The sequence below is a fragment of the Litoribacillus peritrichatus genome (assembly GCF_039537985.1).
GTDB classification, from domain to species: Bacteria; Pseudomonadota; Gammaproteobacteria; order Pseudomonadales; family Litoribrevibacteraceae; genus Litoribacillus; species Litoribacillus peritrichatus.
Genome location: NZ_BAABBN010000012.1, coordinates 459066 through 574408, shown reverse-complemented (window position 1 = coordinate 574408; position 115343 = coordinate 459066). Strand labels below are relative to the sequence as shown.

Below are 115343 nucleotides of genomic sequence, written 5' to 3'. Positions count from 1 at the left end.
TTCGATGCCCGGCACGTATCGCCCACCCAGGCAATTGGCCATGGACGCCATATCGAGAATTTCCCCTGGGCCAAGTGCCGTACCTTCGCCTTTTTCAAACTGGTTTTTGCTCCATTGCTCCAGCATGAAATATTGGGTTTTGGTGACGGTTAAAAACGAGGTGCCTGCCGCGCCTAAAGAAAGCGGCATTAAAGGTGCGCCAATGTTGGTTTCATCTTTGTTGGGGTTACGAATGAAGTTCAATGCCGCCATGATGGTTTCGTTGGGGTCATTGTCTTCAGTAATGGCTTCTACTGCTGTGTGGGCGTGCAAGGCCAAAGGCGGCAGGTTGGCCGTCCAGCGTTGCAGGTTACAGGCAATGAAGATGGGCTGAATGTCTTGGGTAAAGTTGGGCTTGTAAGTCGGTTTGTATTGGCACTTGTCTTCGTGGTGGGTGAAACCGTAGAGATCTGGCTGAAGCCCTAAGTCCCGGACGAACATGTTGTAGACGTCATCCCATACGGAAACCACATTTCGGATTTGTGGTGCATAAGCGGGATCACCACACACCACCCAGGCGCCAAAGGCTTCTTCGGTGCTGCCATCGTCAAACACCAGGGTGACATTTACCGGGCCATCGGAGGCAGAATCAAACCAGCCTACGTTGTTGAGGTCGCCAGTCATTTGAATGGGGACACCGTATTCATCGTATTGCCCAACGGCATTGCCGGAACTGGCTAAAACCAATAAACGACCTTCATCGTCGGTGCGTATTTCACCTAAGGTGTCCAGCGGCCCACTGGGTTCATACAGTTCATCATTAGTGTCTTCCGGAAAGCGGATCGGGTATTTGGGCAAGGGCACTATCTCGCCACCCGTTTGTACGCATTTGGCTTCGGAACAGCGATTAAATTTTGCAATATCGCCAGAACTGGCACTGATGGCTCGGGGGCCGGCGTCAATCATTAACCGATTAAGGCGATAATCCGAATCAATGGTGCCATGCACTTCCGGGTTACGCATTTGCGGTACCTGGTTATTGGCGTAGGCTTCAATGCCTTTGTTGTTGACCACGTTGTAGGCGGCGGCTTTTTTGTTGGCTAAGTGGCTGGACCAGATCAGGTCTTTGACGGTTCGGCCATCGGCCAGTGTGGTACCGACGACGACTTGAGTACCCGCGCCGCCTGGGTAGCTGTCTTCGCCATCAAAATCGTAGGCGTAGATACGAAAGCGAGCGGCTTGTTTTTTTAAATTGCCGTCTTCATCTCGTAGGTCGTTGCTGGTGACCGGAGTGTTTTGAGTGCCTTTCTTAATCGGTAAACCGCCGGTGATGTCGGTGCCTTTTTGAGGCAAACCTGCACTGGTTTCGGGTGAAAGTATGTAATCTTCGCTGGTACCAAAACGTGCAAAGTTAACGCTGGGGTGTACCCTGAATACAGTTTTGTTGGTCATGATCGGTGCATCCCTTAGTGCTGATTAGTTTCGCTGAATTTTGGTGTGACGCCGTGCTCCCAGCAGTTTCGGAGTGCACCGCCAACGCTGGCCATAACCGGGAAGAAGTTGTCGGGGTTTTCTCCACGGAACAGGCTTTCAAGCAGTTGCGTCAGTTGACCGAATTGCTTCACCAGAATGTTTTGAAGTTGGATGTCTTCAGGCGTGTATTCGCTGACGGGTTTGGTACTGAAGGTTTCCGGTAACTTGCAGCCGTCTGGCCCGCCTGCGTCTTTGATCTGATTGAACTTTACGAAGTGATCTTCGCTCGGTTCGGTGTCGTCGGCGGTGTTTTGGAACACGGAAGGCACGGTTGGGTCTTTCTTGCATTGGCCTTCGCCCTGATCCGTGATGAGGTCAATCAGCAGTGAGATTTGATCAAAACCAGCACCGCCGGATTCTGTGACCGTCATGTTTGGCATGTTGCGATAGAAGGCGGAGAAGTAGTCCACCTGACGGACGCCGCCTTTGATGTGGCCTTTTAATAAAGAGGCTCCAAAGCGCAGTGCATCGTAGAAAGCGCCAATGGTGCTGTATTCGTTGATGAGGCTTTCCAGAAGAATTTCGAGTGGCGGTGGGTCAAATTCTGGTAATTCCACCAAGCACATACCGTTAATGTGCTTTAGGTCGAGCGGTCCGATTTCTGCCGTGTAAGGCATGTATGGCTCAGTTTTCTCGCTGGGGTCGAGCTTAAAATTGAGGTGAGGGATTTTGGTGCCCTGGTACACCGGCGGTGTGATTTTCGGAGAGAAACCATAGGCATTAGCGATGTTTGCAGCGCACTGGAGATGCAGCATTTCCTGGTTAATGATGGTTCGGATGAGTTGGTAAGCGTCGGATTCACGGTCTTTGATTGAGTACATGGCGGACATGTAAAAAGGGATTGTCCATAACTCTAAGTCCACGGCGGCTTGCAAGTGGTCTTCGAGGTGCTCCAAGGCCCAATCTGTATGTTTAATATTCATGAGATTCCATCTTTATTATGTTTTGGGTGGATGAAAGCATTTCACTGCTTTTCCAGAGCAAAGCGGCACTCTTGCTGTTCGTTGACAGTGACTTCCGTGAGCAAGGTGTACTGGCTATCTCCTCATAGCCGAACTTTGGTCTTGGATAAAAGCGTTGTGAGCCCGGCTGTCAGACAGAGCCCTGTTTATAGATATAGTTAAGGAAGGTCGAAAAAAGTATTACAGGGGATTACACAGGGGGATGAAATGAAGCTGTGTTAAAAAGCCTGCCACTCTAAGTACGAATTTAGGATCGTCACAGTAGGCTTCTACAACTCACCCATCTGACGTAAACGAAGAGAATCTATAATTGATGGCTTTAGGACTTAAGGTAAGTTCGTTAAGTTAACGTTGATACAGAGAAACGAAATGGATTTGATCCTGTATGTTCAGGTTTGAACTCTTTAAAACCCCATCGGGATTGAAGGGGCTAAGAGGTACAGTTGATCAGGTCTTCTGCCGCAAAGCGCGATATTAGGGCTTTATGCTCAATGTTCTTCATAAATGGAGGAGATATGAAGAAAAAATAGAAGACAGCAAATACACAATCTTGGGACCAAATGATCTTTGGCAATTCTATACCGGGGTTGCCGGAATATATCGTGGTGGCGGCAATTCCTCAGATTCAAAGATTTTGCGTGCCAGTGGTCCAAGAGTGAAGGACGTTACTATAATTTACGACCCTGATCATGAAATTGAGATGGTTGTACCAAATCCAAGCAAGGGCCTGTCATTTGCAAGTAATGTAGAAAAACTTTCCAAAAATCCAATAATATCTGGTCACGTTTGGGTATTGCCAAAAGGAGAAAGTTTACCTGAGGGGCTAGTATTTAATATTAAGGACTTCACTCATCCGCTTCTAAATGTATCACGTAAGATGTCATTGCCCGAATTTACCGAAAAGTTGAGAGTATTAGCTGGGAAACTCAAGCCAGCTAAAGTTAAGATAGAAAAAGGTACTGGTCGGATTATCGAAGAGTATCCCGGTGTGCTTAAAAAAGCAGAGGCAAGCTAAGAATGTCTAAACGAAATATTTTTCTGCCAAACGAACTCATCAAAGAAATAAGTGTGATAGTTCATAATCAGGGCTATGCAGCCTTGTCTCATGTTTTTAAAAATATTGATTTAGAGAATGCAGAATACTTAACAATTGATGAGTCTGAAGCAAGGTTATTAATCCGTTTAGCGGATATAGAAATGTCAAAAGCAATTCTGATGTATCCGTTTAATGATGACGAAGAGGACAATTATAATCCTGAGCATGAGGAAAAATATGATGACGTAATGATGGGTGTTTATGAAAAAACCTATTATTACTTGCAGTCTGAATTTGAAGAGCTAAAGAACTAAAAGATCCTAACAAAGCTCAGCACTGCGGCGTCCAAAGCTTCGTAACTTTGGACGTCATTAAGGGGCTTTTTCTGATACACAAAGTATTTTCAGGTTATTGATTGTCGGTCTTTTCATTGTGCTCTTGATCGTATTGGTTGCGTGATGTTTTGATTTCATCGAGGTGTTCGTTGGCCCATGAGACCAACCCCCAAACGGATTTTGTTAAGCCCTGGCCCAACTCCGTTAACTTGTACTCCACTTTCACCGGAACCTGAGGATAAACCGTTCGCTCAACAAAGCCGTCCCGTTCCAGTTCACGTAATGTTTGCGTTAACATTCGTTGCGAAATGCCCTCAATTCTTGATTTTAAGGAGTTGAACCGGTCGGCCCCATCCGCCAGGCTGAATAAAATTAATATCGACCATTTATCGCCGATTTGAGCCACTACATTTCGTATGGGGCAGTTTTCGTCCCGGATAAAGATTCTTTTGCCTGTTTCGTTGTAATTCACGATGAGTCCTCGTTTCCATGGGTTCCCAAAAAGTAACTTAGGCAGATAATAGTGCCTAATTGTAGGGTAATATTCAATTGTGTATCTTAGTATATATTAGTAACCATAAGCATGATTGATTTATATTAAAGGTATCGTTATGACTCATTCTTTACTTAAAAAAGCGCTTTCGGAATATGCGTCTAATGTTGCGGAATCCAAGGTGGATCTCTTCTCTCCAAATTACGTGAAAGTTGGCAAATTCGACATAAGGTATGTTCTATATGAAAAGAAGAATGCACCTACATTAGTTTTGCTTAATGGCTTGCCTCAAAGCATCAGAATGTGGGAAAGCGCCTGGGAGTCGCTGTGTCAGAACTTCAATATACTGGCGTTTGATGTTCCTGGGTTTGGTCTGAGCAAGGCCGAAGAAGCCGATATGTCGCCCAGGCAGCTTAGTCAGTTAGTCATTCAGGTGTTTGATCACTTTGGCATTGCAAAGGCGCATTTAGTTGGCCCGGACGTGGGCGCCCCGATCACACTTGCAACGGCAATTAACCACCCAAACCGGCTTGAGAGCATTAATATTTTTGATGGCCCGGGAAGTTACCCGCCCAAGCTTTCTCCTATTTTGAATGCCGTTATTAAGTCTGGTTTGGTGCGATGGATTGCCAAAGGCATCAATAAAAAACCGGTGATGAAAACCAATTTCATAACGGCAGTGAAAGACGGCTATCACAGTTACCGGCCAACCAAGAGAGCCATTCAAGAATATTATGATATTGCCTTTAACGAGCAATCGCACAGGTGCGCTATTTCGTTTTTTGGCAGTTATCAAAAAGATCTGACCTGGATTCAGGAGCGGCTGAGTAGCATTAAAGTTCCGGCCTTGATTACCTGGGGTAAACTTGACCCGTTTGTTTATGTGAGTAACGCTGAATTTCTATCTGAACAACTTCCGAACAATAAACTTAAAGTCTTCGAGCATGCCTCTCACTTTTCTTCGGAAGATGCCGGAGAAGAGTATACCCAAGCCTTAACAAACTGGTGTTTGAACGAATACAAACAAACATTCAGGGGGTGAGGTTCTAAGCGTCAGCGGATGGATTATCAATTTGGGGAAGGGGAGGCAATCATCTCTTCCTCCCTGACTATCTTATAAAGCACCCAGGCTGTACACAATAAATACACGATCGTGATGAGGTGTTTGATGACCACGCTTGAAGGCGCGTCCGCCTGAAATGCCAACCAGGCATCCGTGACTGGCATCACGACACCGAACAGCGCTGCGGCAGACAGAATTTTGTAATTTCTTAAGTACAGTAAAAATCCCACAATCAATGCTACAAACAAGGTTCGGGATGCGTAGATCTGTACCCAATCGGTATCTTCGAGAGAGACTAACGAAGTGCCTCTTACGTTTGAAAAAGATACAGGATCAAGAAATGCAAACAGCGCATAGAAAGCTTGCAGGAGTGCCATCAGTAAAACCAGAACGAACCCGACTTTTTTAAGCATTTGGAATCCAGTCATTGAGAAAAGTTGAAGATTTCTGCTTGTCTTGAGTGTTAGACGATTGAAAGTCGGGAAAGATTGCTTGATATTTAATGGAGCGAATCTGCTTGAATTGAATCACGAGAAATTAGATGGCTTTTGTACAAACAACGCATTTTTTCAGGTTGCGAGAGCAAGTATCGCAAATTGCCCAAGCATTGTTTCTATAATGCCGGTCAGCGCCGCTGTTACTGCAGTCCCATGTGTTATCACACTCAGGGCAGGTTCCGAAGGATCTTACCAAGTAGTGGTTTTTGCAGTTTTCACTGCAATAAAGAGGCACTGGTGTAGATTTTTTCTGTTGCTTTTCATTCGCTGAATTTCTTTTCTTTGATTTAAACGGTTTGAAAATATTCACTGAGGTTTCCTATGGCTGTGCCTTTGAATGGGGAAGATCGGTAAACATGCTTTTTAATATTTATTTGCAATCATTCAATTGTAAATCTCTCCCGGCCGAATCACGGAGCGACACCTTATTATCCTTATCACTCTTTTTTTATCGTTACACCAGTTCACATTAACCCCGCTAAATTGCACCGCTCCGGTAAATCCAGTAGAGTTCGCGCCACTTGTAGAGGTTCACAGTGAGTGATTGAGTATTATGAAAAGTGTAAAGGATTTTTCGCTGGTTGCAGGCGCAATGACCAAAGCGTTGGCAAAGAAAATTTCATTTTATCCTGCGTCGGATAACATGCGAGATATTTTGGCAAAGCATCCTCAGTTGGTGGTGGCTTTAAATCACGGCCCTATGCTTGGTCCTTTGGCCAGTACAATTGCTCTGAATAAGTTGTACATGGAGCATGGTGGCGAGGAGCGTAAACCTATCGCGATTATGTGGCGCTTGTTCTATCAGATTCCCTTGTATAAATACGCCATTCAATACATTACTCAGGTGGATCGAGGGCTGAATTTTGAAGAATTTCTGGCGAAGATGGAAAACGGCGGTTTCACTGATTTATTCGTAAAGCCAGAAGGTGAGAACTGCAATTATGGCAACGGTTTGGACATTGAGCCCTTCCTGAGTCCTCGCTTTGTCGAGTTTTCATTACGCTTGAACACACCAATTCTAGTGTTGGTGCATAAAGGCTCTGAGAACTGGGCGACGACGATTCCGGTGACAAATAAACTGGATCGCGTGTTAAGTAAGTTACCAAAGAAGAGCTTTGATCGAATTAAAGAAACCCGGTTGTTGAGTATTCCGACCATCTTGAAACGATTAAAAGAGTTAAAGGTTATGTATCAGTTGTATTATCCGGAAATTACCGCAGCGGACTTGCCGACTGATATTGATCAGCGAAACGCGTTATTGGCCGAAGAGGCCAATAAAGTGCGCGCGGTGATGCAGTCCATGATTGATGAGCTGAAACGTCTTTAACTTTTTTGGTTAAAACAGCTCGTCGAACAGGTATTTGGCTCCCCGGTCAATCATCTCATCCTGAATGGTATCAGTGATCGAGTCCGTCACTGTTTCCTCGGCGGTTCCTTCGGGTTCGGTATAGCTGGCATCGTACCTTTGTGCGTTATAGTTAGGAGCGCCGTACCCATGTGCATCGCCCCCGGAGGTATCGTAATTGGGTTGGGGTGATACATAGTTACTGTGGTGGGTGGTGACCGGCGGTTCGGCTTTCTTGGCCTGAGAAAGCAGTTCTTGTTGTCGTTGAAATTCGAGTCGTTGTTTGTGCAGTGCATCGATTCGGTCGCCCTTGTAATATTGGCAGGCTTCGGGAGCGCCTTCAAAAAAACATACGCCGTCCCCATGGGCCAAACCTTCTTCAAACTCACCTTCAAAGACTGGTTGGTCGAGTTTTAACAAGCGACCTTTGATTGGATAGCCCGCTTGAATGAGACCTTCAAAGCGCTCCTGATCATAAGGGTTTATTGCGGCACCATTGCCGTGAGCGAAATCGTTCAAACAACTGTTCCCGGTGTAATACCAATCGTAACTTTGCATGGCACAAACCTGATTATCGCCCAGTTGTTTTGCTTCTTGTTGGATGGTTTCAAAATCTCGTTCATCCACTGCTGTTGCGTTGCTGTTCTTGGCAGGTTGGCTGGCCACAGTTTTATTCATGGCCGTGTCAGTGGTTAATCCTTTTCCGTTTAACGCCTCGCTAGACGCAGTAAAGCTAGCGGCACTATGCATTTGGTAGTTTTCGATAACGGCTATGGTTTGTTGGTATTGTTGGCGAGGGGTATTGTAAATGGCTTCTTTTCCAAAATGAGACAGGGCACTTTTAAGGCTTTCAGCTGGTGTTTGGCCTAAGGCATTGGTTGCTTCGGGGTTGGCTCCGTTTTCAAGTAATACTTGGGCTACGCCGGGTTTGTTTGCGTTGTGCAAGGGCGTCCCTTGGCTGATGTCTTTGTGGTTCACCTTCGCCCCGTTTTCAATCAGCGATAATGCTGTGTCTGCTGTGGCAGCGAACTGAAGAGGCACCATTTTAGCGTTATTGAGGGTTAAGTTTGGGTCGGCGCCGTATTGCACCAGCAGCTCGATCATTTCACGGTTTTTACCCATTTGACTGGCCGCCGCCCAATGCAGTGGTGTGAAATTTGAGTTGTCCGGTTCATTGGGGCCTGCGCCTGACATGAGCAATTTTTCCATCCCGTTCACATCGCTGATCAGTGCTGCTTCATGCAAGGCTGGTCGTTCGGACGTGGATGCACTTTGTGGATCTGGGCCGGAAGCGCAACCATAACTTAAAAGAACGAATACGAAGACAAGCAGTTTACCGGAATACTTAGTCGATAGTTTCATGGGTGATACTCAATACTATTTGCTTAGAATTGATTGAAAAATAGCCTTTATTTGATAGTAGTTGAGAGCAGCGGACTTTGCTTGGCTGGCGGAGCAACTGAGTGGGGTATTGGGTTGATCGTTGTTCTAATAATTTTAAGACGCGTTTTTAACGGGTTGGTGTTGGGTTTCTGTGACGCAGTTAATATCGTCTTTTTTATGAAAAAGGTTTCATGTGTACGCTGAATTACTTATTAAAAATAACAACTTATATAGGGATATAACGTGTATTCATTGTTAAAAACGAAACTCATTTTGATACTGATTATTTTATCGCCGATGTCTTTTGGGTATGAGTTCTTTTTAGGAAAAAATGCGTTCTCTACTGAGAACATTTCTAAACAACTGTCTGAAGATTATGGCGTTGAACTCAACGTATCCACAGTAATCGTAGCTGGAGACAAAGGCAGTAACTCGAATTATCAAAAACAGTGGGAAGTTTTGAATGGCTTAAATGCCGAAGCCATGCAATTAATCACTGTTTCTTCGTTATCCGATGAGGAGTCTGGTCAGGGGTATTATACGGACAAAGCGACGGCTCAAAGCATCTTGAAGGGTACGAGTTTTAAAGTCATGGTGTTTTCCTCGGACGGTCGGGAAGTGTTGAGTCAGAATAAACCGGTGTCAGCTCAAACATTGAAAGCCGCGATCAATCAGTAGAATTACGATCAGTAGGCTTAGTCAATCGAACTGATCAGCAGAAATAAGCAGTAATCGAACGAATCAAAAAAATCCCGCGCTGAAATTCAGGGCGGGATTCTAGAGCTGGCTTACGTTAAAGCACTGGAATTACTGGACTTGCTCGTCTTCAGCCATTTTCATCATGATGCCTTGAATCACGGATTCCAGCGGAATTTCTTGCTCATTGACCGTTAATTTACCGTCAACCAGTTTGATTTCTGTAGACACTTCTTTGTCGGTTTGTTTTACGAAACCTTGCTCAATAAACTGGGCAATCATAGGCGCGGCAGGCGTGCTAAGGATGGCTTCGTTATCCGCTCTGGCGATGAAGTTTGCTTTGAACGCTTTTGGTGCCAAATCCGGCGATGCCAATTGCATTAACTCAACACCTTCAACGCCTGTGAAAGCTACGTCTAAATCGGCAAACAACTGGCCGCCAAAGGCAGAAATTTCCATTTCCTGATTCAGTTCAAGCCCAGGTTGGAGCGTTGCTTCTAACAAGTCTTTGAAGAAAGGATCGTTTGAGAAAGACGCCGGCATGAACTCTTCGGACTTTTCGTTCAGCTCTTCAAACATCTCAAGTGATTTTTGAGTCAGGCCGTTCAGCTCGATATCGTAGCGGGCAGCACTGATCGGGAAAGGTGCCTGGATTTTTGCAACGCTGTAGCTCATCTTAGTGTTGAGCTTGTCGTTTACGACTTCGGACACGGTATCCAAACCGATGTTGGTCAGGTTGATTGGACCCGCTGGTGAGAACACGTTCATTTCGCTGATGTTCAGTACAGAGGTGCCTGTGTTCATTCCGGACTCATGTTGAGCAAACGTGGAGTCAATGACGAAGGCTTTCATTTCCAGAGAGCCTTCCTGATCTTGGATGATCAGCGATGGTAAGTTTAACTGGGCGGTGCCATTAATGCTCGCCATATCCCCATCAATGTTGATGGTTAGAGGTTTTACCTGAACAGTGGACTGTGTATCCGGGTCTTCGAAGTTGACTTCGTGCGTCTTTAATTCGGTGCCGCCGTTGCCAAGCAGGTTGATGTGGCTGTTGCCGGTCAGCAGTGAGCCGCCAAGGTGCTCATCTATGAAGGCTTGCATGTCTTCAGGGATGCCTTCCAGGTAAATCCGGTCTTTAGATGTGATTTCAAAAAAGTACGTGCCTTGATCCGTTACCGAAATGGGTAAGTGTTGAAGCTCGGACTCGATCACAAATGAAAATGGTGGAATTTCCGTATCAGGCATCGTGTATGTGATTTTTATAAGCGCTTTCGAGTCTGCGTAGCCTCGTTCAAATGACGTGCCTGTGACTTTAAAAAATTCATTTTCTTCCTGTTGAATCAGCTCAACAGATTGAATGTACTGGTCTTCGGCAATGGTTCCCATAACCCAAGGGCTGGCAGCGCCAACAGCGGCGATAGCAATGGCCGAAACTAAGAGAGACTTACGCATATTTAAATCCTTTTAAGGGCATCAATTTTGGGGGCATTTTATAATGCACTGGGATTAAGTACATTACTTTTCTGTTGAGAAATGTTTTTTAGTGACGCATGGCCACAACCTAAATGAAATTATAGGCGGTGAATGGCGGTATATACTTCAGAAATAAGATTGGTTTTTGGGAGGCTCTGAGTCGACTATGCGCTTTGGTTTTTTATCGCTCCTTGTCTGTTTTTTCAGTGTATTGCCGTGTCTGGCCAGTGCAGAAATTTATTCTGCAAAAGCTATGGCGCATGGGCAAGAACAGGCGAAAGAACAGGTTTTGGTGGAGCTGGCAAGTGCGCTGTTTGTTCATATCGAAAGCGAATCCGTCAGTGTTTCGGACAGCCGGAAAGGTGTATCTGCCACCTCCACTACAAAAATGTCGACGAATTTACCGATCTTAGGTGCTCAGGTGAATTGCTTTCCCAAGCAGACAGAGGTTATGTGTCATGGGGTTTTGGATAGCAGTCACTCGGCTCCGTTGTATGTCCAACTTTTAACTCAGTTGAAAAGGGAGATTGAAAACACGCAGAGCTTGCTTGGAACGTTAGATCAAGCGACGCGAGTTGAAACACTCAACGAATTGTTGAATAAGGTGCATTATTGGTCTCAGCTTCATAAGGTACTTGGACTGTTGGATGCCCAAGCGGCTCAGTCCTTGTTTCTTGCCGTTGAAAAAGCGCACTTGCAAAGCCTGCTATTAAAGCACCAACAAAAAGCAACCAGCCTGAGTTTTGCGGCAAAACAGTTATTAAAAGGGGTCATAGACAAAGCTAAAAATAAGGGCGTTAAGCATAATGTGTATTTAGCGCCGGCCACGCCCGTTAATTCACGAGAAATAACTCAGTTTTCCAACCAGCTCAAGTTGCATATGCAGGCCGCAATGGCGGGGCTGTCCACCAGTTACGCAAATGCAGACCACTTTTTACGAGGCGAATATCTCGTACACTCATCGGGGATGACGGTGTCGTATGTGTTAACCAATCGAATGGGTGACATCATCAGTACAGAGGTGGCGGAGTTGATACCCGCCGTGTACGAGGGCATGAGTTACCAGCCTCAGACGGTGAATTTTGATCAGTTATTACATTCCGGGTATGTGGTGAGTTCTGACTTTCAGGTGAGCATACAAACCAATAAAGGGCTGAGAGATCTTTCGTTTGTGGAAGGGGAGGTCGTGGAGCTATTCGTGAAATTAAACCAGCCTGGGTATTTTTATATCGTTGGCCATACCAAAAATGCGTTAGGTGAAAAAAGTTACCTTTTGGAGCTACAGGACGCCCCGGATAACAACAAATTTATTCAATACGTGAATCTGGATGATGCTAATCGTTGGGTTTCAATGGGTGAGTTTCAGGTTGAACCGCCTTATGGCCTGGAGGGGTTGCAAGTGCTTGCATATAAGAACAAGCCTTTACAGCTAATTCCCGGTCATTACTGGGATGGACGCTATTGGGTGGTAGCCAATGACCTTGCGACGGGGGTGGCAACTACGCGGGGGTTGGTGAAAAAAAGAAAAAAAGAAGACGGTTTAAGTTCTGTGGAATCGGTCATTACGTTTCATACTTTTGCAAAACGCGCCTCTGATTAGGTCTGGACTAATAGATATGAGTGGGCGGGTTTACGATCCTCTGATGGCCGATTCCTGAGTGCCGGTCTGTTGGTGCAGGCGCCGGGGAATTCTCAGAGCTTTAACCGTTATTCGTATGTGATGAATAACCCTTTTAGTTTGACTGATCCGAGTTGGTATGCCCTGGTATAACCCCTTCACATGGGATTGGTCTGGTGAGTCTGTTGCATTAGAAAATATCTAGACCGTTGGTACTAACTTTCTTTCTTGTGGTCATATTTACTAACTCCAGTTTGGATTATTATCCTTAACTGGACTGTACAAACCTATTAGACCACCTCACTTTTGAGGCAATACGATTATCAATACGACTAAAGAATTTTAATTAGTTGGGTCTGAGACCTTCAGTAAATTATTTATAATTCTCTTAGAGCATCCATTTAAGCTGCTTCAAGCGAGAAACTGTTTGAGGCAACTGCTGTCTCAGTAGTAAATCTAAATATTCTTCAGCAGTGAACGGTGGATTTTTAAGGCTTGCTCTTTGACGTTGAGCAGCTTGAAGTACTGAAGCAATATTTAAGTCGCATAGATCCATGATGAAGTCATCTGGATGTATAGCCTTCAAGTTATACGGGGCTAAGGCCTCATCAGGAAAGTCTTTCAAGTTGAAGGTTATAATAGCTTCCGCACGTGTTTGAATAGCAGCGGCTACAACGTGTCTATCGTCCTGATCTGGCAGTTCAATCGAAGGGATTAGATCTCGATAGCCTTCGACCAAACAACCAGGTACATTTCGATTCATCAACTCACGGACTCGTTCCAACTTAGCAGGGTCAATATCTGCTCTCTGCTTCAAAAGGTTACGAATCCATTCATCATGGATGTCATTTGTCCATCGAGCTCTGAACTGATCAGACAGAGCTAGGTACATCAATAAACTGCGAAGAGGTGCAGGATAAAGAACGCAGGCATCGTAAACGACAGTAAAGTTAGAACTCATTAGTAACCCAAGCCTAGATCCTGATCCAATTCAGACAGCTCTTCTAATGTAGTGAGCCGTTGTTGTTCTAGATTGTCTTTGTAGGCTTTCACATCAGCAAACTTAACCTTTCTTCGGTTGCCTGTTCGTGTATATGGAATCGTGTCTTCATCTAATAACTTGATGAATGTTGGTCGGGATACATTCAGCATATCGGCTGCTTCTTGCGTGGTTAATTCTGCATGTACAGGTATTAGCTTAACAGTGTTTCCTTCACCTAGTTCCGTTAATACATCCACTAAGAGTCTTAATGCCGAGCTAGGCACTTGAACCTGATGTTGTTCAGACGATGGATCGGTAATAAGCAATGTTTGTGTATCAACGCCACTTTCAAGGATCGCAGAAAGCTCTCGACTGCATATTTTTGCTAACGCAGATTCCTCCGCAGAGGGAAGATGATCCTGTAATTGTTGCATGGTCTTTATCTCTATTCTTAGTCTCTGATTTTAATTATTCGAAATATTCGAAAATAAGTCAATTTAAATAGCTACTAAGAGTTCTTATTAAGATCAAAGGCATATGAGCGGGCGGGTTTACGATCCTCTGATTGGCCGACTCCTGAGTGCTGATCCGTTGGTGCAGGCGCCGAGGAATTTGTTTCGTAACCTATCGGTGTGCAAATATTGCGTACTGATTCGTGAATATGGACTTATGAAATGTTATGTTTTGAACAGCTTTATTTCCTGTGAAAGAATGCGTTCCCGCACAAACCTATATTGTGCGACTGTATCAAGTTACAGAGATAGCCTTAGCAAAGGGCTTTACGATTACGGTGCAGGATGGACTGATTTGAAGAACGCGACGGCTATTAAACAAAAGAGGGCGTTAGAAATTAAAGTTCGACCTCATAGCGAGAACTAGAAGTTGTTTTAAAGGGAGGATTTTCAAGAGTGAGAATTCCTGAGCATTTAAAGTGATTCTATGAAAGAAATACGGTTCATTAATAAACAAGCGTTAAAAGAATTTAAAGGACTTCCAGAACATATTCAGAAGCGCTTTGCTTTGGACTTGAATACTGTATGTAAAGGCAAAGAGCCTTTCTCCAAATTTAAGTATATCGCTGAGAGTGTAGGGGTGGGAGCCATAGAATTAATTGAAAACGGTCGTCCGGCTTTCCGTACCGTCTATGTCGCTAAGTTCGGTGATGCTGTCTATGTCCTACATGCGTTCACCAAGACAACCAATGGCGTTGATCGTAAGGCTATGGATACAGCGAAGAAGCGCCATAAGCAGATGATGAAAGAAATTGGAGAATAAAAATATATCATTAGTGATATATTTTGAGGTTGGTGATAATATATTAATACTGATATATAAAAAATTGAGGTTTAGGTAATGTCTTCAATAAAGTTCGATAACATTTTTGATGCTGTTACGGATGACAAAGAAGAAGCGAATGAGCTACAGACCCGTGCTGATTTAATGATCGTAATACGCGATATCTTCAACGATAGTGGCCTGGGTAAGGGCGAGTTTGCGGATAAAATTGGACTGACACAGCCGCGAACCAGTAACTTGTTGAATGGTCATATTGAAAAATTCTCAATTGACTTGTTAATGACTTGTCTGTTCCGCCTTGGCTTCCGGTTCAAGCCTGTTTACGAAAACCATCAGCTCACAATGAAAGTGGAAGCGGCATAGAGAGATTGGTTTATACCTAGTAAGGAAACCGACTTTGATTAAGCCATTTAAAAGTCGGTCTTATGGTTTGAACGCTCATTCTCTCTGACTACACGGAAGCCTACCTGATCAGACTTGGTGCTTATTTTGACTGGTTGTCGGGAAGTGACTTGAATTTCATTGTGAGCCGAGTTCCAGTGGCCGCCTCTAACCACTCTTTGTGAGCAGTTGTTGCGTTCATACGCTGAATGATCGGAGGGCGCGCCATAGTAATTCGGGCGCCAGCAATCTTGTGTGTATTCCGCGACGTTGCCCAAGGCATTGAATAACCCGAATGCATTGGGTTGATAGCTGTTAACGGGAAACGTCTTACCCGTTTTAACCCAGGAAAAACAATGTCGGCAATTCGCCAGGATACGCTGCTTTTGTTTCAACGTTTGAGCGCATGGGTGAATCTCGTTTTTTTGAAAGCCTCGTGATTGATCGATTCGGCTCAAGGGCAAGGCGGAGCATTGAGCGAGCTCATTGCCCCAGTAATATCGTGATGTGGTGGTGGCTCTGGCGAAATACTCCCACTCCGATTCGCTCGGTAAGCGGTAGTTGCGGCCGGTTTGTTCGCTCAGCCAAAGGGTGTAAGCGTGGGCATCCTGCCAGGACACGTTGATCACCGGTTGTGGCCCGCGTCCCCATTGAGCTTTGGGTAAGCGTTGTTGGGTTTGTAGGGAAAAGAGGTCGTATTGCTGAAAGCTGATTTCGTGAATGGATACCCAAAAAGGCCGATGAATATTCACTGAGTGCTCGGGCTTTTCGTGTTTTGAGGTTTCATCCGACCCCATGATAAATTCACCTGCCGGGATCAACACCAGCTTGGGCCCTAAGGATGAGTCGGTCAAAATATCTTGTTGGATTTTCCAGTGGTATTGATCTTGCGGTAATTCATAAGGCTTTTCTATGGTTTCTATGGCGGCCAATGATGGTTTAGGTTTTGCTATCGTAGACGGCTTGGTGGGCTGCTTCGGCGATTTGAGCAACGTTGAATCATTGGCTGTTTTTGCAATGGTTGTGGTGATTATTGGTTGTTGCTCGTGCGTTTGGGAAAAGAAAAAATTTCGAGTCAGCGAGGAAGATATCCAGGGCACTTGAGCGCCTTTTGTTTCTGATTGCACAGCGTTTGCTATGGCTTGGAAGGTCAGTAATACGTGTTGATTTTTTGTTTGAATGGCGTGAATCAGGCTTTTTGCATAGGGGCTGTTTCGGCCATCGCCGTCCAGTGCGACTTCCCCTGGTGAGGTGGAGTAGGCAATCAGCAAACCTTTAGGGGTGTTGTTTAGCCTTGCCAAGCCGCGCGTTGATGAGCGGAAACTGCGGGTGAGTGGGTTATTTCGACAGGCGTCCAGAATGATGATGTTTAAATCGTTGCTTGCAAATTCCATTGCAGAAATGATTCTGCCAACGTCAACAGCGTCATACCTTAGATCTCTTTCTCGCTCAATCGCGTTGTTGATAGGCAATAGGTAATTGGTGCCTTGAGATTGAATGCCGTGCCCCGCGTAATAAAACAAACCAATACCGCTGCGTTTTTTGAGCTGGTCTTCAAACTGATCAATGGCTTGCTCCATTTGCCGTTGATCGGCGTCTATATGAAGCATGACGTTAAAGCCGAGCGTTGTTAGGGTATTGGCCAAGTCGTTGGCGTCGTTTTGAGGGTTTTTCAGCGGGGCATGGAGATAGTGACTGTTGCCGATGATGAGTGCGGTTCTGGCTGGCTCGGCACGTAGGTCATTGAAAGAAATCAGCAGCCCGAGAAGGGCTGCCAGAAATTGATGTTTTGGGAACGAGCGCATAAGGGGTGTGCGATCAGTTTTTCAATTCTTGTCGCTGGATGATTTCTCCGGCCGGCGTCAAAACCAGGTGGTAGTTGTTGACGCCGGATTTAAATAAATCCATGCCGTCCTGGTATCCCGGTCGGCTGAACTTGAGTTTGTCGGCGTGTTTTAATGCATCGGATGTGTCCATGTAATAGGTGAACGGGGTTACGCCAAGATGCTTCCAGTGGATCAGTTTTTTGGTTTCAATTTGTTGTGTTTCTTCGTTGTATACATCGCGCTCTTTTTCGCGGTAGACATAAACATGTGAGCCTTGAGGGTCTGACTGGAAAGAGATTTCTTTCGGCTGGCTGCGCATGCTGATTTTTACGGTAATTTCTTCGCCCAGCCTTACCGACACGTTTTGGTATTCGGTTTCGTAACCTGGTTTGGTGGATTTGAGCGTTAGATCAATTTGGCGTTTGTTCCAGAAATCTTTGCGTTCATATATCTCATCGTAAGTGAACTTTCGAATGAACGGCGATTTACCTAAGTAGCCAAAGCTGGTGCCTTTTACGTTACTGACGTCTTCTACTTCCACACCGTCGATGTCACTGATGATTTTAATGCTGGTGGCGAAAGGTTTGAGCTTATATGAAAAGGTATTTGATTCGTCCGGGCGAATGGAAATATTTCGGATTTCCGGGTTGTAGCCTTCTTTTTCAATGTATATTTTGTTAATACGCGAGAAGTTGGCTTTGGCCGTTTCTTCTGTGTATTTTTGATCAAACGGGGTGACGATGGTTGGTGTGCTGACGGCTTTGAGGGTTTGGTCAATATCTCTGAGATGATCTTCCACCAGGTTTGCAATACGTGAGTTGCGAATGGATACGTACTCTTTCGACAAAAAGTCGACATAGCGGCCTCTGTTATCGATGAATCTTACAGTAGCGCCCGGAGGGCTGGTCTCGATGGAGACATCGGTGCTGAGTCGTTCTAAATTGATGATGGGTGTGTTTTCGTTTTTTTCACCTTTTTTAATCCCCGGAAGCACTTTTAGCTGGGGTTTATAGCCTTCTTTGGTGGCGAGCAATAGTACGCTGGTTTGAGCGGTATCTTTGGGGAAAAAATCCTCTGAGTTTGTTACTTCAAAATTACTGTCGGAGATCACTTGCCCTTTTTGCTTGCCTTCCTGGTTGATCAGCATGACCTTGGCCCCAGAGGGTTTGGTCTTTACTGTAAAAGCGGTGCTCTTACAGCTTGAAATAAAAAAAGCGGTAATGATGGCTAGAGTGATAAGGTATGCTCTGGACATGTTGAGACTCCTCATAAAGTGATGTCCTTTTCTGGTGTTCCGGTTCATGCGTTAAACTTGGTCGCTAGAGCGCTTCCAGTTCAACCAAAGTTGCTGGGTTCCTTTTGTATAAAAAGAATTCCTGTATGAAGCTTTTTTCTTTGAAATTGTTTTTCTTGACTGTCAGTTGCAGGTTAACCGATGAGGTTTCAAGGGCGTCGTAATGCTGTGAAAGCCGAACCAGTTTGTCCCATTTGAAGTCCAGCTTCAGTGGTGTTCTGCCGAGAAAACCTAACGTTCTTTCATAAATTTCTGCACCATTTGGCATAGAGTTAATTTGAAGCGTGGCGACGACTTCGTCGAGCTGAAAGGCAAAACGGTTTTCTTTATGAGGCACGATTTTGATTTCTTTGCTCAAGGGTTTGTAGCCTTTATGTTCAAGCTCTACCCATAAAGTTTCTGCGGAGTCGGGGATTTCATAGCGGCGATTGGCAAAAAATGATTTTCGGGTGATTTTAGACGTGTTGCTGAAGTTCAGTTGTTCGCCGTTTTTGTTGTGCAGCTTGATCTCGGCACCGGTTGGAATGGTTTCGATGTACAGGTAGGTTGGCGCGGAATGCAGCGTGACTAAAATGGTTTGACTGTTTTTAATGTTCAGAATGTCTCGCTTTTCTTCCAGAAAACCGGGTTTGGAGAAAGTCAGGTTTAATGACTCTCGATTCTTCCCGCCGGTCGATAAAGAGTCTTTGGCGGTGTATTCAAAATCCGTTGTACCCAGATAGCCTTGTCTTACGTCAGTGACTTTTGCGCCGGGAGGGTCTGACTTAATGGTGAGTTTATAGGTGTTTGAACAAGCAGAGAGAAACGCTGAAAAAAATATGAGAAAGAGAATGGTTCGAATCCATTGATGATCAATTGCTTGTTTTTCTGCCATACGTCGTCCGTTTCATAAAAATAAGCGAATGTGTTTTTCAGGGGCATCCATGAGACTGGTTTAAGTTATTTTTTAAGTCTCTCTATTTGGAATAGCTTTTGATTGTTTTGTGTGCAAGTTGAATGCGGCTGAAATTAGATGGCGTTCGTTTAAGGTATTTAAAAACAGTGGTTTAGGTTATATATGAATGTTTTATATGTAGGTTGTTTTTTATACTTTCTTGTTTGTAGTGTAGAAGATCGGCGTAGAAGAGAGTCGGGAGAGCGTGGGAGGTGCCGGGCATGACTTATACGAATATGACTTGTGCCGGGCAAAGTGCCCGGCATTTGTAAGTGACGTTATTTGAGCAAGAAGTCGTGGTATTGCTTTCTCACTTCGGTTTTCAATAGTTTGCCGGTGGCGGTATGAGGCAGTTGATCGACAAAAACAACTGCGTCAGGCATCCACCATTTTGCGATTTTGTCCGTCAGAAAGGTTTTGATTTCGTCTTCCGTGACTGCGCTGCCTTCTTGTTTGATGGCAAGCAGGATCGGGCGTTCATCCCACTTTTCGTGCGCGACGCCTATGACACAGCATTCCACCAGTTCCGGGTGGCCGACGGCGGCATTTTCCAGATCAATAGAGCTGATCCATTCTCCACCTGATTTTATGACGTCTTTGGATCGATCGACGATTTGCAGGTAGTTTTGCGGGTCAATCGTCGCGACATCGCCGGTGTCGAACCAACCGTTAATGAAACTGGATTGGTCATCACTTTTGTAATAACCATTAATGATCCATGGGCCACGAACTAACAGGCGGCCATAGGCAACGCCGTCTCTTGGCATTTCCTGGTTGTTGTCATCGACGATTTTCATTTCCACACCAAAAACCGGTCGGCCTTGTTTCAGTTGTAACTGGTAACGCTCTTCCAACGGCATGGAGTCCATCAGTTTGGTTTTGGCGTTGGCGGTGCCAAGCGGAGACATTTCTGTCATGCCCCAGGCGTGAACCAGAAAGGCGTCGTGATCTTCCTGGAATTTCTGAATCATGGAAAGAGGTGCAGCCGAACCACCAACCACCACGTTATCGACGGACTCCAGTTTTTGGCCAATGCTGTCCATGTGATTCAGCAGCATGAGCCATACGGTGGGAACCCCAAGCAGCAAGTCCGGTTTTTCGGCGTCGATCAACTCCCATAAAGAGGCGCCGTCCATCCCCGGGCCGGGGAGCACTAATTTAGCGCCGGTCATGGCTGCGGCGTAAGGTGTTCCCCATGCGTTAACATGGAACATGGGTACTACAGGCAACATACAGGAGTAGCTGCCGATATCCAGTGCTTCTTTGGCGATTTCGGCTTGGGCATGAATAACGGTTGAACGGTGGCTGTATAATACCCCTTTCGGGTTGCCTGTGGTGCCAGAGGTATAGCAGAGGCTTGCAGCGTGATTCTCATCCAGTTCAGGCCAGTCAAACGTGTCTGGTTCTGGCTGAATCAGTGTTTCGTAACACATAAAGTTCTGAAGACTGGTTTCTGGCATGTGTTCTTCATCCGTTAAGATAATGAACCCTTCAATGTGTTTGATCTGGTCTTGAATGGCCTCAAGTAACGGAACAAAGGTTAAGTCAACGAATAACCAACGGTCTTCGGCGTGGTTGATAATGTAAATTAACTGCTCGGGAAACAGGCGAGGGTTGATTGTGTGCAGGATTGCCCCCATGCCTGAAACGCCGAAATATAATTCGAAGTGGCGATAGTTATTCCAGGCCAGTGTTGCAATTCGATCGCCGGATGTTGCGCCTAACCGGGTCAGTGCGTTGGCCAGCTGTTTTGATCGTTTGGAGGCGTCGAGTAACGTATATTTATGAATATCGCCTTCACACCGTCGGCTGACTATTTCGGTATTGGGGTGTGTTAGGGCGGCGTGCTCGATTAAGCTCGAAATCAGCAACGGCCGAGCCATGATGTTTCCTTGCATGTGGATTCCTTTTTATCAATTGCGTGAGTCGTTATATTTTCTACATTATCGTGTCTTAATCAGTGGCTCTATCACTCTTTGGGGTTAATTTAGAGCCGAAGGTTTACACGAAGTTACGCTTTGAATGCGTTTTCGTTCAGTTCTGAGTTGGTACGGCATACCATTGGTAATGATTGGGATTTAAATCTGCGCGAATCACTCTTTGGTAGCGTGAAAAGGTATTGCAATCCCCTTGGCTGATGATACCAAGCAATAGCAACCTATCCTCTTCAATAGAAAACAGCGGGCCGCCAGAGTCGCCTTGGCAAGCACCTTTTGAGTTGTGGCGAATTTCTGCTCGCTTACTAGACAATATTTCTCCGTTCAACGGGCCTGTAATCCTGAGTGTGCCTTCGCCTTCCCCCATGCCAAATATATTGGCGGTTTGGCCATAACCCATGACAAACAGCTGTTCGGACCAGGTCAGGGTTGGCGAAATTGTGAATGATGGCCTGGATAAATCGAGAGTGTGGGTTTTAGGGTTGCGAGGTAGGGATTCTATTTTTACTAAGGCGTAATCATTTTCAAGTTTTATGTCGTACACAAACTGCCAGTATTCGTCTTTTAATTCCGTTCGAAGGTATTGGTTGTGTATTCCTACTGAAACTGGAGTCAGTTTGAAATGCGCCGAGATGATCGTTATTTCAAAGTTTTGGTCATCGAAACAATGCACTGACGTTAAAATATTTTCAGGATTGATCAGGACGCCTGAGCAGGCGTGTTTAGAGTCGGGTTGTTGGTGTAAGGCATGTTGTTTATGAATTGCGACTACGGTGTAGGCCGCTTGATGAGAAGGTGAGTTCCTGTTTGATGTTATGTCTTCACCGCCACGGATGGCTATGCTTTTGTCAGGGTGAGCAAAAAGCAGTGCAATGAACATCATGGTAAAGATAGAAGTCCGGAACATTGGTATGTACCTGTAGGGGGGCATCAGTTTTCAGAGTATAGACAATCGTTCATGTTCAGAATGAATGCTTAGCGAGCTTTAATCTCATCACTGGTTTCCAGGATGATTTGAATTCCGTTCAGTTGCTTTGGGAGCTGCTTTAAGAGTGCGGAGGTTGATTGCGTGGCAAACACTTTGATGCAGGGTGTGTTGTTGCATTCGCCTTGGCCGACTGCGACCACTCCGGGAAGCTGCATGAGCTTACCGGAATGAACGTCTAACGTTTTCATAACTAGATCGGGTGAAATATCGTCGCTGTTAGCTTCTGACATTGAGAGCCCTATTGTTATGATTAAAAGGCCGATCAGTTTAATCACCGTCTACGGTGACGCCAAAGCGGGTTAATATGGGGTCTATAGGGCTTGCAATGGTGATAGTCGAACTCCCCGCAAAGAGTAATCCCACCGGTTTACGATCATCACCTTTATTTCTGCCTTTACCGCCATCCACCACAATGAGAGAGCCGGAGTCGCCAGGAGCACTGAAATTACCTGGGGTTATTATGATCTGTCCTACAAATAGAGCGACCCCTGTGTCGTAACCCACACTGACGGTTGCGTTGGTTAAATAAACCTGACCTTTGGTGAAGCCGGTTGTGCGGCCGTACTTTTTAACTTTCATGTTCAACGTGGCGGCTGCTGTAGTGGATTTTGGGGTTCCGTAGCCATCGCTTGGCGTTGAGTTTCCCAAATCAACGGTTGAGCTTAAGGCAATGGCGGCATCCATTGTGTTGTTTCCAAGAAAATCTATGGGCTCAAAATCGGATAAAGTACCGATGTCATCTGCGGGCGAAGCACCACCATCAAAAGTACCAGGCTGGATGACCGGATCATCAATGGAAGCTAGGTTTTCATTTGCATAAACGTGATTGTTGCTGAGCGCATATACGTTACTTCCATCGGTTACCCGAGCGCCATAGGTTCCGGCAGTAATTGAAGGGTGGCCTGTTGAAACACCAATAGGAACCGGACGATCAAAGCGTGTGGTTGGGTCAATCGGATCTTCAGTGTCACCTCCGCCTGGGCCTTCGTGGTTGGTTCTATGATGTCTGCTATAAATTTTTCCTGTGACTCTTACTTGAACCGGGACACCATCCAATGAATCGGGCAATCCACCCACGAGCGGTCCTTCTGTCAAAATAAATACAGAGGCTTTACCGTCGCCTCGTAATCCAATGGCGGTGCCTACAACCCCAGGTTGGGTCATGATGGTTTGTGTATGTCGTTCTTGGGCTTCAATCGCTTTCTGTAAACCGGGCGGATTACTGTCCAATACTGCCGACATAGCGGGGAAAATACTGAAAGCTCCACTGAAAATAAAGAGGAGTCCGAGGAGAAAGCGCCTTGAAATTTTCATAAGAAATACCCAATCATTCTTCAGCAATAAATACTGTTATATTTATAAGCTATGTAAATTTATGTGTTTATTGTAATTGTAGGTAACAAACTGAAAGGTATTTAGGAGGTGCGATGAATGGTTTAGTTTATTTTTGCATGATTCTTAGTATGGTTAGATCAAATTTGAATGGACGCAATTAGAGGAGAATTACTGGGTAAACATGAAGCCCCCTGAAACCAGAGGGCTGAAGTGATGAGCTGTTAAAGGTTTTAAGATTTGTCTGATTAATGGTTAATATTCAATTTACTTTTAATAAACGTATCGATCGCTGCTTTACCTGGGCCAAAGAAGAACAAAACTAAAGTCATTAAGCCCCAGATAATATGGTCTTTTTCACCTGCGAAACTGATGTCCGGGTATGAAATGGCGGCGACGAAGTTAAGAGCGAATAAAGCAACCACATTTAGGCGAGTCAGGAGACCGAGAACTAAGAACACCGGAATGATCAGTTCGCCTGCCGTTGCCAGGTAGGCCGCGATATCGAATGGTAGAATCGGTACCGAATATTCGTACTCAAACAGCATTAACGTTGTGTCCCAGGACTGAATCTTGGTTAATCCGGACATAAAAAAGACTTTGGCCAACCAGAGTCGGAGCCCTAAAAGAAAAATAACTTGCAGTGCATCAATTCCTTTCAGTGCCAGTTCAGAGTATTTGGTTATTGTTGTTGTTGTCATGGTCATTATTATAATTTCCTGGTGGTTTTAAGATTTTCCCAATCGAAAGCCGGAGATAAGCCCCATTTGAATGTATGGAGGTAAGAGTTCTGATATAGGTAAAGAAAAGCTCATTTCTGCTATCTCGGCAAACAGTTTGCCTTGATTAATTGCGGTCAGGAACTTGAGCTCGTCTTCGTTAATAACGTCTATTCGCATGCCGAAATCCTGGCTTCGCCAAACGATTAAATTGGTTTCTCCGTCATCAAGGTTCACGGTTTGATCACCCTCGTAATCGTTTTGGTTGACCGCCCAAATCTTATGCACTGGATAGTCCGACTTCATCAGGCTGGCTGATGGATTCAGACAAAACTGAATTCGTGCCTGGTCTTCGACAGCAATATTGGCCAGTTCACTGACGGGTAAAAAACCTTGATTGGATGCAGGTGTTTCAGCCGCGTTAAACGCCTGATGCCAAAGCCATTCGACTTTGGCTACGTCAGGCAAATAAAAGAGTTCTTTGGCGGGCTGAAAGTCTGAAATGTATTGAGGAAGGTGTTCGCCATAATTGCCTAAATCAGGGGAGCCGGAAGGGTACTGTTTTAAATAGCCACTGACCATCTGAGTGAAGTATTGTTCGCCAACCAGTTTTTCACAAACCGGGTAGATGCCAGATAAGCCAGAGGTTAAGCCTCCTAAAATGCTACCACGGTAGATGCCGAGGCGCTCTTCAGCGGATAAGTTATCCGTGCTGTCCACACCTTCGCACGCTTTTTGGATGTTGTCCTGCGTCGGATCAAAAATTCCGCGATAGAAGGCTTCTTGCCAATCTTTTAAGTTCATCGCGAAAACTCCTTCAGTTGTTTTTCGGCTTTTAGAGCTTCCTGTCGTAATGTGTCGAAACTTGGTACATCGGTATCCCACTCAATCAGGGTCGGAACGGCGCCAAACTGTTTCAAAGCGGCTCGGTACAAGTCCCAGACGGGCGGGTGAACCTGATAACCGTGAGTATCGAAAAGGTACTTGTCCATTTTTTCATAACCGGCAAGGTGGATTTCTTTAACTCGCTCGGAAGGAATGCCTCTAAGGTACTCATAAGGGTCGAAATCATGATTAATCGCGCTGACATAGATGTTGTTGATGTCCAGCAGCAGATCACAGTCGGTTTTTTCTGTGATGCCTTTGATGAAATCCCACTCGGTCATGTCCGTTGAATGAAAGGTCATATAAGAAGAGGGGTTTTCTACCAGAATTTTACGTCCCAAAACGTTTTGGGCCTGATCAATTCGCTCGCAGAGATGGTTCAGTGTTTCATTTGTGTAGGGCAGCGGTAATAAGTCATGCGTATACTTTCCGCCTACGGAAACCCAGGCAATGTGATCGGACACATAAACGGGTTCAATACGGTCAGCAAGCGCTTTCAGTTTGCTCAGGTAATCGAGATTAAGCGGATCGGCAGAACCAAGTGACATGCCAACACCGTGCAAGGTTACCGGGTAATCTTCTCTGATTTTTTCTGCTTTCAGAATAGGCAGGCCACCGTCGGCCATGTAGTTGTCACTAAGCAGCTCGAACCAAGGGACATCGGGTTTGGTTTCGAATATTTGTTGGTAGTGACTTGAACGTAAACCCAGGCCTGCGCCCTGAATGGAGTGGGCTTCGAACTTACTGGAACTCATGGATTGAACCTACGGGGTAATAATGGGAGTTAACATTCTAGACTTACTTGGTGGTAGGAGGATACTAAAGAGAGCCGAATAACTCTCTTTAGTGAAGCAATATAATTACTTAGCGCCTTTTACTTTGCCGCCAACAATTTTATTACAAGTACCTTCTGGCACATATACCCACTCTTCTGCATCAGCATCAACTGCTGCTTGGCCTGCGCAGCTGTGCTTGCTTGTACCGCAATCGTTCATGCCCGCTTTAGCAATGCCTTGGCACTTTTCGAAGCCTGGCTTACCTGCCATTGCGGAAGGGGATGTCGCAGCTAAACCTAATGCCAGTGCGCCTGCGATTGCTGTTCCCATGATTGTTTTTGTGTCTTTCATATGTGCTCCGTTAATATTGTTATCTAGGATTGTTTTGATCCTAATCCTCTAAACGAGGTAGTTGTTTGTTTGATTGCAGATAATTTAAAAAATTATTCAGGCGCTGAAACGAGAGTCTGGTCAGTGTTGCCGAAACGCAGTTTCCTTCTTTTTGCCTTGTGCATTCATCAACTTTGGCATAGTGATTAATTAAAAGTTCAACATTTAATTTCAATATTTTTTGATGTGGCAGAATCGCTGATTATTTCTGTTTTACCACTCAGTTCATTGGCCTGAACGCAAGCGTTTGTTCTTTGCGCTGAAAAATTGGCCGATTAATGGAATTGACCTTGAATAATGCGTCGACTTACTTGTGTTTACCTGTATATATTCGATAGCATTAGCACCTCAAATTTTACTTCCCGAGACCTTTCATGAGTTATCACGTTCTGGCTAGACGCTGGCGCCCGCAAACCTTTTCAGAAATGGTTGGACAAGAGCACGTACTAAAGGCTCTGACCAATGCGCTAAGTCATGACAGACTGCACCATGCCTATTTATTTACGGGGACTCGGGGTGTGGGTAAAACCACCGTTGCCCGTATTTTTGCAAAAAGCCTGAACTGTGAAGAAGGCGTGGGGCCAACACCTTGTGGGGTGTGCTCTTCTTGTGTAGAAATCGCCGAAGGGCGTTTTGTTGATCTTATTGAAGTGGATGCGGCTTCACGGACCAAAGTAGAAGATACTCGGGATTTACTCGAAAACGTACAATACGCGCCGAGTCGTGGTCGATTCAAAGTCTACATTATTGACGAAGTCCACATGTTGAGTACCAGCAGTTTCAATGCATTATTGAAAACACTGGAAGAACCGCCAGAGCATGTGAAGTTTTTGTTGGCAACGACCGATCCTCAAAAACTGCCCGTAACCGTATTATCTCGTTGCTTGCAGTTTAATCTGAAGAACATGTCGCCAGAGCGAATTGTGAATCACTTACAGTACGTTTTAGGTGAAGAGAAGGTGCCTTTTGAAGAGCCTGCTTTGTGGCTGCTGGCCAAAGCAGCCGATGGCAGTATGCGGGATGCCTTGAGTCTGACTGATCAATCCATTGCGTTTGGTAATGAATCTGTGATGGAAGGCGATGTCCGAAATATGTTGGGTACGGTGGATCGTGCCTATGTGCTTCATGTGTTAGAGGCTTTGGCCAATCAAAATGCGGCGTCCATTCTGGATGAAGTGGCACGTGCGGCCGACCATGCTCCGGACTTTGCTGGGATTCTGGATGAGTTAATTGCTGTTTTACACCGAATTGCCGTGGCTCAAATGGTGCCTGGTTCCGTCGATAACAGCCAGGGCGACCAGGAATTTGTGTTGGGCATGTCTCAGCAAATTCAGCCTCACGATGTGCATTTGTTTTATCAAATTGGTTTGGCTTCCCGAAAAGATATGGCCGCTGCGGCAGATCAGCGTGCTGCGCTTGAAATGACCTTATTAAGAATGTTGGCATTTCAAATCAAAAAGCCAGGCCAGCCGGTTTCTGTTCCCAGTACGCCACTTCCGAATGCTCAGCCAGTAAATCAAGTCGAATCGATCTCCGCCAGTGCTGCTCAAACAGATGTTTCTGCACAAACAGACCGTTCTGTAACAAGTGAAGATGCGGGGTTACCTGAGCAACGTACCGGGAGTGAGGTCGAAGAGCCCGCAAAAAAGCAACAAGTTCACTCTGAGCCTCCTGTTGCGGAGGCCTCAGGCTCGTTGGATAGTGCTAATGAATCAGTGGAAGAGCACGTGGTGCAACCTGCTGCCGAGTCTCTTCAGACCGAACCTTTTCAGGCCGAGACCATTCAGACCGAACCAAGCCAAGGTCAGGTGGTGAATCCGCAGGATATACCTCCGTGGGAAGATATTCCTGAAAACGTACAAGCTGGCTCTCCAGCACTTGAAGATGCGCGTTATGTTTCCGAAGTCGAGACAGAGTTTAGCGAGCAAGCATCAGGCGAAACCGTTTTAACCGAAGCTGAATCAACGTCAATTGATCCGGCGGCAGAGGCAACAACGGCCAGTTCTGCATTGGCTTCTATCCAGACTCAACTGGATAATCCGGCGGCTGTTGATCATTCGGTAGCTGGAAATACTCTATTGGGTCTTGAGCCTTCAGAGACTTCTGAAACACCATCGCAAGATGTTGTGGCTTCGCCATCTGCAGTGCATTCGGAAGCGCCGCGAGAAATATTAAGTGATGACAGCGAGTGGTTGGCCATTGAGTCTCAGCTCAACGTGGATCGCTTTACCGCTAATTTGGCAGCCAACATGGTTCCGGTCGCCAGAGAGAGTGATCACTGGCACTTCATGCTCAAAACAGATATGGAAACTTTCCTGAAACCTGAGCGCACCAGTACTTTGGCTGCGGCGTTATCTCAGGCCTTGGGTCATGAGGTCGCCATCTCAATTGAACCGGGAGAGCTACCGGCGGAGTCTCCGGCAGAATATCGCATACGAAAGAAAGCAGAGCGTCTTCAACTGGCGATTTCGACCTTCCACGAAGATCCGAATGTGATGAACTGGAAGAACAAGTTTGGTGCACAGGTGCTGGACGATACGATTGTGCCTATTGATAATCCGTAAAAGGCACGCATAAACAGATTAACGGTGTTATTCACCAAGTATGTGTCTTCGTCACCTATAGTTAACCTAGCAGGTTGTTGATTTCCTATCTGCGTTGCCCTAACGGCGTTAAAATCAGGCTCAAAATGCTCATTTATGAATATAAACTCCGCGTTTTCGCCTGAGATTTTGCCTTGTTAGTCCTGCCTCGGTAACGAAACTCAACAGCCTGCCAGAAAGGTGATAAGATGTGCAACACGATTTTTACATATAGAAAAGGTTAGAGATTATGAAAGGTGGTATGGGTAATTTGATGAAGCAAGCTCAGAAAATGCAAGAGCAGCTTCAAAAAGCACAAGAAGAAGTTGCCAATGCTGAAGTGACAGGCGAAGCAGGTGCCGGCATGGTTAAGATGGTGATGAATGGCCGTCACGATGTTAAATCTGTGAAAATCGATGAAAGCCTGATCGCGGATGACGATGATCGTGAGATGATTGAAGACCTTGTAGCTGCCGCCGTAAACGACGCAGTACGTCGTATTGAGCAAAACAGCCAGGATAAAATGTCTGGTCTGACTTCAGGCATGGGCATGCCTCCTGGCTTCAAGATGCCATTTTAAGAGTTGATGTAAGTGAGTAGTGATTTACTTAACGCATTGATTGATGGCCTTCGAGTGCTTCCTTCAGTGGGGCCTCGTTCGGCCAGAAGAATGGCATTGCATTTATTGCAATCGAATCGCAAGGGTGGTTTGAATCTGGCTGAAGTTCTGAGCCAATCCATGACTCAAATTAAAAACTGCCAGAGTTGTCGTAACTTCACTGAGCAAGCGCTTTGCTCGATTTGCAACGATTCGTCACGGGATGAAACGCAACTGTGTGTGGTAGAAAACCCCGCAGATGTGGACTCACTGGAACTGACTTCCGGCTATACAGGACGTTATTTTGTGCTGATGGGGCGTTTGTCTCCTCTAGATGGTCTGGGGCCTTACGAATTGGGTATGGATAAGCTATTTGAGTTGATTCGTAGCCAGTCAGTCAAAGAGTTGATCATTGCTACCGGTACGTCGGTAGAAGGTGATGCAACCGCACAGTACATATCAGATCAGCTGGTGAACGATGACATTGCAATTACCCGATTGGCAAGTGGCATCCCTTCCGGCGGTGACCTTGAGGCACTATCCGGCAATACTTTAAAAACAGCGTTTGCCAATAGGCAGCCATTTTAGGCTGTTTTCCGGATCGTTTGTTTAAAGTCGTCTCTGTAATTATTTCACTGTTTTATATGAATGGGTTGATTGGAATTAACTATGCAGTCTCAGAATACCAATAATGTTCCGGTGCAATTTGTAACTACGGATCAAATGTTAACGGATCTTTCTGAAGAGTGGTCTGAACTTCCATGGATTGCGTTAGATACTGAGTTCGTGCGTAGGGATACCTATCGGGCGATACCCGCGTTAATTCAGATTTTTGATGGTGAAAGTGTTTGGTTGATTGATCCTAAATCCGGGGTGGACTTATCGCCATTGGCGTTGGTTATGACGTCTGACTGCGTGAAAATTTTGCACAGCGCGGCCGAAGATTTAGGTGTGCTATTTCAATGCACCGGTGTTTGGATTGAAAATCTGCATGATACTCAGCTTGCCATGTCGTTACTCAATCTTGGTCAGTCTGTGGGGTATCAGAAAATGATATCGACCATGCTGGAAGTGGAACTGGAAAAAGATGAAACTCAGTCGGATTGGCTGAGGCGTCCGCTTTCTGATCAGCAAGTGCGTTATGCTGCGGATGATGTGATTTATTTGGCTCAGGCGTGGCTGAAATTGTATGAGCAGCTGGCGGAATTCGATCGTTTGGCGTGGCTCAACGAGGATTGCCAGACATTGGTGGATCGGTCTCGCGAGTTGTATGAGATGAACGGCGACTTGCCTTTTCAGCGAGTAAAAGGCATTGGTCGTTTAAACCGAAGAGCGTTGGCGGTGGTCAGGGCTTTGGCGATTTGGCGAGAAAAAGTGGCTGCGGAAAAAGACATTCCGAAAGGCCGGATACTTGCGGATCGTCAGATCGTTGAAATAGGCCTTCGAAAATCCACCAGCCTGGTTGAATTTGATCAATTGGCTGTGCCAAAAGGGATCATTCGTAACTATGGCGTCCTGATGGGCGAATTGGTAAAAGGGGCGATGGCGCTGGATGAAGACCTGTTGCCGCCACGTTTTACGCTATTGCCAAAAGATGCCAAGAGCTGGTTAGATGCTGTTTACAAGCCTGTCAAAGAGGCTGCCCTCAGCCAGAATCTTGATGCTGCTGTAATTTGCCGTAAGAAGCAGTTTCAGGAAATGATTAATCACGCATGGCGAAATAATGAAATGGGTGATTGGCCGGAAGATATTATCGGCTGGCGTAAAGATTTGATTGAGGAAGGCGTTGTTGAGGCAATGAAATCCTTATTGGATTAGTCCTTTGATGGGCATCAGAAATTATTGGTTATATAAGTTGAAAGGTTAGTTTATCTTTTAAAATGAAAGCACGGATGGCGAAGAAATTTCGTTTAATGTTTTGAGTGTGAATTAATTTATGAAAGTTTGTTCTATATATAAAAGCCCGCGTCGTGATGAAATGTACTTATACATTGAAAAACTGAAGGGCTTAAAAGAGTTGCCTGAAGCCTTACTTGAGGTGTTCGGAAAGCCAATTCATGTGATGGATATGCTGGTGAAACCGGACAGTAAACTTTCTCGTGTTGAGGCTGAAAAAGTGCTTGAAGACATCGCCTCTAAAGGTTTCTTCTTGCAAATGCCGCCGCCGAAAGAAGATTATTTGCTGGATTTGTACGACCCGAATCAAGCGGATTAATGGGTGGTATGACCATGACGGATTTACCTTTCTGGAAAACCACTGCAATGAAAGACATGACCCCCGAACAATGGGAAAGTCTTTGTGATAATTGCGGTCGGTGTTGTTTACATAAGCTGGAAGATGAAGACAGCGGTGAGCTCGCGTATACCAACGTGGTGTGCCGAATGTATGACATGAAAGCCTGCCAGTGCAGCGACTATAAAAACAGAAGAAAGGTGGTTGAAGGGTGTTTGAAGCTTTCTGCCGATTTTATCCCTGTCGATTGGTTGCCTGAAACCTGCGCGTACAAGTTGCTTGACGAAGGAAAGGAATTAATGGAATGGCACCCTTTGGTGAGCGGCAAGAAATCGAGCCTTGCTGCAGCAGGGATGTCCCTGAAAGGGAAGGTTTTACCTGAAGACTTTGTCGAAGATGATGAACTGGAAGATCACATTATTGCTTGGGTTAAATAGTGCCTGGGTTAGATACTGCTTGGGTTAAAAAGTGCCTGGATTAAATAGCATTTAGTTCAAAAAATACTTGGATTTAATAGCGCGAAGGTTATTAGACTAATGAATACAACAGGAATGGAAAACAGAAAATGAGTTCGTTATTTTCACAAATTGGCGCAGCAGATTCTTTTACCTCAGGTGCATGGATGTTGTATGGGTTTAGCGCTCTGGGTGTTGTTGTGGCTGGCTGGTTACTGGTTCGCAATGTCAAAAATCTCGTGTTGAAGTGTCTGTTTATGTCGGTCGTCGTGTTTTTAAGCGGCTCCATGGCGCAAGTTGTTTTTGATTCTGGTGCTGAAGTCTGGGTGCCTGCCATTCCGTATCTTGGGGTTGATATTGCATTTAAGGGCATGAAGCACTTTGACCAATTATTGCCATATTTAGTGATATCCGCTGCGATTTCATTGGTGGTTTGTTCTGTTGTTGGGGTTGTTGGCAGAAGCGTTCTTGGAAAAGTTCAGGCGCGTAAAGCGTCAAACAAACAAGCGTCAGCCAAATCATAGTGCTCTGAGACTGCAATGAAAGAGGGGCTTAGTCGTGATTCGATCGCTAAACGCTTCTTCTATCCTTTGTGAATGGTGATTTCTGTTAAAAGTGCTATAACTTAAAGTTATTATAAAAAGCTGGAAAGTTAAAATGCTTTTAAACGGTTGTGTTAGGTTCAATGAGTTATCGGGATCATAATGCAGCGTAATAAAATGGAATCACTTTAAGCAGGGATGTTATGGCAAACAGAGTTGTCTTTTTTCATAACCAAGTTGATTTATTTGATTTTCTCTCTCATCTTTCCGAAGTAAGGCGGGGGCGTTCAGCTTCTCGCGCAGACTGTAATTGTTGAAAAAACCTTTCCGAAATACTACGGAAAGGTTTTTTTTTGCCGATAAAGCTAAATATGACATTGTGTTATGCGTGTTTGGTATATAGATAGTTATTAATATAGAGAAATTGATCATTAGATGACAGGTTTTAAGGGAGATTTCATGCGCTTGATGATGCAGCTGATTGCTTTGGCAATGTTGGCTTTTGGTGGAGGATTCGTTTTTGCTGAGGAAGAGGTCTCTGGTGTTGAGGTAGCTGCTCAGCCTGCCGGCACGTCAGAAGCAACTCAACCAAGCTCGGGTAAGAAAAAGATACCGGACATTCGAACCATTATTGACATGTCCGGCAGTATGAAAAAGACCGACCCTAACAACTTACGAGCACCAGCCATGCGATTGCTGGTGGATTTGTTACCGGAAGACAGCAAATCCGGCGTTTGGACGTTTGGCCAGTACGTGAATATGCTGGTAAAGCATCGGGTGATTGATGATAAGTGGAAGGAAGAAGCTAAGTCTAAATCCAACGATATTTCGTCTGTGGGATTATTTACAAACATAGGTACAGCACTGGACACGGCCGGATACGACTTAGACCGACTGAAACCTGAATACGAACCGTTTTTTATCTTGTTAACCGATGGCATGGTTGATGTGGATAAAGACCCGGAAGTGAATAAGAAAGAACAAGAACGAATCATTAAAGAATTGGTTCCAAAATTTGCAGAAGCTGGAGTAAAGCTTCATACCATCGCGCTTTCCGATAAAGCGGATCAGGATTTTCTTCAGCAGCTTTCGCTAAGTACCGGAGGTAAGAGTACGGTTGCCGAAAGTTCGGATGAGTTACTAAAAGCTTTTGTTCGCTTGTTTGATCAGTCTGTACCGGCCGAGCAGGTGCCTCTGACCGATAATAAGTTCCTGATCGACTCCAGTATTGAAGAGTTTACAGCCCTTATTTTCCGGAAAGAAGGCAGTCAGGCTACGCAATTGGTTTCTCCTGATGAGTCCATCATTAATGCCGACTCAGACGATCCGGATGTGACTTGGCATGCCGACGCAAATTATGACCTGATCACCATTAAACGCCCTTACGAAGGCGAATGGATGCTGCAAGCTGAAGCAGACCCGGATAACCGGGTGACTGTGGTTAGTGACTTGTCCCTGCAGTTGGCTGAATTGCCCCCTACGATCTTTTCCGGTGAAGAGATTAATGTTCATGCCTGGTTTGATTCGGCGGATGGTCAAGTCAAAGAAATGGATTTTTTGTCGCTACTGGATGGTCAGTTACGTCTGACGAATGAAGCCGGTAAGAGCATCCAAAAAGAAATTGAACTGCAAACGGAAGGTGAGTACCCGCATTCCTATTATGAAAAGATTCGGAACTTACGTCGTCCGGGTAACTTTGAAATCAGTGTGGTGGTGGATGGAAAAACCTTCCAGCGTGAACGAACGCACCGCATTGAGGTGCTTGAACCCTTCGCATATGACGTGTCTTATGACGGTGTGGGCGATGAATCGGTTGGGATAGTGTCTGCTACGCCGCTTTTGTCGGGGTTGGATCTGGAAAAAACCTCGGTGATTGCGAAGGTGAGAGCGCCCGATGATTCTAACTTGATTGCGTCAGCGGAATTAGTGTTGAGTCAGGATGGTCAAAAATGGGTTGTTCAGGTTGTCCCGACCAAAGGGCAGGGAACATACCTGGTTAGTCTGGATATGAAGTTGGTGTTGGATACGGGGAAAGAGTTTCGCTTGAAACCAAAGCCGTTTGAGGTGGTTTTACCTCATTTCCCTGAAGGTTATATCGCGCCTGAACCTGAAGTAAAAGAAGACGAATTCATTAAGCCAACGATTAAAGAGCAGGAAATGTCGGCGCCGACCGACGATGCAACGCAGCCGGATCAAGTGCCTGAGCAAGAACCTGAAGCTGAGCCTGAAGAAGATAACCTGTTCACCTGGATTATGTTGGGGGTGTTGGGGTTAGTGGCTGCAATCTTAGGCTTCTTGTTTTACAAGTTGCGTAGCCATAAGAAGATGCAGGAGGAGTTTAATAAGGAACAAGATTCTGCTGATGACGGCGATGACATGGGAGAACTCAGCGAGCTTGGCAGTGATGAGCTTAATATGGACGTTGATGAAAGCCCTGAGCTGAGCGAGCAGGTGGATGCTGTCAAAGATGAGCTTGAGCGGATGGGTGAGGTGCCCGAAGATGCTCTTAATGAAGGTGTGTCTGAAGACTCAGTGCCAGAGTTGGAGCAGGATGAATTGGTGTCAGCTTTGGATGAGCTTTCTGGCAACGAAATGGATCTCGATGCTGACGACATGATGGATGACATGGATGAAGATTCTGCTTCCGAAGCAGGCGCGTTCGATGATCCGGAGCTGACAGCCTCTGAAGAGGAAGATTTAAACAATGAGTTGGATGCTTTACTTGAAGACGCTGAGGACGCCGAAATTCCACCGGAAGTTGATATTCCTACGTTAGATGAGTCTGTGGCTGAAGATCAACTTGTTGATGATGAAGAGGATGCAGGCTTAAGTCAGGAGCCGGAAATTGAAGTTGAGTTTGATGAAATACTTCCTGACTCTTCCGATGAGGATCTGACTGATGACATGGACGCGTTAACCGAAGATGAAAACTCGTCGCTGGACGAGCTGCTGGAGGAAGACAGTGAGACACCTGTTGAGCCGCCGGTGTTGGAGGAAACGAGTACCACAGAGACTACTTTGGAAAGCGATGATCTTGAACTCGATGACTTTGAAGATGTTGAGTCTGAAAATGACACTGAAGACCTGATGGATGAGGATGATGACTTTGGTAGCAGCATTGATCAGGCTTTGGATGATCTGTTGGCCGAAGCAGACGATGGCCCTCAGACCACAGAAGAGTTTGATATTGATGATCTGGATGCTGAGTTGGATGCCTTAACAAAAGATCTGGAAGATGACGCGTTTGGTGGAAGTGATGATCTGGACGACATCGTTTCCGGTTCCGGTGATGATCTTGAAAGCTTGTTGGATTCAGCAACTTCTGATGATGATCTGGACGGTGACTCATCGGATGACCTGAACCTAGATGAACTGGAAAAGGCTTTTGAGGAAACCCTTGGGGATGATGAGCCCGCATTAGAAGACAGTTTGACTGCGTTGGAGGACATTTCAGCTGATGAATTGACGTCAGACGGTGATGACTCAGTTGATGTGGATAAAATAATGGCGGAAATTGATGCCGAAGCTATGAGGATGAATAAAGAAGACAAAGATTAACTTCTGCCCAAGCAGCGGATGGCATCAGATAAGGTCTCTTCGGAGGCCTTTTTAGTGCGTGTCTTTTCGATAAATTGATCATATAGGAAGATGCACTGAAGCTGGTTTTAATTTACTTCTTTAAATTGAAATAAGTGGTATGTTTAGATTCTTATTCTTTATTTTTTCAGCATTTATCGAGGTTGAGAATGTGTGAGTTATTAGGCATGAGTGCCAATGTTCCGACTGATATCTGTTTTAGTTTTTCGGGATTGTTGGAGCGAGGCGGGCGTACTGGCCCTCATAAAGATGGTTGGGGCATAGGGTTTTACGAGGGCAAAGGCTTTCGTTCGTTTATAGACCCGGAGCCGTGTTGTGATTCCGTATTGGCTCGTTTGATAAAAGACTACCCAATGAAAAGTAACACTGTAATCAGCCATATCAGGCAGGCAAACTCGGGCGGTATTAAACTTGAAAATACCCACCCTTTTTCTCGTGAGTTATGGGGTAAGCACTGGTGTTATGCGCACAATGGTCAATTAAAACAGTTTGAAAGTTTGCCCTGTGAGATGTACTCACCGGTGGGAGAAACGGATAGCGAACATGCTTTTTGTTGGTTACTGAGTCAGATTTCACAAATTAACCCGGATGAAACCGAAAAGTGTGACTTTGCTTTTCAGATGAAGCCAAAGCTGGATCATTTGCGGTCACTGGGCGTGTTTAATATGCTGATGTCTGACTCAGTGTACTTATACGCATACTGCACCACCAAACTGTCTTGGATTACTCGCAGAGCGCCGTTTGGTGAGGCGAAACTGAAAGATGTGGAATTGCAGGTGGATTTTGGTACAGAGACGACGCCTAATGATGTGGTGACGGTCGTTGCGACAGAACCATTGACCCATGATGAAGAATGGCATCAGATGAAAGCAGGGGAGTTGGTGGTTTTTCGGCAAGGTGAGCTGGTTTGCCGTGTTGAGGGCGAGGCCTGATTTAATGATGCAGCTTACGCTTGTTGGAATGATAGGGCAAATGGAAAGAGCCTGAAGATAGCTCAGGCTCTTTCCATGGTGTTTCGAAGTTGCTTACTGAACCGTTTCGTTTTCAGTAAACATGCCGTCGAAAAGTACGGAAGAAAGATAGCGTTCACCTGAGTCAGGCAAAATAACGACAATCGTCTTGTCTTTGTTTTCCGCTTTCAAAGAAAGTCTTTCAGCGGCAACCATTGCTGCTCCACTGGAAATGCCAGCCAAAATGCCTTCTTCTTTCATCAGCCGTTGAGCCATCGCAATGGATTCTTCGTTGTCTACCTGTTCAACGGCATCCACCAAATCAAGGTTCAGATTAGCAGGTACAAAACCAGCGCCAATGCCCTGAATTTTATGAGGCGCAGGTTTGAGTTCTTCTTTTGCTAATGTCTGGCTGATGATAGGAGAGGCAACCGGTTCTACCGCGACGGAAAGAAGGGCTTTCCCTTGAGTGTTCTTGATGTAATTGCTTACACCGGAAATGGTTCCGCCAGTCCCCACGCCAGCAACAAAAATATCCACGTTACCATCGGTGTCTTCCCAAATTTCAGGGCCGGTGGTTTGTTCATGAATGCTCGGGTTAGCCGGGTTTTCAAATTGCTGCAGCATTAAGCGGCTTTCTGGTGCTTCTGCGATCAGTTCTTCCGCTTTCGCAATAGCTCCTTTCATGCCTTTTGCTCCTTCGGTTAATACAATGTTAGCGCCCAGTGCTTTCATGACTTTACGGCGCTCAATGCTCATGGTGTTGGGCATGGTCAGGGTAAGCTTATAACCACGTGATGCGGCGACAAACGCCAGTGCAATGCCTGTGTTGCCGCTGGTTGGCTCTACTAATTCCATGCCTGATTTTAGCTTTCCGCTTTTTTCTGCAGCCCAGATCATCGCAGCCCCAATACGACATTTTACACTGCCTGCCGGGTTTCTGCTCTCAACTTTAGCAAGGATGTTGCCATTTCCGATTCGATTGATTTTAACGAGGGGGGTGTGTCCGATGGAGAGAGAATTGTCTTCAAAAACCTTAGCCATGATCGTTCCTTCCTAAATCTGTTTGTGAGTTTCGAGTCTGTGTCTTTCGAATACGACAGCTTTTATGTGGTTTCAGCTGTTCAGTACAGACTGTACAGGTTGACGCTTACTGAGAAAAGGAAAGTGGGTTGAAGTTCCTCTTTTTTTGGTTTTTTTCATCGTTGGTAGGTGAAGTGGTGGATAAATTCGGCCGTTTATCAAGGTAAGATTGTGGTTGATGAATGAACTAGTTAATATATCAACTATATTTGATCCGCTTTAGAGGTTGTACGATGAAATTTGAAGGCACCAATGATTACGTAGCTACGGATGAACTGAGAACCGCAGTGAATGCAGCGATTACGCTACAGCGTCCTTTGTTGATTAAAGGTGAGCCTGGCACAGGTAAAACCATGCTGGCTGAAGAGTTGGCAGCGTCTTTGAATACCAGATTGATTCAATGGCACATTAAGTCTACGACCAAGGCACACCAAGGTTTGTATGAGTACGATGCGGTTTCGCGTTTGCGCGATTCGCAGTTGGGTGTAGATCGTGTGCACGATATCAAAAACTACATTAAGAAAGGTAAACTTTGGGAAGCCTTTGAGTCTGAAGAGCAAGTAGTTTTGCTGATTGATGAAATCGATAAGGCAGACATTGAGTTCCCGAACGATTTGTTATTAGAGATCGATAAAATGGAATTCCATGTGTATGAAACACAGGAAACCATTAAAGCGAAAACGCGCCCGATTATCATTATTACTTCAAATAATGAAAAAGAACTGCCGGATGCGTTCTTGCGTCGTTGTTTCTTCCACTACATTCAGTTCCCGAATAAAGACACCATGGAAGAAATCGTTAAAGTGCATTATCCCGAAATTCAGCAGAATTTGGTTCGCGATGCGTTGGACTTGTTCTTTGATGTTCGTAAAGTGCCTGGTTTGAAAAAGAAGCCTTCCACGTCTGAACTGATTGATTGGTTGAAGTTATTAATGGCGGATAATTTATCTTCTGAAGCGTTGCTGGAAAAAGACAGTGCCAAAGCCATCCCTCCTTTGTATGGTGCACTGCTAAAGAACGAACAGGATGTCCATTTGTTAGACCGGTTGGCTTTTATGAGCCGAAGAGCTACGAATAACCGAAACTAAAGCAGAGGCCTGATTATGTTGGTCGACTTCTTTTATGAGGTTCGCAGAGCGAAAGTGCCTGTCACTATCCGTGAGTTTCTGGATTTGCTGGAAGCTCTGGAGCACAAGCTAGCTTTTGCGGATCTGGATGAGTTTTATTTGCTCAGCCGTACTGTCATGGTAAAAGACGAAAAATATTTTGATCGCTTCGATAAGGCGTTTGGCTCTTATTTTGAAGGCATTGAAATGCTGGATGATCTGTTTGATGCGAGTATTCCGGATGACTGGCTGCGCAAAGAACTCGAAAAAATGCTGACTGAGGAAGAAAAGGCTCAAATTGAATCCCTGGGTGGGTTTGAAGAGCTGATGGAAACTCTGAAGAAGCGTTTGGAAGAGCAGAAAGAGCGTCACCAAGGCGGTAACCGTTGGATCGGAACTGGCGGAACGTCACCTTTTGGTGCAAACGGTTATAACCCGGAAGGCATTCGGATTGGCCAAGAGAAATCTCGTCATAAGAAAGCCGCCAAAGTTTGGGAGCAGAGAACGTTTCGTGATCTGGATGATTCCATTGCTTTGGGTATTCGTAACATTCAGGTGGCGCTTCGTCGTTTGAGAAAGTTTGCCCGGGATGGTGCAGAAGAAATTCTGGATTTGGATGATACCATTGAGTCCACCGCGAAAAATGCCGGTTATCTCGATTTAAAACTGGTGCCAGAACGAAAGAACAAAGTGAAAGTGTTGTTGTTCTTTGATGTGGGTGGTTCGATGGACCCGCACGTTCGGGTTTGTGAGGAGTTATTCTCTGCAGCCAAGACAGAGTTTAAGCACATGGAATATTTTTATTTCCATAACTGTTTATACGAATCTGTGTGGAAGAATAACTTACGTCGCGGTGCTGAGCGAATGGATACTTATGACATCATTCATAAGTATGCTTCGGACTACAAAGTCATCTTTATTGGCGATGCATCTATGGCGCCTTATGAAATTACTCATTCCGGCGGCAGTGTGGAACACTGGAATGATGAACCCGGTGCAGCCTGGATGCAGCGAATTGTGGATCACTACGATAAAGTGGCCTGGCTTAACCCTCTGCCGGAAAGTCAATGGGGATGGGGCGGCTCAATTCAGATCATGAGTGAACTTATTTCTGATCGTATGTACCCAATGACGATTGAAGGCATGGAGCGGGCAATGAAGGATTTGAATAAATAATTTGGTTCACTTTCGAAATATGTGACCTGAATTGAGATTCATTGGCTCGATTAATGCTACTATTAGAAAGCCACCTGCGATTGTGAAGGCAGTAACAGGTGGCTTTTTAATGTCTGTTAAACCAGTTCAGTGATGGACCCTTGGTCCAAAGATATGGAAATCTAAATTGAATTCGTTACCCCTTTCTTCCGGTGAGTCTCGTCTCGCTTTTCTTGTTACTTTTCTTGTTAAATGTGTCATCAATTCTATTGTTGTTACTTTGATCGGTAGCGTGTTTTTCTTTGCTGCGATTGAGGCTGTGGCGTTTACTCATACAGCTGAGGACGGCTCCGAATATAAAACCTTCCAAAGCAAGTCCATGGGGACCTTATTTAGGATGGAGCTGGCTGTTCCGTCAGGGCAAAATGGTCGCGAAATTTTTGATGCTTGCCTCGCCAAGCTGAATGTCCTTGAAGCTCGCTGGAGTCCCTGGATTGAGCGAAGTGATGTTTGGAATATTAATCAAAGTGGTACTTCTTTTGTGTCGGTTGATGGCTCGACCTTTGATTTATTGGCTCGGGCGCGACAAATTTCTGAACTGACTGGTGGTGCGTTTGATATTACCTTCGCATCGGTGGGCTATTTATACGATTTCCGGAAACATCAACGGCCAAATACAGACCAGTTGCAGGCCCACTTAGATGCCATTAACTATACTAATGTTCAGTTGGATGTCGAAAAAATGCAGGTTCAGTTGGCGGATTCAAGAGTCAAAATTGACCTTGGAGGGATCGCTAAAGGTGAGGCAATAGATGCGCTCTTGAGACTATTAAAAGCGCGTGGCGTTCGCTCTGCCTATTTTTCATTAGGCGGTGACTCCTATGTTTTAGGGCAGAAAAAGGGGTACTCCTGGATGCTGGGGATCAGGCATCCAAGATCTGAGGATACTCCTATTGCTCGGATTCCACTGGAGGATGTAGCTGTGTCTACGTCCGGGGACTATGAGCGGTTTTATATTGATGGTGGTGAGCGGGTCCATCACATTTTGTCGCCGGATACCGGCGTGTCTGCGGATGGGCTGATGAGTGCGACGGTTATCGGCCCTCAAGGTTGGAAAACGGATGCTCTCTCAACGTCTTTGTTTGTCATGGGGGCTAAAAGAGGCATGGCTTTGATTGAGTCCTTGCCCGGCTATGATGCAATTGTGGTTGATCCGAACGGTAAGATTTTTGCGACCAGTGGTTTAATTTCATCTGGTAACTGATTGATTCAAAAAATAACAAGAGATATGTGAAGGCGGTCACTCGCCAAGGCTCAATATGGCTAATAATAAAGGCATATCTCAATCTAGGGTAAATATCATGAGGCTCTTTTCTCGTTGTCTAGCAGTTGTTTCAGTATCACTCCCAATGGTGCTGATTTCAGGCTGTTCTTCTGAACCCGGCTCAGGCACTTCTTCGGAAGATGGGTTGCTTGTTGAGGGACAATTTCCGGTCGTATATGTGAAGCGGTCTACGGATTCACTGGGCAATCCAACTGATGGGATTCGGACTAATGCGGGAGGGGATTTGTATTTTCGGGAAATTGCTTCCGCCAGTGCTTCTGAACTGAATGTGACGCGAGTGTATACCCAAGGTGCCGGAGATGTGTCGGACCCTGAAGTGGCTTACGACGGCTCAACGGTTATTTTCTCAATGCGAGGCCCGAATGACAGTACCTGGAATATTTGGGAGTACGACATCGCATCACGTACTTTATCCCGGATCATTCAGGACGATGCGGTAGCCAATGCAGGCGATGATGTTGACCCGGCTTACCTACCGGACGGACGTATTGTGTTTTCATCGAATCGTCAGCAAACCAGCTTGGCGTTGATGGAAGCCGAAAACAAAGAAGGCTTCCAGTATCTGGATGAATATGAACGTGAAAGAGTGATTGTGCTTCATCGCATGAATGCCGATGGAACCGACATCGAGCAAATCTCCTTCAATCAAAGTCATGATCGTAACCCGACCGTGCTTTCAACCGGAGAGATCATGTATTCCCGTTGGGACCATGTTGGAGGCCGAAACCATTTTCCCGTCTTTACCATGAATCCGGATGGCACCAATACCTTTGTATTTTATGGCGCCTTCAGTCCAGGAAACAGTTTTTTGCATCCCCGCGAGACAGAAGATGGTTTTGTGGTCAGTGATCTGATGCCGCTCTCTGGTACGAATGAAGGGGGTGGTTTGTATGAAATTGATGTGCGAAATTTCTCTGAGAATAATGAAGTTGCCCCAAATTATGCGGGAACGCGTGCCCAAGGGCAGTTAGAAATTTCGCCTAATTCAATCCCGCTGGGCAGGGGTATTTCGCAATACGGTCGCTTTACTACGCCTTACCCTCTGTGGGATGGCACCAAAAGAATTCTAGTGAGCTGGACCCCCTTTATTGAAGGGCAGGAAACCAATGTACTGACTGGTGAAGTCGCAATGACAGAAGGTACACCAGCTTATGGCATGTACATGTACGACCCGAATAAGACCACGATGCGACCATTAGCCCTGCCGACACCAGGGGTGGCTATTACGGATGCTATCCCGGTTTTGCCGCGCCCTGTGCCGAATGTGATTTCCGATAAAACGGCAGACCCAGTTTTGGTGGCCGAAAATAAGGCGATTCTGAACGTGAAAAGCGTTTACGATACGGATGGTCAAAACCTGATGGGCAGTGCTATGTTGGTCGGGAGCGAGAATATTCCCCAGCTGGACGGCAGCCCAGACCTCAATGTAATGAAAGATCCTGCATTGACGGCCGCTTCGGAGCGTCCCGGACGTTTTGTTCGGATCACCAGAGCGGTTCCTTCGCCGCCTGGCCTGGATCGCGAGTCCATTGGTGAGTCCATGTTTGAAATGCAGGAAATCGTTGGCTATGCACCCTTAGAGCCGGATGGGTCGTTTAAACTTGAAGTGCCTGCCGATACACCGCTGGGCATTACTGTGTTGGATGAAAAAGGGCGAAGCATACAGGTACACACCAATTGGATACACGTTCGCCCAGGTGAAACGCGGACATGTAATGGCTGTCACTCGCCTCGCCGTGGCAGTGCCCTGAATGGTGCTGGCATTGCCGGAAACCATATAAATACTTTATTAGCGACGGAAGCTGAGTCCGGTGAGTCGATGGCTGAGACCGCAACTCGTGTGGATTCCACCCGTCTTGATATTAAGCCCGATTTAAGTTTTGTTGATTTTTGGACTGACCCGGCCGTCAGAGCTGCGGATGCTGATTTATCGATTGATTACTCTGGTGTCGCTAACCCTCCGGTGAATGGCGTGATTAATTATCCAGAGCACATTCAGCCGATCTGGGATGCGAATTGTGTGGTGTGTCATAACGACCCGGACAGTAATAATGCCACGTCGGCCGGTTTGGATTTAAGAAATACAACGACCGGTCGTGGCCGATTGCAGTCCTACGATGAATTGGTGATCGGTGATCCGTTAATGGATGAGAACGGGCTGCCGATTATAAGACAGATGGACGAAGACAGTTTGGAGTTGGAAGTCGTTCGTGAAGCGCCTATGGTCAGTGCCAGTAATTCACGAGGCGGCAGTCGGGCAAGCTTCTTAACGGAGGTGTTGTTTGGTGAGGAACTGAGAGCCAGTGGGGATCTATCGGAAATCACAACAGATCATACGGGCTTTTTGAACCCGTCTGAGCTACGTTTGGTGACGGAGTGGATCGATCTGGGGATTCAATACCTGAATACCCCTTATGAGACAGGCGCTGGCGACGATGGCTTTTATGCCGTCAGTGAAATTCGAAGCTCAATCAGTGGGTTGAGTTCTGAGCTTTATGAGTCCGATGTGCATCCGGTCATAATGACTTGGTGCTCACGATGTCACCAACCGTTTGGGGGAAGTGGCGTCTCAGGCCCGCTAAATGGTGGCTTTGAATTCACTAAGTTTGTTTTAACTGGCAGCATTGAGGGTGACTTTAATATCACTGCGTCTATGATTCATGATATATCAGACCCGGATAATACAGCATTGCTGGCACGAGCGTCGTCGGATGCCATTGCCCCTAACCCGTTGCATCCACAGCGCGAAGTGGCAAACCCTTTGTACCCTGATGATGCTTCGTCGGACCCGGATGACCCTAACTTTGTTTCAACCGATCCGACGCACCCGAGCTACATTGCACCAACAATATGGGTGCCTATTTGGGATACTTCGTCTGCAGAGTATCAGGCTGTGCGAGATTGGATCAGTGCCGGGCTTTAAATAAGAAAAATTAATTGAACATGGAAATTAAATGACGTTTTTTAAAGGACTGCGAAGGACACTGTCGCTGCCACTCTTTGGTTTGTCTTTGACGATCATCGGTTGTGGCGGAGAGTCAGTGTCAAATACTGAAACCGCAGTGAATCAGCAATTGATTTTCAGTGATTATCAAGCGACTGTTAATCCTATTTTTGACCTCGATATTGATGGCAGAACCTGTTCCTCTTCCGGGTGCCATAACATCGGCAATGGCTCCGGTGGTGGTTTGAAACTGTATTCGAATGCGACGCCTGACTCGTTTGAAATGGACTTTAACTATCGCGTCGCACAATCATTATCTAATTTGACCACACCTTCGCAAAGTAAGTTGTTGCTGGAGCCGTTGGCAGGCACTTTCTCTATCACAGGAAGTCATGCCGGAGGGGATATCTTCGACTCAGTGAATGATGTGAATTATCTGGCCATATTAGCCTGGATATCTAATCCGGAAGAAATAACTGACAGTGAAGGAACCCCTTAATGCGAGTAGTTCGTTATGCATTGTTGATCCGGGTTATCTGTTTTCTGTCGTTCGGTTTGATAACAACCTCCGTTAATGCTGAAGACAGCTTTCTAAATAAGCTGCCATTTTTTGGGGGGAGTGAAGAGCGTGTTTCTTTGTTGGTGAAAGACACCTTCGTTGATTTGTATACCGGGCCTGGTTACGGATTTCCTCGTCAATACAGCGTCAAAAGCGGAGAAGTGTTAGAAATTGTCCGTCGTCGTACCAGTTGGTACAGGGTTGTGACTGATTCTGGTATAGAAGGCTGGGTGGAAGAAGAGCAACTCGCCGGGCTGGAGTTACTGAATGGTAATGGCAAAGACTTTGAAGAAGCGGTGCTGGATGATTTTTACGAGGCGCGCTTTGAGTTGACTGCGATGGCGGGTGTTCTTGAAGAAGATACTCAGGTCAATGTGCGGCTGGGTTTTAAGTTAACGGAATTTTTGGAATTGGAAGGCACTTATGGCCAGTCATTTAACGACTTTTCTGATACCCGTTTTTACAGCCTGGGCATTCAGGCGAAGCCTTTAAGAGGCCGTCGTTGGGAACCGTATTTCGGGTTGGCCACAGGCGAGTTAGAAAATGACCCGAATGACTCTGTCATTGGTGCGAAAACTACCACCGACGATATTACTATGGCGCAGTTAGGGGTTCGGTTTTATTTTACCCGTAACTTCGTATTAAGAGGGGAGTTCGGTCGTTTGCTGCTGCATGTGGATGACGATCGTAGGGATGATTTGGATTTAATCAGTGTTGGGATAGGAGCTTTCTTTTGAACGTGTTTGAATTAGTAAGAGCAGTTGGTTTGACTTTATGCGTAGGTGTCTTTTTTTCAACCACTGTGCAAGCCGAAGAAAGTGAAACGGCCAGCGAGGAAGGCGATTGGATTTATCGACCTGACTTGAGTGAAGAGGATGTGGATATTCCGGCCATTGACACTGAAAACTTTGAAATATCTGCTTTTACCGGAGTTATTTCCATGGAGGATTTTGGCTCAAATACATTCAGTGGTGCTCGCCTGGCTTATCATCCGCTAGACTTTTTATTCATTGAAGGCAGTTGGGCAACAACAGAAATTGATGATGATAACTATCGCCGATTTGGTGTCCCTTTGTTTGACGAAGAGACTGAAACGGTGGATTACTACGACGCATCCATCGGGTTGCAATTGATGCCCGGTGAGGTGTTTATTGGTAAATGGGCATTTTCCTCTTCGTTGTATTTGGTTGCAGGTATTGGCAGTACCGGCTTACTGGATGAGGATCTGGAAACGTATAATTTTGGTCTGGGTCTTCGTGTTTTGGCCACCGATTGGTGGGCTTTGCGTGTTGAAGCGAGAGATTACATGTTTGAATCCGATTTATTAGGTGAAAAAGAAATGAAGCACAATTTGGCGTTAGCGCTGGGTACCAGTGTTTTCTTTTAACGATATTTACAGCCTGAATCCGGAGGTATTATGAAAAAAGCGTATTGGTTTTTTATCTTGCTGTTGAGCGGTTGCTTTGTCCAAGCTCATGCAGAACAGCAGGCGCCTGATTTTGTGCTGAAGTCGGTGGCAGATGGCAATGTTCGGTTGAGTGAGCATTATGGTGAAGTGATTCTGTTGAATTTCTGGGCAACCTGGTGCGGCCCTTGCCGTAAAGAGTTGCCAGTGCTGAATAATTTACAAAAAAAATACGAACGAGCCGGCTTTTCTGTTCTTGCTGTCAGTGTTGATGAAGCCGATGCCAAGGTTGCAAACTATGTTGAGCCGTTTAAGTTATCTTTTCCGGTGTTGCTGGATGAAGAGCACAAAGTGGTAAAAGAATATGATATTCAGGCCATGCCGGGGTCTGTGTTTCTTAGCCGGGATGGTGAAATCAAGTATGTGCATTTGGGTTATAAAGAAGGCGATGAGGCAAAGTATTCGAAAATCATTGAATCTTTGCTAAAGGAGTAACGGCGTGCGTTATTTGGATTCGGCTCTGAAGGTTAGTAAATGCATGATTTTGCTCTCGATGGCTCTGGTGATGTTTGGTTGTGTAAAAATTCCTGAAATCAAACCCTGGGTGGCACCTTACGAGCGAAGCTTGTTAAGCCGAGAAGAAATGATACGGGTACGCCACTCTCATCCGGGACAGTTCAGAGAGCATGTTTATGCGGTTCGTGGAGCTGCACAAGGCGCCACAGGTACGCAGGGCGGTGGTTGTGGCTGTAATTAAATTTTCTTTATTGAGATTACACATGGAATCGGTAATCCGTTTTCTGAATGTTGTTGTAAGTATCGTGTTTTTGGCGTTTTCCTGGTCGTGTTTTGCGATCACGCTTCCCAAGGATAAAGCGGAGGCGACGTATCACTACTATGACGGAGGAGGCGTTGAAGTTTCCGGGCCTGCGTTATTCGTTCGAAAATCGGTGGCGGATACGGTGTCTGTAACGGCGTCTTATTACGTGGATGCCGTTACTTCCGCCTCGATTGATGTTGAGACGTACGCGAGCCCTTACGAAGAAGACCGGACAGAATACTCTGTGTCTGCGGACTATGTAGAAAACGACGCAAAAATTACCGTTGCGTATGTTAACAGTGAAGAAAGTGACTATGAGTCGGATACGATCCATTTTGATTATCAGGAAGAGTTTTTTGGTGGTTTGACTACGGCGTCTTTGGGTTACTCATCAGGCAGTGATGATGTATTAAGTAATACCAGTGATTTTAAGGATTTTGCCGATCATGAGTTTTATCGTTTAGGGTTGTCTCAGGTGTTGACGCCCGTGTTTTTAATTCGTGCTAATTACGAACACGTTTCGGATAAAGGGTTTTTGGGCAGTCCTTATCGTAAGTCTGTAGTTAATGGCGTTTTATTTGATGAAAACCTGCCGAGAACGCGAAGAAGCGATGCATTTTCGTTTGGTGCAGATTACTTTATTGAGACTTGGTCGGCAGCGATTAAAGCTCAATATCGGTATTTTTCTGATACTTGGGACGTAAAAGCGGATGATTTTCGACTTTCAGTAACAAAATCTTTACGATCCCACTGGATCATAGAGGGGTGGGTTCGCTATTATGGCCAAACCTCAGCGAGTTTTTATCAGGATCAGTTCTCCTCGATCTTTCAATATCGAAGTCGGGATAAAGAACTCAGTGATTTTGATTCATATAGCTTAGGAATAGGATTCGAGTATCTTATAGAAGATACAGATTGGTTAAAGGAACCCTCCTTTGCTATAGGTTCTGAGTGGATTCGTTATCAATATAACGACTTTTACCAGTACCAAAATGGCGACTTTAATCAAAATAATAACAAACGACTCTATGAGTTTGACGCGACGATAATTTATGTTTCTTTCAGTACAGGTTTTTAAGAACTTCACCCGAACTTCTTTGTTCGCATTGCTTTCTGCATTTTCCATCGCGGCTTGGTCTGCAAATGCTTGGTCTGCAAATGACAATGGCTCCGAAACGATTGTTCCTTTACATGAGCAGGTGCAATCCTTGAAGAAAGTTGTACTGGAACTCAATCGAGACCTTTACTTGTTGGAAGAGGCGTTACTGTTTCCTTCAAGCACTCAGGTGTCGGTGTTTGTGTCCGTGAATACCACCAACTTATTTGAACTGGACTCAGTGTCTTTAGATATTGATGGCAAAGAGGTTGCTAATTACCTTTATACCGAAAAGCAGTCCGAAGGCTTGAAAAAAGGTGGTGTTCATCGGCTGCATGTTGGTCATCTGAAGTCAGGTAGCCATCAATTGGTTGTTACGTACCGTGGTGTTGGGCCTAAAGGACGGGAATACCGTCGGGTAAAAGAGCATGTTTTTAGCAAGGATACTGAAGCCAAATTCCTTGAAATAAGCATTGTGGGTCAATCTGAAGATTTGCAGCCTGAATTTCAGGTTCGTGAGTGGCAATAATCGAGGCGCGTTTTGTGTTGTCACTTTTTCAATTAAAACTTCTTCGTTTGGACCCTAAACCAATGTTGAAGAGTCGTTTGCTGGTCAGTGGATTGTTGGCGATTTTCAGCTTCTCGTTTTGCTTCTCTAATGCCTTGGCTGCAGATTCTGTTCCCAATTCTGTCACATCAGACGAGTCGGTTGCTCGGTTGTCCTTAAAGCACGTATTGTATTCTCAGTATCAAGAAGATTATTTGACTGCGATTACAGATGTGCTCGTGGCAGAATCAAAAAACATCTGGAACCACCTCCCTAAAGATGGTTTACGCGAAGGTTCCGAACAGCAAGAACCCTTAAAACAAAACCTACAGTTGATTGAAGCCAGCTTATACCATTATTTTGGTTTGGAAGCGGAAGCTGAAAAGCGGTATCTGTCGGTAGCCAACAGTGATTCGCAACACTTACCAACGGCCTATTTACTGCTTGCTAAATATTATCATGAGCAGACGCAGTACAAGAACGCACTTAAGTGGCTGGCCAAGATAGACACAGAGTTACTGAACGAGAACACCCAGGGCCTGACTTATTACTATCAGATTGATTCTTACCTTAGATTAGGTGATGTCAAAAGAGCGTCTGCTGTGTTTGATAAAGCCTCAGAAGGCGAGTGGCTTTCGATATTGGCTTACAATTCTGATCGCATTGTCAGTAACAAAGACAAGGGTACTCAGTCGTCTCGTTTTCTTCAGAATAACCCCTTGCTTACGTTGGATAAAGAAGACTTGGTTCCAATGAAACGAGAGTTGTTGGCTTTTCAGATGATACAAGCCGGGATGGATGCCGTAACCGCGAAGGATTGGCCTAAAGCGGTGACTGCTTTCTCTAAGGTGCCAAAGGACTCGATGAGGATAGTAGAAGCCAGACGCTGGCTGGCATGGAGCCTGGAAAATAATGATCAGCTTGAGCCCGCTTCGAGAGTGTGGCGAACTTTAACAACTGCTCCGGGTTATCAGGCGATAGATGCCCATATCATGGCTGCCACGTCTACTGAAGCTATTGGTGATAAGGCCAAAGCCTTGGCTTGGTTCGAACGCAGCATAGGATTTTACAGCGATCAATTAACTGAAATTGGTTCACAAACCCAAACGTTGAAGCAAGGTGAGTGGTTTGAGCGCTTAACTTCTTCTTCGGATTCTTTTTGGTCTCCGGTAGTGTTAACCATTGATCCGCAGAATGAACTCTACTTATGGACTGAATCGGTTTGGCAAACTGAAGGCTTTCAGCAGTTGTTAGCGGATTACAGGGATCTGGTGCAACTTACCGAACTTCTTAAAGCCAAACAAAGTTATATGCCTACATTTGAGTTTATGGTTGAGAACAGAAAGGCGGCTTATGATAACTCAGTGGATCGGGTAACAGTGATGGAGCCGGAAGCAAGGTTGATCAGTTATCGCAAAGAAGCCGAGCACCATAAGCGAAAACTGAAAGAGGTGTCTGACTATAAAGATGTTTTTGCGATCGGCACTAAGCAACAACTTATCGACCAAGGGTTGCTGAACCGGGTAAAAGAGAACCTGGCGAAGCTTAAGGCGATGAAAGGTTACGCTCAAAAAGTGAATGTAGCGCCTTATGAATCCCGGTTTGATCATCTTCAGGGCATCTATTTATGGGAAATGAGAGAAGCCTTCCCAGCCAATTACCGGACTTATCAGCGCGAAATTCTATCGCTGGAGTCCGGGCTTGAAGATTCAGCAAAGGCTTTGAATAAAATGAACAAAGCCAAGGCCTTGGCGCCCAAACGGTTTGAGGGCTTTTCTAAACGTATTGTGGCGTTAACGGATCAGGTTTCGGATGTGGTTGACCGTTCGGTGGCGCTAAGAAATCAGTTGAAAAGCGAATCCATTGCATTATTAGAACAAGAGCTTCAAAAGCGTGAGCGGGTTGCCCAGCATTATCTGGAACAATCTATTTTGGCATCAGCGAGAATTCGCGATGAAATTTCCAATGAGCTGGGTGCCAGTGCTTTTGAACAGACTAATAAGGTCGCTCAACAGGGAGGTGCCCAATGATTGCTTTTATCCGTTGTGGGCTCATCGTTGTTTCGTTATTTTTGATAGCGGCTTGTGCATCCGAACAGGTACTGGTTCAGAGCGAACAACCAAATGTTGTTGAGCGCCAGAAACCCAAAATTGAGTCCGTTGACGAGATTGACCGTGCGGTTATCCCTGACATCGCACCTGTAAATGTGCAGGCTGTGACTCACACTTCAGTGGTGCAAAGCTATCAAAAAGCGTTAGCCTTAATTTCTGATCCTGCCATCCGGGCTAAAATTGAGCGAAGGTTAGCTGGCTTGGCGATGGTTGAAAGTGAGGAAATGCAGGTTCAGGGTGAAACCGTAGAACAGCAGCGGGCCGCGTTGAATAAGTTTGATTCGACCATTCTGTCGTATAAGAAATTCTTAAAAGATTACCCTGATCACCCGGATAACGACATTGTTTATTACCAGTTGGCCAAGGCTTATGGGCTGAAAGGTGATCTGGAGACCAGTGATAAACTGTTGGCGAAGCTACTTGCTTTGTTCCCGGATTCAAAGTTGGCGGCGGAAGCGAATTATCGCAGGGCCGAATACTTTTATAGTTCAAAAAAATACCATATTGCTGAACGAGCCTACAAACAAGTGCTGAAACAGGGCTCCGAATCTAAGTTTGATAAAAATGCTCGATACATGTTGGCTTGGTCGCTCTTTAAGCAATCTGAGTATGAGCTGGCTCTGGATCAGTTCACTGTGTTATTGGACGAACTTGCACCGACTAAAGCGGTATACGACACCTTAACCAAGAACCAAAAAGCGTTGATTGAAGACTCCTTCAGAGCCATGAGTTACGGTTTCTCTTACCAGGAAGGTGGAGACTCGGTGGTTGCTCACTTCAATAAACACGGTAAAAAACACTATGAGTCGCTGGTGTTTTCGAGTTTAGGGTTGCTCTATCAAAGCAAGGAGCGTTATCAGGATGCCGCTGATACTTATCTTGCTTACATTAAACGCCACCCTTTAGCGGAAGATGGCCCGGATGTGTATGCTCGAGTGATCAAGGTGTATGAGTTAGGCCGTTTCCCATCTGTAATTATTCCTGCCAAAGAAGAGTATGCAACCCGCTATGGTATTCACAGCCAATGGCATCAGGCGCAGTCTTCTGTTCCCGAAACACATACTCTGAGATTAAAGTCATATATTAGTCAGCTCGCGAGCTACTTCCATACTCGCGGTCAGAAAGCTAAGAAAGCGCCTGAAAAGCAAAAAGAGTATTTTGGCAAAGCCATTGTCTGGTATAAAACCTACATTGAAGACTTTCCTAAAGAGGCGGATGTCGCTCAGAAATTCCATAGATCCGGCGATGTTTACGTACTGTTGGGTGAAACGCACAAAGCTGCGGCCGTTTATTTGAGTGCGGCTTATGAGTACCCGGATTATGACATTCTGGCTCGCTCATCAGCAGGGTACTCGGCCGTCGTTGCATATCAAACCATCGCCGAAGCCTCTCAGTCAGAGGCCGACCAGAGAGCAAAAATTACTCAGTCTATGAGGTACGCATCTGAATTTGCTAATGACGCGCGGTCTATTGGGGTTCTGGTTGATGCGTCTGAAAGCCTGTTGAAATTAAATGATTACGAAGAAGCCAGAAAAACAGCTCAGAGTGTTATTGTCCGGTTGTTGGAGTCGGGTAAATCGGAATATTCAATTGATCAAGACCGGAGTTCTTTGTCTTGGCAGCCGTATTCGACCCGTAAACACCGTCGGGCATCCTGGGTGGTGGTTGGTCATGCTTCATTTGAGTTAGCGGACTACCCGAAAGCAGAGCATGCTTATACTCAAGCCTTGCGCCTAATGGGCAAAAAACACAAGCTTTATCCGTCATTGCGTCAGCGTGTCGCGATCAGTATTTATCGACAAGGCGAGCTATTTGCCAAAAACAATGAGAACCAAAAGGCTCTGGATGAGTACTCTCGCGTCTTAGTGGTGATTCCCGAAGCCGATATTAAGGTTCAGACTCAGTACGACATCACAGCTCAACTCTTGATTCTAAAGCAATGGCCTGAAGCCATTAAGAAACTGAGCGCATTTCGGAAGACTTACCCTAAACATGAACTTTCAGGCGGCATCCGAGGCAAGCTGATTTATGCCTATGAGGAAAGTGGTCGTTGGGCTGATGCCGCAAATGAATTGACTGTCTTGTCGAATGACGAGAAGGAAAACCAGGACACCCGTCGCAAGGCTTTGTATCAATCGGCTGAGTATTATGAAAAAGATGGCCGTGTTGATAAAGCGATTGATCGATACAGAACCTATGCGCACGGATACCCCGACCCATTTGTGGTCAATTTGGAAACACAGAATAAACTGGCCGAGTTGTATAAAGCCAAAGGCGAAACGAATAAGCGTAAGTTTTGGCTGAAGAAAATTATTAAGAACGATCGTAACGCCGGTTCTGATCGTTCAGCCCGTTCTCAATACCTGGCGGCTTCCGCCTCTTTTGAATTGGCGGAAGATGATTGGAAGCGCTTTACCCGGGCTAAATTAACTTTGCCATTAGGTAAATCGATCAAAGTTAAGCAAAAAGCGATGCAAAAAGTCATCAAGAAATACACCTCAGTAGCGGACTATGGGGTCGCGGAATACAGTACGGCTTCAACCCATCGCATTGCTGAGGCGTATTATCGGATGAGCCAGGATTTGATGGACTCTCAGCGTCCGAAAGGGCTGAATGCACTTGAGCTGGAGCAATACGATATCTTGCTGGAAGAACAAGCCTATCCGTTTGAGGAAACGTCCATTGAAGTCTATGAAACGAATGTGGCTCGAACTAAAGACGGCGTTTATGATCAGTGGGTTAAAGACAGCTTTAGTAAATTGGCAATAATACTGCCGGCCCGTTACGCAAAAGAAGAGCAGGTTGAAGGGTATGCTGAAGTTATTCAATAAATGTATTCTGGTTGGCGTATTGTCTGTCTTGGCCGGTTGTGCGACACAAAAGTTCTCTACTGGGGACCCATCGCCAGCTACGGTTATTCAGCCTGCTGCGATCGTTAAAGATTACAGTGATTATGCGGCTTTAGGTTTGGTTAATGTGGATGCGGACTTCCAAAATAAGTTTGCACTTGCCCTTCATGCAATTAAGAAGAAACAGACTTCAAAAGCTGAAACTCAGCTGGATCAGTTAATCTCACAACGCCCTGATTTGGTGACGCCGTTGTACAATCGGGCGGTTTTAGCTCAGTCTGAATCACAGATGGAGCTGGCTTTTGAGTTGTTCGCAAAGGCGCATTTTATTGATCCTGCAAATACCCGTGTATGCAATGCTTACGGGCGAGCACTTCGCCTGGAGGGTGAGTTCCAAAAAGCGAAAGAGGTGTACGAAACCTGTTTAAGTTTTGAGGACCAGTCCCCAGTTGTACATAAAAACTACGGAATCTTACTGGATCTTTACCTACAAACCCCGCAAATTGCGCTAAAACAATATCAGGCTTACCTGTCAAAAACGCCCGTTGAAGATCGTAGAGTCAAGGGGTGGGTGGTTGATTTAGAAAGGCGCTTGCAAGCCAAAGAGGCTCAAAGATGAGATTAAGGGTATTCCTGCTGTTGATCCTGTCCTTCATTGCGAATGTGTCGCTGGCATCAGAGGTAATTGAGCTGGAAGGAATTTTTGTTCGGGGAAATCAAGAACAACCTAAGGTGCTTTTCATTATACCTTGGCAGACGGATGCGGAATTGAATGGATTAAAACAGGAAATTAAACCTGATTTAACGCCGACCGACGATTATTTGGATTATTTTAAATTCAAACGACAGGTGGACAGTCACCAACAAGCTATTCAATCTTCTTCTGATTCCTGATATTGACTGAATTAATCGACAACTGAGTAAATCGATAACTCAGTTAATCGACGGAAGCTGAAGTGGAATTTTGGGTATTTAATTTTTAATTGATAAGTAAGTTATACGAGAGAGGAATTCATGGATTCGTTCGAAGTTATTGTTCGTTTTTTTCAGGAAGGTGGTTCATTTATGTACCCAATTGCATTAGTTGCTGCGATTGGTTTGGCAATAGCGATAGAACGGTTTATTTATTTAAGTGCAGCAAGAAGAAGTAACCGCAAAATTTTTGAAACTATGATGCCTTTGATCTCCAAACGTGATTTTAAAACGGCAATGAAAGTAGGTAATGACTCAAGCGCGGCTATGGGTGGCCTTATTGCTGCCGGCATTTCTCGTTTGGCCGGCGGTGCCCGACGTGATGATGTTGAATATGCCATGGAGGAAGGCTTGATGGAGTCTCTGCCTCGGTTGGAAAAACGAACCCCTTACTTAGCGACAATGGCAAACGTTGCCACGCTATTGGGCTTGTTAGGTACCATTATCGGTTTGATCGCAGCCTTTACTGCCGTTGCCAATGCTGATCCGGCAGAAAAAGCAACTCTGTTGTCTCAAAGTATTTCGGTTGCGATGAACACGACCGCTTTTGGTTTGATGACAGCCATTCCTTTGTTGATTTGCCATGCCTTACTGCAAACCAAAACCAATGAAATTATTGATAGTTTTGAGATGGCCGGGGTGAAAGTACTGAATACCATTTTTGACCGTAAGCCTAATCAGCCAACAAATAATGCAGCTCCAACGCAAGGCGAATAACTAATGTTGAAAAAGCGTATTCGGCATAATGCCGATGAAGCGGAACTCAATATTACGGCGTTTATGAACCTGATGATTATTTTGGTGCCTGTACTGCTGTTAAGTATGGTGTTTGCCAATATCACGGTTCTTGAATTGAAGCTGCCTAATCAAATGAGTGAAGATCAGGTTGATCTTGAAAAGCTCCAGTTAGAGGTAGTCATTCGATCTGATCGCCTTGTTTTGGCCGACACAATTAAAGGTCCGATTCAAGAGTTCCCAAAAATAGATGAGAAGTACGATTTTGAGGGTTTATCAAAGCTCTTAATTTCTATTAAGAAAAAGGTGCCTGAAAAACGGGATATTTCATTGTTGGCGGAAGAGACTACCGAATATCAGACGTTGGTCTCGGTGATGGACTCTGTTCGCTCATACAAAACCGTCTTAGTGGCTTCGGTAGTTGATGCAGAACTGTTTCCGGATATTTCCATCGGGGATGCACCGGAAGAATCTGACGACACAGCAAAGACGGGAGGTGACGCATGAAAATGTCTCGACGTGCGAAACGAATGTCTCGCCATTTTGCCCGAAATAAAAAACAGCCAGCTTTGAATCTGGTTTCGTTGATGGATATTTTCACTATTCTGGTATTTTTCCTAATGGTGAATCAGTCTGACGTTAAAGTATTGGAAAGTAATGATTCGATTAAACTACCCGAATCTCAAGCAGAGAGCCTGCCTGAAGAAGCGTTGGTGATCTTTGTTAACAAAGAAAACATTCTGGTGCAGGGTCGATCTGTGGCGAAAGTAAGTGAGCTGAATGGCTCCGAAGCGCTGATTTCATCACTTCGTGATGAGCTGCTTTATCAAGCCTCAAAGCAAAAGCTGGTTGCTGAGGGTGTTGAACAGGAAGGGCGTCCCATCACCATCGCTGGTGATAAGGAAATTCCCTATAACTTGTTGAAGCGTATTATGGCTACCTGTGCGGATGCCAATTACACCGATATTTCGCTTGCGGTGAACCGTAAAGCGTCCAAGGAGGTGTAAATGGCAATGTTAACGTATGACTACCGCCTGCCTTGGTCGGTTGACCCTGAAGAGCACAACCGATTTAGAAAAATCTTATTGGTTCTGCTGGGGCTTTGTTTTGTGGTTGGGTTGGTGATTCCTTTTATCACTTTATCTGAGCCGGACAGGGAGGAGTTGGAAAAGTTGCCTCCTCAGCTGTCGAAGGTGATTTTAAAGAAGAAAAAACAGCCGCCTCCACCGCCACCAAAACAAGAGAAGAAAGAAGAGCCTAAACCGGAGGTAAAGGAAGAAAAGCCAAAACCGAAACCGGAGAAGAAGGTTGAGAAACCAAAGCCGAAACCAGACCCTAAAAAGCTGGATCAGGCGAGGAAGAAAGCGAAACAGAGTGGTTTGTTGAAACATACTGATGCTCTGAAAGAACTTCGTCAGTCTTTGGATTTGGGGACATTGGCCAAAGGTGCTCAGGTCGACCAGGGTGGCAAACAAGCGACTAAGGTTGAACGTGCGATTATTTCTTCGAACGCGGTGTCTGGCAGTGGTGGTGTTTCTGCTTCAGGTGTATCACGTGGCACAGCTGGCTCGGGTCTTCAGGGTCAAGCAGTGGCCGACTTGAACGACGAAACAGCGTTGGCAGACATGCGTGCTGAGGCCGATCAGAAAGCGCGAGCTGGAAAGAAAGGCAAACGTAGCGATGAAGAGGTTTATCGAGTCTTTGATGCTAACAAAGGCCCTATGTTTACGATTTACAATCGTGCATTGCGCAAGAACCCTTTGTTGGAAGGCCGGGTTAAGTTCGAATTTACCATTGAGCCGGACGGATCTGTTTCCTCATGTAAGGTCGTTTCGAGTGACTTAAATGATAAGAAGCTTGAGGCGCGTTTAGCGGCAAGAATTCAATTAATGAATTTTGGTGCTGAAGACGTAGCGAGAGCAACATACGCTCGTTGGATGGACTTTGCACCTTATTAAACTTAGTGGAAAAGGCTGCCGTCAGGCGGCCTTTTTTATTTTAAGAGGGTCTTTGATGCTATGAAGAAAATCGTAATGTCAGTGTTATTGTGTGCTGTTTCAGCCATTTCTGTTGCTGAATGCCATTATATTCCTCAGGGCTTGATTGAAAACTGGTCTGAGAACAGGAACCTCTGGGAAAAAGAGGTAGGCTATATGCCGTTTTTATCGGGAGAAGGGGTTGTTCAGGGATTAGAGGTTACACACTTAAATGCTTTGAATTTTTTGTATGAAGCCGGATTGAGAAAAGGCGACATACTTTTGGAATTAAACAGTGTTTCGGTTTCTGATTCTGAGGCTTTTGCTGCTGAAGTTTCAAAAATTAAAGAGAGTGAGGTACTGGAGCTGAAATTCAAAAACAGAACGCCTCTGATTCTGCAGGCGTCCGCCGATCAGTGTTTTAATTGATTTTTGATTCGATCCAGCTGATTAAATGAAGGCCCACTTCTGTTTTGTTTACCTCATTCAGCATTTCGTGTCTGCCTTCCGGGTAAATTTGTAAGTCCACATCTTTGACTCCGGCCGATGAATACTGGTTGGCGAGGCTGATTAATCCGCTGCCAAAGTGGCCTACCGGGTCTTCCTGGCCCCCGAAAATAAGCACAGGCGTTTCCGTAGGTAGTTTGGTAAATGCCTGATTCGTTGAAATACTGGCCAAGCCTTTTAATAGATCACACCAGAGTTGGGTGGTGCATACAAACCCGCAGTGTGGGTCTTCTATGTACTTTCGGACTTCTGTCAGGTCACTGGACAGCCAGTCGAAATTGGTTTGATTTGGTTTGAATCGATGATTAAAAGAGCCAAAGGTGAGCTTTTCAAAGAACTTGCTGCGGTAGCGAGGGCCTTTTCTTAAACGCTCCAGCTTGGCGATCAGTCTGGCTGCGCGATATTTAATCGGCGGACCGTAGTTGCTGCCGGACAGAATCAAACCAGCCAAGTTTGGTTGATATTGAAAAACATAACCCTGGGTAATGAAAGAACCCATGCTGTGTCCCATCAGAAAGACTGGGAGGCCTGGGTGGTTTGACCGAATCAGCGATTGTAATTCGTTCATGTCCGACAGTACCATTTGCCAGCCGTTCACGTCCCCGTAATGGCCGAGCATGTCTTTTGCTCCCGTATGGCCGTGTCCACGGTGATCATGGGCGTATACAGCAATGTTTTTCCTGACGCACTGCTCTGCAAAAATCTCATATCGTTTGCTGTGCTCCGCCATGCCATGCGCAATGTGGAGAACAGCGGTTGCCTGGTTGACATCATCAGGTAACCAGCAGCGATAAAAAATATGGGAGTTGTCGGCACCGTGAGCCGTACCTGTGCAGCTTTCCATGCAGTAATGGTATCCGTTAGCGTGTTTTTCAAAAGGTAATTTTTTGTATCGAGAGGGGATTTTAACCCGTTTGGGCTCAAAATAGGAAGTTTGTTGCACAACTTCCGAGAACCATGCGGCGCTTTTCGACAAAAGGGGAGCGAAAATATGAGCGAAACTATTCACAAAAGTTTACATAATTGCTAATGTCGCTATTCATAAAAAAATCAAGCAAATAAAAATAATCAATATACGAACAGGGAGTCCAACCATGGATGCCAGTTACTGGAATGGTAAACGTCCACCAGGCGTTGTAGACACAATCAATCCTGATGAATTTAAAAACGTTGTCGATGTATTCGAAACGTCCGTTAAGAAGTACGCAGATCGTCCAGCATTTACGAGTGTTTTTAAAACATTCACATGGGGTGACATTGATCGTTTGAGTGCTGACTTTGCAGCGTATTTGCAGAATCACACCAACCTTCAACCGGGTGATCGAGTGGCGATTCAAATGCCTAACATCACTCAGTTCCCAATTGCTGCTTATGGCGCTATTCGTGCTGGTATGGTGTTGGTGAATACTAACCCGCTTTATACCGTTCGGGAAATGAAGCACCAGTTTAATGATTCCGGTGCAAAAGCTTTGATCTTCATGGACACGTTCGGTGATAAAGTTCAGGAAGTGCTTCCTGAAACTGGCATTGAAACACTGATCGTTACCAGCTTGGCTGACATGCGTTCAGCACCAAAGCGTTGGTTGATTAATGGTGCTGTTAAGCACGTGAAGAAGATGGTTCCTGACTTTAATCTTCCTCAGGCCATTTCTTTCCGTACTGCTTTGAAGCAAGGTGCTAAGCATCAGTTTAAGTTAGCAAGCCCGAATGCCGATGATGTAGCAGTACTTCAGTACACAGGTGGTACTACGGGTGTAGCAAAAGGTGCCATGCTGACTCATCGTAACCTTGTGGCGAATATGCTTCAGGTTCGTGCTTCATTGCAACAAGAAAATCCTGAAACCAATCGTCCGTTCATGGACATCGGTAATGAAACCATTGTTGCACCTCTTCCGCTTTATCACATTTATGCGTTCACTTGTCACTGTATGTGCATGATGTCGCTGGGTAATCATAACATTTTGATTGCAAACCCTCGTGATCCAGGCATGTTCATTAAGATCATCAAACCGTTCCAGTTTACGGCTTTTGCGGGCCTGAACACCTTGTTTGTCGGCTTGATGCAGCACCCAGAATTCAAATCATTGGATTTCAGCAAATTGAAACTTACGCTTTCCGGCGGTACTGCATTGGTTCGTGCAACTGCAGACAAGTGGAAGGAAATGACCGGCTGTGACATTGGCGAAGGCTATGGCATGACGGAAACTTCTCCGGCGGTGTCTTTGAGCCCGGTAGGCGATTATGTTAAGCACGGTACGGTAGGTATGCCTGTTGCTTCTACTGACATCCGTTTGGTGGACGATGACGGTGTCGACGTTCCTGAAGGCGAACGTGGTGAGCTTTGTGTTCGTGGTCCTCAGGTAATGAAAGGTTATTGGAAGCGCCCCGAAGCGACTGCTGAAACATTCCTTGATGGTGAGTGGTTGAAGACCGGCGATGTGGCTCAGGTCGACGAAGACGGTTATATCTCAATTGTTGACCGTAAGAAAGATATGATCCTTGTTTCTGGCTTTAATGTTTATCCGAATGAGATTGAAGACGTAGTGGCTAAGTTGCCAGGCGTCGAGCACGCAGCGGTGATCGGGCTGCCAGACGAGAAGACTGGTGAAGCCGTTAAGCTGTTTGTTGTTCTGGAAGATAAAAACCTGACAATTGATCAGATTAAAGCTTACTGTCGTGAAAATTTGGCCGGTTATAAAGTGCCGAAACAATACGAAGTTCGTGATGAATTACCTATGACGAACGTAGGTAAAATTCTTCGTCGTGAATTGCGTGATGCAGAGGTGGCCGCAAAATAAGACATTAAGTTTCAATATGGACAGAAATTTGATGTTTAATTACCTTTGAACAGAGGCAGAAAGCTGATAGGCTTCTGCCTCGCTCGTTTAAGGGTTTGGATAGTTTTTTAGGATGATGCTCTGTTTTGGAGGCAGTATGATTGAGAATTTCTGGAAGGATAAATACCCAGAAGGTATTCCAAGTGAAGTAAACGTAGAGAAATACAATTCCGTTGTTGAAGTAATGGAAGACTCCTTCGGCAAATTCGCTGATAAGCCTGCTTTTACGCACATGGGTCGCACCATGAGCTATGGCGAATTAAATAAGCTTTCAGCACAGTTTGCTTCTTATTTGCAAAATCATACAAGTCTTGAAAAAGGCGACCGCATCGCCGTTCAGTTACCAAATATCGTTCAGTACCCGGTGGTTGTATTCGGTGCAATGCGTGCAGGTATGATCGTCGTTAACACCAACCCACTTTACACTGAACGTGAAATGGAACATCAGTTTAACGACTCAGGTGCAAAAGCGCTGGTTTGTTATGCTGGTATGGCTTCACTTGCTCAAAGTGTTGTACCTAAAACAGGTGTTAAGCACGTTATCGTTACGGAAATCGCTGATCTGCATCCGTTCCCGAAAAAGCAAATCATCAATACGGTTGTTAAGCGTGTTAAGAAGATGGTTCCTGCTTATGACAACCTGGTACACACTACCTTGAACAAAGCGCTTAAGCTGGGTTCTGCTGGTAATTATACCAAGGCTGCTTTCACCCGTGATGACATTGCCGTTTTACAATATACCGGTGGTACAACAGGGGTTGCCAAGGGCGCAATGCTGACGCATGGAAACTTGATTTCTAACATGTGTCAGGCACACGTATTCTTTGAGGCGGTACTGAATGAAGGTCAGGAAACGGTCATTGCTCCGTTACCGCTTTATCATATCTACTCATTTACTGTTAACTGTATGATCATGATGTATACAGGTAATCACAGTATTTTGATTCCAAACCCACGTGATATTCCTGGTTTCATTAAAGAGCTGGGTAACTGGGATTTCTCTGGAATGTTGGGCATTAACACTTTGTTTGTTGCATTGTGCAACAACGAAGACTTCCGCAAGTTAGATTTCAGCTCATTGAAGCTGACGATCTCTGGCGGTATGGCGCTGACTAAAGACGCTGCTGATCAGTGGGAACAGGTGACTGGCTGTGTTGTTTCTGAAGGTTATGGTATGACTGAAACGTCACCTATCGTATCTTTCAATCCACCGGGATACGGTCAAATCGGTTCAATTGGTATTCCTGCACCAAACACCATTTGTAAAACCATTGATGACGACGGTAATGATCTGCCGTTGGGTGATCGTGGTGAGCTTTGTGTGAAAGGCCCTCAGGTGATGAAAGGTTATTGGCAGCGTCCGGACGAGACTGCCAAAACAATCACTGAAGATGGTTGGTTGATGACGGGTGACGTTGCTGTTATTCAGGACGACGGTTTCATGAAGATCGTTGATCGTAAGAAAGATATGATCATCGTTTCTGGTTTTAACGTTTATCCGAACGAGCTTGAAGACTTTATTGTAAGCCATCCGGACATCGTTGAATGTGCGGCCATTGGTGTACCAGACGACAAGAGCGGTGAAGCAGTTAAGATTTTTGCTGTGACAACCAACAAGAACTTAACAGAAAAAGAAGTTCGTAATTTCTGTCGTGATGGCCTGACTGCTTATAAGATTCCTAAGTTTGTTGAGTTCCGTGAAGAACTTCCTAAAACAAACGTAGGTAAGATTCTTCGTCGTGAACTTCGTGATGAAGAAATGAAGAAAATTGGTGCTTAATCTGATTTTGATTCACCGGTTGCAAGTGTGTCTGAATTAAAGAAACACTTGAGCTCTTCAAAAAGCCCCGCTAATGTAGCGGGGCTTTTTTATTTGTCTATATTCATTTGTTGAGTTTGTAGTTATCCATGTCTGATTCTGTTGATTTTAAAGCTCTGAAGTCTCTCATTAATTCTTGTATGTTGAGAGATCAGCGTAAGTTTTCTCGTCTTTTGGATGATTTTCAGCGAGCGCAGAAAGAGGCTGGACAAGCTGCCAATCAAACTCCGCAAAATACCCGTCCTAAAAAGAACCCTGTTACCGGTCGGCATAGGAAAAATAAAAAGTTACCCTATTTTGATACATACATTCGCCAGGTGGAATCTTCGCTTACTTTGCGCAAAAGAAGGGAAGCCATTGATTTAACGATTGAATACCCTGAAATTTTACCGGTCTCTCAGCGTATTAATGAAATCAAAGCGGCGATCCGTGACCATCAGGTCGTGGTCGTGGCGGGTGAAACCGGCTCAGGGAAGACAACCCAAATACCTAAGGTGTGTTTGGAATTAGGCTATGGACGAAAAGCCCGAATTGCCCATACTCAGCCTCGTCGATTGGCGGCCACTTCTGTATCAACACGGTTAGCAGAAGAGTTGAAATCGGAGTTGGGCAAAGAAGTTGGCTATCAGGTACGTTTTAAAGACAATTCTTCAGAAACAACACTGATCAAGTTAATGACTGATGGGGTGTTATTGAATGAAACCCGCTTCGATCGTTTTTTTAATCAATACGACTGCATCATCATTGATGAGGCCCACGAAAGAAGCCTGAACATCGATTTCTTGCTGGGATACATCAAAAATATTCTGCCTAAACGCCCAGATTTAAAGGTTATTATTACTTCAGCAACCATTGATGTAGAACGTTTTTCTAAGCATTTTAATGATGCGCCAGTGCTGGAGGTTTCTGGGCGTACTTATCCGGTTGAGACACTATACCGGCCGCTCAATGCAGAAGATGAAGACTCTTCGGATCTTGATTTATTTCAGGCCATTGCATCTTCGGTGGAAGAGCTGGAACAGCTCGAACGTTCGGGGGGGGCTGAAGGTCAAAACCTGAGCCGAAATGGCGATGTGTTGGTTTTTTTACCGGGTGAGCGGGAAATTCGAGAAGCCGCAAAAGAACTGAGGGGGCGTCAATTTCGGGACACAGAAATTTTGCCTTTGTATTCCAGGCTAAGCAGTTCTGAACAAAATAAGATATTCAAGCCCACAGGCAGCGGCAGAAGGATTGTGTTGGCAACCAACGTCGCTGAAACCTCATTAACTGTCCCTGGCATTCGTTATGTGATTGATTCCGGTCAGGTCAGGGTGAGCCGCTACAGCTACAGAACCAAAGTACAGCGCCTGCCGATTGAGGCAATTTCTCAAGCCAGTGCTAATCAAAGGAAAGGTCGTTGTGGACGTACAGCGCCGGGTGTTTGTATTCGCCTTTTCTCAGAAGAAGATTTTATTCAGCGTCCAGAGTTTACTGACCCTGAAATTCAAAGAACCAATCTGGCGACCGTGATCTTACAAATGCTGGATCTTAGGTTAGGGGATATTCAAAGCTTCCCGTTTGTGGAGCCGCCGGACAGTCGTTTTGTAAATGATGGTTATCGCTTACTGGAAGAATTAGGCGCCGTTGAGAAGAAAACGTTGACGCATGTGGGTAAACAAATGGCTCGCTTGCCTTTGGATGCCCGAATAGCAAGAATTGTGATTGCCGGTCACGAATTGGGCAGTCTTGCTGAAGTCATCATTGTTGCCGGAGTATTGGGCCTGCAAGACCCGAGAGAAAGGCCGCAGGATAAGCAACAACAAGCGGCTGAAAAGCATAGTGTGTTCAAAGATGATGCTTCGGACTTTGTAACGTTAATGAATTTGTGGCATGCCTACGAAGAGCAGCGTCAGGAGCTGAGTAGTAGCCAGTTGCGGAAATGGTGTCAAAAGAACTTCATTTCTTATATGAGGATGCGTGAATGGCGTGATATGCACCGACAGCTTCATATGCTGGCTAAAAATCTGGAGTTGAAAGAAAATAAAACGCCGGCGGATTATGCTTCGCTTCATAAAGCGCTGTTAACAGGGCTTATCAGTCAGGTTGGTCAGCTTAAAGAAAATAAAGAGTACCAAGGGGCGCGTCAAAAGATGTTTTACATCGGCCAAGGTACGCCTTTAGCGCGGAAAACCCCGAAATGGGTCGTTGCCGCTGAAATGATGGAAACCCATAAGCTGTTCGCCAGAATGGTTGCCCGTATTGAACCTCAGTGGGTTGAGGAAATGGGCAGCGCTTTGGTTAAAAGAAATTATTCAGAGCCTCACTGGGAAAGAAAGCGAGCCGAAGTGGTTGCTTACGAACGCGTTAGTTTGTATGGGCTTACTACCACATCGAGGCGCAAAGTTTCCTATCAGAAACACGACCCTAAACTGTGTCGCGAAATTTTTATTCGAACCGCTTTGGTGGAAGGTGACTACGATACTCGTGCGACTTTCTTCAATAAAAACCGAGCCTTGATTAATGAAGTTGTGGCGTTAGAAGAAAAAACGCGGAGAAGAGACATTCTGGTGAATGACGACTCTTTGTACGACTTTTATGACAAGGTCATACCTGAGCAGGTTACAGGTCATGTGGCTTTTGAAAGATGGCGAAAGAAAAAGTCTGCTTCAGGTCAATTGGAAAACGATGAGAAGTTAGTACTTACTAAAGACTTATTGTTCAATAATGAAGAAATTTCTTTAGAAGATGACCACTACCCTGAAGTGATGTCTTTCGGCGCGTTAAAGTTGCCTTTAAGCTATGCATTCTCACCCGGAAAAGAAGATGATGGGGTGACAGTCAAAGTGCCTTTGTCAGCGTTGAAGCAGGTTCCTTTGGATGACCTAGATTGGTTGGTACCTGCCTTTTTAAAAGATCGCTGCGTGGCTTTGATTAAAGGGTTGCCTAAGCAATATCGAAGAAACTTCGTTCCTGTCCCGGATTACGTTGAAAAAATTCTTCCAAGATTGATACAAGGCAACGGTAAGTTAACGAAGCAAATTGCTGATCAATTGTATTATTTGACGTCGGTTCGTGTCGCTGAAGAGCACTGGGAGCGAGTGGACGTAGACCCTCATTTAAGCATGAATATTCAGTTGGTCGATGATGCTCATAAAGTGATTGACCAAAGCCGCGATCTTCATTCGCTTCTTGAGAAGTGGGGGGAGCGGTCTAATCAGCTGCAGGTTTCAACTGAGACACCTGAAGAGTTCAACCGAAAAGACATCTCTGATTGGGATTTTGGTTCGTTACCCGAGTCATGGGAATACGAAACTTCGGGTGTGGTAGTGAAAGGGTTTCCGTACTTACAGGATGATCAAAGTTCGGCTTCCATCGCACTAAGTGACTCTGAATTGTGGGCCACACATCAGCATCGATATGGTGTCAGCCTGTTGTTAAAGTTAGCCCTTAAAAATCAAATCCAGCATTTGGTCAAACAACTTCCTAAGTTTGAACAAACGGCATTGTGTTATGCGACGGTTGGCAATCGAAATCAACTGACGGGCGATTTTGTTACGGCTTTGTTGTTACGCTACGTCGATCAGTTTGATGCCGTTCGAAATACCTCGGCCTTTAATACTTTACTGGATCATGTGAAAGCCAATTTATTTGATGACGGTTGCGAGTTGGCGATCTTACTCAATCAAATCATGTTGAAGTATCAAGGGCTGGCGAAGAAACTGAAAGGCAAATTCTCGTTGACCACGGCGTTTGTGTTCAGCGATGAGAAAAAGCATCTGACTCAACTGGTGTATCGTAACTTTTTAAGTGAAACGTCTCCTGAAAGCCTGAGGCATCTGCCCAGATATTTGGATGCCATCGAATATCGGCTTGATAAGCTTCAGGGCAATATCCTGAAGGCTCAGGAGTACATGAATACGCTGAATGAATTTCGTGAACGGTATGAGTCCGCACTGGAAAAAAATAAAGTCCGGCATCAATACGACCCGAATCTGGAAGAGTTTCGGTGGTTAATTGAAGAGCTTAGGGTTTCTTATTTTGCGCAGGCACTTGGAACGGTGCAAAAGGTTTCTGATAAACGCCTGGAAGAATGTTGGCAAACGGTCAAAGGGTAGCAAAACTGCTACCCTGATTTTCAGTACTCTTGATTTTCAGTACTCTTGAATTTAAGCGCTCATCTGCAAAACAATCTCAGAATGAGGCTTAACCATTCACCAAAAAGTGAACACCGATGCTGGCGGCATAACCCAGTGCGATGACTGGAGTCCACTTCAGATGGCTGAAGAACGTGTATTGGCCTCGTGCCTGTCCCATCAGTGCGACGCCCGCTGCAGAACCAATGGATAATAGGCTTCCGCCCACACCCGCTGTCAGCGTGACTAACAACCACTGTACATGGTTCATGTCTGGCTGCATTGATAAGACCGCAAACATAACCGGAATGTTGTCTACGATGGCCGACATAATGCCGACTAAAATATTGGCGGTTGTTGGCCCTAAGTCTCCGTAAATGAACTCCGAAGTGACGCCCAGATAACCAATAAAACCAAGCCCGCCCACAGCCAATATTACTCCGTAGAAGAAAAACAAAGTATCCCACTCGGCCTGGGCAATGCGATTGAATACATCGAAATCGTAAGGGTCAACGTGTGATCCTGGCGGGTTTTCTGGGCTGAAGTGATGCATTCTGGATTGTTGTTTGAGATAGAAGCCAAAAACTTTCAGGTAACCCAGCCCGAGCATCATGCCGAATACTGGTGGAATATGAAGGAAGTTATGGAAGCTGACGGCCGTAACAATGGTCGCCAGGAATAGCCCAACGATCACTAAACCGCCGTGTTTAATGATGTCATCATTATTTTCAACGCCCAGTATTTCAGGTTTTCCTTTAGGTACCGCAAAGCTCATGATGAAGGCAGGAACGAGCGCGTTTACCACGGAAGGAATGAACAACGCGAAGAACTCCCAAAAGGTGATAACGCCTTTTTGCCATACCATCAGCGTTGTAATATCGCCAAATGGGCTGAAGGCGCCGCCCGCATTAGCACAAACAACTGTGTTGACACACCCGATGGCCACAAACTTGGGCTGGCCTTGGCCGACCGTAAGAATTACGGCACACATGATCAGTGCGGTGGTCAAGTTATCGGCTACGGGAGAGATAAAGAAGGCTAGGATGCCTGTGGTCCAGAACAGGGATTTGTAGCTGAACCCTTTATTCACCAACCAGCTTCGGAGTGCATCGAACACACCGCGCTCCAGCATAGCGTTAATGTAAGTCATTGCGACCAACAAGAAGAAAAACAGTTCGGCGTATTCAAGGAAGTTATGGCGAATGGCTTCTTCCACACTGTGTTTATTGCCGTGACCGATGTAGGTAATGGCTATTAATATCCAGATCAAACCGGCAGCGATCATGACGGGTTTGGACTTTCTGAGATGAATTTTTTCTTCAAGAATGACCAAGGTGTAGGCGAACACAAAGATTGCGATTGCAGTGTAACCTACCCAGCTTTGAGTCAGATCTATGATTTGGTTCTCTGAGCTGCTGGCCATTGAGATGGCGGGCAGCAACAGTCCGGACAGAAGAATTAATAAATGCTTAACTGTTTTGAAGGGGTTAATAAAGGGCTTCGTTTGAAGGTACTTCACTCACTGCTCCCGTTTTGATTATGATCCGCAAATTAAAGTGTGCGGAAATTTATCACAATGCCCCATGCCTAAACATGTCTTAAATATAAAACTTAACGGGTGATTAGTTTGGATCAATAAAACGGGAATTAATGCTTCAAAGAAGGAGATATTTACAACATTAATAAAGGGGCTGGCGTCTCAAAAAGGTTTGTCCAGAATTTACTCTGGAGTGTATATCATCAAACCCCCTCTGTGAAATACAGAGGGAATAAGAGTCAGTGAGAAGCGTGTACTTTAGGTGGGCGCTAGATTCTTCTGACCCGTACTTTTCTTCCTTTGATTTTTCCTTCCATTAAACCGTTTACTGCTTTTCTGGCTTCAGGTCTTGCGACAGCAACGTAACTGGCGAAGTCAAATATATTGATTTTACCAACGCAATTACCGGGGATGCCTATGGTGCCCGTCAGTGCGCCGAGAATATCTCCGGGACGAATTTTTTGCTTTTTCCCTGAGTCCAGAGCAATGGTGACCATCTCTGGCTTTTCAGGTTTATTGGAGTAATTCTTTAGGCGGTCAATGTCCAAGATATCAATCGGTGATGATTGCATGCTGTTAATCAGGTCGTAGCGCATTTTCTCTGAGCCTAAGTATAAGCTGAAAGCCTGGCCGCTTTTGCCTGCCCGGCCGGTACGACCGATTCGGTGCACGTACACTTCCGGGTCTCTGGGTAAGTCGTAGTTTATAACGGCATCCAGATCATCAATGTCGATTCCTCGTGCTGCAACGTCCGTTGCCACCAGCACCGAAGCGCTTTGATTGGAAAATCGAACTAAGGTTAAGTCGCGTTCTTTCTGTTCCATATCGCCCTGTAAAGAAAGCGCGATGTAGCCGTTTTCACGAAGGAATAAAGAAACGTCGTTGCAGGTTTGTTTGGTATTACAAAAGACCACCGCCTGGGTGGGTGTATGATTTTGTAAGATTCGTAAAAGACCGTTGTTTTTGTTCTCCAGACCTTTTTCGACCTTATAAAACAGCTGCTCAATCTGCGATTTAGCATGGCTGCTTTCAACTTCAACGCTGGCAGGTTTTTTCTGAAAGTCTTTACTGAATTGTGCGATATCGGCGGGAAAGGTGGCCGAAAACAGCAGTGTTTGGCGTTCGTTTGGCATGAAGCCTGCAATGTGTGTGATTTCCTCGAAGAAACCCATGTCGAGCATCCGGTCGGCCTCATCCAAAACAAATGTTTCTATGGAAGAGAGATCCAGGGTGCCTTTCCTTAGGTGATCTTTGATGCGACCAGGCGTACCAACAACGATGTGGGCGCCGTGCTCCAATGATCCGATTTGCGGGCCAATGGGCTGCCCTCCACAAAGTGTAATGACTTTGATGTTGGGCTGGTATCGGGCGATTTTTCGAATCTCGTTCGCGACTTGGGTGCTTAATTCACGAGTAGGGCACAGAACTAATCCCTGAATGCCGAAGAACCTGGGGTTTAGTTTAGTCAGCATGGGAATTGCAAACGAAGCGGTTTTTCCGCTGCCGGTCTTTGCTTTACCGATCAGGTCCTGGCCTTGTAGCGTAGTAGGAAGGCTTTGTGCCTGAATGTCCGTCATTTGCTTGTAACCCAGTTGATCCAGGTTTTCTAATAGCTGCGGAGGAAGATTAAGCGATTTAAAATCAAGTTCAGACACTGAAGTTTACCTTTGAATTGAAACAGCGGGCATTCTATCAAATAGAGGGAACCAGGTCTTATAAATAAAAAAAGAACTCCGCAGAGTTCTTTTCAGGTGGCTTTTCAGAAGGGATAGTTGCCTTTTATTTAGTAGAACGAAGGCTCGCCTTTTGGTCGTGTTTTAAATCGTTTATGCAACCATAGGTATTGGTCTGGATAACGACGAATGGCTTTTTCTAACTGTTCATTCCAGTCGTGGGCATCCTTTTCTTCATCTTGTCCGAATCCTTCAAGGATGGGAGAAAATGCAATTTCATACTGTCCATTTGGATGACGGAATTGACTTACCTGCATGACGGTTGCACCGGATTCTCTGGCGATCCAACTGGGTGTAGAAATGCAGCCTGTCTGAACACCAAAGAATGGAACAAAAATTTTCCCCTTGCTTCCAAAATCCTGGTCGGCCGCATACCAGACGGCGCCACCTTCTTTAATGTATTGAATCATGTCTTTCAGACGACGTTTATCAAACCCTTGAATGCCATAGTGGCGTCTACGGCCTCGTTCAATCATACGATCGATGACCGGGTTATCGTTTGGCCGGTACATGTAGCCTGGCTTGTCGAGTTGTGAGGCAAAAAATGGTAGGGCGATGTCGAAAATACTAAAGTGCCCGCCGAGCAACAAAACACCATTTCCTCTCTTTTTGGCTTCTTCTAAATGTTCCTGACCGGTAATTTTTAGGTTTTGAACATAAGGGTCAACGTTTTGCCACCACGAATGGGTGGTTTCAAGAAACCCTTTTGAGCAGGCAATAAATGTGTCTTCAACCAGCTGGGCTTGCTTACCTTCTGAGAGTTCAGGAAAGCAACCTGCAATGTTCTTGTTACCGACTTTGACCCGGCCTTTAAGTTTTTTATAACCGAAACGACCCAGTTTTGTTCCTAACGATTGCTTCCAGCTCATGGGTAAAAATGAGATGCAATAAAGTACAAAAACCATCATCCATGAGGGAATCAAAGCAGGGTGCCAAAGAGGTTTAAATTTATGCTTTTTAGCCATACAAGAACGTGTCCTGGAGAAAAGAATAGAGTCGGTCGTTATTTTTAGGAGGCTGATTCTATCGCTATTTATAGTTTGCTCCTAGTTAAAGTGTGTAAATTGGCGTGCTTAGTCCATGACAAAGAATTCTTTTTTAAGTTCCTTATTTCTGAAACATATATGTAATAAATTTTTTATTCTTCTGTAACATTAGTAGCTAAGAATACGCTTCATCGAATGAGCTTAGGCTCTTGCTCGACATTAAGACTAAGCACTTAAAACAAAGCACTTAAAAATTAAGCACTTAATATACTTATAATTGGGAAGCATAAAATGAAGCGTAAACTACTACCATTCGCAATCGCTGCTGCAGTAGCTGTTCCTGGTGTTGCTCTGGCGGATGCAACTATCTACGGTAAATTAAACGTATCTGTTCGTAATGTTGACTCTGGTGACACAGACACTTGGGAATTAGAAAGCCATGCCTCTCGTTTAGGTTTTAAAGGTGATGCAGAGTTGGATTATGGTTTAACTGCTATCTATCAGATGGAATATGAAATCTCTCCTGACCAGGAAGATGGCGGCGAATCTGACGATGTATTCAAACAGCGTGATATCTTTGTAGGTCTTAAGGGCGGTTTTGGTACCATTAAGTTGGGTAATATGGATACGCCACTTAAGAAAGCTCAGGGTAAAGTTGATTTGTTCAGCGATGTTGTTGATATGAACATTCTTTTGGATGGTGAAAACCGCCAGGACAACGCAATCAACTATACTTCTCCTAAGTTTGCTGATTTGTTTACTATCAACACTATGATCGAAGTGGGTGATGGCGCTACAGATGCGGATGGTAACGAACGCGACGGTATCGCTGAAGGTACTTCCATTGCAATCATGGCGGGTGACAAAAAGTACAAGAAGCAGCCCTTCTATGCTGCACTGGCGTATGACAATGACCTAACTGAAAACAAAGGCATCAGCACTATTCGTGCAGTAGCGGGCTATAAGCTGAATGATTTGACGTTGGGTGCTTTGTATCAGCAATCTGAAGGCGAGCTGGATTCAAACGAAGATTATGATGATGATGGCTTCTTGGTCAGTGCTGCATATAAGATTGATAAGATCACTTTGAAAGGTCAGTACATCAGTTCTGATCAAAGCGAAGATGCAAAGGGCTCTATTAAAGGTGAGGGTGGCGAACTTTTCACTTTGGGTGTTGACTATAAGCTAGGCAAGAAGACAAAAACTTACGTTTACTATGCTGATGGCGAAAATGACGGTGATGCAGAGTTGACTGCTTATGGCTTGGGTCTGGAACATAAGTTCTGATTCTCAGTCTAAAAGTTATAAGTTTAAGGGGCCTTTGGGTCCCTTTTTGCGTTTCTGAGAAATCAAAAGGTAAATTGAGACTTTTACTCTTGTAATCGTTAAGATCAATCGGTAGTTTTGTGCTCTGATCAGTAAAGTGAATGTTAAGGATAGAAGATTGAAAAAGTTGTTGTCACTGGCTCTTCTAAGTTTGTCATTGAATGTTTATTCAGATGACGGGAGCGATTCTGACCCATTGGAACCTTTGAACCGAGGTATTTTCTCATTCAATGAGTGGTTGGATACTTACATTGCCAAACCTGTAGCTGAAGGGTATCGATATGTGACACCTTCAGTGGTCGATTTGGGCATTACCAACTTTTTCAATAATTTGGGTGAGCTGGAAAATACCGCTAACAATCTTTTGCAGCTCAAGTTTACGGATGCCGGAGTCAGTGTTGTTCGATTCTCGTTGAACTCGACTGTGGGTTGGTTCGGTTTGGTGGATATTGCAACAGACGCCGGTATTAACGAGCGGGAAGAAGATTTCGGACAAACCATGGGTTACTGGGGAGTACCAAGCGGCCCGTACGTGATGCTGCCGTTTTTTGGCCCAAGTACAGTGAGAGACACGGCTGGTCGATTTGTTGATGGTTACGCTGATCCGATGAATTACGACCCTTTGAATGAAGAGTTTCACTGGGATGCCAGGCTTGGTATGAAAGGGTTAAACGCCGTGGATAAACGAGCAGATTTGTTGGCTGCAGAAAAGATTATTTTTGGTGATGACAAATATGTGTTTATACGGGACGCGTATTTACAAAGTCGCGAGTATAAAGTAAATGATGGACAGGTCGATGATCCATTCGCGGATTCGATGGATGATTTTGATGATTTACCAGAATAAATAAAAAAGGGCTCACAAGAGCCCTTTTTTATTGGATGTTAATCAGTTGATGTCTTCAATGATTACGCCGATTTCATACTGACCATCTTTCTCTATGCAGCGCATTGTTTTTACTTCTGCTTCGAGTGGCGGTAGATTTGGACGTGTAGAAGAGATAACTATATTAAACATAGAACCTTCAGTAACCGGCTCCGGAGACATAATCAACATGCCATTTCCACTTAAATCGAGACAGCGTGCTTTGATCAGTGCGCCTTCGTGTTTAAGAGTAATGGTGGCTGCTACATCCATTTGCATGCGGATGAAGTTTCTTTTTTCTTGGTAATCGCGAGCTAACATTAGCAATACCTCTGTTTCGGTATTTATTTTTATATCCATTTATATGTAACAGTTATACTGTTAGTTTAGCCTGCTGTAAAGAAAGGACAAAGTTTGGCTGATGAGCTGAACATACTTTTAATGATTTTGTGCATGACTAGTCATTTTGGCTGATGACTATGACAGCCCGTGATAGGGCGTTACACTGGGAATGAATATAAAAACGAAACTTGTCACCACGGGTCTTTCATTCAGGAACGTGCTTTACTCAGAGTAATATCTCACGTAATGAAAGTCGGGTAACTCCAGAGGAAAATCGAATAAATGGTAATGCCAGGGCGAATTTTAATTATTGATGATGATGAGGCGGTCAGGGAAAGTCTGGTCGCATATCTGGATGATAGCGGTTATCAGGTAACACAAGCAGTTGATGGTGAAAGTGGTCTGGCTTTATTTTCACAGGAACAGCCTGATATTGTTTTGTGTGATCTGAGAATGCCAAGGATGGACGGTTTGACTGTATTGTCCAAGGTTAAAGAATTGTCTCCGGATACGCCTGTTATCGTGGTTTCTGGCGCAGGCGTGATGACGGACGTGGTGCAGGCTATTCGATTAGGGGCGTCTGACTATATCGTAAAACCCGTTGTAGATATGGAAATCTTAGTTCACTCGGTCGAAAAGAACCTGGAACGACGAAAGTTGATTGACCAAAACCGGATTTACCGGGAAGAGCTTGAGTTAGCGAACCAAGAATTGAGAGAACGTGTTTCATTATTAAAGCAAGACCAAAAAGCCGGCAGACATATTCAGCAACGGATGTTACCAAGAGAAAAATACCAATCCGGACAATATCACATCGAACATAAATTGTTCCCCTCTCTGTATCTCAGCGGTGATTTTGTTGATTATTTCAGAATTACCGATGATAAAATTTTGCTGTACATGGCCGATGTCTCTGGTCATGGTGCATCATCAGCGTTTGTCACCGTTTTGCTTAAGAACTTAACTATTCGCTTGAGAAAGGCGTACAAGAAGAGTGATAAAGATGATATTCTCCAGCCAGCAAAAGTTCTGGAGAGAATCAATAAGGAACTGCTTGAAACCGGGATGGGAAAACACCTTACAATTTTTTACGGGGTGTTGGATATTTCAGAAAATTCATTGGTCTACAGTATAGGTGGCCATCTACCTTTGCCGATTATAAAACGCAACGGTAAGTGTGAATTTCTTTCCAATGACGGCGGATTTGCAGTAGGCTTATTTGAAGAAGCCGAGTTTAGCCAGCAGGTATTAACGGACCTTCCTGAGGATTTCGCTTTACTGACGTTCTCGGATGGTGTTTTGGAAATTCTTGGAAATATGAGTTTGGCTGAAAAAGAACAGATCTTACTTGACCTGCTAAACACTGGCATGAACAGTATTGAGCAAATATGTGAGCGCTTGAAGCTGAATGATATTCAAGAAGCGCCGGACGATATAGCAATTTTAAGTTTGACCCGCCGGATGTAACATGGAAAACGGTAGAATTCTTGTTTCGGAGAACAACGGTACCTACGTATTGAAATTTGTAGGGGATGTTCGACTTACTTTGTGTGCCACACTGGACGACTTTCTGGAGTCCATGTGCCAAAGTAGTTTACTCAATACCATTCTGATCGATTTGTCTGAAACGGAAGGCATCGACAGTACCTCTTTGGGATTGTTAGCTAAAATTTCCGTGCTTGCCCGAAAAAAGCATCAACTTACTCCCGTCATAATTTCTACCAATCAGGATATTACCCGTATTTTAGAAAGTATGGGTTTTGATAAAGTGTTTGTCATTCTTGATAGTCATACTTCCACTGTAGAGCAGCTCAGGGAGTTACCGATTGTTGAAGGTAATGAGGCCTTGGTGCATGCCAAAGTTCTGGAAGCACATAAAATTTTGATGGAAATGAACGAATCTAACAAAGAAACTTTCAGGGATTTGGTTTATACCCTGGAAGGGGATTGTAAGCACAATTAGAAAAAATAGGATGTTTCATGACTGAGTCAGTCAAAATTGCTGTCTTGGGTGGCGGCAGTTTCGGTACAGCAGTCGCTAACATTGCGGCGGAGAATGGATATCAGGTAAGTCAGTGGATGCGCAGCAAGGCTGCGGTTCAGGAAATCAAAAGCACTCGTTTAAACAGTCGGTATATGCCGGGCTATCAGCTCAGTCTGAACTTATTACCCACAACAGACTTAGCCGAAGCTGTGACGGGCGCAAGTATTGTTTTCGTTTCTATTCCCAGTAAATCGTTCCGCGATGTCGTCGCACGAATTAAACCCTTCACTAATGCAGAACAAATTTTTGTCAGTACCACCAAAGGCATTGAAGGCGAATCATTTAAATTAATGAGTGAGATAATTCAGGACGAGTTATCTACCGATAATGTAGGTGTTTTAAGTGGGCCGAACCTGGCTAAAGAAATCGCTAAGCGCCATTTGACTGCGTCAGTCATTGCTTCCACCAATGATGAACATTGCCAGCTCGTTCAGAAGGTATTAGGCAATGATTATTTCAGGGTCTATGCAAGTAATGACACTTACGGTGTAGAACTTGGTGGTGCGTTAAAGAATATCTACGCTATTATTTCAGGGTTGGCGGCGGCTCTTGGTTTGGGTGAAAACACCAAGAGTATGCTGATTACCCGCAGTTTGGCTGAAATGAGCCGTTTTGCTGTTCAATTGGGGGCAAACCCGATGACCTTCCTTGGCCTTTCAGGGGTGGGAGACTTAATTGTGACTTGTATGTCACCATTGAGTCGGAATTATCGAGTGGGCTTTGCTATTGGCGAAGGCAAAAATTTAGAACAGGCCGTAGATGAGTTAGGTGAAGTAGCTGAAGGGATTAACACGTTAAAAATCATTCGTGATAAATCCATTGAAATGGAAGTGTACATGCCGCTTGTTACCGGTCTTTATAAGGTTCTATTTGAAGGTGCGACAGTCAAGGAAGTGGCGAGAGGCCTGATGCTGGGCGCTCATAAACAGGATGTAGAATTTATTTTAAAGGATGGTACGCAGTAATGAACTTTGATGATCAGGCAAAACTTGAACAGAAGCTATTACGCTTGGTGTTTATGGTGTTATTTGTGTTTATATACAAAGTATTGGATATCGTGTTGTTGCTTATTGTTTTCGCACAGTACTTGTTTCATGCGATCACCGATAAGGACAATGAAACACTGCGACAGGTGGGGGATGGACTTAGTTGCTATTACTTTCAAATCTACCGCTATTTGACCTATAACAGCCACGAGAAGCCTTTTCCTTTCTCTGATTGGCCTACCGGTTCGCAGGATCTTGTTAAGACGCTGGAACCGGAAAATAAATCTGAAGAGTCTTAAACAAACTTTTTGATTTCTCGAAAAAGCCTTAACGTTAAGTTAAGGCTTTTTTGTTGGTAGTGTATAAATTGCTTAATCAGACGAAGCTACGATGGGAGTTTTAAGGCTGCTTTGGCTGTGTTTCCCTAGATATATCTTTTCATGGTTATAGAAAAGTTTTGGGTTCTTTTCCCCTAATTTATATTGGTAGATGGCATCGAATGCCAAGACATTCTTAACGTATCTACGTGTTTCATCGTAGGGGATTGTTTCTATCCAGGCGTCTATAGGCAGGGCAACCGAAGATTTGATCCAGCGGTCAACACGATGAGGACCAGCGTTGTAAGCAGCGGTAGCTAAGGCCCTGTTTTGTTTAAAGCGGTCATGCATCATAGAAAGGTAGCTGGAGCCCAGTTTGATGTTAAATTCAGGGTCGTAAAGGGAGTTTCCTTTGCTTTTTAAACCGATTTTTCGAGCGGTCTGCTTCGCCGTGGCAGGCATAAGTTGCATGAGGCCTCTGGCGCCAGCGCTTGACTTAGCATCCTCAAGGAAAGCACTTTCCTGTCGGGCGATGGCAAATAGCCAGGATGAGGGTAATTGCACTTTGGTGGCGGCCTTGCCGAAAGATTTTTCATAAGGCATGGGGAATCGTATGGATAAATCATTCCAGTGGTTTGCATCAATCACCGCCCGTATGGCTCTGTTATGCCAACCCCAATCATTAGCAACCCGTGCAAGTGCCATCAGCCCTTTTTGATCCAGCTTTTTCACCGCAAACTGCCATTCGCGGTGAGCTTTGGTCGAATGGCCAATGGCTAAGAGCTCTTTTGCGCGCGTTATTTCAGGTAAACTCTGGATGCGCTTGTGTGTGTCCTGCGTGATCGGCACCGGTACGTTTGTTAGAGTCAGAGACTTACCGAGAACTTCTGCGGCCAGAAATCCATAATAAGAACGCTTTTTAGAAAGTTTAACAAACTGCTGTTTTTCGACCTGACTTGGTTTGATGTTTTGCTTTAATGCGGCTTTATATTTCCAGTAATACCAGTCATCGTCCATCTGGCCGGTTTTTTCAAGTTCATTAATCCAGCGAGACACCGATGGCCAATCACGGTTGTGCAGACTGACGCGAATTTGCCACTCAAGGATGTTTTCTGAGTCGTATTCAGAACTTAATGAGGCTAACAGCTGAGATGCGTTTTTATTGTATTGACGCGCCAGGCCGAGATAAATTCTTTGTTCTACCTGGTGAATGGTGGCTGGTGCAAAATTAAAGCGGTTTCTGTGCTTTTTCCAATAGGCTAAAGCCGCATCTGGTTTTCTTCGAATCCTGCGTTTAACACCATGCACGATTGCATCTTTCATGTAAGGATTTGCGCTTGGGAAGCGCTTCGTGCTGGACAGAATGCCCGGATTTTTATGCGCCCAAATCATCATATTAGCGGCTTTTTTCTGATCTCCTTTCAGGAAATTAGAAGAGTAGCTCGCTAAGGACGTTCTGCCTTTTTTTAGTGCCAGCTTGACACGCTCATAGGCGTAATCCTGCTTGAAATAACTGGATTTCAGCCAAACTTTGAAAAGGGGATCACAGGCTTTGGGCGCAGAGCGACCTACCACCCACATTTCTCGTGCGCCTTGCAGTGCTTGTGTTTTTTTACCTGTTTTATAAAGTGCTCTGAGGTAATTGCACTTCAACTGTCGTGAAAACAATTGGCTGTCGTAGTTGTCGAGAAGACTTTGCCATTGACCTTTTGAGGAATAACTGAGAAGCCATTCAAGTTTTAGTCGATGGCTAAGTGATTGATCCGGATATTTTTTCAGAAACGCCTGAATCGCTTTGGTATCCTCGTATTGATCAAAGCGGATACGTTCGTATTCAAGGTATGGACTGAGTACATAGTCGGATAAGGAGTGGCTTAGCTTATCGAAAATTTCAAGTTGGCCTTCATTTAATGCATCCAGTGCATCAATGTAATTTTGTTGGGTACTGTTGAGTTTTGCCAACAATTGCGTTGGCAGAAACGTTATAATGACAAGAAATAGAACACGTAGTTTCAACATGGTTTTGCCGTAATTTGTAACTGATGACAGAAGACTACATACTTGTCCGCCAGCACTTAGTTTAAATTTAAATTAGTCTGGAAATTCTAAGATTAAAGCGAATTTTTCGTTTGGCAAGGCCATTTGTCATTAAATATTAACTATCGAAGCTATCTTGTTGATTTTAATGTGTTTCAATTTGTATCTGAGTATAGGCTTTTGTAAGAGATGAGTCATTGTTACTAGATTGCTACCTTGAGCGAATTGTGAGCTCATCACGACATTGAGAATATAGGGTGTTATGAATTTATTGCAGTTAGACCAAGTTTGTTTGGCTTACGGAGATAAACCGTTGTTGGAGGATGCCTCTCTGACGATCAATAAAGGCGAAAGAGTTGCGATTATTGGTCGAAATGGCCAAGGAAAGTCGTCTTTGTTGAAGTTGGTCGCCGGCGATCAGTTACCGGATAGCGGTATGGTTATCCGTAACGACGGTTTGAAGATTGGTGTATTGCAGCAGGACTTGCCTGATGCGGATGATGAGACGGTTTATAAGGTAGTTGCTGGAGGCTTGTCGGACGTTGGCCAACTCATTGCTGAATATCATGAGCTGACGCATAACCCGGACGCAGATCTGGACCACCTGGCCCGTGTTCAAAGTGCCATCGAAGCCAATGAGGGTTGGTCACTCGAGCAAAAAGTCGATCAGATCATTAAAAAACTGAATTTGCCTGAAGATAAAAAGATGTCCGAATTGTCGGGTGGTTGGCGTCGACGTGTGGTGCTTGGCCGGGCATTGGTTTCAGAGCCTGATTTATTATTGCTGGATGAGCCGACCAACCACTTGGACATTTTGGCGATTGAATGGTTGGAGCAACAGCTGAAGCAGTTTGAAGGCAGCATATTATTGATCACTCACGATAGGAGTTTTCTGAAAAACGTTGCCAATCGTATTCTGGAGTTGGACCGGGGCAATCTGACGAGCTGGGACTGCACTTATGAAGAGTACCTGGTTCGTAAGGCGGACTGGTTAGCGGCAGAAGAAAAACACTGGCACGAATTTGACCGCAAGCTGGCACAAGAGGAAAAATGGATCAGGCAGGGCATTAAGGCGCGAAGAACCCGCAATGAAGGTCGGGTAAGAGCGCTGAAAGCCATGAGAAATGAGCGCAGTGAACGTAGAAACCGCGTTGGTAAGGCGTCATTTTCGATTTCTTCAGCCGATCGTTCTGGCAAATTGGTGGCGGAGATGGAAGGCGTTTGTCATTCCTATGGTGACCAAAAAATATTTGATAATTTCAACTTTCTTTTAATGCGAGGGGATCGAGTTGGCTTAATTGGCCCCAATGGCGTAGGAAAAAGTACTCTGTTGAAAGCATTACTTGGTCAAATGGCGCCGGATTCAGGTTCCGTTCGAATTGGCACCAAAATGGAAGTGGCTTACTTTGAACAGCTTCGTAGTCAATTAGAACTTGAAAAATCGGTGATTGATAATGTTTCAGAAGGCCGGGACAGCATTACCATTGGTGGTCAGTCTAAGCATATTATTGGTTACCTGGGTGATTTTCTGTTTACTCCGGAACGGGCAAGAACGCCTGTTAAAGCACTTTCCGGGGGTGAAAAAAACCGGGTTCTGTTGGCGCGTTTATTCAGTCAGCCTGCCAATGTTCTGGTGTTGGACGAACCGACCAATGACCTCGATATGGAAACGCTGGAGCTGCTGGAAGAACTTCTGATGGAATTTGACGGTACGATTCTTTTGGTCAGTCACGATCGTTCGTTCTTAGACAATGTGGTCAGTAACTCGTTGGTATTCCACGGAAATGGCAAGATTGAGGAATTGGTCGGCGGTTTTACTGATTGGCAGCGATCAGGGGGGAAATTTAAACACCTTGACTCCGGTAAGTCAGATAAGACGAAAACGCCGGTTGAGTCAGAAGCGGTGGTTAAAAATAATGTACCTGACAAAGCAAAACCCAAAAAATTAAGTTATAAAATTCAGCGGGAATTGGATGAGTTACCTGATCGGTTAGCAGCGCAAGAAACGTTGGTCGAAGCTTTGCAGGAAGAAGTGGCGGCCGCTGATTTCTATCAAAAAGACCATGAATACGTAACCGCCAAGCTGGAAGAAATGTCCAAGGCAGAGCAAACGCTGGAAGACATGATGGAGCGTTGGGTGGAACTGGAGGCCATGGCCGGCGGTGAATAAGCGGCTAAAAGACTGAGTGAGCGTTATACATTTCACTCAGTCTTTTTTGGATTCACTTCAGAACAAGTCTGGGTTAATTTAGCTGACGTGATTGATCTGAAGTGGTCCATTTGAGCGACTAAAAGCGTAAGTCTTTGGTTCTGAGTGGTTATATCCTTACAGCCAGTACGTCGTATTCAGCGTGGTGAATCACGTCTGATGCATGAGACCCTAACAGTAGTGCCAAACCGTGGCGGCCATGACTGCCAACAATCACAAGATCCGCTCCAATCTCTTTTGCTTTGCGGTGAACTTCTGAGTTAACCGAACCTACCACGACGTCCATCTCGACGGTTTCAAGTTCTGTCTTTTCAATGAGTTTTTTCAGGTTTTGTTTTGCATGATCAATCAGTTGATCCTGGACCTCAATGACATCAAATGGGATATCGCCACCAAAAGCAAATGCAAAGGGCTCTATGGTGTGCAGAACATGAACTTTGGAGTCAAAAGCGGTGATGAATCTCTTTGCCGGCTCTATGACTTTTTCCGATTCGTCCGATAAATCAATGGCTAATAAGATTGTGTTATAACTGGACATACAGGTATCCTCAATGAACTCCAGTGTCTGATTCGATGAATTCGACATTAATTCATTCAATTCTTCGAAACCAAGAGAATTTAACTTATTTCTAAGTAGACCATCCAATGTGTCTATGATTCTATTATTGAAGTAAGTGTTTAATGTTTCAACTTCGAGTTTCACCTGAATTCTCGATCTTTACCCTGAGTTAGATCAATTTAGTTGTTTTTCAAAGGTACGGTTAATTATGCAAGTGTGGATGGTAGTAACGTTAATGGCGGCTTTGATGGTTGTTGGATCAATCATGTGGATTATGCCTTCAAAGCATGACAGAAGAATCGCGAAACTTCGGCAGCAAGCGATTGTCTCAGGCATTAAAGTCAAATTAATGAAATATCCAGTCATTAATGTATCTGGCAGGGTAGAAGAAAACTGCCATGAAGGGGCCTCATACAGCTTTGTGGATGTACCGCTCAAAGGCGTAAAAACCGGCTGGATGCTGATACGAAGTGATGATCAGTCCGAACCATTGGACGGGGTGAATGAAAATAAACCCATAGATGGTTGGGGCTGGTACATAAAGCAAGATGAACTTCAGGAAGAAATAATAGCCCACATAATGCAGTTAACTTCAAAATATTCGGAATCACTTTTTGCTGTTTCCATTATGGCCCGCTCAATTTCCATTGGGTGGAGTGAAGCAGGTAACCAACAGGACCTGGATGATTTTAAAGTATGGGCTGCAACGTTAGCTGACTTAATGAATAAGCACTTTGTGAAAGAAGGTGATCATCAAGGCTTAGATGAGATCGACTAAACTTAATATTGGATGTACTGGCAAGGAGAGCATTATGCCGTCAGAAGTAATTGATTATTCGGTGCTTTCACCCGTTGGTAGTGTGGATGTTTTGTCCATGAACGAGGTGAATACACTCAGTGGTTTAAACAAAGGAAAAATGTACGAAATATTCCGCCGATGTGCGTTGGCGGTCATGAACAGCGGTATTGATAATGACGATATAGAACAGCTTGAAAATCAATATCGCGATTTTGATATCAATATTGTGCCCCAGGCGAGAGGCGCGTGTCTGGAAGTTCAGAATGCACCTGCAAGAGCATTCGTAGATGGAAAAATGATTCAAGGGGTGAAAGAGAATTTATATTCGGTCTTGAGAGATATCATTTACCTGAGTACTCAGCTTGATTTGGACGAGTTAGGTCAGGAAGGCAATGGGGCTCAAATTACAGAGGCTGTTTTTCATACTCTAAGGCAAGCCAATGCGCTAAAAGCTCGGATGGACCCGAACATTATCGTTTGTTGGGGAGGACACTCCATTGGCAGTGTTGAGTATGATTACACCAAAGAAGTGGGTTATCAGTTGGGCCTGAGGGGGTTTGATATTTGCACCGGTTGTGGTCCGGGCGCGATGAAGGGGCCGATGAAGGGCGCAAACGTGGCCCATGTGAAGCAAAGAATCCGCACCCCGAGGTACATAGGTCTTACGGAACCGGGCATCATTGCAGCAGAATCGCCAAACCCGATTGTGAACGAGCTGATCATCATGCCGGACATTGAAAAGCGTCTGGAGGCGTTCATTCGTTTGGGCCACGGGATTGTTGTGTTTCCTGGTGGCGCCGGTACGGCTGAAGAAATTTTGTATTTACTCGGCGTGCTGATGGGCAGTGATCACGGACAAGCGTTTCCTGTGTATTTTACGGCCCCCAAAGAGTCTGCGGATTACTTTATTGAAATCGATGAGTTTATTGGCAGTACGTTAGGGCCTGAAGCCCAGAAGCTATATGAAATTATTATTGCTGATCCTGAGCAGTTAGCAATTACTTTAAATGAAAGAATGACTGAGGTGAAAGAGCACCGGAAGTCCATTCAGGATGCATTTTACTTTAATTGGTTACTGAAGATTAATGAGGTATTTCAGGAGCCTTTTGTGCCGACTCATAAAACTATGTCCGAATTGGATTTGCATATGGATCAACCTCCGTATCAGTTGGCATCACAGCTACGGCGGGCAATGTCGGGTATTGTTGCGGGTAATGTAAAAGAACAGGGCATTGCTGAAATACACAAGCACGGTCCCTTTAAATTGCACGGTGATAAAGTATTGATGCAAAAGCTGGATAAGTTATTAAAATCTTTTGTTCGGCAGAAGCGGATGAAGTTGCCGGGCAGCAAGTACGTTCCTTGCTATGAAGTAATTACTGACTGAATTTGAGAGGAACGCAATTTAAAATATAAGCCCGAAAGGGCTTATATTTTTGTCGTTATCAACAGGCTTTAACTGGCGGATTTACTGCCGCAAGGTCTTTGTACGCTGTCTTGCAAGTCAGCAAGTTCGTAAAGTGTGTCCATATCCAGCAATTCGATGTCTCTGCTGCTGTCAATGAATCTCAGGATTTCCTGCTGTTGGAATTTACTGAAAATACGGCTAATGGTTTCAACCGCTAACCCCAGGAAGTTACCGAGATCGTTTCGGGACATGGTTAATCTGAAACGCGTTGCAGAGTAGCCTCGGCGATGAAAACGCTCAGAGAGGGAAACCAAGAACGTAGCTAAACGCTGATCTGAGGTTTTTTTGCTCAGAAGCAGCATCATTTGCTGATCTTCAGATATTTCCTGACTCATGCTGTGAAGAATCTGGTCTCTCAGCTCTGGTAAGTCGTCTGCCAGTGCGTCTAAGCTGTCGTATGGAATGTCACAAACGGTCGTTGTCTCAAGGGCAACGGTCGAGATTGGATACTTCTTCTTAAATAAGCCGTTTAAACCGATCAGCTCACCGGCAAAGTGGAAGCCAACAATCTGCTCCTCTCCGGATGGGCTGGTAACAAAGCTTTTTACACTGCCTGATCGGATTGCTAAAACCGATTGAAAATCATCGCCTTGTCGCCAGATGGTGTGACTTTTCTGGAAGGGTCTGCCGCGTTTGATGATGGCATCTAATCGGTCGACGTCGTGCCCGTCCAGCGAAATAGGAAGGCACAATGAACTTAGAGTACAATCCTGGCAGCTAACGGCCGTTCCACAGCTTTTGACTGAATTTAAGGTTTTTTGTGACATCTTCTGTATCTTCTTTAAGAATTTTTGAGTTTTATATCACATGCGAGTAAACCAATAAAGCACTTAAATAGTGCAAGGATATTTCATCGGCTTACAAATCAAATAATTAGTGATTCTAAATTATAACCATTTGGTCGTTTTTTGCGACGTTAATGATTCATTTTCGAATGATCCATCTTAGAGTGATCAACCTGGCTCTCTTGCATGCCATGATCCATGTTTGAGTGATCCATTTCTGAATGATCCATGCTGGAATGATCGATCGTGCCAGTTGATTCCGAGTGGTTCATATTAGAATGGTCAATCGTGTCATTTGGATTACCATGATTCATATTCGAATGATCTCCGGTTGAATGACCTCCGGCCGAATGATCCATACCCGCATGATTTCCATGTCCAAAGATGTGTTGGCTGTTACCAAAAATAATCCACACGCCCATCAGTATCATAAGTATAGCAGCCACATACCTGACACTTTGATTTCGAATGAAACTCGTCAGCTGTGAAGCGAGCATTCCGGTTAAAAGCATGGTCGGTAAAGTACCCAAGCCAAAAGCAAACATGATCGAGGCTGAACCCATGACCGTTGGGCTGGCTGAAGCAAGAACTAAGGTGCTGTAAACCAGGCCGCACGGAAGCCATCCCCAAAGTAAGCCAAGCATCAGTGCTTTGGGTGGATTGGATGGCGGCAAAAACGGTTTGGTCAGAGGTGAAATAAACTTCCAAATAAACTGGCCAACTTTTTCAATGGAGGTAATCGCACGAGACCAGTCTGCAACGTATAACCCCATAAGGATGATAAAGACCCCTGCGATGATTCTGAGTACCATGCCTATCATCGGGTTGATGTCGGTAAAGAAGGTGCTGATTAAACCAATCAGAACCCCGGCAAGGGTGTAGCTGATAATTCTTCCGCTATTAAAACTCAGTGATAAAGCCAGGCGATTTTTGATCGAACCTTTTGTGTTGACGCCGAAAGCGCCGGTGATTCCGCCACACATGCCGATGCAGTGTGCACCGCCTAAAAGTCCGACTAAAAAAGCTGCTGCAAAAGAAAGTGTATCTGGGGTCATATAGGTAAGATCAGGCAATAATGGATTGGAGGGTTATTTTTTCTGCGTAGGTTTTGCATCATCAGGAAGGAGTTCGTCGTCGTCATCAAACAGAATTTTATGTGCTGGTGATTCAAGGTCATCAAACTGACCGCTCTTAATGTTCCACACCAAGGCGATAACAGCGATGCTTAAAAAAATAATCGAAATAGGGATCAGGAATAAAATACTGTCCACTTGAAACCTCTTAACGCGCGATTAGCATTGATTGAGTTGCCTTGAGCTTCGTTGGTTTAAATATTACGAAGCCTAACGGCATTAAGTACTACCACCAGAGAGCTGGTGGACATACCTATCGCGGCAGCCCAGGGTGGAATGTAACCTGTGGCGGCCAGCGGTAAAGCAATCAGATTATACAATAAAGCCCACGATAAATTCTGTTTAATTACTTTTCTGCACTTAACGGCTATTTCAAATGCTTTGGATATGGCTGTCAGTTTTCCGTTCATGAGCACCATATCCGATTTGGTTTTGGCTAAATCTGTTGCTTCGCTCATTGCAATGGATACGCCTGCTGAAGCTAATACAGGAATGTCATTAATGCCATCACCAATCATGAGCGTTTTTTTATTTTGAGCGTGCAGCTCATTTAACTTGTCGAGTTTCTCTTGCGGAGATAAGCCCGAGTGGATGTTAGGTATTTGGAGTTTGTCACCTATGATCTTTGCCGCTTGAGAGCGATCACCGGTCAGCATATGAACCTGAAGATTACGTTCGGTCATTTCTGTCACTGCCTGGATGGCATCTTCTCGTTCGGTGTCTTCTACTTTGAACCAAGCCAGCGGTTGTTCGTGGTTGGCCAGTATGACCCAATGGTTGGAGTCTGGCGATTTTACTTCGGATGAATTCAGTTGTTGTGCAATGAACTCTGCATGGCCGATATGATAGGTTTCTGAGTCAATCACCCCGGATAAGCCGCCACCTGGCGTGATAACTACGTCTGTGGCTGGGCTGGTTGAACTTGGGAATGCTCTGGCAATAGGGTGTTCTGAAAGGGCTTCAAGATTCGCCGCTATATCCAAGGCTTCTTCTTTACTCAATTGATCGACGGTTGTTACATCCGCAATGGTGAGCTTACCTTGGGTGAGCGTTCCGGTTTTATCGAACAACACATCGGTGGTGGTTGGTAGCGTTTCCAGTACGTGTGTGCTGGTGATCACCAGACCTGAGCGTTTAAGGGAGGAAGTTGCTGCGGTAATAGCCGTTGGTGTGGCCAGCGAAAGCGCACAGGGGCAGGTAACCACAAGCACGGATAAGGCGATCCAAAAGGCTTTATCCGGGTCGATAAACATCCAGCATCCCCAAACAGTGACGGCCGTAATCAAGACCGCAGCGACAAACCGGCTGGCGATGGTGTCAGCAATTCTGGCAATGCGGGGCTTTGAAGACTCCGCTTTGTTCATCAGCTCAACAACGAGGTTTAAGGTATTTTGGTGGCCGATTTTAATGATCTCAACGACTAAAGGATGGTCCAGGCAAACGGTACCACCTAAGACTTCATCGCCAATGGTTTTAGAGACGGGCAGGTATTCACCCGTTAATGCCGATTCATCCAGATCCGCCGTGCCTTCGATGACGCGAGCGTCAGACGGCACGGTATGCCCGGGCTTGATCAGCACTTGATCGCCTAGTTTAATTTGCTCTGTGGAGGTTATCTGATATTCGCCATCTTTATAAACCAGTGTGGTGTTTGGGAGTAAACCAATTAACTCATTACTGGCTTGGGAATTTTGATGTCGGGCTTTCATTTCAAAAAAGCGACCTAACAACAAAAAGAAGGTAAACATACAAACCGAATCAAAGTAGACCTCACCGGTTCCCTTGAATGTGGCCCAGATGCTGGCAGAGAAGGCGAGAGCTATGGCAATGGACACCGGTACATCCATCGTTAAGTGACGGGTTTTGAGGTCGCGAAACGAGGCTTGGAAAAACGGAAATGAAGAATAAAGCACAACGGGCGTTGTTAGGAATAAACTGGCCCATCGGATAAAAGACTCGTAGGACTGATCAATGCCCGTGTAGTGACCAAAATATAAGGCATTGGCCATCATCATCACCTGCATCATGCCGATACCTGCAATTCCTAAGCGAGCCAAGGCAGTGTGATTCTCTTTTTGCTGTTGTTGAGCGGCCCGGTTGGCTTTCCAGGGTTCGGCATGATAGCCAATGGCATCAATGGCGTAAAAGATTTCACTCAACTTGATGTCTTGAGTGTTCCAGCTGATGGTGGCTCTGTGGGTGGTCAGGTTAACCCGAACCTCTTCTATGCCGCTGAGGTGTTCCAGATGTTTTTCTATTAGCCAGACACAGGCTGCGCAGCTGATGCCTGAAATAAGTAAGGTCGCGGAGGCGATATTCTCGTTATAACTGCAAAAACGGGTTTGGACAGATTCTTCATCATACAGTGAATACTTCTCTTGAAGGCTTGCGTTATCCGATGCTTGCGGGGCGTTTTCCGTTCGGAAACGATAGTAATTACTCAGTCCTGCTCCAGAAATGGTCAGGGCAACCGCTTGGCAGCCAATGCAGCAGAATTCCCGTTCTTGCTGATCAATTTCGGAGGAGACGTTGATGTGTGACGGAATGGATTCGCCGCAATGGTAGCAAGGATTATCACTCATATACTGGGGTCTGGCTGTTAATAAAGGTCGCTGAACGCTGGCATCATGCGCCCCGACCTGATTGGGTCAGGGCTGGTATGGGATTAATTTGCTTTCAGTGTGATGGTGTCTTTTAGCGGGAATTGGAACTCATCCACTAAAACCCATATGTTGTTATCTGGGTCGGAGACACGAAGATAGCGCTTTTGCTGAACGGTTTGAGCAAGCTGACCAATGTAGCGGCCATTAATTTGATGTGTCAGATAGACAATCACATCCAAGTCGGATTTTACCGGGTGGATGATTTCCAGAAGTAATTTTTCAGGGTGGCTTTCTAAATCGCTTTTAAAATCTGCGACAAAGTCACCGGTGATGTCATCAAATTTAAGCGATATCTGAATGTTCTTTTCTTTGGCTGTGACTTCACGTTCGATGCGCTCATTGATGGCGAGGCCTTCTTTGGAGTAGTCATCTGTCACCAGGCCGTCTTGTACCTTAATGGAGATAGCCAACATGGTTAAACCTAGAACGACGGAAAGTATCAGGGGCGCCAACGTAAACCAAAGCCAAGGTTGGTTCCAGTTTCCAGTGTTTTCGTTCTGTTCTGTCATTTTTTTCTCTCAATTGGTTTGGGTATTCGTTTGGCCATCTGACAATCAAATCATCAGATGGTGCCATAATTATTGTCGTTTTCGTGGGCCCATGAAGCGGCTCTCACTTTCTGCATGGATTGCCTCATCCGACGCTGCCTGAACCTGAAAGAAAATCGGTTCGCTTCGGGAGTTTAATTTGCTCGCCGGGACAATGACGCTGATCGGAACCTGGCTGATTTCGCCGGACTTCAACTCAATGGTTGTGTTGCCTACGATGGACAGTTCGTCAAAACCGGAGGCGGTCAAAGTATAAACCTGGTCTTGCTGCGACTTGTTCATGACTCGGATGTTGTAACTGTTTTCAATGTCACCACGGAAATTTTCACGGAAGAGATTGGCGCCACGTCCTCGATCTACTTCAAGGTCAACCGGGATGAGGGTCAACAGTGCAAATAAAAGTCCGGCCATCATAGCAAGGAGAAGGGCAATGTAGCCAATAAAACGTGGTCTGAATAATTTCCAGTCGTTGCCTTCCAGTTGATGTTCGCTGGTATAGCTAATGAGGCCTCGCTCATAGCCCACTTTATCCATCACGCTGTCGCAGGCTTCGATACATTTGGCACAGCTAATGCATTCGTATTGAAGGCCGTCGCGAATATCAATGCCCACAGGGCAAACCTGAACACAAAGCGAGCAATCTACGCAATCGCCCAGGCCGAGTTCTTTAGGATCGGCTTTTTTCTTGCGTGGGCCTCTGTTTTCACCGCGCTTTTCATCGTACGAAACAATCAAAGTGTCTTTATCAAACATGACCGCCTGAAAACGTGCATACGGGCACATATATATGCAGACTTGTTCTCTTAGCCAGCCCGCATTTAAGTAAGTCATGACAGTGAAAAAAGCGATCCACAGCAGAGTGCCGGAATCGAGGTTAAACGTTACTAAGTCCAGAACCAGATCTCGGACGGGGGTAAAGTAGCCGATGAAGGTAATTGCGGTGGCCAAGCCTACTGCAATCCATAGGCTGTGCTTAACTAAGCGTAAGCCCAGTTTTTTCATGCTGAACGGTTGTTTGTCGAGCTTAATTCGGGCGTTGCGTTCGCCTTCCACCTTTTTTTCAATCCAAATAAAAATCCAGGACCAGACGCTTTGAGGGCAGGTGTAGCCACACCAGATACGGCCTGCAAACATGGTGACAGCAAATAGGCCGAAGGCGCAAATGACCAGCAGCATGGAAAGAAGAACGAGGTCCTGAGGCCAAAGCGTAATGGAAAATATATTAAACTGGCGATTAGGAATATCCCATAACACCGCCTGATGGCCGTTCCAGTTTATCCAGGAAGTTCCAAAAAAGAGAATGAACAAAAGCCAGCCGCCAATGACTCTGAATTTTGTGAAGCGACCATCAATGGATCGTACCTGAATTTTATCTCGACTTTGTACTGCGTCATCTCCGGTAAATTGGATGACCGGATCAGACTCGACATTCTTAGTAGGGATTTTGTTTCCCATGAGCGCCTCTTAGCTGTGCAGACTTATGCGGAGGGTATTATGTTGATCTAGTAGTCAATTGTATAGTTTAGTTATAAAAAATGCGGCCAGTTGGCCGCATTTTTCATCTAATGGCTGATGTAAATCAGTCGTTAGAAAGGCTGTAGATATAAGCAGCCAAAATGTGTACTTTTTGCTCACCTAATAGGTTTTCGTGAGCAGGCATCACACCAGTACGACCGTTACGGATCGTATGCTTGACGCGTTGTAAAGTACCGCCGTACAACCATGTGTTGTCCGTTAGGTTCGGAGCCCCCAATGCTTGAGTACCTGTACCGTCCTGGCCGTGACATGCTGCACAGTTAGTTGCAAACAAGTCTTTACCGCGAGCGGCAGACTCTTTATCGGCATCTTCACGGTTGCTTAGGGTAAGAACGTAGTTTGATACATCCGTTACGCCTTCTTCACCCAGAGATGCACCCCATGCAGGCATAACACCTTGGCGACCTGACATGATGGTCGTCTTGATTGTGTCACCCGCGCCGCCATACAACCAGTCGTTGTCTGTCAGGTTAGGGAAACCATAACCACCGCGAGCATCCTGACCGTGACAAACTGCACAGTTGTTCAGGAATAAGCGACGACCAATTTTTACTGCTTCTTCGTCTTTTGCCAGCTCTTCAACTGCAACGGCAGCGTGCTTTTCAAAGATAGGGCCGTATTTTTCCTGGTGAGCAACCTGGTCTGCCTCTAGGCGGGACAAGTTGCTGATGCCGGAAAGTCCTGGCCAGTTACCCATTGGGTAAACGGCAAGATAACCCAAGCCCCAAAAAATGGTGCCGTAAAACAACATCAACCACCATTTAGGCATAGGGTTGTCGTATTCCTCAATGCCATCAAAGGTGTGATGCATTTTGCGGTCAGGGGAGTCAGATCCCTTGATGGTCTTTGCAAAATGCAACAAGTATAAGAAGCTTAGAATTAGGCCAACACTGATGATAATTGTCCACCAGTGCCAAAATCCTGTTAGCGCAGTTGCTTCTTCTGCCATGGTTTACTCCTGATTCTTTCTTTCAGAAGGCGATGAATCATCGTCGATAAACGGAAGATTCGCCGCTTCATCAAATGGTTTTTTGCGTTTAGAACTGTACGCCCACAGTAAAATACCTGTGAATACAACGGCCATTAAAACCGTAGAGATGCTTCGTAAATCATTAATGTCCATCGTTCAGTCCTACTTTAAGTCAAAATTAACGCTTGCTTTTAAGTGCTGTACCCAGGTTTTGCAGGTAGGCAACCAAGGCATCGATCTCACGCTTGCCGCGTACATCAGAACGAGCATTGTCGATTTGCTCATCTGTATACGGAACGCCAAGTGCGCGAAGTGCTTCCAGTTTCTTACCAGTGTCATCACCCGTTAATTTGTTTTCAAACAACCATGGGAACGCAGGCATGTTTGAATCAGGAACAACATCACGTGGGTTGTACAGGTGAGCACGGTGCCATTCGTCACTGTACTTACCGCCTACACGGTGTAGATCAGGACCTGTACGCTTTGATCCCCATAGATGTGGGTGATCGTAAACGTATTCGCCTGCTACCGAGTAGTGGCCATAACGCTCAACTTCAGCACGCAGAGGACGAATCATCTGTGTGTGACAAACGTTACAACCTTCACGGATGTAGATGTCTTTACCTTCTTGCTGAAGGGCAGTCAAAGGCTTGAGGCCTTCAACTGGCTCTGTTGTTTCCTTGGCGAAGAAAAGAGGAACAATTTCCACCAATCCACCAAAACTGATACCGATTAAGGTAAGAACAATCATCAGACCGATGTTCTTTTCGACCGTTTCGTGTTGCATTATTTACTCCTTACTCTTATCCGGTTATGCAGTCTGCGCTTGAGCAGAAGATGCCTGCTCTGCTTTTGCTGACTGAATTGTTCGCAAGAAGTTGTATAGCATTACCAGCATACCGCTGAAGAATACTGCACCACCAAGTACACGCATGCCGTAACCAAACTTGCTGTATACAACACTGTCAATGAAGCTGAACTTCAATGTGCCGTCAACGTCTACTGCTTTCCACATTAGGCCCTGACCGATACCGTTGATCCAAAGAGCAACAATGTAAAGAACCGTACCGATAGTCGCTAACCAGAAGTGTAGGTTGATTGCGCCTACGCTGAACATTTCTTTACGGCCATACAGGCGAGGAAGCATGTGGTAAAGCGCACCGATGGAAACCATGGCAACCCAACCAAGCGCACCTGAGTGTACGTGACCTACGGTCCAGTCTGTGTTGTGAGATAGTGCGTTTACAGATTTGATCGACATCATTGGGCCTTCAAAGGTAGACATACCGTAGAAAGACAAAGAAACAACCAAGAAACGAAGAACAGGGTCAGTACGAAGTTTATGCCATGCACCTGAAAGCGTCATCATACCGTTGATCATACCACCCCAAGACGGAGCAAGAAGGATCAAAGACATCACCATGCCCACGTTCTGTGCCCACTCTGGAAGAGCAGAGAAGTGTAAGTGGTGAGCACCAGCCCAGATGTAGATAGAAATCAACGCCCAGAAGTGAACTACCGACAGACGATAAGAGAAAATTGGACGTTCAGCCTGCTTAGGTACGAAGTAGTACATGATGCCTAAGAAACCCGCTGTCAGGAAGAAACCAACCGCGTTGTGGCCATACCACCACTGAACCATTGCATCAACAGTACCCGCGTAAACGTAGTAAGATTTCCACATGCTTACAGGAAGCTGCATGCTGTTTACGATGTGAAGAACGGCAACGGTCAGAATAAAGGCAACGAAGAACCAGTTAGCTACATAAATGTGCTGAGTTTTACGGTTGCGAATAGTGCCGATGAAAACGATTGCATAAGAAACCCAAACCAAAGTGATCAGGATATCGATAGGCCATTCAAGTTCAGCGTATTCGTGAGAAGAAGTGATACCTAGTGGAAGCGTGATCGCCGCAGCAACAATAACTGCCTGCCAGCCCCAGAAAGTAAATTTCACTAAAGGCTCAAAAGCCAGACGAACCTGACATGTACGTTGTACGATGTAGTACGACGTTGCAAAAAGGGCACATCCACCGAATGCAAAGATTACAGCGTTAGTATGTAGAGGGCGAAGACGGCCAAAATGCGTCCAAGGAAGATTTAGGTTTAGTTCAGGCCAAAGCAGTTGAGATGCAATTAATACACCCACGCCCATGCCAACAATACCCCAAATCACGGTCATAATAGCGAACTGACGCACAACCCCATAGTTGTAGGTTGGGTGTTCAAAGGTAGACTGATTCGCAGTAGTACTCATATCAGTTTCCAGGCTTAGTTAGTTATGGTTTATGAAATCGCGCGCAAGTATGCGTAAAACCGCTTTACAATGCAAACGATGGTTTGAATTATAAAAGTTCTTTGTTTAGAAATGAATGAGCATAAGTAATATAACCACATGATCTATGTCAGTATTTTGGGTAATATCAAGATTTTGATGTTCTGATTGTAGAACAAAGTAGGGAATTTATGACAATACTTGTGACTGATCCGATGGATGAGGGTAAAAACATTACTCTGATTCTTGCTCATGGTGCGGGAGCTCCGATGGACTCTGAGTTTATGGAGGAGGTGGCTCAGTTGTATTCCAGCCTGGGCATTAAAGTGATTCGGTTTGAGTTTCCCTATATGGCGGAACGTAGGGACACGGGTAAGAAAAGGCCGCCTGACAGAGCCCCGAAGTTGGTTGCGCATTGGAAGGCCGTGGCTGAGCAAGTTCTTAAAGAGATAAAAGGCCCGTGTTTTGTCGGTGGTAAGTCGATGGGTGGCCGAATGTCGACGATGTTATTGGCAGAACACGATTTACCTATTAAAGGCAGCGTCTGTTTTGGATACCCTTATCATGCGCCAGGTAAACCTGAGAAAGTTCGTGATGCGCACTTTGCTGACGTGGAGCAGCCGATATTAATTTTACAGGGTGAAAGAGATGCCTTTGGAACCAAAGATGAGGTCATGAGTTATACGACCTACCCAGGTGTCGAGCATCATTGGCTCAAGGACGGTAATCACGACTTGAAACCCAGAAAGGCCTCCGGAGTCACACACGAAGAGAACATAAAAGAGGCCGTCATCGTTTCGTCACAATGGATGGCAAACATAACGGATGGCGAAGAAGTGTCTTGAAGATTAAATCTTTCAGTTCAAGCCGATGGATTAATTTTTTCTGATAATCAATCGGCTTTGAAGCAGCGGTTAGCTGAATTGGTTAAGAAGTTGTCTCTGATTTTTGGCCAATTCTTTTAACTCTTCACTTAAATGGGATGCGTTATCTATTTGCTTTAACGTTTCTGAGCTGTGGTTCATGACCGAGTTTAGCTTTTCCTGAATGGCCCTGGTTTGTTTGGACTGGCGATCAGTAAATGCTGATACCTCTTCCGAAATTGTTTTGATCTGATGCACTTTTTCTTGAATGGAGTGCAGGGCGTCTCCGGCTTCATTGACTTGCTCGACGCCAGCATCGGTGGTCTCTTTACTGGTGTGCATGGTTCGGACGGCCTCATTGGCATCTTTGCTAAGTAGCTCAATGATTTCATGAATTTGATTGGTGGACTCTTGCGTTTTCATGGCCAAAGAGCGTACTTCATCGGCAACGACGGCAAATCCACGACCTTGCTCGCCTGCCCGAGCCGCTTCGATGGCGGCATTGAGGGCAAGCAAGTTAGTCTGGTCGGCAATCCCTTTAATGACATCAACGAACTTTGAAATTTCTTCACAGCGCTTGGCGAGCTGATCGACGGTTTTTTCTGCCTTCTCTACATTTTCGGACGATTCTTTAATCGTGCTGATGGTTTCTTTGATGATGTAGTCGCCCTTATTTGTGAGCTGAGTGGCTTGCTCGGTCAGCTCTCTGGATGCGTCTATCTTATCGAAAACGGACGATATGGCATCAAGAGTCTCTGACATTTCTCCGAAAACATCGGATAGCTCACTTTGTTGGCTATTGAGCTGATTTCTGCCCTGAGTGGTGGCAATGTAGCTTGCGTCGGATGTTTTGGTCAGTTGTTCGGAATTGAGCGCAATGCGCTTTACTACGGTTTTTAATTTGAAGCTGGCCGCTTTTAAATGCAAGGCAAGTTCATTCGCTTTGTGTGGTGATCCTAAATACATGTATTGAATCAGGGCGGAGTTCGCATTGTCAGAGGCATCCGGTATGGTCATTTTGAGTTGTTTTTTGAACAGTTTGCCGGATAAAGTGCACGCGATTACTGCAAGGGGCACGCTGGCATATAGCCCAAAAAACTCTTGCGCTACTAGTGTTAAAACGAAAAGCAGAAAACAAATCAAGTATTCAGTGAATTCGCCAAACATTGCAGCCGTTGGCACTGGGTTCTGGCCTGCATTTAATCGCTGATAAACTTCTTTCGCTCGTTTTATTTGGTCTTCCGACGCTTTTCTCCTCACCGACTCGTAACCGGTAATGGTGCCGTTTTCTTTGATTGGACTGACGTAGGCGTCAACCCAGTAATGATCGCCGTTTTTTGCCCGGTTTTTAACAATCCCCATCCAGGACTTACCTTCTTTCAGGTGTGCCCATAAGTCGGCAAAAATGGCCTGTGGCACGTCGGGATGTCGAATCAGATTATGGGCTTGGCCTATCAGTTCGTCTTTGGAAAAGCCTGCCAGCTCGATGAAATCCTCGTTGATGTCTGTAATGACACCTTTGGATGTCGTGACAGAAACGATTTCATGGCGATTTTCGACAGGAATATTTTTGTTGGTGATAGGTTGGTTGTTACGCATGGTAAAGCTCGACTGCACAGAAATAATAGTCAGATGGAATATTAAGAATAGGTCAATATCCAGGAATAATAGCGAACCCTTAGCTGTAGTCGCTTAAAGGTCATTGTGGTTTTCGGCAGGTGGCTGAAAATATTGAGACAAAATTGTTCTGAGTTATTCGGTTCGGTGTGGTGGCATTCTTATCGAACCGAATAAAATCAGTGAAAGGATGAGTCTTTGCTATGCGTGCTCTAGAATTGTGATTTTTTCTGGCTCTGAGAGCATAGGTTCAACCTTATACATGATTTCTGTGCGTTGTTGCGAATGATACCAGTTACTCCAGTCCTGAATGGAACGCCATTTGGACAATGTAAGGCGACGGTGAGAGTTGTTACTGTCTTTCATTGACTCACCAGCAAGGAAGCCGGGCGCTGAAATTGCTTGTTGTAGTGTGCTACGAACTGCGTCTTCATAAATGTCGTCCAGCCCATCCATGATATTTCGCTCAATTAACACTCTGATCACTTTAATATCCTTCTTTTACGGTGTTCACTAAATTAGAGTCTAGCCTGTCAAAGAATCAATTTCTATTGGTTAAGGCAATTAGCTATCTGACTCTTTCTTTCAAGCTGTTAGAATTACACATTAATACTTGTAATAGACTGAGTGGTCAATATTTTGAATGTGTCTTTCTGTGGGGATCTCAATGGATGAAATTTTAATTAATACCACGAGCCCTGAATGCGAAGCCAGGTTTGACTATCGTGGTTCGAAAAAAAAGAAGGTGCCTGGCCGTGAGTTGCAAGCCATATCGACGGTAAGGCAAGGGGTTTATCAGGCCGAAGGTCGAGGTGAAGGGTTAACTGTCGGTGACACTCTGTATCTGAATCTAAAGGGAAGTAAACATCTTACTTTGCCTTTAACGATTGCTGAGTTGCGTTACCTGATCGAGCCGTCCGATCATTGGCAGGCAACATTGGCAGGTGAACCGTTTAAAGCTCTGCAGATTTATACCTGGCAGGTTGTGTGTGATGTATGTCAGCAAAGCTTTCCGCTGGAATTTGTTTCAAGGCATGGCGACAACGATGAAGAAAAAGCATTTCATGCGACCACTCGTTTAACTACGTTACAGTGGCAGACTCAAAGTGGAAAGCATGTCTGTCCTGAATGCTCGAATAAGAATGGATGAATACTATGGCTGAACTGAATCCTCCGGAATATCAGCATCTTTTGGATGCGAAAGGGCTTATGTGTCCGGAACCTGTAATGCTATTGCATAAAAAAGTAAGAGAAATGGCGTCCGGTGATGTGGTGCGCATTGAAGCGACTGACCCGTCAACTACGAGGGATATCCCTCAGTTTTGTAATATGCTGGATCACTCGCTACTTTCTCATAGTACCGAGCCGTTGGATGCTGGTGAACTCTACCTGTATTATATCAAGCGGCGTTAGTGCTTTCTTTGTCTGAAGCCTCTTTTGAATCGTACTTTTTTGATTTCTTTAGCGTAAGCAGGCCGGCGATAAAGATCAAAAGGCTGCCTGCCAGGGTGGCCCATCTCAACGTTTCGTCCCAGAACACCCAGCCATAAATGGATGCGTAGACCAGTGATGCATAAGTAAATGGTGCAATTCGTCCTGGAATGGCGAGCGTGTAGGCTTTGGTCATCATGAGTTGGCCGACGGTGCCTATGCTTCCCATCAGGCAAAGCATGCCTAGCTCGAACCAGCTGGGCGTTACCCATGCCCAAAAAAGCGGTACAGCAGATATTAATGAGCTAAGAAAAGCAAAGTAAAAAACTATTCTGGCACTTGGCTCAGTGGTGCCCATTTTTCGAATGGTCACCTTTGCTACGCTGGCTAAAGCCGCTCCGCCCAGGCCAATGAGTGCAATAATTGTGAACTTATTGGCGTCGGGGTCAAGAATGATGGCAACGCCAACAAAACCAAGGGCGATGGCGATCTTGGACCACAATGAAATACTCTCTTTAAGCCATACATAGGCAATGATCGGGATAAATAACGGTGCGGAAAGTTTAACCAGCATGGCTTCTGCAAAGGCGATGTGGCCGATGCTGTAAAAAAAGCAATACATGGCACTGACACCAGCGGCCGCTCTTAATAAGTGGAGTTTGAAACGGTTGGTTTTGAACAGTTCGCTGCCCATGCTAATCAATAATGGCAGGATGGCCACCAGCCCAAAGAGATTTCTGAAAAATACAATCATCTCGTTTGGTAGGTCGATGGCAAGAATTTTAATAATAGCACCCATGGAGGCGAGTAAAAATTCTGCCATTAGCAGCAATAAAGCGGCTTTAAGTGTGTTGGATACGGGCATGGTATAAGAAAGTATTGAGGTGCTGTTAATGAAGGGCTGCGAGTCTAACACAGAAAGCGGTGGTTACAGGGGGAGATTTCTGGTCGGGCTGACCAAGCACCGGTTTACACCAGGTCAATCAGTAAAGAAACGGCTGTAATGGTGTCCGGGTCTTCTCTTTTTATTCGGGAGGCTATGCCGTGTTGAAAGTAGTACCTGAAGTTTGAATCTTCAATGGCGGGCACTAACTCATCTGAACCGGGCAGAGGCGTGATTGGGCTATTTTCCTGCTGAATTGTCATGGCTAACAGCTTGCCGTCTGCAGTAAGTCGCCAGCTGATCACCGGTTTCAGATAAAAGCCTTTTTGTTCTTTGTGTTTGAACGCTGCGTGTGTTCCTAAGTGATCGGGTAACTCCTGCAAGTTCTTGTGATGGCCTGCTGACTTTGGTTTACCGATTTCTTGGCTAGTAAGTTCTTGGTTAGTAAGCTCTTGGTTGGTAAGTTCTTGGTAAGTCGGTTTTGCCGATGAGGACGGATCAAGATCAAAGTAATGATGGCCCAGCTCCAATTCTTTAACTTTGAACTCCGGTGGCTTAAACATGATTCTGTCCAGCTTTTGATCGTAATATCCCTGCCATTGGCCTGTGTGCGGATTATTGAGTTCGTTGGTGGTGATGATGTCTTTTAGCCAGGGGATGATGGCACAAACGCTGCCGTTGTCCAGAAGCGCCCAAAACAAGATTTTAATGGTGAATAATCGTTCTGAACTCAGGTCGTTGGTATAGAGGGCTTCCAGACCGTCCATTTCAGAACTGATCCGTACAATTTTGGGGCTGGCTTTCCCTTCTTTTCGATAGCTGTCCAGTTGTACGATTTTTTCCGAATTTGTAGTCATACTGATGTTCTTTAGTGTACGATTTTTGTATTAGTTGCAGGTGATACTTGAGCCTGCTTAATGGAGGTTATCGGCACGTGTTAGAGAAACATTATTACTTTGCGTATGGCTCGAATATGAATTCAGCGCGAATGAAGGAACGAGGGCTCGCTTTTACAGACTCTCTTAAAGGGGTGATGAAAGGCTACCGCTTGGCGTTTAACAAAAAAGCCTGGGATCATCCGGCGAGGTCGTATGCCAATATTGTTTATGATCCGGCTTCTTTGGTGGAGGGTGTGCTGTATGAACTTACGGACGAGCACCAGATCCAATTAATGGACCCTTTTGAAGGCGCACCACGGTTGTACAGCAGAGATATATTTTCGATTGAAACGACAAAAGGAGCAATTCACTCCTGGGTTTACGTTGCTAATAAAGCCACGATCGTCGATGGCTTAAAGCCTGATCGTTGGTATCTGGATCATTTATTGGAAGGGAAGTCCTTATTGTCGCCTGAATATTATCAAGCATTGACTCAAGTCGAAACCAACGGCTAGTTTGCCGTTGCTTGACTGTTGAGTTGTTTTTTCTGAATGAACAGTAAGTAACTGATCTGTAAAACGGCGTTTGCACTCAGGCCGATGATCAGTCCGTATCAAAAACCTGCGACCCCGAGTGGGGTTGGCAAACTAATGATCGCTGCCAATTGCGTTCTTAACGGTGACTCCAACCCCAGTAGATAACCGGCAGGCATGGATATCGCCCAAAAGGAAATGATGGTGATGCACATAGGCACAGCGGTTAGTTGATAGCCTCGCAGAGCACCGGCGGTGGTAATCTGAAGGGTGTCTGTCAATTGAAATAAAGCCGCTAAAACCAGCAGTGTCGAAGCAACTTCAAGGACACTGGTTTCGGATGTATACAAAGCGGGAATGCTGTCTCGGTTTAATAGAATAAAACTAAGCGAGCAAATTCCAAAGATAAAGGCTACAACAATACCTGTTCGGGATGAAAGCTGAGCCAGTTCTGTTTTGTTACGACCGAGTTGATAGCCTGTTCTCACGGTAATTGCCTGGCTTAACCCCAGTGGCACCATAAACATTACGGAAGAGACGTTCAGTGCAATTTGGTGTGCAGCAACCTTGTCTTCCCCCAAATGGGCAATCATCAGCGGAATGTAAGTAAAGACGGATACTTCTGCGAATATGGCCAGTCCGATGGGAATGCCGACAATACTTAAGTGCTTGAATACCTTTAAGGTAGCAATCGGTGTTTTAGTTGCCATTTGTTGCTGTATTTTTGGGTCGCTTTTCTGAATGAGTTTCATGGATATCAGCATCAGCCAGAAGATGATCGCGCTGGCCAGGCCACAACCGGCACCCCCGAGCTCAGGGATAATTTCGATCACGGTTTGGCCGTCATTGATTGTCAGTCCGTAAATAAACAGGTAGTTGAGCGGAATATTCATAAGTACGCCGATGATGGTGACTATCAGTGCGTGCTGGGTTTTGGCGTTGCCTTCCGAAAGACTCCGTTGCGCCTGGAACAAGGCAGCAGCTGGTAATCCAAATAAAATAAAGGTCAGATATTGCTGGGCCAGATTGCGTGTTTCGAGTGTTGTATCAAGTCCATTGATGGCATTCAGGCCAAACTGTCCTGCACCCAAGAAGCAAACCATAACGACCAAAGCAAACCATGAGCCTTTGATGTACCAACCGTAAATGGCGCTTCGATTATTTTGACCGTTTAATTTTGAAATTTGAGGTGTTAAAGCCATTAAAATGCCGTTCATGGTCAGAAACAGCATATTCCACACGGCTGATCCGATGGATACGGCCGCCAGGTCTTTGGCGGAAACCTGACCCGCCATAACCGTATCAATGACTGACATCAGGCAGCTTAGTGTCATGGCAGTAATGATGGGGGCGGCAAGTTTAACTAATGACTTGGCCTCATCCCCGGAAAACACGGTGGACATCATAGGTCGTTGACTGCAAATAGATAAAAGTTAGTGATTAAGAACTAAAAAAGACTTATTCAGGAAGGCTCGCTATAATACGCGCTGTCTTTACGAAAGGGTAGTGTTGGAAAGTTATATGTGTTGTATGGCTATGATTGGTTTTTCTGTATGAGGAAAGAGATACATAAAGCAGAAGACCTGGTTAGGTTGTTTAATGATTGTTTTCTGGAGAGTGAGAAAACTGAATTAGTTGGTAATAACCCTGAACCTGAATATTTGCCAAATACAGCCCGTAATAAAGAGCTTCATGCTATCTTGTTTACTAGAGATTATTTTGCCAGTGGCCTGCATGAAATCAGTCACTGGTGCATTGCCGGCAAAGAACGTCGAAAGAAAATTGACTACGGTTACTGGTATTGTCCAGATGGTCGAACCAAAGAACAGCAGACTCTATTCGAACAAGTGGAAGTAGAGCCTCAGGCGCTGGAGTGGATTTTTGCAGAGAGTGCATCTTTCCCGTTTCGACTTAGTTTTGATAACCTGAATGGCAGTCCGGTGGATGCAAAAGGCTTTGCAGATCGCGTACATAAGCGAGTTATGAAATACCTGGATGAGGGTGTTAATCAACGATCTGCCAAATTGATATCAACTTTTCTTAACTTTTATCGGAATGAAGATACGATTGACCCGACGTGGTTTGATCGAAGTAAGTTAGGGTATATAAATTAAGCAGGTGAAGTCGTGCTAAAAGCACTTAAATCGTGGGTCGGGAAATCAGATGGTTCCGGCGACTCAAAATCTTCGGGTAAGCCGCAGGGTAAGTCTAAAAAACCAAACGGTTCGCATTCCAAGAAAAAAGAAGGTAGTCAGGGAAATAAGCCCAATAAAGGTGGAAAGTACAGTTCAGGAAACAGCTCGGGCAACAAGGCTCAATCCAAAAAACACTATCATACCAAACCCAAATCTCGCGACCAGCATCGCCAGAAACATCATAAGGCACCACAGGAAGAAGCCTGGACTCTCGATCAGTTTGTAGTCCCGGAAGAGGAAGGAAAGGTCAGGTTCCATGACTTTGATTTAGATCCTCAATTGATGCGAGGCATTTGCCAATCAGGTTTTACCTACTGCACTCCGATTCAGGCATCCGCCATCCCCATTGCGCTCCAGCATAAAGACATCACAGGCAAGGCCCAAACCGGTACAGGTAAGACAGCGGCATTCCTGATTTCCGTCATTCAGAATTTATTGAACAACCCTTATGATGGTGAACGGTTTGCCAGTGAGCCAAGGGTTTTGGCGTTAGCGCCTACGCGTGAGTTAGCTTTGCAGATTGAAAAAGACGCCAAAGAATTAACTAAGTACACCGACCTAAACGTGGTTTGTGTTGTTGGTGGAATGGATTACGAAAAACAGCGTAAGCTGTTACGTGATGGCGTTGTGGATATTCTGGTGGGCACACCTGGTCGTCTGATTGATTTTATGTTCAAAGAAGACGTGTATCTGGATCAGGTGGAAATGCTGATTCTGGACGAAGCCGATCGCATGTTGGACATGGGCTTTATTCCGGACGTTCGAAAAATTGTTCGCAATACTCCACATAAAGAAGATCGTCAAACGCTGCTGTTCAGTGCCACCTACAACGATGAAATTATTCGTTTGACCGAACAGTGGACGATGGACCCTGTTCGTATTGAAATTGAGCCGGAACAAGTGACTTCGGATCGTGTCGAACAAACGGTTTATCTGTTGGAGGCTTCACAGCGTTATAGCAAGTTGAAAGAAGTGGTGACCGGTCCGGACGTTGGCTTGGTGATTGTTTTCTTAAATCGACGAGATCAGACGCGGCGTGTGTATGAGCGACTCCAAAAAGATGGCGTCAAAGTGGCCATTTTGTCGGGGGATGTTCCACAGAATAAGCGACTGAAGACGCTGGAAAACTTTAAGAAAGGCAGCATCAAAGTTTTGGTGGCTACGGATGTGGCGGGTCGAGGTATTCATGTGGACGATATTACTCACGTGATCAATTATACCTTGCCGGAAGACCCGGAAGATTATGTGCACCGTATTGGCCGTACTGGCCGGGCAGGACGTACTGGTCATGCGATCAGCTTTGCCTGTGAAGATGACGCTTTTGTGATTCCGGAAATTGAAGCGTATGTTGGCGCGAAACTTAAGATGGAGTACATCGAGTCTTAATTGGTTTTAACTGAAAGTCAGAAGGTGGCGGCCAAAAGTGACAATGAGAGCTTTTGGCTTCCTAGGTATACTCAAGAATCCAATCAAGCTGGGTCGGCTCATCACTTCGTTCTTTAATGATAAAGCCGTTTCTTTTGTTTTTGGAAATAAGTGCGTTTAACTTTTTGACAGCATCATTGTGACAGGTCACGGGGATGTTTTTTACTTTCCCGTTGCAACTTCCTATGGTACCCGTAGATTGCGTTAAAACCCATTCACCGAAAAGATCTTGCTGAATGTGCGCAATGTAGTAGGTATTGTCTTTGTGCCACCTGATCAACATTATCTGAGAACTTTGAAGCCTGTTAGTAATTAAACGTTATTTGTTTGTGTTGTATTTATTAGTACAGTAATGATTCATACAGCACTTATTGGCCGTTGTGTTGAATTAAAACTGAATGTGTTAAAAACTGATTGCTCCGTTGATTTTTTGAGCAGGATGATGAAGATTATATCTGAGCAAAACGGATGTGTCCTGTACTTGCTGGTTGATAAACATACTTATTTTGTGTGTTTGGTCGGTTATTTGATTTAAGTGGAAAAGAATAAGATATGAAAATTGTTGCTGATGAGAATATGCCAATTGTTGAGGCTTTATTTGGCGAATTGGGAGTAGTTACCAGAGTGCCTGGTCGCTTGATGACGCCGGAGGACGTAAAAGATGCAGACATTCTTCTTGTTCGCTCAGTAACGAAAGTTAATCAGGACTTATTGGCTGGCAGCTCAGTTAAATATGTAGGGACTGCCACCATTGGTACCGATCATATCGATCAAACTTATCTGAAAGACGCAAATATTGGTTTTTCAAACGCCCCTGGCTGTAATGCTCAGTCTGTGGTGGATTATGTTATCAGTGCTTTGGTGTGTTTGTGCCAGGACGAAGAGCGCTTGATGAAAGACCTGACTGTTGGGGTTGTGGGTGCTGGCAATGTGGGCAGCCGATTAATTCAGCGTCTGAAAAAGCTTGGGTTAAAAGTGATTGCTTACGACCCTTTTGTGGAAAACGAAGATTTGCCTTTGGCTACTTTGGATGAAGTGCTGGCGTGTGATGTTGTGTCTTTGCACGTTCCATTGACGACAGAGGGAGAGTATCCAACGCTTCATCTGATTGATGAACCGGCACTGAACGCCATGCAGGATTCGGCCATTTTAATCAACTCCTCACGGGGGCCGGTCGTTAATAACGAATCTCTAAAGCAGCATTTAAAGGCGCGAGTTAACTTTAAGGTTGTATTGGACGTCTGGGAAACCGAACCAGAAGTGGATCGTGAATTGCTCGATTTAGTGGACTTAGGTACGGCTCATATTGCAGGTTATAGCCTGGATGGGAAGTACAACGGCACCTTCCAGATCTATGAATCTGTGTGTAAATTTCTTGGTTTGCCGATGAGAAAACGACTTCCTCAAATGCTGCCTGAGCCGGATTTGGTGCATGTCGGGTTTGCTTCCGGTGCCAACTTTGACGAAGTCTTTCCTCGCTTGGTTCAGGTCGCTTATGACATCCGGAGAGACGACCGTCTGCTTCGTCGAGCGATCGCCAAATCCACCAAAATAAGTGAATCCTTTGATTGGTTACGGAAAAACTACCCAGAGCGCCGAGAGTTTTCATCTCTGTCTGTTAAAGTTCGCCGGAACGACGTGACAACCACAGCCATGTACGAAGCTGCAGGTTTTAAAGTGAAAGTAAAGTCATAATGAATAAACTCAAAGTTGGTCTTATTATCAACCCACTGGCAGGGCTGGGTGGCAGTGTGGCCCTGAAAGGGAGTGATGGTTGTTCGGAGCAGGCAATTTCGCTCGGGGCGAAGCCTAAGGCGCAACAGCGTGTCATTCAGGCTTTGTCGGAGCTGGTGGAATACAAAGAGTGTATTGAATTTATCTGCGCGCCAGGCTTGATGGGAACGGCCGTTCTTGATGAGTTGGGCTTCAGTTATGAAGTGCTTTGCACTCATGAGTCGGCGGATTTGTCGGAAGAGGCTAACTCGGCTCAGGCTATCTCGAGTCAAATCACGTCCGCGCAGGATACCAAGCAAGCCGTTCAATTATTGGCCCAACACAAAATAGACCTGCTTTTGTTTGCCGGGGGGGATGGTACGGCCAGAGATATTTGTGAGGTTTTGCCTGAGCAAATGCCTGTGTTGGGTGTTCCTGCAGGCGTTAAAATTCACTCTGCGGTATATGCCATTAATCCTCAGGCTGCTGGTAAGCTGATCATTGAAATGATTAAGGGTGAGTTGGTTAATCTTAAGATGGCGGATGTTCGGGATATTGACGAGCAGGCGTTTAGAAATGGGGTGGTTAAAGCCAAGTTATTCGGGGAAATGCTGGTTCCCGAAGAAGGTCGCTTCGTACAAATGATGAAGTGTGGTGGCATAGAAAAAGAAGAGTGGGTGATTGAGGACATTGCAGCAGAAATTATAGAGCAAATGGAAGATGATGTGCTTTATATCATCGGTTCTGGTGCGACCACAAAAGCGATTATGGACAATCTTGGCTTGGATAACACGCTGCTTGGTGTGGATCTTGTTATGAATCAAGAGTTGATCGCCAGTGACGTAACCGAATCTGAAATACTCCAGGCATTGGAGACGGCAGCGCAGGTTAAGTTGGTGATTTCAGTGATTGGTGGCCAAGGTCATATATTTGGGCGTGGAAACCAACAGCTTAGTCCTGATGTCATTCGTAAGGTAGGGAAAGACAATATTCAGGTGCTTGCAACTAAAACAAAAATTAAGACCTTGTCCGGGCGGCCTATGCTGGTGGATACAGGGGATATTCAGTTGGATAAAGAGTTGGTTGGCTGGTATCGAATCGTCAGTGGCTATCAGGATGAACTGGTTTACCCTGTTTCTGATGGCATTTCTTAAATGTAGCCGGATGATTATCAGGAGGCTTTAAGTCTCCGAATAATACTCATTCGAACACTTATCATTTCCTGATAAGCGTCAATCATCTTACAGTACGCAGTGTAGGCATCGGTCATTTGTTTGTCGGTGCTGCTGGGCAGTTTTTCGATGGCTTGCATGGCTTTTGAAAAATGCTGTATTTCAGTTTCCAAAGCGTTAATGATCTTTCCGCGTTGTTCGCTGTCTTGGTTTGCGTCTGCGAGTAGTTGATACTTTAAAGACATGTTCTGACCCCGGCATTTATTGTCCTGTTTTAAATATAGGAATCGGGAAAAACTTCGCGTAACGAAAGAGAGGGTAGGGTGTGTAGGAAAAAGACGACTGTAACTACGTGATATTGTTGATAAAACAAAGGCCCTGATGCAGGGCCTTTGGTCTTTTAACGGAACTGTTCTTTAAGGGCCTGAATTCGCTCATCCAGTGGCGGATGACTTGAGAACATTGCTTGTAAGCCGCTTCTCATGCCTTGGTTGATGCCAAATGCAACCAGTGCGTCCGGCATTTGGTTAGGCACTTCTGTTTCCGCTTTTAAATGCTCTAAGGCTGCTACCATGCCTGCTGGGCTGGCCAAGCGGGCCCCTGCTTCATCTGCACGGTATTCGCGACGACGGGAGAACCACATTACGATTACCTGAGCTAGGAAGGCTAAGATAATCTCAGCAACGAATGTTGAAATGTAGTAACCAATGCCATGGCCTTCTTCGTTTTTCAGAATAACGCGGTCGACTAGGTGGCCGATGATGCGGGCAAAGAACATCACAAATGTATTCACTACGCCTTGAACCAAGGCCAATGTCACCATGTCTCCATTAGCAACGTGGCCAATCTCGTGGCCAAGAATGGCGCGTACTTCTTCTTTGCTATAACGCTGCAGAAGGCCGGCACTTACTGCAACCAGTGCATCGTTTTTGTTCCAGCCTGTAGCAAATGCGTTGGCTTGTTGCGCAGGGAAAACGCCCACTTCCGGCATTTTGATGCCTGCTTTGTCGGAGAGTTCCTTAACGGTTTCAAGCAGCCAGTGTTCTTCGGCATTGCGAGCTTGGGTAATCAGCTCTGTGCCTGTGGTTTTCTTAGCCATCCACTTTGAGATGAATAAAGAAATGAACGAGCCAGTAAAGCCAAAAACAGCACAGAAAATGAGTAGGTTGGTCAGATTCAGACCACCCTTAGCGTCAAGGTAAGAGCCGACACCCAATAAATTCAGGGTGATGCTTGCTACTACAATGATGGCAAGGTTTGTTAATAAGAATAAACCGATTCTAAGCATTGGTTGCTTTCCTTAATACGTTCAGTTTCTTTTGATATAGGGTCTAATGTTTGTATTTCAAGATGATGATTCTTAGTTTAATTGATAAATTTAAGACAGTATTGATTTGTTTGGTGCCATTAATCACGATGCTCGGTTGAATGATGTTCATTTATTAGACGTTTTTTGGGTTTTTGTCTCAAAAATCAGTGCAGTGTGTATTGGTTTAGCAGTTGACTGGTTAGATGGCTGACCTGTTCCGAAGTTCCTTGGTTCAGGGCTGAGTGTATTTGTGCTGCCAGGGTAGGCGCCGAACTAAAGGCAACCGTTTGCGCGTTTGGTGCTTGATACGCTCTGCCGGAAAGTTGGTTGAATGCTTTCTGGGTAAGTGTAGAAAGCTCAATCGCTTCCTGGCCGATGGTGCCGGCGTAGCGAATGAAACCTTCCTCTTCTAGCCATATGATTGCAGCAAAGCACGCTTGAAACCGGTCACTGTAGAGACCAACATCGTCGGTTTCTTCGTAGCCGCACAAATCACCTACGTAGACAGACACTTTTCTTGGGAAGCTGCGGTACAGTCTTAATAAGACGATCGCACAGTCGCGGTAAAAGTCGTCAATATGCAGTTCATCCATGGTGTAAACCGTCTGTTAGAGTTGCTTGTATCGGCTGAAGAAACGTTCAATGCGGCTTGTTGCATTCACCAGGTCTTCTTTATGGGGCAGAAATACGATTCTAAAGTGATCCGGATGTGGCCAGTTGAAGGCTGTACCTTGAACGATCAGGATTTTTTCCTGGGTTAATAAGTCCATTGCAAAGCGTTCATCGTCCTGAATGTTAAAGCGTTTATCCATTTTAGCGAACAGATAAAGTGCTCCGTCCGGTTTTGTACAGCTTATTCCCGGTATCTGGTTTAATGCTTCGTAGCAGATGTCACGTTGTTCTTTGAGGCGGCCGCCCGGTAAGATTAATTCATTGATGCTTTGGTAGCCGCCAAGTGCGGTTTGGATAGCGTGCATGCTTGGGACATTGGCGCAGAGACGCATGGAAGAAAGAATGTCTATGCCTTCAATGTAGTCTTTGGCGTGGTGTTTAGGGCCTGACAAAAACATCCAGCCGGATCTGAATCCCGCAGCTCTGTAAGCTTTGGATAAGCCGTTGAAGGAGATCGTCAAAACATCTTCAGAAAGCGAGGCCAGTGGCGTATGCTTTACCCCGTCGTATAAAATACGATCGTAAATTTCGTCTGCAAAGATGATTAGGTTGTACTGTCTGGCGAGCTCAATGATGTCCAGAAGAAGGCTGTCCGGGTAGACCGCACCTGTTGGGTTGTTTGGATTGATGACAACGATACCACGGGTCTTGTCTGTGATTTTTCGTTTGATGTCTTCAATGTCAGGTGCCCAGTTGCTTTGTTCGTCGCAGATGTAATGCACGGCGGTGCCTCCGGCCAGACTGGTAGCGGCTGTCCATAATGGATAATCCGGCGCCGGAATCAGTAGCTCGTCGCCGTTGTTTAACAAAGCCTGAGTGGACAGGGTAATCAGTTCGCTGACGCCATTGCCAATATAAATATCTTCAATGCCTACGCCTTGAATGTTCTTGTTCTGGCAATCGTGCATGATGGCTTTTCGTGCTGCAAATAAGCCTTTGGATTCACAATAGCCCTGAGCATTGGGCAGGTTTCTGATGACGTCCTGTACAATTTCATCGGGTGCATCGAAACCAAAAGGCGCTGGATTGCCTATATTTAACTTGAGTACCTTATGGCCTTCATCTTCAAGGCGCCGAGCTTCTTGCAGTACGGGTCCGCGAATATCGTAACAAACATTGAGTAACTTATTGGATTTATTGATGGTATGCATAAACTGCGACTCGGTCTTGCCCTTAACTAAACAGAACGTGCAATAATACCTGCGCGCGATCAATACTGTAAATGCACGCTTGTTAAATTAATGGAGAATCTATGAAAATATCTAAGTCTGAAGCTGAGTGGCGTGAGTTGCTGACCGAAGAGCAATACAGTATTTGCCGGGAAAAGAACACAGAAAGGGCGTTTACCGGAACGCTTTATCACGAGCAGCGCAATGGTGTGTATTATTGTGTATGTTGTAATAAGCCGCTGTTTAGCTCCACGGCAAAATACGATTCGGGTTCAGGATGGCCAAGCTATTATCAGGCGTTAAGTGATGATGCCATTTCGGAGCACACAGATACCTCTCATGGGATGACTCGGGTTGAGATTACTTGCGGTGACTGTGGGTCTCATCTTGGTCATGTGTTTCCGGATGGACCACAGCCCACAGGGTTGCGGTATTGTGTGAACAGTGCTTCTTTGTCTTTTGAACCGGACATCAACCTGGATTCATAACATCTAATTGAGAAACCGGTCATCCGTTTTGGTTTGACTTGGTTTTTAGTATTTTATATTGTGCACAATATTATTTTATAAAATTTAATAAGGAGTGTTTATGAGCGTCTATGATTTTTCAGCGAACAGCTTGGTGGGTGAAGAAGTTAAGCTGGATACGTATCAGGGAAAGGTTCTCTTGATTGTAAATACGGCTTCTAAATGTGGGCTGACACCTCAATATGAAGGGTTAGAGGCTTTGTATAAAGAACTAAATGTTCAGGGGCTGGAGGTTTTAGGGTTCCCTTGCAATCAGTTTGGTGGGCAGGAGCCAGGCGATAGCAATGAAATTGCCTCTTTTTGTTTAAAAAATTACGGCGTGTCTTTTCCTATGTTTGAAAAGATTGATGTGAATGGCTCTACGACGCACCCGCTTTATAAATTTCTGAAAAGCGAGGCCAAAGGTTTGTTGGGCAGCGAGAATATCAAATGGAACTTCACTAAGTTCTTAATCAATAAAGAAGGAGAAGTGGTAGAGCGTTATGCTCCGACAACGCCACCGGAGAAACTGAAGTCCGATATAGAAAAATTACTATAGGTGCATTGGTTGTGAAGTAGTAGGTGTATGGCATGGCGAAATACCCAGAGCAATTAAAGCTGGATAACCAGATGTGTTTCTTGTTGTACAGTGCATCCCGGTCTATGACTCGCCTGTATCGGCCTTTACTGGATGAGTTAAACCTGACTTACCCTCAGTATTTAGTGATGATGGTATTGTGGGAGTCGGGTGAGAAGGCAAAGTTATCGGTTGGGGATATCTGTGAGAAATTAATGTTGGATACTGGTACGGTGACGCCATTGTTAAAACGCTTGGCGGCGGAAGGGTATCTTACTCGAATTCGGGACCCGGAAGACGAGCGTCGGGTTGTGATTCGCTTGACGGACGAAGGTTGTCGTTTAAGGGGGCGGGCGGAAGCTGTGCCCCTTCAATTGATGTGTAATCTTGGGGTCAGCGATTCGGACACCGAAAATCGTGATCAGTTGATGGGCCTGCTGAAAGAACTGGTTTGCAGGTTGAATCAATAGTCGGGGTTTAAGAATTGAGTTTTTGCTCTTCCAGCCATTGATCGAGCTTTACCGTTAGGTCTTCTTTCCGGTAGGGCTTGGTCAGAAAGTCATTCATGCCGCAGTCGAAACAGCGCTGCCTGTCTTCGTTCATGATATTCGCGGTGACCGCAATAATAGGAATATCTTTGCCATGAGGCAGTTGCCGAATGGCTTTGGTGGCGTCGTAACCGTCCATAACAGGCATATGGCAATCCATCAATACTAGGTCAATGTCGAACTCTTTAATCAGGTTGACCGCAATTTCTCCGTTTTCAGCCAAATGGATGTTCTTGAATCCTAATTTTTTCAATAAGCCTCGGGCCACCTTTTGGTTTACTTCATTGTCTTCGACGATCAGTATTTGTTCGGCTCTTGAACTGTCAGAAGTAGGCGCTGTGGTTTGGCTTACTTTGGTTGGTTGGTGGTTGCCGTGGGCATTGGCAATGGACTTAACGGATGCTGTCAGTTGGCCCAGGGTAACGGGTCTCTGAATTTGCTGATACTCCGAAGAAGCTATTTTGTCGGTGATGATCAGTGTGCGCTCCTTCGGATAATGGTTCGTGTTTACCGGATGCGACAGCGCGATAATTAAGTCGTTTTCCAGAATGTTTTCGTCGGGTTCTATGATGAGCTTGGGGGTGGCGCCCCAATAAACAAGCTGGTTGATCAGGGCTTCACTTTCAATTTCATGCACCGGATTTGTTTGGATGACGGCCACTTGTGGTGTGTTCGCGAGGAAGGTGTCTTTGTTGGCGGGTTTGATTACGTCCAAGCCAAATGTGAGTGTGAAGCAGCTGCCAGCGCCTTTGGTTGATTCAATAGAAACACTGCCGGACATGCACTCTGTTAACTGCTTAACCAGTGTTAAACCTAAGCCTGTGCCACCATACTTTCGTGTGGTTTTGGATGATGCCTGAGTGAAGGGTGTGAAGATTCTTTCTTGTTCGTCTTCGGTCATGCCTATGCCGGTATCAATAACCCGAACTCTGATGTTTTGAATGGGTGCGTTTGCCCCCAGGTTTTGGGGTTTGAAACCTTTCGGGTTGTATTCCGCAACGACGGCAACATAGCCTTCTTCGGTAAACTTTAAGGCATTGCTTAAAATATTGGTGAATATTTGTTTGATTCGGGTTGGGTCGCCGCAAATACTTTCCGGAAAGTTCGGTGAGATATTCAGGAATAAATCAATGTTTTCTGCCTGAGGTGAATTTTTTAATAGGCCGGCCGTTTGTTCTATGGTATCCCGTAAATTAAATTCGGTTGCCTCGAGATTGATTTTGCCTGATTCCACCTTGGCGATGTCCAGGATGTCATTCAGAATTTGTTGCAGGGTGTCGCCTGATGCACTCGCCAGTTCCAGTTGTTCACGGATATTTTTTTCGGGCTTTGAGTCTAATGCCAGGTTGATCATGCCAAGAACACCGCTTAATGGTGTCCGGATTTCATGGCTCATGTTGGCCAGAAATATCGCTCTTGCCTGGTTGGTTCTCACGGCTTCTTCTTTGGCTTCTTCAAGCTGTACGTTTGCGTGGGTTAGCTCATTATTGGCTTCTGTTAATTCTTTGGTTCTTGACTCTACCGCTTGTTCAAGACGGTCGGTGTATCGTTTGCGCTCTTCATCTGCCAGTTTGAGTTCGTAAAAGTTTTGTTCGATGTCGCTCAATTGTTGGTTGGTGGTATCAATCAACAGGCCGATTTCATCTTTCTTGTGCTGCGGAAGCGGGGCAAGTCGGTGGGTGCTTGAGTCGCTGGCCCGAATGTTGGAAAGTTGTGCAGTGATCGAGCTTAATGGTTTTGTAAGCATGAAATAAAACATAACAAGCAGGGCGATTGCCAGAACACAGGCTTGTATCAGAACGGTACCCAGTAACGTTAAGCTCTCGTTGATGAAGTTTTCACCGGTTGGGTGCATGTTAATGGTGAGATGCAACTCCCCAAGTTCTTCGGTTGGGTCATGTGAAACTGAAAGTTTAAAAGCGTATTGAGGGGACTTGCTGAATAAATACTCAATTATGGTCGTGTATTGGCTTTCTGGAACTTCTTTATAGGCTGAGGCGAGAATGTTGCCGGAAGGTTCGACGATGGTCGCCTGGCGAATAAGAGGTACTTGAACCAGGCCTTTTAGTAGCTCTTTGGCCAGTTCGATATCGATGTTGTAGGCGATTCTGGATGCCGGATCAATGGTGATGCTGGAAAGCGCCTGAACTTGATCTTCAACCGCTTGCTGCATTCGATAATAGTTAATGGTGATGAGAGAAAGGCTGAATATGGTGCCTAATAAAAATGCAACGATTAGCGTATTTCTAGCCTGGCGATACGATAGGCGTTGTCTGGTAGGTATTCTCATGTATCTCTCTTATTTACGCGCGATTGTTTCATTGCTGTCGCAGTCGCGCGCTGATGTCCTTAATCAGATGTCTTAATGATAGTAGAAGGGGAGCGTTTAAACAGGTCTTAATCAGTCATAAACCTGCTTCATTTTGCCTGCTGCTTCATCTTCATTGAGCGCTTGCATTCCTTTTTCGAGCTCAGTGGGTCTGTTCTTATCAATTTGATGGTTACGTTTTTCGAGCGCTTCTTCGTCCGCTTTACGTTTTAACGCATTGATCTTGCTGCGGACGTATTCAATTCGATCGCCGTTTTTATTGGCAAATTTCTCAAGCTCAGTGACTTCTTGGTAGTACTGGTGAATTGCACCACGTAACTTGTTTTTAGCCTCGAGCTCTTCTGCTCTGGCTCTATAGAACTCGAATGCAGCTTGTGTGTAAAGGAATTTAACTAAAGTATGATAACTTTTTGCTTTGTCTTTTCCTACTCGTCCGGCACGAGCCAGGCTCAACAAGTGTTGATTCAGTACTTCCAGAAGGTTGCGGGTGCGTCTCACCTGTTCGGCGGTTTTTAGTGGGATTTCTTTAGGTTCGCCTTTCTGGTTTGCAATGGCGTTTAACTGACTCTGGGCCTCACCCAACATCTGTTTGGCAAAGTGTTTTTGGTTTTTATCGCCAACGGAGAATAAGTGGTTAGCTTTATACATCATACTTTCTGTTAACAGGCGCTTTAAGCCCTTATGCAGGTAGTGGGGGGGGAGGTCTCTAAGCAGTGACTCCAGCATATTAATTTGATCGTGAAGGTTCTGTGCGATTCGAGATCGCTCTATGCGGTTCTTTTCCATTTGCTGGTTGATGTAGGCAATGCCAATCAGTATGACGATGATGCCTACAACAATAAGTCCCGTTGTGAGTCCGGAAGACATAAAAGAGCATATCCTTTTAATTACATATAAAGCATGACGAAAACAGGTGCTTCGGGTTTATTTCAAGCACCTTATCTAATATTAGTATTGTTATCGACTAAAATCACTATAACTCAAGGCGTTAGCCGTTGCTTAAGAAAAATAAAAAAAAGTAGTAGAAACAGTTGACAGTTTTTCAATGGATTATTAGTATACGCGCACTTTCTGACGAGGTCAGCAAGAAGTACGGAGTCCCATTCGTCTAGAGGCCTAGGACACCGCCCTTTCACGGCGGTAACAGGGGTTCGAACCCCCTATGGGACGCCACTGCGGGAATAGCTCAGTTGGTAGAGCACAACCTTGCCAAGGTTGGGGTCGCGAGTTCGAGTCTCGTTTCCCGCTCCAATTTTTATTCAGCAATTAGGTCTGCTGAATAAAAAGTAACGTACTTCGATCTGGTTTAGAAATAGA

The 115343-nt window shown here is 45.2% G+C and carries 109 protein-coding genes and 2 tRNA genes (1 of these 111 only partly in view); 62 read left to right on the top strand and 49 right to left on the bottom strand.

What is annotated here, in order from left to right; all coding sequences use genetic code 11:
• On the bottom strand, positions 1 to 1431 hold the 5' portion of the coding sequence (locus tag ABD744_RS19175; protein WP_344800190.1) for a LodA/GoxA family CTQ-dependent oxidase. It extends 657 nt beyond the left edge of the window; the window shows 1431 of its 2088 coding nt (coding positions 1-1431); its start codon is at positions 1429 to 1431; its stop codon lies off the left edge, out of view.
• A gap of 14 nt (positions 1432 to 1445) precedes the next feature.
• Positions 1446 to 2435 (bottom strand): ferritin-like domain-containing protein, encoded by a 990-nt coding sequence (locus tag ABD744_RS19170; protein WP_344800189.1) that lies wholly within the window; start codon positions 2433 to 2435, stop codon positions 1446 to 1448.
• A gap of 523 nt (positions 2436 to 2958) precedes the next feature.
• On the opposite strand from ABD744_RS19170, the gene ABD744_RS19165 reads away from it, so the two are divergent.
• Entirely contained in the window at positions 2959 to 3489 is a 531-nt protein-coding gene (locus ABD744_RS19165) for a hypothetical protein (protein WP_344800188.1), read from the top strand.
• A gap of 2 nt (positions 3490 to 3491) precedes the next feature.
• Entirely contained in the window at positions 3492 to 3824 is a 333-nt protein-coding gene (locus tag ABD744_RS19160; protein WP_344800187.1) for a hypothetical protein, read from the top strand.
• Positions 3825 to 3918: 94 nt separating this feature from the next.
• Here the strand turns inward: ABD744_RS19160 and ABD744_RS19155 are convergent, their stop codons facing one another.
• On the bottom strand, positions 3919 to 4317 hold the full coding sequence (locus ABD744_RS19155; protein WP_344800186.1) for a winged helix-turn-helix transcriptional regulator: 399 nt from the start codon (positions 4315 to 4317) through the stop codon (positions 3919 to 3921).
• Between the two features lie 139 nt (positions 4318 to 4456).
• Between ABD744_RS19155 and ABD744_RS19150 the strand changes: the two genes are divergently transcribed.
• Positions 4457 to 5380, top strand: a complete 924-nt coding sequence (locus ABD744_RS19150) for an alpha/beta fold hydrolase (RefSeq protein ID WP_344800185.1) — start codon at positions 4457 to 4459, stop codon at positions 5378 to 5380.
• 26 nt (positions 5381 to 5406) lie between these two features.
• Here the strand turns inward: ABD744_RS19150 and ABD744_RS19145 are convergent, their stop codons facing one another.
• Positions 5407 to 5814, bottom strand: a complete 408-nt coding sequence (locus ABD744_RS19145; protein ID WP_344800184.1) for a DUF4267 domain-containing protein — start codon at positions 5812 to 5814, stop codon at positions 5407 to 5409.
• A 637-nt stretch (positions 5815 to 6451) separates the two neighbouring features.
• Between ABD744_RS19145 and ABD744_RS19140 the strand changes: the two genes are divergently transcribed.
• The gene (locus ABD744_RS19140; RefSeq protein WP_344800182.1) at positions 6452 to 7225 is read left to right on the top strand and encodes a hypothetical protein; all 774 of its coding nucleotides are present in this window, start codon (positions 6452 to 6454) and stop codon (positions 7223 to 7225) included.
• A gap of 9 nt (positions 7226 to 7234) precedes the next feature.
• Here the strand turns inward: ABD744_RS19140 and ABD744_RS19135 are convergent, their stop codons facing one another.
• Positions 7235 to 8605: an ankyrin repeat domain-containing protein gene (locus ABD744_RS19135; protein ID WP_344800181.1), complete on the bottom strand. Its 1371-nt coding sequence runs from the start codon at positions 8603 to 8605 to the stop codon at positions 7235 to 7237.
• 264 nt (positions 8606 to 8869) lie between these two features.
• On the opposite strand from ABD744_RS19135, the gene ABD744_RS19130 reads away from it, so the two are divergent.
• Positions 8870 to 9304: a hypothetical protein gene (locus ABD744_RS19130; RefSeq protein ID WP_344800180.1), complete on the top strand. Its 435-nt coding sequence runs from the start codon at positions 8870 to 8872 to the stop codon at positions 9302 to 9304.
• Between the two features lie 129 nt (positions 9305 to 9433).
• On the opposite strand, the gene ABD744_RS19125 is transcribed toward ABD744_RS19130, so the two are convergent.
• Entirely contained in the window at positions 9434 to 10774 is a 1341-nt protein-coding gene (locus ABD744_RS19125; protein WP_344800179.1) for a DUF945 family protein, read from the bottom strand.
• A gap of 187 nt (positions 10775 to 10961) precedes the next feature.
• On the opposite strand from ABD744_RS19125, the gene ABD744_RS19120 reads away from it, so the two are divergent.
• The gene (locus ABD744_RS19120; protein WP_344800178.1) at positions 10962 to 12395 is read left to right on the top strand and encodes a hypothetical protein; all 1434 of its coding nucleotides are present in this window, start codon (positions 10962 to 10964) and stop codon (positions 12393 to 12395) included.
• Between the two features lie 406 nt (positions 12396 to 12801).
• On the opposite strand, the gene ABD744_RS19115 is transcribed toward ABD744_RS19120, so the two are convergent.
• Positions 12802 to 13374: a VapC50 family PIN domain-containing toxin gene (locus ABD744_RS19115; protein WP_344800177.1), complete on the bottom strand. Its 573-nt coding sequence runs from the start codon at positions 13372 to 13374 to the stop codon at positions 12802 to 12804.
• Positions 13374 to 13829, bottom strand: coding sequence for an excisionase family DNA-binding protein (locus tag ABD744_RS19110; RefSeq protein WP_344800176.1), 456 nt, complete (start codon positions 13827 to 13829; stop codon positions 13374 to 13376). The genes ABD744_RS19115 and ABD744_RS19110 overlap by 1 nt, the downstream gene beginning before the upstream one ends.
• A gap of 505 nt (positions 13830 to 14334) precedes the next feature.
• Here ABD744_RS19110 and ABD744_RS19105 point away from each other — a divergent pair.
• Both ABD744_RS19105 and ABD744_RS19100 read left to right on the top strand, forming a co-directional pair.
• Positions 14335 to 14670: a type II toxin-antitoxin system RelE/ParE family toxin gene (locus ABD744_RS19105; protein ID WP_344800175.1), complete on the top strand. Its 336-nt coding sequence runs from the start codon at positions 14335 to 14337 to the stop codon at positions 14668 to 14670.
• Between the two features lie 78 nt (positions 14671 to 14748).
• Positions 14749 to 15054: a helix-turn-helix domain-containing protein gene (locus ABD744_RS19100; protein ID WP_344800174.1), complete on the top strand. Its 306-nt coding sequence runs from the start codon at positions 14749 to 14751 to the stop codon at positions 15052 to 15054.
• Between the two features lie 47 nt (positions 15055 to 15101).
• Here ABD744_RS19100 and ABD744_RS19095 read toward each other — a convergent pair whose 3' ends face one another.
• From ABD744_RS19095 to ABD744_RS19045, 11 genes are all read right to left on the bottom strand, one after another.
• Positions 15102 to 16877 (bottom strand): SUMF1/EgtB/PvdO family nonheme iron enzyme, encoded by a 1776-nt coding sequence (locus ABD744_RS19095; protein ID WP_344800173.1) that lies wholly within the window; start codon positions 16875 to 16877, stop codon positions 15102 to 15104.
• A 13-nt stretch (positions 16878 to 16890) separates the two neighbouring features.
• On the bottom strand, positions 16891 to 18153 hold the full coding sequence (locus ABD744_RS19090) for a hypothetical protein (protein ID WP_344800172.1): 1263 nt from the start codon (positions 18151 to 18153) through the stop codon (positions 16891 to 16893).
• Between the two features lie 64 nt (positions 18154 to 18217).
• Complete coding sequence (locus ABD744_RS19085) at positions 18218 to 19066, bottom strand: hypothetical protein (RefSeq protein WP_344800171.1); 849 nt, start codon at positions 19064 to 19066, stop codon at positions 18218 to 18220.
• A 338-nt stretch (positions 19067 to 19404) separates the two neighbouring features.
• Positions 19405 to 21024: a long-chain-fatty-acid--CoA ligase gene (locus ABD744_RS19080; protein ID WP_344800170.1), complete on the bottom strand. Its 1620-nt coding sequence runs from the start codon at positions 21022 to 21024 to the stop codon at positions 19405 to 19407.
• A 136-nt stretch (positions 21025 to 21160) separates the two neighbouring features.
• Positions 21161 to 21970 (bottom strand): trypsin-like serine protease, encoded by an 810-nt coding sequence (locus ABD744_RS19075; protein ID WP_344800169.1) that lies wholly within the window; start codon positions 21968 to 21970, stop codon positions 21161 to 21163.
• Between the two features lie 68 nt (positions 21971 to 22038).
• The gene (locus ABD744_RS19070; RefSeq protein ID WP_344800168.1) at positions 22039 to 22281 is read right to left on the bottom strand and encodes a hypothetical protein; all 243 of its coding nucleotides are present in this window, start codon (positions 22279 to 22281) and stop codon (positions 22039 to 22041) included.
• A 37-nt stretch (positions 22282 to 22318) separates the two neighbouring features.
• Positions 22319 to 23293 carry a chymotrypsin family serine protease gene (locus tag ABD744_RS19065; RefSeq protein ID WP_344800167.1) on the bottom strand — a complete coding sequence of 325 codons (975 nt, stop codon included), beginning with the start codon at positions 23291 to 23293 and terminating at the stop codon, positions 22319 to 22321.
• A gap of 338 nt (positions 23294 to 23631) precedes the next feature.
• Positions 23632 to 24090, bottom strand: a complete 459-nt coding sequence (locus tag ABD744_RS19060) for a DoxX family protein (protein ID WP_344800166.1) — start codon at positions 24088 to 24090, stop codon at positions 23632 to 23634.
• Between the two features lie 21 nt (positions 24091 to 24111).
• A complete protein-coding gene (locus ABD744_RS19055) occupies positions 24112 to 24906 on the bottom strand; it encodes an HvfC/BufC N-terminal domain-containing protein (RefSeq protein WP_344800165.1) in 795 nt (264 codons plus the stop codon).
• A complete protein-coding gene (gene bufB / locus ABD744_RS19050; protein ID WP_344800163.1) occupies positions 24903 to 25742 on the bottom strand; it encodes an MNIO family bufferin maturase in 840 nt (279 codons plus the stop codon). Before bufB ends, ABD744_RS19055 begins: the two co-directional genes overlap by 4 nt.
• A gap of 105 nt (positions 25743 to 25847) precedes the next feature.
• Positions 25848 to 26114: a BufA1 family periplasmic bufferin-type metallophore gene (locus ABD744_RS19045; RefSeq protein WP_344800162.1), complete on the bottom strand. Its 267-nt coding sequence runs from the start codon at positions 26112 to 26114 to the stop codon at positions 25848 to 25850.
• Between the two features lie 413 nt (positions 26115 to 26527).
• On the opposite strand from ABD744_RS19045, the gene dnaX reads away from it, so the two are divergent.
• From dnaX to ABD744_RS19000, 9 genes are all read left to right on the top strand, one after another.
• On the top strand, positions 26528 to 28717 hold the full coding sequence (gene dnaX / locus ABD744_RS19040) for a DNA polymerase III subunit gamma/tau (RefSeq protein WP_344800161.1): 2190 nt from the start codon (positions 26528 to 26530) through the stop codon (positions 28715 to 28717).
• A gap of 265 nt (positions 28718 to 28982) precedes the next feature.
• Positions 28983 to 29315 (top strand): YbaB/EbfC family nucleoid-associated protein, encoded by a 333-nt coding sequence (locus ABD744_RS19035; protein WP_344800235.1) that lies wholly within the window; start codon positions 28983 to 28985, stop codon positions 29313 to 29315.
• A gap of 12 nt (positions 29316 to 29327) precedes the next feature.
• The gene (gene recR / locus ABD744_RS19030) at positions 29328 to 29921 is read left to right on the top strand and encodes a recombination mediator RecR (RefSeq protein ID WP_344800160.1); all 594 of its coding nucleotides are present in this window, start codon (positions 29328 to 29330) and stop codon (positions 29919 to 29921) included.
• Positions 29922 to 30002: 81 nt separating this feature from the next.
• A complete protein-coding gene (locus tag ABD744_RS19025) occupies positions 30003 to 31151 on the top strand; it encodes a ribonuclease D (protein ID WP_344800159.1) in 1149 nt (382 codons plus the stop codon).
• Positions 31152 to 31269: 118 nt separating this feature from the next.
• Positions 31270 to 31548, top strand: a complete 279-nt coding sequence (locus ABD744_RS19020) for a YcgL domain-containing protein (protein ID WP_344800157.1) — start codon at positions 31270 to 31272, stop codon at positions 31546 to 31548.
• Positions 31549 to 31562: 14 nt separating this feature from the next.
• Positions 31563 to 32003: a YcgN family cysteine cluster protein gene (locus ABD744_RS19015; RefSeq protein WP_344800155.1), complete on the top strand. Its 441-nt coding sequence runs from the start codon at positions 31563 to 31565 to the stop codon at positions 32001 to 32003.
• A 128-nt stretch (positions 32004 to 32131) separates the two neighbouring features.
• Positions 32132 to 32545: a hypothetical protein gene (locus tag ABD744_RS19010; protein WP_344800154.1), complete on the top strand. Its 414-nt coding sequence runs from the start codon at positions 32132 to 32134 to the stop codon at positions 32543 to 32545.
• Between the two features lie 477 nt (positions 32546 to 33022).
• Positions 33023 to 36121, top strand: a complete 3099-nt coding sequence (locus ABD744_RS19005) for a VWA domain-containing protein (protein ID WP_344800153.1) — start codon at positions 33023 to 33025, stop codon at positions 36119 to 36121.
• Positions 36122 to 36309: 188 nt separating this feature from the next.
• Positions 36310 to 37092, top strand: a complete 783-nt coding sequence (locus ABD744_RS19000) for a class II glutamine amidotransferase (RefSeq protein WP_344800152.1) — start codon at positions 36310 to 36312, stop codon at positions 37090 to 37092.
• 93 nt (positions 37093 to 37185) lie between these two features.
• On the opposite strand, the gene cysK is transcribed toward ABD744_RS19000, so the two are convergent.
• Positions 37186 to 38154: a cysteine synthase A gene (gene cysK, locus ABD744_RS18995; protein ID WP_344800151.1), complete on the bottom strand. Its 969-nt coding sequence runs from the start codon at positions 38152 to 38154 to the stop codon at positions 37186 to 37188.
• Between the two features lie 272 nt (positions 38155 to 38426).
• On the opposite strand from cysK, the gene ABD744_RS18990 reads away from it, so the two are divergent.
• The 20 genes from ABD744_RS18990 (at position 38427) to ABD744_RS18895 (ending at position 58242) form a co-directional block, all read left to right on the top strand.
• Positions 38427 to 39281: an AAA family ATPase gene (locus ABD744_RS18990; protein ID WP_344800150.1), complete on the top strand. Its 855-nt coding sequence runs from the start codon at positions 38427 to 38429 to the stop codon at positions 39279 to 39281.
• Between the two features lie 15 nt (positions 39282 to 39296).
• A complete protein-coding gene (locus ABD744_RS18985) occupies positions 39297 to 40475 on the top strand; it encodes a vWA domain-containing protein (protein WP_344800149.1) in 1179 nt (392 codons plus the stop codon).
• A gap of 166 nt (positions 40476 to 40641) precedes the next feature.
• Positions 40642 to 41718 (top strand): FAD:protein FMN transferase, encoded by a 1077-nt coding sequence (locus tag ABD744_RS18980; RefSeq protein WP_344800148.1) that lies wholly within the window; start codon positions 40642 to 40644, stop codon positions 41716 to 41718.
• Between the two features lie 97 nt (positions 41719 to 41815).
• Positions 41816 to 44722 (top strand): HzsA-related protein, encoded by a 2907-nt coding sequence (locus ABD744_RS18975; RefSeq protein WP_344800147.1) that lies wholly within the window; start codon positions 41816 to 41818, stop codon positions 44720 to 44722.
• Positions 44723 to 44753: 31 nt separating this feature from the next.
• A complete protein-coding gene (locus ABD744_RS18970; RefSeq protein WP_344800146.1) occupies positions 44754 to 45242 on the top strand; it encodes a hypothetical protein in 489 nt (162 codons plus the stop codon).
• The gene (locus ABD744_RS18965) at positions 45242 to 46039 is read left to right on the top strand and encodes an SH3 domain-containing protein (RefSeq protein WP_344800145.1); all 798 of its coding nucleotides are present in this window, start codon (positions 45242 to 45244) and stop codon (positions 46037 to 46039) included. The genes ABD744_RS18970 and ABD744_RS18965 overlap by 1 nt, the downstream gene beginning before the upstream one ends.
• 2 nt (positions 46040 to 46041) lie before the next feature.
• Positions 46042 to 46689: an outer membrane beta-barrel domain-containing protein gene (locus ABD744_RS18960; protein ID WP_344800234.1), complete on the top strand. Its 648-nt coding sequence runs from the start codon at positions 46042 to 46044 to the stop codon at positions 46687 to 46689.
• A gap of 30 nt (positions 46690 to 46719) precedes the next feature.
• Positions 46720 to 47202, top strand: coding sequence for a TlpA family protein disulfide reductase (locus ABD744_RS18955; protein ID WP_344800144.1), 483 nt, complete (start codon positions 46720 to 46722; stop codon positions 47200 to 47202).
• A 4-nt stretch (positions 47203 to 47206) separates the two neighbouring features.
• Positions 47207 to 47464 (top strand): DUF4266 domain-containing protein, encoded by a 258-nt coding sequence (locus ABD744_RS18950; protein WP_344800143.1) that lies wholly within the window; start codon positions 47207 to 47209, stop codon positions 47462 to 47464.
• 22 nt (positions 47465 to 47486) lie between these two features.
• Positions 47487 to 48605, top strand: a complete 1119-nt coding sequence (locus tag ABD744_RS18945) for a DUF3570 domain-containing protein (RefSeq protein WP_344800142.1) — start codon at positions 47487 to 47489, stop codon at positions 48603 to 48605.
• Positions 48580 to 49152: an AraC family transcriptional regulator gene (locus tag ABD744_RS18940; protein WP_344800141.1), complete on the top strand. Its 573-nt coding sequence runs from the start codon at positions 48580 to 48582 to the stop codon at positions 49150 to 49152. The genes ABD744_RS18945 and ABD744_RS18940 overlap by 26 nt, the downstream gene beginning before the upstream one ends.
• Positions 49153 to 49166: 14 nt before the next feature.
• Positions 49167 to 51200 (top strand): tetratricopeptide repeat protein, encoded by a 2034-nt coding sequence (locus ABD744_RS18935; protein WP_344800140.1) that lies wholly within the window; start codon positions 49167 to 49169, stop codon positions 51198 to 51200.
• Positions 51197 to 54112, top strand: coding sequence for a tetratricopeptide repeat protein (locus ABD744_RS18930; RefSeq protein WP_344800139.1), 2916 nt, complete (start codon positions 51197 to 51199; stop codon positions 54110 to 54112). The genes ABD744_RS18935 and ABD744_RS18930 overlap by 4 nt, the downstream gene beginning before the upstream one ends.
• On the top strand, positions 54093 to 54749 hold the full coding sequence (locus ABD744_RS18925; RefSeq protein ID WP_344800138.1) for a tetratricopeptide repeat protein: 657 nt from the start codon (positions 54093 to 54095) through the stop codon (positions 54747 to 54749). Before ABD744_RS18930 ends, ABD744_RS18925 begins: the two co-directional genes overlap by 20 nt.
• The gene (locus ABD744_RS18920) at positions 54746 to 55024 is read left to right on the top strand and encodes a hypothetical protein (protein ID WP_344800137.1); all 279 of its coding nucleotides are present in this window, start codon (positions 54746 to 54748) and stop codon (positions 55022 to 55024) included. The genes ABD744_RS18925 and ABD744_RS18920 overlap by 4 nt, the downstream gene beginning before the upstream one ends.
• Positions 55025 to 55144: 120 nt before the next feature.
• Positions 55145 to 55819, top strand: a complete 675-nt coding sequence (locus tag ABD744_RS18915; protein ID WP_344800136.1) for a MotA/TolQ/ExbB proton channel family protein — start codon at positions 55145 to 55147, stop codon at positions 55817 to 55819.
• A 3-nt stretch (positions 55820 to 55822) separates the two neighbouring features.
• Positions 55823 to 56344: an ExbD/TolR family protein gene (locus tag ABD744_RS18910; protein ID WP_344800135.1), complete on the top strand. Its 522-nt coding sequence runs from the start codon at positions 55823 to 55825 to the stop codon at positions 56342 to 56344.
• Positions 56341 to 56844 (top strand): ExbD/TolR family protein, encoded by a 504-nt coding sequence (locus ABD744_RS18905; RefSeq protein WP_344800134.1) that lies wholly within the window; start codon positions 56341 to 56343, stop codon positions 56842 to 56844. Before ABD744_RS18910 ends, ABD744_RS18905 begins: the two co-directional genes overlap by 4 nt.
• Positions 56845 to 57795, top strand: coding sequence for an AgmX/PglI C-terminal domain-containing protein (locus ABD744_RS18900; protein WP_344800133.1), 951 nt, complete (start codon positions 56845 to 56847; stop codon positions 57793 to 57795).
• 60 nt (positions 57796 to 57855) lie between these two features.
• Positions 57856 to 58242: a hypothetical protein gene (locus tag ABD744_RS18895; protein ID WP_344800132.1), complete on the top strand. Its 387-nt coding sequence runs from the start codon at positions 57856 to 57858 to the stop codon at positions 58240 to 58242.
• On the opposite strand, the gene ABD744_RS18890 is transcribed toward ABD744_RS18895, so the two are convergent.
• Entirely contained in the window at positions 58235 to 59164 is a 930-nt protein-coding gene (locus tag ABD744_RS18890) for an alpha/beta hydrolase (protein WP_344800131.1), read from the bottom strand. The two genes, ABD744_RS18895 and ABD744_RS18890, sit on opposite strands and share 8 nt — an antisense overlap.
• A 250-nt stretch (positions 59165 to 59414) precedes the next feature.
• Here ABD744_RS18890 and ABD744_RS18885 point away from each other — a divergent pair, with 250 nt between their 5' ends.
• The 3 genes from ABD744_RS18885 (at position 59415) to hrpA (ending at position 67070) form a co-directional block, all read left to right on the top strand.
• The gene (locus ABD744_RS18885; protein WP_344800130.1) at positions 59415 to 61118 is read left to right on the top strand and encodes an AMP-binding protein; all 1704 of its coding nucleotides are present in this window, start codon (positions 59415 to 59417) and stop codon (positions 61116 to 61118) included.
• 136 nt (positions 61119 to 61254) lie between these two features.
• Complete coding sequence (locus tag ABD744_RS18880; protein WP_344800129.1) at positions 61255 to 62937, top strand: AMP-binding protein; 1683 nt, start codon at positions 61255 to 61257, stop codon at positions 62935 to 62937.
• A 128-nt stretch (positions 62938 to 63065) separates the two neighbouring features.
• Positions 63066 to 67070, top strand: a complete 4005-nt coding sequence (gene hrpA / locus ABD744_RS18875) for an ATP-dependent RNA helicase HrpA (protein ID WP_344800128.1) — start codon at positions 63066 to 63068, stop codon at positions 67068 to 67070.
• Positions 67071 to 67158: 88 nt separating this feature from the next.
• Here the strand turns inward: hrpA and nhaD are convergent, their stop codons facing one another.
• From nhaD to ABD744_RS18860, 3 genes are all read right to left on the bottom strand, one after another.
• Positions 67159 to 68511 carry a sodium:proton antiporter NhaD gene (gene nhaD, locus ABD744_RS18870; RefSeq protein WP_344800232.1) on the bottom strand — a complete coding sequence of 451 codons (1353 nt, stop codon included), beginning with the start codon at positions 68509 to 68511 and terminating at the stop codon, positions 67159 to 67161.
• Between the two features lie 383 nt (positions 68512 to 68894).
• A complete protein-coding gene (gene dbpA, locus ABD744_RS18865; RefSeq protein WP_344800127.1) occupies positions 68895 to 70280 on the bottom strand; it encodes an ATP-dependent RNA helicase DbpA in 1386 nt (461 codons plus the stop codon).
• 128 nt (positions 70281 to 70408) lie between these two features.
• Positions 70409 to 71323: a lysophospholipid acyltransferase family protein gene (locus tag ABD744_RS18860; protein WP_344800126.1), complete on the bottom strand. Its 915-nt coding sequence runs from the start codon at positions 71321 to 71323 to the stop codon at positions 70409 to 70411.
• Between the two features lie 312 nt (positions 71324 to 71635).
• Here ABD744_RS18860 and ABD744_RS18855 point away from each other — a divergent pair, with 312 nt between their 5' ends.
• Positions 71636 to 72631 carry a porin gene (locus tag ABD744_RS18855; RefSeq protein ID WP_344800125.1) on the top strand — a complete coding sequence of 332 codons (996 nt, stop codon included), beginning with the start codon at positions 71636 to 71638 and terminating at the stop codon, positions 72629 to 72631.
• Positions 72632 to 72788: 157 nt separating this feature from the next.
• The gene (locus tag ABD744_RS18850) at positions 72789 to 73517 is read left to right on the top strand and encodes an MlaA family lipoprotein (RefSeq protein WP_344800124.1); all 729 of its coding nucleotides are present in this window, start codon (positions 72789 to 72791) and stop codon (positions 73515 to 73517) included.
• Positions 73518 to 73559: 42 nt separating this feature from the next.
• On the opposite strand, the gene ABD744_RS18845 is transcribed toward ABD744_RS18850, so the two are convergent.
• Positions 73560 to 73856 carry a PilZ domain-containing protein gene (locus tag ABD744_RS18845; protein WP_344800123.1) on the bottom strand — a complete coding sequence of 99 codons (297 nt, stop codon included), beginning with the start codon at positions 73854 to 73856 and terminating at the stop codon, positions 73560 to 73562.
• A 303-nt stretch (positions 73857 to 74159) separates the two neighbouring features.
• Here ABD744_RS18845 and ABD744_RS18840 point away from each other — a divergent pair, with 303 nt between their 5' ends.
• Genes ABD744_RS18840 through ABD744_RS18825 form a run of 4 tightly spaced genes read left to right on the top strand, consistent with a single transcriptional unit; the run spans position 74160 to position 77206 of the window.
• Positions 74160 to 75344: a response regulator gene (locus tag ABD744_RS18840; protein WP_344800122.1), complete on the top strand. Its 1185-nt coding sequence runs from the start codon at positions 74160 to 74162 to the stop codon at positions 75342 to 75344.
• Between the two features lies 1 nt (position 75345).
• Entirely contained in the window at positions 75346 to 75840 is a 495-nt protein-coding gene (locus ABD744_RS18835; protein WP_344800121.1) for an STAS domain-containing protein, read from the top strand.
• Between the two features lie 17 nt (positions 75841 to 75857).
• The gene (locus ABD744_RS18830; RefSeq protein WP_344800120.1) at positions 75858 to 76886 is read left to right on the top strand and encodes an NAD(P)H-dependent glycerol-3-phosphate dehydrogenase; all 1029 of its coding nucleotides are present in this window, start codon (positions 75858 to 75860) and stop codon (positions 76884 to 76886) included.
• A complete protein-coding gene (locus tag ABD744_RS18825; protein ID WP_344800119.1) occupies positions 76886 to 77206 on the top strand; it encodes a DUF4389 domain-containing protein in 321 nt (106 codons plus the stop codon). Before ABD744_RS18830 ends, ABD744_RS18825 begins: the two co-directional genes overlap by 1 nt.
• A gap of 72 nt (positions 77207 to 77278) precedes the next feature.
• On the opposite strand, the gene ABD744_RS18820 is transcribed toward ABD744_RS18825, so the two are convergent.
• Positions 77279 to 79243, bottom strand: coding sequence for a transglycosylase SLT domain-containing protein (locus tag ABD744_RS18820; protein WP_344800118.1), 1965 nt, complete (start codon positions 79241 to 79243; stop codon positions 77279 to 77281).
• A gap of 280 nt (positions 79244 to 79523) precedes the next feature.
• Here ABD744_RS18820 and ABD744_RS18815 point away from each other — a divergent pair, with 280 nt between their 5' ends.
• On the top strand, positions 79524 to 81431 hold the full coding sequence (locus ABD744_RS18815) for an ATP-binding cassette domain-containing protein (protein WP_344800117.1): 1908 nt from the start codon (positions 79524 to 79526) through the stop codon (positions 81429 to 81431).
• Positions 81432 to 81579: 148 nt separating this feature from the next.
• Here the strand turns inward: ABD744_RS18815 and ABD744_RS18810 are convergent, their stop codons facing one another.
• Positions 81580 to 82173: a universal stress protein gene (locus ABD744_RS18810; protein ID WP_344800116.1), complete on the bottom strand. Its 594-nt coding sequence runs from the start codon at positions 82171 to 82173 to the stop codon at positions 81580 to 81582.
• 64 nt (positions 82174 to 82237) lie between these two features.
• On the opposite strand from ABD744_RS18810, the gene ABD744_RS18805 reads away from it, so the two are divergent.
• Together ABD744_RS18805 and ppnN are read left to right on the top strand one after the other, a co-directional pair.
• A complete protein-coding gene (locus ABD744_RS18805) occupies positions 82238 to 82807 on the top strand; it encodes a hypothetical protein (RefSeq protein WP_344800115.1) in 570 nt (189 codons plus the stop codon).
• A gap of 34 nt (positions 82808 to 82841) precedes the next feature.
• Positions 82842 to 84215: a nucleotide 5'-monophosphate nucleosidase PpnN gene (gene ppnN / locus ABD744_RS18800; RefSeq protein WP_344800114.1), complete on the top strand. Its 1374-nt coding sequence runs from the start codon at positions 82842 to 82844 to the stop codon at positions 84213 to 84215.
• A 68-nt stretch (positions 84216 to 84283) separates the two neighbouring features.
• Here ppnN and fnr read toward each other — a convergent pair whose 3' ends face one another.
• The 10 genes from fnr to ccoN all read right to left on the bottom strand — a co-directional run bounded on the left by fnr (position 84284) and on the right by ccoN (position 94188).
• Positions 84284 to 85063 carry a fumarate/nitrate reduction transcriptional regulator Fnr gene (fnr, locus tag ABD744_RS18795; RefSeq protein ID WP_344800113.1) on the bottom strand — a complete coding sequence of 260 codons (780 nt, stop codon included), beginning with the start codon at positions 85061 to 85063 and terminating at the stop codon, positions 84284 to 84286.
• Positions 85064 to 85212: 149 nt separating this feature from the next.
• Positions 85213 to 86136 carry a sulfite exporter TauE/SafE family protein gene (locus ABD744_RS18790; protein WP_344800112.1) on the bottom strand — a complete coding sequence of 308 codons (924 nt, stop codon included), beginning with the start codon at positions 86134 to 86136 and terminating at the stop codon, positions 85213 to 85215.
• A gap of 33 nt (positions 86137 to 86169) precedes the next feature.
• The gene (gene ccoS, locus ABD744_RS18785; protein ID WP_344800111.1) at positions 86170 to 86352 is read right to left on the bottom strand and encodes a cbb3-type cytochrome oxidase assembly protein CcoS; all 183 of its coding nucleotides are present in this window, start codon (positions 86350 to 86352) and stop codon (positions 86170 to 86172) included.
• A gap of 56 nt (positions 86353 to 86408) precedes the next feature.
• Positions 86409 to 88796 carry a heavy metal translocating P-type ATPase gene (locus tag ABD744_RS18780; RefSeq protein WP_344800110.1) on the bottom strand — a complete coding sequence of 796 codons (2388 nt, stop codon included), beginning with the start codon at positions 88794 to 88796 and terminating at the stop codon, positions 86409 to 86411.
• Between the two features lie 83 nt (positions 88797 to 88879).
• A complete protein-coding gene (locus ABD744_RS18775; RefSeq protein ID WP_344800109.1) occupies positions 88880 to 89386 on the bottom strand; it encodes a FixH family protein in 507 nt (168 codons plus the stop codon).
• Between the two features lie 69 nt (positions 89387 to 89455).
• Complete coding sequence (ccoG, locus tag ABD744_RS18770) at positions 89456 to 90880, bottom strand: cytochrome c oxidase accessory protein CcoG (protein ID WP_344800108.1); 1425 nt, start codon at positions 90878 to 90880, stop codon at positions 89456 to 89458.
• A 124-nt stretch (positions 90881 to 91004) separates the two neighbouring features.
• Positions 91005 to 91910, bottom strand: coding sequence for a cytochrome-c oxidase, cbb3-type subunit III (gene ccoP, locus ABD744_RS18765; RefSeq protein WP_344800107.1), 906 nt, complete (start codon positions 91908 to 91910; stop codon positions 91005 to 91007).
• A gap of 3 nt (positions 91911 to 91913) precedes the next feature.
• Entirely contained in the window at positions 91914 to 92084 is a 171-nt protein-coding gene (locus tag ABD744_RS18760) for a cbb3-type cytochrome oxidase subunit 3 (protein ID WP_344800106.1), read from the bottom strand.
• Positions 92085 to 92109: 25 nt separating this feature from the next.
• Positions 92110 to 92718: a cytochrome-c oxidase, cbb3-type subunit II gene (gene ccoO / locus ABD744_RS18755; RefSeq protein WP_344800105.1), complete on the bottom strand. Its 609-nt coding sequence runs from the start codon at positions 92716 to 92718 to the stop codon at positions 92110 to 92112.
• Between the two features lie 24 nt (positions 92719 to 92742).
• On the bottom strand, positions 92743 to 94188 hold the full coding sequence (gene ccoN, locus ABD744_RS18750) for a cytochrome-c oxidase, cbb3-type subunit I (RefSeq protein WP_344800104.1): 1446 nt from the start codon (positions 94186 to 94188) through the stop codon (positions 92743 to 92745).
• A 209-nt stretch (positions 94189 to 94397) separates the two neighbouring features.
• On the opposite strand from ccoN, the gene ABD744_RS18745 reads away from it, so the two are divergent.
• Positions 94398 to 95051: an alpha/beta family hydrolase gene (locus ABD744_RS18745; protein ID WP_344800103.1), complete on the top strand. Its 654-nt coding sequence runs from the start codon at positions 94398 to 94400 to the stop codon at positions 95049 to 95051.
• A 69-nt stretch (positions 95052 to 95120) separates the two neighbouring features.
• Here ABD744_RS18745 and ABD744_RS18740 read toward each other — a convergent pair whose 3' ends face one another.
• Both ABD744_RS18740 and ABD744_RS18735 read right to left on the bottom strand, forming a co-directional pair.
• On the bottom strand, positions 95121 to 96668 hold the full coding sequence (locus ABD744_RS18740; RefSeq protein ID WP_344800102.1) for a methyl-accepting chemotaxis protein: 1548 nt from the start codon (positions 96666 to 96668) through the stop codon (positions 95121 to 95123).
• Between the two features lie 219 nt (positions 96669 to 96887).
• Complete coding sequence (locus ABD744_RS18735) at positions 96888 to 97172, bottom strand: antibiotic biosynthesis monooxygenase family protein (protein WP_344800101.1); 285 nt, start codon at positions 97170 to 97172, stop codon at positions 96888 to 96890.
• A gap of 181 nt (positions 97173 to 97353) precedes the next feature.
• Here ABD744_RS18735 and ABD744_RS18730 point away from each other — a divergent pair, with 181 nt between their 5' ends.
• On the top strand, positions 97354 to 97836 hold the full coding sequence (locus ABD744_RS18730; protein WP_344800100.1) for a hypothetical protein: 483 nt from the start codon (positions 97354 to 97356) through the stop codon (positions 97834 to 97836).
• 5 nt (positions 97837 to 97841) lie between these two features.
• Positions 97842 to 98099, top strand: coding sequence for a sulfurtransferase TusA (gene tusA, locus ABD744_RS18725; protein WP_344800099.1), 258 nt, complete (start codon positions 97842 to 97844; stop codon positions 98097 to 98099).
• Here the strand turns inward: tusA and ABD744_RS18720 are convergent.
• Both ABD744_RS18720 and ABD744_RS18715 read right to left on the bottom strand, forming a co-directional pair.
• A complete protein-coding gene (locus ABD744_RS18720; protein WP_344800231.1) occupies positions 98086 to 98982 on the bottom strand; it encodes a DMT family transporter in 897 nt (298 codons plus the stop codon). The two genes, tusA and ABD744_RS18720, sit on opposite strands and share 14 nt — an antisense overlap.
• 104 nt (positions 98983 to 99086) lie before the next feature.
• The gene (locus ABD744_RS18715; protein ID WP_344800098.1) at positions 99087 to 99857 is read right to left on the bottom strand and encodes a hypothetical protein; all 771 of its coding nucleotides are present in this window, start codon (positions 99855 to 99857) and stop codon (positions 99087 to 99089) included.
• A gap of 77 nt (positions 99858 to 99934) precedes the next feature.
• Between ABD744_RS18715 and ABD744_RS18710 the strand changes: the two genes are divergently transcribed.
• On the top strand, positions 99935 to 100393 hold the full coding sequence (locus ABD744_RS18710; RefSeq protein WP_344800097.1) for a gamma-glutamylcyclotransferase family protein: 459 nt from the start codon (positions 99935 to 99937) through the stop codon (positions 100391 to 100393).
• A 98-nt stretch (positions 100394 to 100491) separates the two neighbouring features.
• Here the strand turns inward: ABD744_RS18710 and ABD744_RS18705 are convergent, their stop codons facing one another.
• Positions 100492 to 101817, bottom strand: a complete 1326-nt coding sequence (locus tag ABD744_RS18705; protein WP_344800096.1) for an MATE family efflux transporter — start codon at positions 101815 to 101817, stop codon at positions 100492 to 100494.
• A gap of 147 nt (positions 101818 to 101964) precedes the next feature.
• On the opposite strand from ABD744_RS18705, the gene ABD744_RS18700 reads away from it, so the two are divergent.
• Together ABD744_RS18700 and rhlB are read left to right on the top strand one after the other, a co-directional pair.
• The gene (locus ABD744_RS18700) at positions 101965 to 102525 is read left to right on the top strand and encodes an elongation factor P hydroxylase (RefSeq protein ID WP_344800095.1); all 561 of its coding nucleotides are present in this window, start codon (positions 101965 to 101967) and stop codon (positions 102523 to 102525) included.
• Between the two features lie 12 nt (positions 102526 to 102537).
• A complete protein-coding gene (rhlB, locus tag ABD744_RS18695; RefSeq protein WP_344800094.1) occupies positions 102538 to 103992 on the top strand; it encodes an ATP-dependent RNA helicase RhlB in 1455 nt (484 codons plus the stop codon).
• A gap of 61 nt (positions 103993 to 104053) precedes the next feature.
• Here the strand turns inward: rhlB and ABD744_RS23200 are convergent, their stop codons facing one another.
• A complete protein-coding gene (locus tag ABD744_RS23200) occupies positions 104054 to 104314 on the bottom strand; it encodes a WGR domain-containing protein (RefSeq protein ID WP_425562193.1) in 261 nt (86 codons plus the stop codon).
• Positions 104315 to 104583: 269 nt separating this feature from the next.
• On the opposite strand from ABD744_RS23200, the gene pdxB reads away from it, so the two are divergent.
• Together pdxB and ABD744_RS18685 are read left to right on the top strand one after the other, a co-directional pair.
• A complete protein-coding gene (pdxB, locus tag ABD744_RS18690; RefSeq protein WP_344800093.1) occupies positions 104584 to 105726 on the top strand; it encodes a 4-phosphoerythronate dehydrogenase PdxB in 1143 nt (380 codons plus the stop codon).
• On the top strand, positions 105726 to 106898 hold the full coding sequence (locus ABD744_RS18685; protein WP_344800092.1) for an ATP-NAD kinase family protein: 1173 nt from the start codon (positions 105726 to 105728) through the stop codon (positions 106896 to 106898). The genes pdxB and ABD744_RS18685 overlap by 1 nt, the downstream gene beginning before the upstream one ends.
• 17 nt (positions 106899 to 106915) lie before the next feature.
• Here ABD744_RS18685 and ABD744_RS18680 read toward each other — a convergent pair whose 3' ends face one another.
• The 4 genes from ABD744_RS18680 to ABD744_RS18665 all read right to left on the bottom strand — a co-directional run bounded on the left by ABD744_RS18680 (position 106916) and on the right by ABD744_RS18665 (position 110048).
• Positions 106916 to 107161 (bottom strand): hypothetical protein, encoded by a 246-nt coding sequence (locus ABD744_RS18680; protein WP_344800091.1) that lies wholly within the window; start codon positions 107159 to 107161, stop codon positions 106916 to 106918.
• 155 nt (positions 107162 to 107316) lie between these two features.
• The gene (gene htpX, locus ABD744_RS18675) at positions 107317 to 108204 is read right to left on the bottom strand and encodes a protease HtpX (protein ID WP_344800090.1); all 888 of its coding nucleotides are present in this window, start codon (positions 108202 to 108204) and stop codon (positions 107317 to 107319) included.
• Between the two features lie 185 nt (positions 108205 to 108389).
• A complete protein-coding gene (locus tag ABD744_RS18670) occupies positions 108390 to 108818 on the bottom strand; it encodes a hypothetical protein (protein ID WP_344800089.1) in 429 nt (142 codons plus the stop codon).
• 15 nt (positions 108819 to 108833) lie between these two features.
• The gene (locus ABD744_RS18665) at positions 108834 to 110048 is read right to left on the bottom strand and encodes a pyridoxal phosphate-dependent aminotransferase (protein ID WP_344800088.1); all 1215 of its coding nucleotides are present in this window, start codon (positions 110046 to 110048) and stop codon (positions 108834 to 108836) included.
• Positions 110049 to 110149: 101 nt separating this feature from the next.
• Between ABD744_RS18665 and msrB the strand changes: the two genes are divergently transcribed.
• From msrB to ABD744_RS18650, 3 genes are all read left to right on the top strand, one after another.
• Positions 110150 to 110554, top strand: a complete 405-nt coding sequence (msrB, locus tag ABD744_RS18660) for a peptide-methionine (R)-S-oxide reductase MsrB (RefSeq protein ID WP_344800087.1) — start codon at positions 110150 to 110152, stop codon at positions 110552 to 110554.
• A 100-nt stretch (positions 110555 to 110654) separates the two neighbouring features.
• Positions 110655 to 111131 carry a glutathione peroxidase gene (locus tag ABD744_RS18655; protein ID WP_344800086.1) on the top strand — a complete coding sequence of 159 codons (477 nt, stop codon included), beginning with the start codon at positions 110655 to 110657 and terminating at the stop codon, positions 111129 to 111131.
• A 32-nt stretch (positions 111132 to 111163) separates the two neighbouring features.
• The gene (locus tag ABD744_RS18650) at positions 111164 to 111619 is read left to right on the top strand and encodes a MarR family winged helix-turn-helix transcriptional regulator (protein ID WP_344800085.1); all 456 of its coding nucleotides are present in this window, start codon (positions 111164 to 111166) and stop codon (positions 111617 to 111619) included.
• Between the two features lie 7 nt (positions 111620 to 111626).
• Here ABD744_RS18650 and ABD744_RS18645 read toward each other — a convergent pair whose 3' ends face one another.
• Complete coding sequence (locus tag ABD744_RS18645) at positions 111627 to 113987, bottom strand: response regulator (RefSeq protein ID WP_344800084.1); 2361 nt, start codon at positions 113985 to 113987, stop codon at positions 111627 to 111629.
• 111 nt (positions 113988 to 114098) lie between these two features.
• Positions 114099 to 114893 carry a hypothetical protein gene (locus ABD744_RS18640; RefSeq protein WP_344800083.1) on the bottom strand — a complete coding sequence of 265 codons (795 nt, stop codon included), beginning with the start codon at positions 114891 to 114893 and terminating at the stop codon, positions 114099 to 114101.
• Between the two features lie 230 nt (positions 114894 to 115123).
• Between ABD744_RS18640 and ABD744_RS18635 the strand changes: the two genes are divergently transcribed.
• Positions 115124 to 115199 (top strand) — tRNA-Glu (locus tag ABD744_RS18635).
• Positions 115200 to 115201: 2 nt separating this feature from the next.
• Positions 115202 to 115277: transfer RNA gene (locus tag ABD744_RS18630), tRNA-Gly, on the top strand.
• The last annotated feature ends 66 nt before the right edge of the window (positions 115278 to 115343 follow it).

Excerpts from the sequence above, each read along its gene's own strand:
- ABD744_RS18955 (WP_344800144.1), top strand. The coding sequence starts at position 46,720 with ATGAAAAAAGCGTATTGGTTTTTTATCTTGCTGTTGAGCGGTTGCTTT.
- ABD744_RS18885 (WP_344800130.1), top strand. The coding sequence starts at position 59,415 with ATGGATGCCAGTTACTGGAATGGTAAACGTCCACCAGGCGTTGTAGAC.
- ABD744_RS19100 (WP_344800174.1), top strand. The coding sequence starts at position 14,749 with ATGTCTTCAATAAAGTTCGATAACATTTTTGATGCTGTTACGGATGAC.
- ABD744_RS18945 (WP_344800142.1), top strand. The coding sequence starts at position 47,487 with ATGGAATCGGTAATCCGTTTTCTGAATGTTGTTGTAAGTATCGTGTTT.
- ABD744_RS18680 (WP_344800091.1), bottom strand. The coding sequence starts at position 107,161 with ATGTCTTTAAAGTATCAACTACTCGCAGACGCAAACCAAGACAGCGAA.
- ABD744_RS18715 (WP_344800098.1), bottom strand. The coding sequence starts at position 99,857 with ATGACTACAAATTCGGAAAAAATCGTACAACTGGACAGCTATCGAAAA.
- ABD744_RS18990 (WP_344800150.1), top strand. The coding sequence starts at position 38,427 with ATGAAATTTGAAGGCACCAATGATTACGTAGCTACGGATGAACTGAGA.
- ABD744_RS18830 (WP_344800120.1), top strand. The coding sequence starts at position 75,858 with ATGACTGAGTCAGTCAAAATTGCTGTCTTGGGTGGCGGCAGTTTCGGT.
- ABD744_RS18670 (WP_344800089.1), bottom strand. The coding sequence starts at position 108,818 with ATGGATGAACTGCATATTGACGACTTTTACCGCGACTGTGCGATCGTC.
- ABD744_RS19085 (WP_344800171.1), bottom strand. The coding sequence starts at position 19,066 with ATGGCAGAAAAACAAGCAATTGATCATCAATGGATTCGAACCATTCTC.
- ABD744_RS19095 (WP_344800173.1), bottom strand. The coding sequence starts at position 16,877 with ATGCGCTCGTTCCCAAAACATCAATTTCTGGCAGCCCTTCTCGGGCTG.
- ABD744_RS23200 (WP_425562193.1), bottom strand. The coding sequence starts at position 104,314 with ATGTTGATCAGGTGGCACAAAGACAATACCTACTACATTGCGCACATT.
- ccoG (WP_344800108.1), bottom strand. The coding sequence starts at position 90,880 with ATGGGAAACAAAATCCCTACTAAGAATGTCGAGTCTGATCCGGTCATC.
- ccoN (WP_344800104.1), bottom strand. The coding sequence starts at position 94,188 with ATGAGTACTACTGCGAATCAGTCTACCTTTGAACACCCAACCTACAAC.
- ABD744_RS19015 (WP_344800155.1), top strand. The coding sequence starts at position 31,563 with ATGACGGATTTACCTTTCTGGAAAACCACTGCAATGAAAGACATGACC.
- ABD744_RS19140 (WP_344800182.1), top strand. The coding sequence starts at position 6,452 with ATGAAAAGTGTAAAGGATTTTTCGCTGGTTGCAGGCGCAATGACCAAA.
- dnaX (WP_344800161.1), top strand. The coding sequence starts at position 26,528 with ATGAGTTATCACGTTCTGGCTAGACGCTGGCGCCCGCAAACCTTTTCA.
- ABD744_RS19020 (WP_344800157.1), top strand. The coding sequence starts at position 31,270 with ATGAAAGTTTGTTCTATATATAAAAGCCCGCGTCGTGATGAAATGTAC.
- ABD744_RS19105 (WP_344800175.1), top strand. The coding sequence starts at position 14,335 with ATGAAAGAAATACGGTTCATTAATAAACAAGCGTTAAAAGAATTTAAA.
- nhaD (WP_344800232.1), bottom strand. The coding sequence starts at position 68,511 with ATGGCCAGCAGCTCAGAGAACCAAATCATAGATCTGACTCAAAGCTGG.
- ABD744_RS19060 (WP_344800166.1), bottom strand. The coding sequence starts at position 24,090 with ATGACCATGACAACAACAACAATAACCAAATACTCTGAACTGGCACTG.
- ABD744_RS19000 (WP_344800152.1), top strand. The coding sequence starts at position 36,310 with ATGTGTGAGTTATTAGGCATGAGTGCCAATGTTCCGACTGATATCTGT.
- ABD744_RS18915 (WP_344800136.1), top strand. The coding sequence starts at position 55,145 with ATGGATTCGTTCGAAGTTATTGTTCGTTTTTTTCAGGAAGGTGGTTCA.
- ABD744_RS18835 (WP_344800121.1), top strand. The coding sequence starts at position 75,346 with ATGGAAAACGGTAGAATTCTTGTTTCGGAGAACAACGGTACCTACGTA.
- ABD744_RS19070 (WP_344800168.1), bottom strand. The coding sequence starts at position 22,281 with ATGTCAGAAGCTAACAGCGACGATATTTCACCCGATCTAGTTATGAAA.
- ABD744_RS18640 (WP_344800083.1), bottom strand. The coding sequence starts at position 114,893 with ATGTCTTCCGGACTCACAACGGGACTTATTGTTGTAGGCATCATCGTC.
- ABD744_RS19055 (WP_344800165.1), bottom strand. The coding sequence starts at position 24,906 with ATGAACTTAAAAGATTGGCAAGAAGCCTTCTATCGCGGAATTTTTGAT.
- htpX (WP_344800090.1), bottom strand. The coding sequence starts at position 108,204 with ATGCTTAGAATCGGTTTATTCTTATTAACAAACCTTGCCATCATTGTA.
- ABD744_RS19010 (WP_344800154.1), top strand. The coding sequence starts at position 32,132 with ATGAGTTCGTTATTTTCACAAATTGGCGCAGCAGATTCTTTTACCTCA.
- ABD744_RS18760 (WP_344800106.1), bottom strand. The coding sequence starts at position 92,084 with ATGGACATTAATGATTTACGAAGCATCTCTACGGTTTTAATGGCCGTT.
- ABD744_RS19065 (WP_344800167.1), bottom strand. The coding sequence starts at position 23,293 with ATGTCGGCAGTATTGGACAGTAATCCGCCCGGTTTACAGAAAGCGATT.
- ABD744_RS18840 (WP_344800122.1), top strand. The coding sequence starts at position 74,160 with ATGGTAATGCCAGGGCGAATTTTAATTATTGATGATGATGAGGCGGTC.
- fnr (WP_344800113.1), bottom strand. The coding sequence starts at position 85,063 with ATGTCACAAAAAACCTTAAATTCAGTCAAAAGCTGTGGAACGGCCGTT.
- ABD744_RS18685 (WP_344800092.1), top strand. The coding sequence starts at position 105,726 with ATGAATAAACTCAAAGTTGGTCTTATTATCAACCCACTGGCAGGGCTG.
- ABD744_RS18740 (WP_344800102.1), bottom strand. The coding sequence starts at position 96,668 with ATGCGTAACAACCAACCTATCACCAACAAAAATATTCCTGTCGAAAAT.
- ABD744_RS18900 (WP_344800133.1), top strand. The coding sequence starts at position 56,845 with ATGGCAATGTTAACGTATGACTACCGCCTGCCTTGGTCGGTTGACCCT.
- ABD744_RS19125 (WP_344800179.1), bottom strand. The coding sequence starts at position 10,774 with ATGCGTAAGTCTCTCTTAGTTTCGGCCATTGCTATCGCCGCTGTTGGC.
- ABD744_RS19025 (WP_344800159.1), top strand. The coding sequence starts at position 30,003 with ATGCAGTCTCAGAATACCAATAATGTTCCGGTGCAATTTGTAACTACG.
- ABD744_RS18775 (WP_344800109.1), bottom strand. The coding sequence starts at position 89,386 with ATGACAGAACAGAACGAAAACACTGGAAACTGGAACCAACCTTGGCTT.
- ABD744_RS18805 (WP_344800115.1), top strand. The coding sequence starts at position 82,238 with ATGCAAGTGTGGATGGTAGTAACGTTAATGGCGGCTTTGATGGTTGTT.
- ABD744_RS19160 (WP_344800187.1), top strand. The coding sequence starts at position 3,492 with ATGTCTAAACGAAATATTTTTCTGCCAAACGAACTCATCAAAGAAATA.
- ABD744_RS19165 (WP_344800188.1), top strand. The coding sequence starts at position 2,959 with ATGCTCAATGTTCTTCATAAATGGAGGAGATATGAAGAAAAAATAGAA.
- ABD744_RS18965 (WP_344800145.1), top strand. The coding sequence starts at position 45,242 with ATGCGAGTAGTTCGTTATGCATTGTTGATCCGGGTTATCTGTTTTCTG.
- cysK (WP_344800151.1), bottom strand. The coding sequence starts at position 38,154 with ATGGCTAAGGTTTTTGAAGACAATTCTCTCTCCATCGGACACACCCCC.
- ABD744_RS19005 (WP_344800153.1), top strand. The coding sequence starts at position 33,023 with ATGCGCTTGATGATGCAGCTGATTGCTTTGGCAATGTTGGCTTTTGGT.
- ABD744_RS19110 (WP_344800176.1), bottom strand. The coding sequence starts at position 13,829 with ATGCAACAATTACAGGATCATCTTCCCTCTGCGGAGGAATCTGCGTTA.
- ABD744_RS18780 (WP_344800110.1), bottom strand. The coding sequence starts at position 88,796 with ATGAGTGATAATCCTTGCTACCATTGCGGCGAATCCATTCCGTCACAC.
- ABD744_RS18745 (WP_344800103.1), top strand. The coding sequence starts at position 94,398 with ATGACAATACTTGTGACTGATCCGATGGATGAGGGTAAAAACATTACT.
- ABD744_RS18730 (WP_344800100.1), top strand. The coding sequence starts at position 97,354 with ATGGATGAAATTTTAATTAATACCACGAGCCCTGAATGCGAAGCCAGG.
- ABD744_RS19045 (WP_344800162.1), bottom strand. The coding sequence starts at position 26,114 with ATGAAAGACACAAAAACAATCATGGGAACAGCAATCGCAGGCGCACTG.
- msrB (WP_344800087.1), top strand. The coding sequence starts at position 110,150 with ATGAAAATATCTAAGTCTGAAGCTGAGTGGCGTGAGTTGCTGACCGAA.
- ABD744_RS18985 (WP_344800149.1), top strand. The coding sequence starts at position 39,297 with ATGTTGGTCGACTTCTTTTATGAGGTTCGCAGAGCGAAAGTGCCTGTC.
- ABD744_RS18940 (WP_344800141.1), top strand. The coding sequence starts at position 48,580 with ATGTTTCTTTCAGTACAGGTTTTTAAGAACTTCACCCGAACTTCTTTG.
- ABD744_RS18880 (WP_344800129.1), top strand. The coding sequence starts at position 61,255 with ATGATTGAGAATTTCTGGAAGGATAAATACCCAGAAGGTATTCCAAGT.
- ABD744_RS19115 (WP_344800177.1), bottom strand. The coding sequence starts at position 13,374 with ATGAGTTCTAACTTTACTGTCGTTTACGATGCCTGCGTTCTTTATCCT.
- ccoO (WP_344800105.1), bottom strand. The coding sequence starts at position 92,718 with ATGCAACACGAAACGGTCGAAAAGAACATCGGTCTGATGATTGTTCTT.
- ABD744_RS18925 (WP_344800138.1), top strand. The coding sequence starts at position 54,093 with ATGCTGAAGTTATTCAATAAATGTATTCTGGTTGGCGTATTGTCTGTC.
- ABD744_RS19150 (WP_344800185.1), top strand. The coding sequence starts at position 4,457 with ATGACTCATTCTTTACTTAAAAAAGCGCTTTCGGAATATGCGTCTAAT.
- ABD744_RS19090 (WP_344800172.1), bottom strand. The coding sequence starts at position 18,153 with ATGTCCAGAGCATACCTTATCACTCTAGCCATCATTACCGCTTTTTTT.
- ABD744_RS18920 (WP_344800137.1), top strand. The coding sequence starts at position 54,746 with ATGAGATTAAGGGTATTCCTGCTGTTGATCCTGTCCTTCATTGCGAAT.
- ABD744_RS18655 (WP_344800086.1), top strand. The coding sequence starts at position 110,655 with ATGAGCGTCTATGATTTTTCAGCGAACAGCTTGGTGGGTGAAGAAGTT.
- ppnN (WP_344800114.1), top strand. The coding sequence starts at position 82,842 with ATGCCGTCAGAAGTAATTGATTATTCGGTGCTTTCACCCGTTGGTAGT.
- ABD744_RS18825 (WP_344800119.1), top strand. The coding sequence starts at position 76,886 with ATGAACTTTGATGATCAGGCAAAACTTGAACAGAAGCTATTACGCTTG.
- ABD744_RS18895 (WP_344800132.1), top strand. The coding sequence starts at position 57,856 with ATGAAGAAAATCGTAATGTCAGTGTTATTGTGTGCTGTTTCAGCCATT.
- ABD744_RS18910 (WP_344800135.1), top strand. The coding sequence starts at position 55,823 with ATGTTGAAAAAGCGTATTCGGCATAATGCCGATGAAGCGGAACTCAAT.
- pdxB (WP_344800093.1), top strand. The coding sequence starts at position 104,584 with ATGAAAATTGTTGCTGATGAGAATATGCCAATTGTTGAGGCTTTATTT.
- ABD744_RS18650 (WP_344800085.1), top strand. The coding sequence starts at position 111,164 with ATGGCGAAATACCCAGAGCAATTAAAGCTGGATAACCAGATGTGTTTC.
- ABD744_RS18890 (WP_344800131.1), bottom strand. The coding sequence starts at position 59,164 with ATGGAAAGCTGCACAGGTACGGCTCACGGTGCCGACAACTCCCATATT.
- ABD744_RS18790 (WP_344800112.1), bottom strand. The coding sequence starts at position 86,136 with ATGACCCCAGATACACTTTCTTTTGCAGCAGCTTTTTTAGTCGGACTT.
- ABD744_RS18700 (WP_344800095.1), top strand. The coding sequence starts at position 101,965 with ATGAGGAAAGAGATACATAAAGCAGAAGACCTGGTTAGGTTGTTTAAT.
- ccoP (WP_344800107.1), bottom strand. The coding sequence starts at position 91,910 with ATGGCAGAAGAAGCAACTGCGCTAACAGGATTTTGGCACTGGTGGACA.
- ABD744_RS18930 (WP_344800139.1), top strand. The coding sequence starts at position 51,197 with ATGATTGCTTTTATCCGTTGTGGGCTCATCGTTGTTTCGTTATTTTTG.
- ABD744_RS19080 (WP_344800170.1), bottom strand. The coding sequence starts at position 21,024 with ATGCAAGGAAACATCATGGCTCGGCCGTTGCTGATTTCGAGCTTAATC.
- ABD744_RS18720 (WP_344800231.1), bottom strand. The coding sequence starts at position 98,982 with ATGCCCGTATCCAACACACTTAAAGCCGCTTTATTGCTGCTAATGGCA.
- ABD744_RS18820 (WP_344800118.1), bottom strand. The coding sequence starts at position 79,243 with ATGTTGAAACTACGTGTTCTATTTCTTGTCATTATAACGTTTCTGCCA.
- ABD744_RS18975 (WP_344800147.1), top strand. The coding sequence starts at position 41,816 with ATGAGGCTCTTTTCTCGTTGTCTAGCAGTTGTTTCAGTATCACTCCCA.
- ABD744_RS18970 (WP_344800146.1), top strand. The coding sequence starts at position 44,754 with ATGACGTTTTTTAAAGGACTGCGAAGGACACTGTCGCTGCCACTCTTT.
- bufB (WP_344800163.1), bottom strand. The coding sequence starts at position 25,742 with ATGAGTTCCAGTAAGTTCGAAGCCCACTCCATTCAGGGCGCAGGCCTG.
- ABD744_RS19145 (WP_344800184.1), bottom strand. The coding sequence starts at position 5,814 with ATGCTTAAAAAAGTCGGGTTCGTTCTGGTTTTACTGATGGCACTCCTG.
- ABD744_RS18860 (WP_344800126.1), bottom strand. The coding sequence starts at position 71,323 with ATGGCTAAAAAGCATAAATTTAAACCTCTTTGGCACCCTGCTTTGATT.
- ABD744_RS19075 (WP_344800169.1), bottom strand. The coding sequence starts at position 21,970 with ATGTTCCGGACTTCTATCTTTACCATGATGTTCATTGCACTGCTTTTT.
- tusA (WP_344800099.1), top strand. The coding sequence starts at position 97,842 with ATGGCTGAACTGAATCCTCCGGAATATCAGCATCTTTTGGATGCGAAA.
- ABD744_RS18705 (WP_344800096.1), bottom strand. The coding sequence starts at position 101,817 with ATGATGTCCACCGTGTTTTCCGGGGATGAGGCCAAGTCATTAGTTAAA.
- ABD744_RS19170 (WP_344800189.1), bottom strand. The coding sequence starts at position 2,435 with ATGAATATTAAACATACAGATTGGGCCTTGGAGCACCTCGAAGACCAC.
- ABD744_RS18905 (WP_344800134.1), top strand. The coding sequence starts at position 56,341 with ATGAAAATGTCTCGACGTGCGAAACGAATGTCTCGCCATTTTGCCCGA.
- ABD744_RS19120 (WP_344800178.1), top strand. The coding sequence starts at position 10,962 with ATGCGCTTTGGTTTTTTATCGCTCCTTGTCTGTTTTTTCAGTGTATTG.
- ABD744_RS18665 (WP_344800088.1), bottom strand. The coding sequence starts at position 110,048 with ATGCATACCATCAATAAATCCAATAAGTTACTCAATGTTTGTTACGAT.
- ABD744_RS18645 (WP_344800084.1), bottom strand. The coding sequence starts at position 113,987 with ATGAGAATACCTACCAGACAACGCCTATCGTATCGCCAGGCTAGAAAT.
- hrpA (WP_344800128.1), top strand. The coding sequence starts at position 63,066 with ATGTCTGATTCTGTTGATTTTAAAGCTCTGAAGTCTCTCATTAATTCT.
- ABD744_RS18815 (WP_344800117.1), top strand. The coding sequence starts at position 79,524 with ATGAATTTATTGCAGTTAGACCAAGTTTGTTTGGCTTACGGAGATAAA.
- ABD744_RS18845 (WP_344800123.1), bottom strand. The coding sequence starts at position 73,856 with ATGTTAGCTCGCGATTACCAAGAAAAAAGAAACTTCATCCGCATGCAA.
- ABD744_RS19135 (WP_344800181.1), bottom strand. The coding sequence starts at position 8,605 with ATGAAACTATCGACTAAGTATTCCGGTAAACTGCTTGTCTTCGTATTC.
- ABD744_RS18855 (WP_344800125.1), top strand. The coding sequence starts at position 71,636 with ATGAAGCGTAAACTACTACCATTCGCAATCGCTGCTGCAGTAGCTGTT.